Origin of the sequence: Marinigracilibium pacificum, from assembly GCF_012926615.1 — a bacterium.
Classification (GTDB): Bacteria; Bacteroidota; Bacteroidia; order Cytophagales; family Cyclobacteriaceae; genus Mangrovivirga; species Mangrovivirga pacifica.
Genome location: NZ_JABBNU010000003.1, coordinates 1 through 115,343 on the forward strand (window position 1 = coordinate 1; position 115,343 = coordinate 115,343).

110 protein-coding genes and 1 riboswitch (1 of these 111 running past the window's edge) are annotated in these 115,343 nt (G+C 33.5%); of the genes, 97 read left to right on the forward strand and 13 right to left on the reverse strand.

Annotated features, from left to right (window positions below; translation table 11 throughout):
* The first annotated feature begins 175 nt into the window (after positions 1-175).
* The 11 genes from HH304_RS04790 (at position 176) to HH304_RS04840 (ending at position 10,667) form a co-directional block, all read left to right on the forward strand.
* Positions 176-571 (forward strand): hypothetical protein, encoded by a 396-nt coding sequence (locus HH304_RS04790; RefSeq protein ID WP_169678503.1) that lies wholly within the window; start codon positions 176-178, stop codon positions 569-571.
* Between the two features lie 836 nt (positions 572-1,407).
* On the forward strand, positions 1,408-1,821 hold the full coding sequence (locus HH304_RS21170) for a hypothetical protein (protein WP_271711506.1): 414 nt from the start codon (positions 1,408-1,410) through the stop codon (positions 1,819-1,821).
* A gap of 480 nt (positions 1,822-2,301) precedes the next feature.
* Positions 2,302-5,523 (forward strand): S8 family serine peptidase, encoded by a 3,222-nt coding sequence (locus HH304_RS04800; protein ID WP_169678505.1) that lies wholly within the window; start codon positions 2,302-2,304, stop codon positions 5,521-5,523.
* Between the two features lie 520 nt (positions 5,524-6,043).
* Positions 6,044-6,613, forward strand: coding sequence for a HutD family protein (locus HH304_RS04805; RefSeq protein WP_169678507.1), 570 nt, complete (start codon positions 6,044-6,046; stop codon positions 6,611-6,613).
* A 170-nt stretch (positions 6,614-6,783) separates the two neighbouring features.
* Entirely contained in the window at positions 6,784-7,500 is a 717-nt protein-coding gene (locus tag HH304_RS04810; protein ID WP_169678509.1) for a CPBP family intramembrane glutamic endopeptidase, read from the forward strand.
* 29 nt (positions 7,501-7,529) lie between these two features.
* Entirely contained in the window at positions 7,530-7,877 is a 348-nt protein-coding gene (locus tag HH304_RS04815) for a hypothetical protein (RefSeq protein ID WP_169678511.1), read from the forward strand.
* Positions 7,878-7,904: 27 nt separating this feature from the next.
* Positions 7,905-8,657, forward strand: a complete 753-nt coding sequence (locus HH304_RS04820; RefSeq protein WP_169678513.1) for a helix-turn-helix transcriptional regulator — start codon at positions 7,905-7,907, stop codon at positions 8,655-8,657.
* A 5-nt stretch (positions 8,658-8,662) separates the two neighbouring features.
* Positions 8,663-9,130, forward strand: coding sequence for a GyrI-like domain-containing protein (locus HH304_RS04825; protein ID WP_169678515.1), 468 nt, complete (start codon positions 8,663-8,665; stop codon positions 9,128-9,130).
* A 3-nt stretch (positions 9,131-9,133) separates the two neighbouring features.
* Positions 9,134-9,562, forward strand: a complete 429-nt coding sequence (locus HH304_RS04830) for a DUF1801 domain-containing protein (RefSeq protein ID WP_169678517.1) — start codon at positions 9,134-9,136, stop codon at positions 9,560-9,562.
* Positions 9,563-9,716: 154 nt separating this feature from the next.
* The gene (locus tag HH304_RS04835; protein ID WP_169678519.1) at positions 9,717-10,178 is read left to right on the forward strand and encodes a hypothetical protein; all 462 of its coding nucleotides are present in this window, start codon (positions 9,717-9,719) and stop codon (positions 10,176-10,178) included.
* A gap of 18 nt (positions 10,179-10,196) precedes the next feature.
* Positions 10,197-10,667 carry a DUF3291 domain-containing protein gene (locus HH304_RS04840; protein ID WP_169678521.1) on the forward strand — a complete coding sequence of 157 codons (471 nt, stop codon included), beginning with the start codon at positions 10,197-10,199 and terminating at the stop codon, positions 10,665-10,667.
* 33 nt (positions 10,668-10,700) lie between these two features.
* On the opposite strand, the gene HH304_RS04845 is transcribed toward HH304_RS04840, so the two are convergent.
* Positions 10,701-12,950 carry a DUF748 domain-containing protein gene (locus tag HH304_RS04845; protein WP_169678522.1) on the reverse strand — a complete coding sequence of 750 codons (2,250 nt, stop codon included), beginning with the start codon at positions 12,948-12,950 and terminating at the stop codon, positions 10,701-10,703.
* Between the two features lie 491 nt (positions 12,951-13,441).
* Here HH304_RS04845 and HH304_RS04850 point away from each other — a divergent pair, with 491 nt between their 5' ends.
* Together HH304_RS04850 and HH304_RS04855 are read left to right on the forward strand one after the other, a co-directional pair.
* The gene (locus tag HH304_RS04850) at positions 13,442-14,938 is read left to right on the forward strand and encodes an alpha/beta hydrolase family protein (RefSeq protein WP_169678524.1); all 1,497 of its coding nucleotides are present in this window, start codon (positions 13,442-13,444) and stop codon (positions 14,936-14,938) included.
* 171 nt (positions 14,939-15,109) lie between these two features.
* Positions 15,110-15,964: a GNAT family N-acetyltransferase gene (locus HH304_RS04855; RefSeq protein WP_169678527.1), complete on the forward strand. Its 855-nt coding sequence runs from the start codon at positions 15,110-15,112 to the stop codon at positions 15,962-15,964.
* A 154-nt stretch (positions 15,965-16,118) separates the two neighbouring features.
* Here the strand turns inward: HH304_RS04855 and HH304_RS04860 are convergent, their stop codons facing one another.
* On the reverse strand, positions 16,119-19,388 hold the full coding sequence (locus HH304_RS04860) for a carbohydrate-binding protein (protein ID WP_169678529.1): 3,270 nt from the start codon (positions 19,386-19,388) through the stop codon (positions 16,119-16,121).
* Positions 19,389-19,921: 533 nt separating this feature from the next.
* Here HH304_RS04860 and HH304_RS04865 point away from each other — a divergent pair.
* The 12 genes from HH304_RS04865 (at position 19,922) to moeB (ending at position 31,727) form a co-directional block, all read left to right on the forward strand.
* Positions 19,922-20,425 (forward strand): hypothetical protein, encoded by a 504-nt coding sequence (locus tag HH304_RS04865; RefSeq protein WP_169678531.1) that lies wholly within the window; start codon positions 19,922-19,924, stop codon positions 20,423-20,425.
* 116 nt (positions 20,426-20,541) lie between these two features.
* Positions 20,542-21,021: a YybH family protein gene (locus HH304_RS04870; protein ID WP_169678533.1), complete on the forward strand. Its 480-nt coding sequence runs from the start codon at positions 20,542-20,544 to the stop codon at positions 21,019-21,021.
* An 8-nt stretch (positions 21,022-21,029) separates the two neighbouring features.
* Positions 21,030-21,941 (forward strand): DUF4350 domain-containing protein, encoded by a 912-nt coding sequence (locus HH304_RS04875; protein WP_169678536.1) that lies wholly within the window; start codon positions 21,030-21,032, stop codon positions 21,939-21,941.
* Positions 21,942-22,021: 80 nt separating this feature from the next.
* Positions 22,022-24,352, forward strand: coding sequence for a GH92 family glycosyl hydrolase (locus tag HH304_RS04880; RefSeq protein ID WP_169678538.1), 2,331 nt, complete (start codon positions 22,022-22,024; stop codon positions 24,350-24,352).
* Between the two features lie 105 nt (positions 24,353-24,457).
* A riboswitch (TPP riboswitch) is annotated at positions 24,458-24,550 on the forward strand.
* Between the two features lie 105 nt (positions 24,551-24,655).
* On the forward strand, positions 24,656-24,859 hold the full coding sequence (gene thiS, locus HH304_RS04885; RefSeq protein ID WP_169678539.1) for a sulfur carrier protein ThiS: 204 nt from the start codon (positions 24,656-24,658) through the stop codon (positions 24,857-24,859).
* 32 nt (positions 24,860-24,891) lie between these two features.
* Positions 24,892-26,751, forward strand: coding sequence for a phosphomethylpyrimidine synthase ThiC (gene thiC, locus HH304_RS04890; RefSeq protein WP_169678541.1), 1,860 nt, complete (start codon positions 24,892-24,894; stop codon positions 26,749-26,751).
* Between the two features lie 3 nt (positions 26,752-26,754).
* Positions 26,755-27,366 carry a thiamine phosphate synthase gene (locus HH304_RS04895; protein ID WP_169678543.1) on the forward strand — a complete coding sequence of 204 codons (612 nt, stop codon included), beginning with the start codon at positions 26,755-26,757 and terminating at the stop codon, positions 27,364-27,366.
* Positions 27,350-28,132 (forward strand): hydroxymethylpyrimidine/phosphomethylpyrimidine kinase, encoded by a 783-nt coding sequence (locus HH304_RS04900; RefSeq protein ID WP_169678545.1) that lies wholly within the window; start codon positions 27,350-27,352, stop codon positions 28,130-28,132. The genes HH304_RS04895 and HH304_RS04900 overlap by 17 nt, the downstream gene beginning before the upstream one ends.
* On the forward strand, positions 28,129-28,761 hold the full coding sequence (gene thiE, locus HH304_RS04905) for a thiamine phosphate synthase (RefSeq protein WP_169678547.1): 633 nt from the start codon (positions 28,129-28,131) through the stop codon (positions 28,759-28,761). The genes HH304_RS04900 and thiE overlap by 4 nt, the downstream gene beginning before the upstream one ends.
* 21 nt (positions 28,762-28,782) lie before the next feature.
* Positions 28,783-29,556, forward strand: a complete 774-nt coding sequence (locus HH304_RS04910; RefSeq protein WP_169678550.1) for a thiazole synthase — start codon at positions 28,783-28,785, stop codon at positions 29,554-29,556.
* On the forward strand, positions 29,549-30,661 hold the full coding sequence (gene thiH / locus HH304_RS04915; protein WP_169678551.1) for a 2-iminoacetate synthase ThiH: 1,113 nt from the start codon (positions 29,549-29,551) through the stop codon (positions 30,659-30,661). Before HH304_RS04910 ends, thiH begins: the two co-directional genes overlap by 8 nt.
* Positions 30,662-30,671: 10 nt before the next feature.
* A complete protein-coding gene (gene moeB / locus HH304_RS04920; protein WP_169678553.1) occupies positions 30,672-31,727 on the forward strand; it encodes a HesA/MoeB/ThiF family protein in 1,056 nt (351 codons plus the stop codon).
* 82 nt (positions 31,728-31,809) lie between these two features.
* Here the strand turns inward: moeB and HH304_RS04925 are convergent, their stop codons facing one another.
* Positions 31,810-32,646, reverse strand: coding sequence for a TlpA family protein disulfide reductase (locus tag HH304_RS04925; RefSeq protein WP_169678555.1), 837 nt, complete (start codon positions 32,644-32,646; stop codon positions 31,810-31,812).
* 312 nt (positions 32,647-32,958) lie between these two features.
* On the opposite strand from HH304_RS04925, the gene HH304_RS21175 reads away from it, so the two are divergent.
* From HH304_RS21175 to HH304_RS05065, 28 genes are all read left to right on the forward strand, one after another.
* Positions 32,959-34,008 (forward strand): sensor histidine kinase, encoded by a 1,050-nt coding sequence (locus tag HH304_RS21175; protein WP_271711507.1) that lies wholly within the window; start codon positions 32,959-32,961, stop codon positions 34,006-34,008.
* Positions 33,990-34,694 carry a LytR/AlgR family response regulator transcription factor gene (locus HH304_RS04935; protein WP_169678559.1) on the forward strand — a complete coding sequence of 235 codons (705 nt, stop codon included), beginning with the start codon at positions 33,990-33,992 and terminating at the stop codon, positions 34,692-34,694. Before HH304_RS21175 ends, HH304_RS04935 begins: the two co-directional genes overlap by 19 nt.
* 92 nt (positions 34,695-34,786) lie before the next feature.
* Positions 34,787-35,350 (forward strand): TetR/AcrR family transcriptional regulator, encoded by a 564-nt coding sequence (locus HH304_RS04940; RefSeq protein WP_169678561.1) that lies wholly within the window; start codon positions 34,787-34,789, stop codon positions 35,348-35,350.
* A 19-nt stretch (positions 35,351-35,369) separates the two neighbouring features.
* A complete protein-coding gene (locus HH304_RS04945) occupies positions 35,370-36,287 on the forward strand; it encodes an NAD(P)/FAD-dependent oxidoreductase (protein ID WP_169678563.1) in 918 nt (305 codons plus the stop codon).
* Positions 36,288-36,444: 157 nt separating this feature from the next.
* Positions 36,445-37,281 (forward strand): OmpA family protein, encoded by an 837-nt coding sequence (locus HH304_RS04950; RefSeq protein ID WP_169678565.1) that lies wholly within the window; start codon positions 36,445-36,447, stop codon positions 37,279-37,281.
* A gap of 182 nt (positions 37,282-37,463) precedes the next feature.
* Entirely contained in the window at positions 37,464-38,303 is an 840-nt protein-coding gene (locus HH304_RS04955; protein ID WP_169678567.1) for a DUF3667 domain-containing protein, read from the forward strand.
* A gap of 17 nt (positions 38,304-38,320) precedes the next feature.
* A complete protein-coding gene (locus HH304_RS04960) occupies positions 38,321-38,578 on the forward strand; it encodes a DUF3781 domain-containing protein (protein WP_271711508.1) in 258 nt (85 codons plus the stop codon).
* Between the two features lie 101 nt (positions 38,579-38,679).
* On the forward strand, positions 38,680-39,132 hold the full coding sequence (locus HH304_RS04965; RefSeq protein ID WP_169678569.1) for a hypothetical protein: 453 nt from the start codon (positions 38,680-38,682) through the stop codon (positions 39,130-39,132).
* A gap of 150 nt (positions 39,133-39,282) precedes the next feature.
* Positions 39,283-40,710: a S41 family peptidase gene (locus HH304_RS04970; protein ID WP_169678571.1), complete on the forward strand. Its 1,428-nt coding sequence runs from the start codon at positions 39,283-39,285 to the stop codon at positions 40,708-40,710.
* A gap of 36 nt (positions 40,711-40,746) precedes the next feature.
* Positions 40,747-41,577 carry a hypothetical protein gene (locus HH304_RS04975; RefSeq protein WP_169678573.1) on the forward strand — a complete coding sequence of 277 codons (831 nt, stop codon included), beginning with the start codon at positions 40,747-40,749 and terminating at the stop codon, positions 41,575-41,577.
* Positions 41,578-41,676: 99 nt separating this feature from the next.
* Entirely contained in the window at positions 41,677-42,408 is a 732-nt protein-coding gene (gene bla / locus HH304_RS04980; RefSeq protein ID WP_169678575.1) for a subclass B1 metallo-beta-lactamase, read from the forward strand.
* Positions 42,405-42,806 carry a hypothetical protein gene (locus HH304_RS04985; RefSeq protein ID WP_169678578.1) on the forward strand — a complete coding sequence of 134 codons (402 nt, stop codon included), beginning with the start codon at positions 42,405-42,407 and terminating at the stop codon, positions 42,804-42,806. Before bla ends, HH304_RS04985 begins: the two co-directional genes overlap by 4 nt.
* Positions 42,807-42,933: 127 nt before the next feature.
* Positions 42,934-43,329: a hypothetical protein gene (locus HH304_RS04990; RefSeq protein ID WP_169678580.1), complete on the forward strand. Its 396-nt coding sequence runs from the start codon at positions 42,934-42,936 to the stop codon at positions 43,327-43,329.
* A gap of 121 nt (positions 43,330-43,450) precedes the next feature.
* On the forward strand, positions 43,451-44,209 hold the full coding sequence (locus HH304_RS04995; protein ID WP_169678582.1) for a hypothetical protein: 759 nt from the start codon (positions 43,451-43,453) through the stop codon (positions 44,207-44,209).
* Positions 44,193-44,579: a hypothetical protein gene (locus tag HH304_RS05000; RefSeq protein WP_169678584.1), complete on the forward strand. Its 387-nt coding sequence runs from the start codon at positions 44,193-44,195 to the stop codon at positions 44,577-44,579. The genes HH304_RS04995 and HH304_RS05000 overlap by 17 nt, the downstream gene beginning before the upstream one ends.
* Positions 44,576-44,854, forward strand: coding sequence for a hypothetical protein (locus HH304_RS05005; protein ID WP_169678586.1), 279 nt, complete (start codon positions 44,576-44,578; stop codon positions 44,852-44,854). The genes HH304_RS05000 and HH304_RS05005 overlap by 4 nt, the downstream gene beginning before the upstream one ends.
* Positions 44,855-45,103: 249 nt before the next feature.
* Positions 45,104-46,483: a hypothetical protein gene (locus tag HH304_RS05010; protein WP_169678588.1), complete on the forward strand. Its 1,380-nt coding sequence runs from the start codon at positions 45,104-45,106 to the stop codon at positions 46,481-46,483.
* Positions 46,484-46,695: 212 nt separating this feature from the next.
* Positions 46,696-47,259, forward strand: a complete 564-nt coding sequence (locus HH304_RS05015) for a helix-turn-helix domain-containing protein (protein WP_169678590.1) — start codon at positions 46,696-46,698, stop codon at positions 47,257-47,259.
* Between the two features lie 135 nt (positions 47,260-47,394).
* The gene (locus HH304_RS05020; protein ID WP_169678592.1) at positions 47,395-49,422 is read left to right on the forward strand and encodes a serine hydrolase; all 2,028 of its coding nucleotides are present in this window, start codon (positions 47,395-47,397) and stop codon (positions 49,420-49,422) included.
* A gap of 86 nt (positions 49,423-49,508) precedes the next feature.
* Positions 49,509-49,820, forward strand: coding sequence for a hypothetical protein (locus tag HH304_RS05025; RefSeq protein ID WP_169678594.1), 312 nt, complete (start codon positions 49,509-49,511; stop codon positions 49,818-49,820).
* 567 nt (positions 49,821-50,387) lie between these two features.
* Positions 50,388-51,257, forward strand: coding sequence for an amidohydrolase family protein (locus HH304_RS05030; protein WP_169678596.1), 870 nt, complete (start codon positions 50,388-50,390; stop codon positions 51,255-51,257).
* Between the two features lie 58 nt (positions 51,258-51,315).
* Positions 51,316-52,815, forward strand: coding sequence for an AGE family epimerase/isomerase (locus HH304_RS05035; RefSeq protein ID WP_169678598.1), 1,500 nt, complete (start codon positions 51,316-51,318; stop codon positions 52,813-52,815).
* A gap of 12 nt (positions 52,816-52,827) precedes the next feature.
* Positions 52,828-53,268 (forward strand): GNAT family N-acetyltransferase, encoded by a 441-nt coding sequence (locus tag HH304_RS05040; RefSeq protein ID WP_169678600.1) that lies wholly within the window; start codon positions 52,828-52,830, stop codon positions 53,266-53,268.
* A 180-nt stretch (positions 53,269-53,448) separates the two neighbouring features.
* A complete protein-coding gene (locus tag HH304_RS05045; protein ID WP_169678602.1) occupies positions 53,449-55,254 on the forward strand; it encodes a M61 family metallopeptidase in 1,806 nt (601 codons plus the stop codon).
* A 234-nt stretch (positions 55,255-55,488) separates the two neighbouring features.
* Complete coding sequence (locus HH304_RS05050; protein WP_169678604.1) at positions 55,489-55,899, forward strand: carboxypeptidase-like regulatory domain-containing protein; 411 nt, start codon at positions 55,489-55,491, stop codon at positions 55,897-55,899.
* A gap of 6 nt (positions 55,900-55,905) precedes the next feature.
* Positions 55,906-56,445 (forward strand): hypothetical protein, encoded by a 540-nt coding sequence (locus tag HH304_RS05055; RefSeq protein WP_169678606.1) that lies wholly within the window; start codon positions 55,906-55,908, stop codon positions 56,443-56,445.
* A gap of 91 nt (positions 56,446-56,536) precedes the next feature.
* Entirely contained in the window at positions 56,537-57,784 is a 1,248-nt protein-coding gene (locus tag HH304_RS05060) for a serine hydrolase domain-containing protein (RefSeq protein ID WP_169678608.1), read from the forward strand.
* 290 nt (positions 57,785-58,074) lie between these two features.
* A complete protein-coding gene (locus HH304_RS05065; protein ID WP_169678610.1) occupies positions 58,075-58,956 on the forward strand; it encodes a radical SAM/SPASM domain-containing protein in 882 nt (293 codons plus the stop codon).
* A gap of 69 nt (positions 58,957-59,025) precedes the next feature.
* Here HH304_RS05065 and HH304_RS05070 read toward each other — a convergent pair whose 3' ends face one another.
* Positions 59,026-60,393 carry a TlpA family protein disulfide reductase gene (locus HH304_RS05070; protein ID WP_169678612.1) on the reverse strand — a complete coding sequence of 456 codons (1,368 nt, stop codon included), beginning with the start codon at positions 60,391-60,393 and terminating at the stop codon, positions 59,026-59,028.
* A 240-nt stretch (positions 60,394-60,633) separates the two neighbouring features.
* Here HH304_RS05070 and HH304_RS05075 point away from each other — a divergent pair, with 240 nt between their 5' ends.
* The 8 genes from HH304_RS05075 (at position 60,634) to HH304_RS05110 (ending at position 68,159) form a co-directional block, all read left to right on the forward strand.
* Positions 60,634-62,046, forward strand: a complete 1,413-nt coding sequence (locus HH304_RS05075) for an alpha-amylase family glycosyl hydrolase (protein ID WP_169678614.1) — start codon at positions 60,634-60,636, stop codon at positions 62,044-62,046.
* Positions 62,047-62,172: 126 nt separating this feature from the next.
* Entirely contained in the window at positions 62,173-62,670 is a 498-nt protein-coding gene (locus HH304_RS05080; RefSeq protein WP_169678616.1) for a GNAT family N-acetyltransferase, read from the forward strand.
* 40 nt (positions 62,671-62,710) lie between these two features.
* Positions 62,711-63,640 carry a WD40 repeat domain-containing protein gene (locus HH304_RS05085; protein ID WP_169678619.1) on the forward strand — a complete coding sequence of 310 codons (930 nt, stop codon included), beginning with the start codon at positions 62,711-62,713 and terminating at the stop codon, positions 63,638-63,640.
* Positions 63,641-63,771: 131 nt separating this feature from the next.
* Positions 63,772-64,761 carry a glycosyltransferase gene (locus HH304_RS05090; protein WP_169678621.1) on the forward strand — a complete coding sequence of 330 codons (990 nt, stop codon included), beginning with the start codon at positions 63,772-63,774 and terminating at the stop codon, positions 64,759-64,761.
* Between the two features lie 72 nt (positions 64,762-64,833).
* Positions 64,834-65,586 (forward strand): cupin domain-containing protein, encoded by a 753-nt coding sequence (locus HH304_RS05095; RefSeq protein ID WP_169678623.1) that lies wholly within the window; start codon positions 64,834-64,836, stop codon positions 65,584-65,586.
* A 186-nt stretch (positions 65,587-65,772) separates the two neighbouring features.
* Complete coding sequence (locus HH304_RS05100) at positions 65,773-67,077, forward strand: DUF418 domain-containing protein (protein ID WP_271711509.1); 1,305 nt, start codon at positions 65,773-65,775, stop codon at positions 67,075-67,077.
* Between the two features lie 114 nt (positions 67,078-67,191).
* Positions 67,192-67,701 carry a VOC family protein gene (locus tag HH304_RS05105; protein ID WP_169678626.1) on the forward strand — a complete coding sequence of 170 codons (510 nt, stop codon included), beginning with the start codon at positions 67,192-67,194 and terminating at the stop codon, positions 67,699-67,701.
* A gap of 2 nt (positions 67,702-67,703) precedes the next feature.
* Complete coding sequence (locus HH304_RS05110) at positions 67,704-68,159, forward strand: YybH family protein (protein ID WP_169678628.1); 456 nt, start codon at positions 67,704-67,706, stop codon at positions 68,157-68,159.
* 63 nt (positions 68,160-68,222) lie between these two features.
* Here HH304_RS05110 and HH304_RS05115 read toward each other — a convergent pair whose 3' ends face one another.
* From HH304_RS05115 to katG, 5 genes are all read right to left on the reverse strand, one after another.
* On the reverse strand, positions 68,223-69,803 hold the full coding sequence (locus tag HH304_RS05115) for a PorP/SprF family type IX secretion system membrane protein (RefSeq protein WP_169678630.1): 1,581 nt from the start codon (positions 69,801-69,803) through the stop codon (positions 68,223-68,225).
* Positions 69,800-72,565, reverse strand: coding sequence for a M43 family zinc metalloprotease (locus HH304_RS05120; RefSeq protein WP_169678631.1), 2,766 nt, complete (start codon positions 72,563-72,565; stop codon positions 69,800-69,802). Before HH304_RS05120 ends, HH304_RS05115 begins: the two co-directional genes overlap by 4 nt.
* A 26-nt stretch (positions 72,566-72,591) precedes the next feature.
* A complete protein-coding gene (locus tag HH304_RS05125) occupies positions 72,592-73,413 on the reverse strand; it encodes an energy transducer TonB (protein WP_169678634.1) in 822 nt (273 codons plus the stop codon).
* Positions 73,403-73,975, reverse strand: a complete 573-nt coding sequence (locus HH304_RS05130) for an RNA polymerase sigma factor (RefSeq protein ID WP_169678636.1) — start codon at positions 73,973-73,975, stop codon at positions 73,403-73,405. Before HH304_RS05130 ends, HH304_RS05125 begins: the two co-directional genes overlap by 11 nt.
* A gap of 239 nt (positions 73,976-74,214) precedes the next feature.
* Positions 74,215-76,449 carry a catalase/peroxidase HPI gene (gene katG, locus HH304_RS05135; RefSeq protein ID WP_169678638.1) on the reverse strand — a complete coding sequence of 745 codons (2,235 nt, stop codon included), beginning with the start codon at positions 76,447-76,449 and terminating at the stop codon, positions 74,215-74,217.
* Between the two features lie 330 nt (positions 76,450-76,779).
* Here katG and HH304_RS05140 point away from each other — a divergent pair, with 330 nt between their 5' ends.
* The 14 genes from HH304_RS05140 (at position 76,780) to HH304_RS05205 (ending at position 87,889) form a co-directional block, all read left to right on the forward strand.
* Positions 76,780-77,460, forward strand: coding sequence for an NAD-dependent epimerase/dehydratase family protein (locus HH304_RS05140; RefSeq protein WP_169678640.1), 681 nt, complete (start codon positions 76,780-76,782; stop codon positions 77,458-77,460).
* 10 nt (positions 77,461-77,470) lie between these two features.
* On the forward strand, positions 77,471-77,902 hold the full coding sequence (locus HH304_RS05145) for a lipocalin family protein (RefSeq protein ID WP_169678642.1): 432 nt from the start codon (positions 77,471-77,473) through the stop codon (positions 77,900-77,902).
* Positions 77,903-78,037: 135 nt separating this feature from the next.
* Positions 78,038-78,844, forward strand: coding sequence for a carboxylesterase family protein (locus tag HH304_RS05150; protein WP_169678644.1), 807 nt, complete (start codon positions 78,038-78,040; stop codon positions 78,842-78,844).
* Positions 78,837-79,247 (forward strand): DUF3052 domain-containing protein, encoded by a 411-nt coding sequence (locus HH304_RS05155; protein WP_169678646.1) that lies wholly within the window; start codon positions 78,837-78,839, stop codon positions 79,245-79,247. The genes HH304_RS05150 and HH304_RS05155 overlap by 8 nt, the downstream gene beginning before the upstream one ends.
* Before the next feature lie 10 nt (positions 79,248-79,257).
* On the forward strand, positions 79,258-79,815 hold the full coding sequence (locus HH304_RS05160; RefSeq protein ID WP_169678648.1) for a GNAT family N-acetyltransferase: 558 nt from the start codon (positions 79,258-79,260) through the stop codon (positions 79,813-79,815).
* Between the two features lie 30 nt (positions 79,816-79,845).
* Positions 79,846-81,378 carry a glycosyltransferase family 39 protein gene (locus HH304_RS05165; RefSeq protein WP_169678650.1) on the forward strand — a complete coding sequence of 511 codons (1,533 nt, stop codon included), beginning with the start codon at positions 79,846-79,848 and terminating at the stop codon, positions 81,376-81,378.
* 51 nt (positions 81,379-81,429) lie between these two features.
* Positions 81,430-81,822, forward strand: a complete 393-nt coding sequence (locus HH304_RS05170; protein WP_169678652.1) for a nuclear transport factor 2-like protein — start codon at positions 81,430-81,432, stop codon at positions 81,820-81,822.
* 14 nt (positions 81,823-81,836) lie between these two features.
* Entirely contained in the window at positions 81,837-82,946 is a 1,110-nt protein-coding gene (locus tag HH304_RS05175; protein WP_169678653.1) for an MBL fold metallo-hydrolase, read from the forward strand.
* Positions 82,947-82,962: 16 nt separating this feature from the next.
* On the forward strand, positions 82,963-83,301 hold the full coding sequence (locus HH304_RS05180; RefSeq protein ID WP_169678655.1) for a gamma-glutamylcyclotransferase family protein: 339 nt from the start codon (positions 82,963-82,965) through the stop codon (positions 83,299-83,301).
* A gap of 32 nt (positions 83,302-83,333) precedes the next feature.
* Positions 83,334-83,762 carry a hypothetical protein gene (locus HH304_RS05185; protein ID WP_169678657.1) on the forward strand — a complete coding sequence of 143 codons (429 nt, stop codon included), beginning with the start codon at positions 83,334-83,336 and terminating at the stop codon, positions 83,760-83,762.
* Positions 83,763-83,849: 87 nt separating this feature from the next.
* Positions 83,850-84,731, forward strand: a complete 882-nt coding sequence (locus HH304_RS05190; RefSeq protein WP_271711510.1) for a helix-turn-helix domain-containing protein — start codon at positions 83,850-83,852, stop codon at positions 84,729-84,731.
* Between the two features lie 87 nt (positions 84,732-84,818).
* Positions 84,819-85,364: an OsmC family protein gene (locus HH304_RS05195; protein WP_169678659.1), complete on the forward strand. Its 546-nt coding sequence runs from the start codon at positions 84,819-84,821 to the stop codon at positions 85,362-85,364.
* Between the two features lie 61 nt (positions 85,365-85,425).
* The gene (locus tag HH304_RS05200) at positions 85,426-85,815 is read left to right on the forward strand and encodes a VOC family protein (RefSeq protein ID WP_169678661.1); all 390 of its coding nucleotides are present in this window, start codon (positions 85,426-85,428) and stop codon (positions 85,813-85,815) included.
* Between the two features lie 67 nt (positions 85,816-85,882).
* Positions 85,883-87,889 (forward strand): amidohydrolase family protein, encoded by a 2,007-nt coding sequence (locus HH304_RS05205; protein ID WP_169678663.1) that lies wholly within the window; start codon positions 85,883-85,885, stop codon positions 87,887-87,889.
* Between the two features lie 144 nt (positions 87,890-88,033).
* On the opposite strand, the gene HH304_RS05210 is transcribed toward HH304_RS05205, so the two are convergent.
* Positions 88,034-88,243: a helix-turn-helix transcriptional regulator gene (locus tag HH304_RS05210; RefSeq protein ID WP_169678665.1), complete on the reverse strand. Its 210-nt coding sequence runs from the start codon at positions 88,241-88,243 to the stop codon at positions 88,034-88,036.
* Positions 88,244-88,245: 2 nt separating this feature from the next.
* A complete protein-coding gene (locus HH304_RS05215; RefSeq protein WP_169678667.1) occupies positions 88,246-88,713 on the reverse strand; it encodes a hypothetical protein in 468 nt (155 codons plus the stop codon).
* A 153-nt stretch (positions 88,714-88,866) separates the two neighbouring features.
* Between HH304_RS05215 and HH304_RS05220 the strand changes: the two genes are divergently transcribed.
* The 9 genes from HH304_RS05220 (at position 88,867) to HH304_RS05255 (ending at position 94,604) form a co-directional block, all read left to right on the forward strand.
* Positions 88,867-89,244, forward strand: a complete 378-nt coding sequence (locus HH304_RS05220; RefSeq protein ID WP_169678669.1) for a VOC family protein — start codon at positions 88,867-88,869, stop codon at positions 89,242-89,244.
* A 100-nt stretch (positions 89,245-89,344) separates the two neighbouring features.
* Positions 89,345-89,884: a DUF4269 domain-containing protein gene (locus HH304_RS05225; RefSeq protein WP_169678671.1), complete on the forward strand. Its 540-nt coding sequence runs from the start codon at positions 89,345-89,347 to the stop codon at positions 89,882-89,884.
* Positions 89,885-89,912: 28 nt separating this feature from the next.
* Positions 89,913-90,425: a nuclear transport factor 2 family protein gene (locus HH304_RS05230; RefSeq protein WP_169678673.1), complete on the forward strand. Its 513-nt coding sequence runs from the start codon at positions 89,913-89,915 to the stop codon at positions 90,423-90,425.
* A 14-nt stretch (positions 90,426-90,439) separates the two neighbouring features.
* Positions 90,440-91,192 carry a DUF6090 family protein gene (locus HH304_RS05235; RefSeq protein ID WP_169678675.1) on the forward strand — a complete coding sequence of 251 codons (753 nt, stop codon included), beginning with the start codon at positions 90,440-90,442 and terminating at the stop codon, positions 91,190-91,192.
* Between the two features lie 76 nt (positions 91,193-91,268).
* Positions 91,269-91,637, forward strand: coding sequence for a VOC family protein (locus HH304_RS05240; protein WP_169678677.1), 369 nt, complete (start codon positions 91,269-91,271; stop codon positions 91,635-91,637).
* A gap of 356 nt (positions 91,638-91,993) precedes the next feature.
* Complete coding sequence (locus tag HH304_RS05245; RefSeq protein ID WP_271711511.1) at positions 91,994-92,539, forward strand: transposase; 546 nt, start codon at positions 91,994-91,996, stop codon at positions 92,537-92,539.
* A gap of 415 nt (positions 92,540-92,954) precedes the next feature.
* Positions 92,955-93,185: a hypothetical protein gene (locus tag HH304_RS21180; protein WP_271711512.1), complete on the forward strand. Its 231-nt coding sequence runs from the start codon at positions 92,955-92,957 to the stop codon at positions 93,183-93,185.
* Positions 93,182-93,406, forward strand: a complete 225-nt coding sequence (locus HH304_RS21185; RefSeq protein ID WP_271711513.1) for a GNAT family N-acetyltransferase — start codon at positions 93,182-93,184, stop codon at positions 93,404-93,406. Before HH304_RS21180 ends, HH304_RS21185 begins: the two co-directional genes overlap by 4 nt.
* 223 nt (positions 93,407-93,629) lie before the next feature.
* Positions 93,630-94,604: an NAD(P)-dependent alcohol dehydrogenase gene (locus tag HH304_RS05255; RefSeq protein ID WP_169678679.1), complete on the forward strand. Its 975-nt coding sequence runs from the start codon at positions 93,630-93,632 to the stop codon at positions 94,602-94,604.
* Between the two features lie 68 nt (positions 94,605-94,672).
* Here the strand turns inward: HH304_RS05255 and HH304_RS05260 are convergent, their stop codons facing one another.
* Positions 94,673-95,842 (reverse strand): DUF1501 domain-containing protein, encoded by a 1,170-nt coding sequence (locus HH304_RS05260; protein ID WP_169678681.1) that lies wholly within the window; start codon positions 95,840-95,842, stop codon positions 94,673-94,675.
* A 3-nt stretch (positions 95,843-95,845) separates the two neighbouring features.
* On the reverse strand, positions 95,846-97,228 hold the full coding sequence (locus tag HH304_RS05265; protein ID WP_169678683.1) for a DUF1800 family protein: 1,383 nt from the start codon (positions 97,226-97,228) through the stop codon (positions 95,846-95,848).
* Between the two features lie 303 nt (positions 97,229-97,531).
* On the opposite strand from HH304_RS05265, the gene HH304_RS05270 reads away from it, so the two are divergent.
* The 13 genes from HH304_RS05270 to HH304_RS05330 all read left to right on the forward strand — a co-directional run.
* Complete coding sequence (locus HH304_RS05270) at positions 97,532-99,730, forward strand: helix-turn-helix domain-containing protein (protein WP_169678685.1); 2,199 nt, start codon at positions 97,532-97,534, stop codon at positions 99,728-99,730.
* 106 nt (positions 99,731-99,836) lie between these two features.
* Positions 99,837-100,196 (forward strand): hypothetical protein, encoded by a 360-nt coding sequence (locus HH304_RS05275; protein WP_169678687.1) that lies wholly within the window; start codon positions 99,837-99,839, stop codon positions 100,194-100,196.
* A gap of 111 nt (positions 100,197-100,307) precedes the next feature.
* Positions 100,308-101,903 carry an alpha/beta hydrolase gene (locus tag HH304_RS05280; RefSeq protein WP_169678689.1) on the forward strand — a complete coding sequence of 532 codons (1,596 nt, stop codon included), beginning with the start codon at positions 100,308-100,310 and terminating at the stop codon, positions 101,901-101,903.
* Between the two features lie 370 nt (positions 101,904-102,273).
* Entirely contained in the window at positions 102,274-103,389 is a 1,116-nt protein-coding gene (locus HH304_RS05285) for a suppressor of fused domain protein (protein ID WP_169678691.1), read from the forward strand.
* 43 nt (positions 103,390-103,432) lie between these two features.
* The gene (locus HH304_RS05290) at positions 103,433-104,044 is read left to right on the forward strand and encodes a hypothetical protein (protein WP_169678693.1); all 612 of its coding nucleotides are present in this window, start codon (positions 103,433-103,435) and stop codon (positions 104,042-104,044) included.
* A gap of 150 nt (positions 104,045-104,194) precedes the next feature.
* Entirely contained in the window at positions 104,195-104,764 is a 570-nt protein-coding gene (locus HH304_RS05295; protein ID WP_169678695.1) for a GrpB family protein, read from the forward strand.
* 152 nt (positions 104,765-104,916) lie between these two features.
* Entirely contained in the window at positions 104,917-105,831 is a 915-nt protein-coding gene (locus HH304_RS05300) for a polysaccharide deacetylase family protein (protein ID WP_169678697.1), read from the forward strand.
* A gap of 511 nt (positions 105,832-106,342) precedes the next feature.
* Positions 106,343-108,949 (forward strand): T9SS-dependent choice-of-anchor J family protein, encoded by a 2,607-nt coding sequence (locus tag HH304_RS05305; protein WP_169678699.1) that lies wholly within the window; start codon positions 106,343-106,345, stop codon positions 108,947-108,949.
* A gap of 171 nt (positions 108,950-109,120) precedes the next feature.
* Positions 109,121-109,672 carry a hypothetical protein gene (locus HH304_RS05310; RefSeq protein ID WP_169678701.1) on the forward strand — a complete coding sequence of 184 codons (552 nt, stop codon included), beginning with the start codon at positions 109,121-109,123 and terminating at the stop codon, positions 109,670-109,672.
* Between the two features lie 412 nt (positions 109,673-110,084).
* The gene (locus HH304_RS05315) at positions 110,085-112,205 is read left to right on the forward strand and encodes a GEVED domain-containing protein (RefSeq protein WP_169678702.1); all 2,121 of its coding nucleotides are present in this window, start codon (positions 110,085-110,087) and stop codon (positions 112,203-112,205) included.
* Between the two features lie 127 nt (positions 112,206-112,332).
* A complete protein-coding gene (locus HH304_RS05320; RefSeq protein WP_271711514.1) occupies positions 112,333-113,277 on the forward strand; it encodes an alpha/beta fold hydrolase in 945 nt (314 codons plus the stop codon).
* A 380-nt stretch (positions 113,278-113,657) separates the two neighbouring features.
* On the forward strand, positions 113,658-114,740 hold the full coding sequence (locus tag HH304_RS21380; protein ID WP_169678704.1) for a helix-turn-helix domain-containing protein: 1,083 nt from the start codon (positions 113,658-113,660) through the stop codon (positions 114,738-114,740).
* A 94-nt stretch (positions 114,741-114,834) separates the two neighbouring features.
* Positions 114,835-115,343: the 5' portion of a serine hydrolase domain-containing protein gene (locus HH304_RS05330; protein WP_169678706.1), read on the forward strand. The gene runs 1,141 nt beyond the window's last position; 509 of the gene's 1,650 nt are visible here — the first part of the coding sequence; its start codon is at positions 114,835-114,837; the stop codon falls past the right edge of the window.

The window sequence follows — 115,343 nt, forward strand, 5'->3', positions numbered from 1 at the left end:
TCATAATTTCAATGATTATTTAAATTAAGAACTCCTCCTAAGTTAGAAACTTTCCAGGTTTCCGACGAAGGAGGATTTGTTCAACACTCACTATAACCGCATTTTTACGCCACGAGGGACATAAAAACTGCGCTATAGTGTAGACGTTGTGTTTAATAGATTCTGAACTCATAAAATGGAAAAAGAAAATTTAACTGAACTCATAAAAGGCAAATGGTTTGATAGTTTCCAGAGTGGATTAAGTTCTAGGTTCTCAGCAAACGGAATGAACTATGACTACCACTATGAACAAAATAACTCTTTAAATTCGGTCATAGTCTGTCTTTCAAAGGGTGACGTTAAAACACTAATCGAATTTTTCGAGAATGGAAACTTAGATTTCTACTATTCGCGAAATGAAGATGGACAAAAGAAAGAATTTCAAAACTGCTCAGAAGATGATTTCCACACAATGTTAGCTCATGCTTTTATCTATATAATAGATGGAAATTTTGATTATCATAATGAATGGTTCTCAAAGCTGGAAAGAAGAAATACTAAACACAATCGAGTAGACGGCCGTGAGCCTTAAGCCCACGGTGCGCCTCTCACACCACCGTACGTACGGGGGCAATGCCCCTCCCTTCACACTCTCGTGCTCGTGAGCATATACGGCGGTTTATTAATCATACTGTAACCGCTCTTTACACCAGCTACAGCTTTGTCTTAGTTTAAGGTTAGGCTATGTAGCTTAAAAACCATCATTCCTAACCGAATTTCAGACTACCTAATATTCAGCCCTTCCCAACTTTGTGAGCCCTCTGTCGTTATTCGTTTAGGTGACAGCTCATTTGCCCATTGGTACTATGGCTTACCGCAGAGCGGTACAGGTCCTGCTGACTTCTCAAATTGATACTCCTACCCTGCGCCCTGGCTCATCGCTAAAATTGTCTACAAGACAATTTCTAAACGCTCTGCCCTCCAGGTAAGAGCAGATTCCTTCCTCCGATTCCTGCGACATCTACCTAGTAAGGATTGTTGGTTACGGGCTTTGCAATGATCCCGATATAGGGACAGGTAGTGCTTACTTACCCTCCTAATCAGGCCTCTGTATGTCGTTTCTGTACTGACGCTTACGGTCAGCATTTTCAATACGTCAGTACCGGATTTTGTAGTCTCGCTTCCTTCACTGCATACCTCACGGTAAACCAGCCCCGATGATTCGGGACAGGCTTTGCGACTTACTAACAGGCTTCACCAACTCGCCTGTAAGGGATCCCGTGAAAACGGAACAGGCTATTGCACCCTCTGGAATATTATGGTATATTCAACACCAAAAAAAACTGCCCATGCTGGGCACACACAATACCTATACGCAATGCCCTTCGGGACACTGCGCATAGCCAAACCGTTGTAACACATTAAAAAATGACCAAAGAGCACAGAATAATTTTAGATGCAATTGAAGAAGCCTTAAATAAAAATCCTGATCTACGATTTGGTCAGGCTTTATTTAATTTGGGGATTAACCAATTTGCAAATCCAGAGAACCCAGAACAAGAAAATTACCGAATTAGGGACATTCATGGAGACAAAGACTCAGATATAATTCAGCGAATAATGAATCAAAAGAAATGGTTAAATCTTCAGATAAAAATTATGGCAGCCATAGAAAAGCTAGATACAAGAGAATTTGGAGGAATGACTATAACTGAACGACTTGTTGTTACTGGACTTTTGGATGATTTCAATAACTATAAGTTTACAAATAAAAAATATGCAGCATTTATCCTTGAAAAATTAAAAGTTGACAAGGTATCTATTGTGAAAATATTGAAATAAAATTGAATCGACATACAACAACATGTTCCTTGAATAATCCCCTCCTCTCAATTCAATTAAGCACTTCCAGTTAAGAATGTGAAACCAACTATATAAAATCGTTATTTGACAATTATATAATTGATTGGTATGAAAAAAATGCATAAACGTCCAATCTGTAATTATATTTTACTAGTAAGCTGCAACCGATGTAATATTTAAAAATCATATCCCATATTATGAAATATTAAAAGCTCTTAAACTCATTTAATACTACTCACAAAATAAAACCCTCCATTTAACAACCTATAAAAACTACAAAAATAGTTTAAATAACTCCCTGATTATAAATAGACAGACTTTTATTAATGCAAAATTCAGTATAATTCGACTATTTATAAATTCTAAATTATTTCCATGTAATATTTTTGCTTAAATAAATAAAAATGATGATATTATATTAATCTTTTATTAACCAAAATTTAACCAAAACTAAATTCCATGAACAAGTTTCTTTCACCCTGTAAGAGGGCGATGAGAGCAAACTTTAGAGGACTATTATTTGTTTCTCTAATTCTTTGCATGAGCACTTCTTACTCACAAGACAAAATTACAACAACACCAAAACACAACGCAAAAACTATCAAATTCAAAGGGCACAATGCTATTGAAGGAGTAGTTAGAATCAAGTTTAAAAACACTGAAGAAGTTCAACGTAAGTTGGAAAACATGATGACTGCCAGTGAAAATGGCAGATTCAGTAAAGGCTCTAATGCTTATTTAAGCATTCCGGATTTCCCGGAATTCTCAGCTAAAAACAATGAGTTTGGCGCTGTAAATATGAAGCGTGTATTTCGTCCTGCCGGCAAATATGAAGAAAGACACAAAAAATGGGGTCTTCATCTATGGTATGAGATTGAATACAAAAATGATGCTGACTTAAACAGGGTTTTAGAAGCTTATTCAGGTATTGCGGAAATTGCCGTAGCAGAACCTCGATATGAAATGGCTTTAAACACTCTTTCTGGTCCTCCAAATGATCCGCAATATTCTACTCAAGCTAACCACTATGACCTTATTAGAGCACTAGAGGCATGGGGACTGGAAACCGGATCTTCTGATGTAATTGTCGCTATTGAAGATCAGGGTGTAGATTATAATCATCCTGACTTACAAGGCCACATGTGGATTAACTCTGGTGAAACACCAAACAATGGTGTGGATGATGACAATAATGGTTATGTCGATGACTATTATGGCTACAACTTTGGTAATGATAACGGCAACATTGCAATTGATTTTCACGGCACACATGTAGGCGGTACCGTTAGCGCAGAAACCAACAATGGAGTTGGTGTTGCCGGTGTTGCAGGAGGTTCCGGAAGCGATGATGGAGTAAGGCTTATGTCATTATCGGTCTTTGGTAATAACGCCCAGGGAGGATTTGATGAAGCATTCATTTATGCTGCGGATAATGGAGCTGTAATCTCTCAAAATTCCTGGGGTGGTGGTTCTCAGTCAGCTGCACTTGAAAATGCAATAGACTATTTCATTGCTAATGCCGGAGGTCAGGGACAGCCTCTTAATGGAGGTTTAGTGGTTTTTGCTGCCGGCAATAGCAATAGCCAGACATCGGGAGCTTACCCAGCTAATTACGCTCCTGTAATTGCAGTAGCCTCAACTACCTATGATGCTACCAAATCCAGTTTTTCAAATTATGGCACATGGGTAGACATTGCAGCTCCGGGTTCAAATATTCTAAGTACTTACCCTGTATCTCAAGGTAGTTACAACACTATTTCCGGTACCTCAATGGCCTGTCCCCATGTTTCCGGAGTCGCTGCACTGGTAGCTTCTAAAGCATGGAGAGAAGGAAACCCTTTAACAGCAGCACAGCTACGAACACAATTAGAAAGCACTGCAAACTTTGATTTACTTTATAACGCAAATTCAAGCACATACAACGGCAGACTAGGATCTGGTATGCTAGATGCATATGCCGCACTAGGTGGCACAGGGGGCCCCCCTCCTCCTCCAACATGCGAAGACACTGAGGTTACATTGACTTTAACTACTGACAGATATGGTTCGGAAACTTCCTGGACTTTAACTGATGCATCAGGTGCTACAATTGATTCAGGTAGTGGCTACGGAAACAATCAGACATATACAGAAAAATTCTGTTTAGTAGATGGAGTCTATACTTTCACTATTAATGATTCATATGGTGATGGTATCTGCTGCTCCTATGGTAACGGCTCCTACGCTATTAGCGATGGTACAACTACATTAATTTCCGGAGGTCAGTTCACATCAACAGAAAGTAAAGATTTCACGATTGGTTCGGGGGGAACTACATGTGACACACCTACAGGGCTTTCTTCCTCTGATGTAACATATAACAGTTTCACAGTTTCATGGACAGCCGTTTCTGGTGCAGATTCGTATGATGTTCAGGTAAATGGTTCTGTTGTTGCAGATAATACCACTGCTACTTTTGTTAATCTTACGGGCTTGTCTGCTAACACCATTTATGCTGTAAGTGTAAGATCTAATTGTACAAGTGGCTCTTCGTCATATTCTCCGGAAATCTCAATAACTACTCCAAGCGAACCTGGTTCAGGATGTACAGGAGAAGTTTCATCGTATCCTTATTCTGAAAGTTTTGAAAGTGGATTAGGCGCATGGTCACAAGGAACAGGCGATGACCTTAATTGGACAAGAGATTCAGGAGGAACACCTTCTAGTGGAACTGGTCCTTCTAGTGGTTCTGCTGGTGCTTTTTATATGTATGTTGAAGCTTCCAGTCCTAATTACCCTAGTAAAGTTGGCTATTTGAATTCACCTTGTTTCGACCTATCTGGTGAATCATCTGCAAATATTACATTCGACTACCATATGAATGGTACAGCAATGGGTTCATTGGCATTACAAGCAAGCAATGATAATGGCAGCTCCTGGTCAAATGCCTGGTCAATCTCAGGATCTCAAGGAAATTCCTGGAAATCTGTATCTGTTGATTTATCTAGCTACATTGGTGGCACTGTACAATTCAGATTTGTTGGTACTACAGGATCAAGCTGGTCTTCTGATATAGCGATTGACAATGTTTCTGTTGGTTCTGACGGAGGTGGAAATTCATCAGTAACTCTTACCCTAGTAACTGATAATTATGGTTCAGAGACTTCATGGACTCTTACTGATGATGCAGATAATGTAGTTGCTACTGGCTCCGGCTATGCAAACAATCAGACTTATACTGAGACTTTCAACTTGTCTGGCGGATGTTACACCTTTACTATTAATGATAGTTATGGTGATGGTATTTGCTGTTCATATGGAAATGGATCCTATACTCTTTCTGATGCAAATGGCACCATTGCTACTGGCGGTGACTTTGGGGCTTCAGTTACAGAAAACTTTTGTGTAACGAGCAGCTCTGGATATAACTTATTCTCTGAAAACTCATCAACTAATTCCCAACTCAATGAATTCGGTATTGTCACATATCCTAACCCTGCTGTTTCATCAATTAAAATCAGATTGAAAGGAGCTTCAGAAGCCGATTATACCATAGTTGATATCACAGGCAAGGAAATGATTCGTGGCACAATCAAGCATAATGAAGAATCTATCTCTATCAGAAATCTACCAAATGGCATGTATATTATTAAGGCTAGTGATGGAAAAACAACTGTATCTAGCAAAATCATAAAAGAGTAAGAACTTGAATATCGATATTATCTATATTCTTGTTAACTAACTTCCAGTTAATTCAATGGTCAAGTGAAACGAAGTTCACTTGACTTTTTTTTGAAAAATCTAAAAACAAATATCATTACAAGGCTAAAATTGATATAGAAATGACTAATCATACTTCCAGCATATAATCGTGGCCTTGTATAAGAATGAAAACGGAATTTAATATTCTATTTAACCTATTTATTCAAACAACCCCTTATTCCAAACACGAAAACAAACTTGAATAGTTCATCAAACAGATGTTGTGATTATTAATACGTAATAAAGAACTTCATTACACTCATAGCCCTACGTATTATTTATAAATATCCTCTTCTTTAAATAAGCATCAGCAATGCCTTTTTATTCATTTGTCATGTTAGCCAGTAATAAAGTTTGAATATTGAATTAGTTACTGACACATATTCAAATAATCAATTACGCTAAATTTACAAGCTTTAATAAATTAAAGTAATTTAGTCCCTGCATAAACCAACTTAGCATGAGTAAACACCAAATTAAAAAAGAGCATTTAACAACTAACTGGGCTGGTGGAAAAACCACCGAACTCTATATTTATCCAGAAGACTCTCATTACAAAACTGGTGATTTCCTTTTCAGGATATCGACCGCTTCAATAGAAATCGAAGAATCAGTGTTTACGCAATTGCCAGAAGTAGAACGAACCCTTATGGTACTTGAAGGTCAGGTTAAACTAATACATAAAAACCATCACACTAAAGTATTAAAGCCATTAGATTCTGATCAGTTCCTGGGCGAATGGGAAACCAATTCAGTAGGAAAATGCATCGATTTTAATCTGATGTGTAAATCAGGCACTAAAGGCAAAGTAAAAGGTTATAATTATAAAGAAAATACTGAACACTCAATTAAGCTTGATGGTAAAATAAATTTCATTTTCCTTTATAAAGGATTAATTGAATTCAATGATACCAGACTAACAGATAGTGATTTACTTATAATTAAATCCGAATCTTTAATGAATAAACTTAAAGCTTTGGAACAGAGTCAAATTGTTGTGATTTATATTACCGAAGTTAACCTGGAATAATAATTCAACCCTGCTTTAATTCAACCAAACAAAAGTGAATTACAATAGAATGCTTATAGAACAATTTGAATTATGCAGTATAGAAAGGACAATATAAGAATTAATTCAGCCTGATATTACAAGGCTAAACCAGTTAAAATCTATTATAAATACCAAAACCCAACAACCAAATGCTTGGCATATTTTTCGGCCTAATTCTATCGTGGGCTATTCTTTACCTTTTTGAAAGAAAATCAATTTTATCACTAGGATTTACTCCAGTTTCTAAGAGACTATTGCAATTTATCACTGGTTTCTTTATTTCATTTACACTATGTGCAATTGTCCAGATAATTGAAATATCACTTCGAAATCAAGATATTCTAATTGCAGACAGTTCAAACCTCGGTAATCTATCATCTATGGCATTCTGGGATTTGAAATCTGTAGTAACCGAAGAATTAATTTTCAGAGGCGCCATCTTACTAGTTATCATTGAAAGATTTGGTAAGAATGCAGGAATTGCCCTTTCAGCCATTTCTTTTGGTGTTTATCATTGGTTCTCATATGGCATAATTGGAAATGTTATACCAATGATCGTTATATTTATTGGGACAGCACTAATGGGACTTGCATGGGCCCTGGCTTTTTATAAATCCAAATCAATTTTATTGCCCATCGGATTACACTTTGGCTGGAACTTTACACTTAATACAATATTCTCAAAAGGCCCCCTGGGTGAAGGAGTTATATTAACCAAAGGGGGTACTGAAATAAATGATTTGTACTCTCTTGTAGGTTTGTGGCTGGCTCCACTAGTTATTTTCCTGATTATAAATTTCTTGATTCCTAATGAAAACATTAATAAATCGGCAGGAATTCCCCACAGTAAGACTAACATTATATAATTTACTCAACACCAAAACCCGGCTTTACTATGAAGTTACCAATGTTCCTTTTTTGCTCCTTTTTTTTGACAGCAATTTATGGACAAGAATCATCTCTTCTCTATGATAAAGTTATTGAAATAATGAAGGCTGAATTAAACTATACTTATGATTCAACCAGTAATCAGGTTGTTGAACATAAATCAAATTTCACCAGGCAAAGTAAAGGAATACATCCATCTAGTCCTTCCCCCCTTGTGATATTGAATAGAGAAATTATAAAAATGGAAACATTAAAAGAATATCATCTGAAGGAAATAAAGGATATTGAAATTCTGCAGCCAGATAAACCCAAAGCAGGAGTTTTATATGGAACAAGAGGTGCCTCAAAGGTGTAATTCTAATACATACAAAATCTAATGAAAATGGCTGAAGATAAACCCAGACTGGTAAGATTAACCTCTATTTTGACTCAATTACAGTCAAAACGGATTTTAACTGCTAAAGAAATTGCTGAACGACACAGTGTAAGCATCAGAACTGTTTATCGTGATATCAAGACGCTTATTCAGTCAGGTATTCCTATAATTACTGAAGAGGGAAAAGGATATTCAATAATGGAAGGATATAAACTTCCACCTATAATGTTTACCGAAGAAGAAGCAAATGCCTTGATAACTGCGGAACATCTTATATTAAAAAATAGAGATCAATCATTATCTGATCAATACCAAAATGCAATCAATAAAATTAAATCAGTCCTTCGTTATAGTCAGAAGGAAACCGTAGAAATACTTTCCCAACGGATACAAATCAGAAATAATGAAAAAAACGATAAAACAAGTAACTATTTAATTAAAATTCAATCATATATATCTAACTACCAGCTAATTGAAATTGACTATCTCTCATTGGACAATAATCATTCAAATAGACTTATTGAGCCATTTGCCATTTATTCAACCAATGATAATTGGATATTAATAGCATTTTGTAGGTTACGAAATGAATTTAGATCCTTCCGGCTTGATTGCATCAAAAATCTTACTGCAACGCAATACAAATTCGAACCTCATAAATTCACTTTAGAAGAATATTTTGAAGAATGTAGAAAAAAATATTTAAACACCCCTGACACTCCCTTGACACAACCCAAAATTAGATTTGGTTCAAATTAAAAATTATGGAAATACAAAAAGTAAAAATTGAACCATTTATGATGATTGGGATAGAAACCAGAACAATCAACAAAGGCAATGTGGCAAAAGAAAAAATCGGAGGGCTATGGCAACGCCTTCTTAATGAAAAATTAATAGACCAGATTCCAAATAAGGAAGACAATAGTATCTATTCAGTTTATTGCGAATATGAAGGTGATCATACCAAACCTTATACAACTATTTTAGGCTGTAAGGTAAATAGTCTTTCGTCTATACCTGAGGGTATGGTTGGCAAATCATTTGATGGAGGAACCTATATTAAATCCACAACAAAAGGTGATTTAATGGAAGAAATTGTCATAAATCATTGGGTTAACATATGGCAATCAGATTGGGATAGAGCTTACTCTGCAGACTTTGAAGTCTATGGTGAAAAAGCTCAAAACCCAAAAGATGCTGAAGTAGAGTTTTATGTAGCAATCAATGAATAAACCATGGAAAACCTTATTTTAAAGTCAAATCCAAAAGTAAATGATGTTTTTGATCATTATCCTGATAATGTCAAAAGCAAAATGAATTTTCTGAGAGAATTAGTAATTCAAACTGCAGAGGAAACATCTGACATCAATGAATTGGAAGAGACTTTGAAATGGGGAGAACCTAGCTTCATTACTAAAATTGGAAGTACATTGCGTATGGATTGGAAGTCAAAATCACCGGATCAATATGCAATGTATTTCCAATGTACCAGTCGGTTGGTTTCTACTTTTAAAATAGTATATAGAGATACTTTCAAGTTTGAGGGGAATAGGGCTATAATATTCAATCTGAACGATGAAATTCCGGTTCCCGAATTAAAAGAATGTATAAAGGCTGCTTTGACCTATCACAAGGTTAAGAATTTGATTACTTTGGGGATTTAAGAATGTGACAATCTATCGTTGATAAACATAAAACAAGATTTCCAAATTACAATAACCAAGAAAAATTTAACATTCTTTTATATGATGCTTTATCTGATTTATATAAATTTAATTACCAAAACAAAATATAAATCAACCTTACCTTAATTAAACTATGAATCTTACAAAGCTAAATGATAGACCAGGACTCGAAGGAAAAAGCAGACCTGCTAAGGCATATAATAAATTTAAATCCCTGATAGAATCAATAAAAAATAGAGATTTATCTGATGATGTTATTACTTTGATCAATTATGAAATAAGTATTCTCAACTCAATACCTGACAATGATAAATCATTATTAAAACATATCAGAAAGAGTCATTTTAATGTGATCAGAAAGCTGGAAAAAGATCATAAAATTGTTTCTAAAAATTACTACAAAAATCTATGGATGGTATTAGGAATGAGTGCTTTTGGACTTCCTATTGGAGTCGCTATCGCTACCAGCCTTGACAATTTAGCATTTTTAGGCATCGGGTTACCTATTGGAATGGCTCTCGGAATTGCCATTGGCTCTTCAATGGATAAAAAAGCAGTTGAAGATGGAAGGGTTCTGGATTTTGAACCTAAATAATTTGACAGTATTATATACATGGAAAACACTCAGCTATATTTAGCTCAATTCAACATAATTAAATTAAAAGACAAGCTGGATTCTCCAATTGTGAAAGAGTTTAGGGATTTTCTAGCACCTGTAAACCAGCTAGCAGAAGAAAGTCCCGGATTCATATGGAGACTTAAAGATGACAATGGAAATGACGCTACTGATGTCGAAACTCCTTATGAAGATGAATTGATATTTGTAAATATGTCTGTTTGGGAAGATTATCAGTCCTTAAAGGATTATACCTATCAAACAGTGCACAGTTACTTTCTGAAGAGCAGAAAAAAGTGGTCTACAGAAATGGAGGGGCTAAAAGCAGTCATGTGGTATATACCAAAAGGAGAAATTCCTACTGTTGAACAAGGCAAGGAGAAACTTGAACAACTGAATAATTTGGGAGCATCACCAGACGCATTTAGTATGAAAGAAATCTATGATAGTAATGGATTGAAAATATAGCCTGGAAAAAGACAAATGATATTAACCTAATTTTCATTTGTCTTTTCCTTTATTAATATACTTTTCTTCAATAAAATCATCCTTCATACCCAGTTTTACTTCAAAACGAGGCTTTCTTTCTTCATTATTCGGGGCGGATGCTCTGGAATGATAGAGAGTGATTTCAGTAGTATCCCGTTGACTAAACAAATACCTTCTTAAACTTCTGAATCTTGCGCTGTCATAAGCAGCTGAAATAGCGTCTACCTGACTTTTGTCAGCCAATTTTAAACAAGCCTCCTCCAAACTAATACTATCCGAATTTATTCTTTTTTCAACATATTTCCGGAATCGCTTTTCGTGTTTCTTAAAATCCTTTTTACTCTTTCCCCCAACAAATTCCTGCCCAATGAGGTACATAGCAATCTGCTGTCTTTCTAATAAAGAGTCTTTATAATAGATCAAATCAACCTTTAATTCTTCATCAAGATCTTCAACTTTCAACAATGTATTCAATTGTCGCTCCTTTTGCTCTGTAAAAGTTGAATCCATATAATCATAGTTAATCCGTTTTATGTCCGTATCAAAAATATTTAATACTGATCCGATAAACTTGAACGGAGTAGATACAACTTTAACCAATAGCTTGCTAAATGTATCCCATACCATCTTTCCAATATCTGTCCCTGAATCACCCACAGGCCCCTCGATTGGCATATCAATATGCACCACCTTATCCTTGTCTTTCAGAAGAAACATTGCAAACTTGACTGGCGGCCCAATAGGCTGCTCCCTCCTGCCAAATTTAATATTATGAATGACAATATTATTTTGACTTTTGATACTATCGTTAATGACATCGGTATGAGATTTCAAATATAAATCTCCATATAACAATGGATATCCGGTTCCTTCCCTGCAATAAACATCAAAATCTTCAAGCATCACGCTCGACATAGTAAAATCCAATACCATTTCTTTAGGATTAGACAAGTCTATTAATAATTCACTTTCCATTTTCCCCCTGTCACTCAATTTCATACTTGCATCTATATCCATCCAGGTTGTTTCACTATTAATTGAGTCTGCAGTAATTAGTATATCAGATATCTTATATTCAAATGACCTTTCATGGCTATAATCTGCCAGGTCAACTACACCCTTCTCAAGAATAATTGTATTCAAGCTAATATCGAACTTCTGACCGGAATCTGATGAAACTGAATCTTGATCAATATCGTTTTCAGTTACTTCATTTGTGGCAACCTGTGTTGTTGAATCTTCATTTTGAACCGAATCCTCAGGAGGCATTACTCGCTTCATAAACTCAGCAATATTACTTGTAGAATCATAAGCCTCATAATACAATGAAGGCTCGGAAACTAAAATGGAGTCAATAAAAATCTTTTTTGTTTTCATGTTTGCTTCATCCAGATCAACCATGAAAAGCTTTGTACCGACCATTACATTATCCTTATCGTCATACAAGGCAAAATCACTCATCTTAAAATTACTGGATATATTTGTACCTATCGGATCTTCAATATTCCCAACTAGCTTTAGTTTCACATCTAGTACCCCTTCAAACTTACCAATATCAACGTATTTGGCAGCAAACTTCTGATAACCGGATATCTGATAATTACCTAGGGTAAAATCAAGCAAAAAATTACCGTTACCCGGATTATAATCTGCTATTGATTCAAAATACCCACCGTTTTTAAAGTCAAATTTTATGTCCGCCTCGCTTTCCTCATCCTGATCCCAAACCAGATGTGGAAGAAAGAAATCAAAATTATCCATTTCAATGCTATCTTGAATTTCAGCATCCTGAATTATAAAAACAGCATCTTTAAGTTCCATATCAGATAACTCAAACCGCATAGGCTCTTCATCAGATGGAGGTTCTTCTTCTACTGAAGTAGAATCATTACCCAGCTCTAACAAATCATCAAAATTAAATGCTGAGTCATACATTATGACATCTACAAATAATCCCTGCAAATAAAACTGCTCTACAACAAAAGTATTTCCAAATAAGCGGTAAGGCTCTGTATCTAATATCAGTGTATCAAAGCCAACAAAAACCGTAGAATCATCTTTTTCATATAAATTAAAATCATACAGCCTCAGCGTTCCGGTAAAATAGTTAATACGCATCTTCTCCAGACTTACACTCCTTCCAATCCACTCTTTACTGTGCTTTTCAATATATCCAGGAGCTACAAACGGAAGCAATATCAATGCTATCAGAATAATCGAAACAATTCCTAATAGTGAGTAAACTATAATTTTCTTTACCATAGATAATTTGGTGGTAATTAAAACTGAAATTAAAACTTATATAATCTGGCTTTTCAGGTGAGACTAACTTCTATACTTATAAAAACTTTCCCCACTTTGAAGGTAATAACACATCAGACTCTGACTGATTATATTAATTTAATTATTCTCTACCGTATTTACAATCAATCCAAAGGCAGTAGGTATAATTAAATCCAATAAGGATTATAACTTATATTTAAAAATTGAATAATATATCATTATTCTCTTCCCATAACGTTTCAGGGTATATAATCATTTAGATGAATACTTCTGTTGTCTGAAATCAATTGCATTTCAAATCCAAAGATCTAGACCTCTGGTTTCGGTAAATACAGGGGAAATAGCTGCATTATTACTTCTATTTGACACCTATTTAATATTTAGTCGACAAACGACAGCATTACATACGGATTCGACATTGCATTTTTTTTGAAGGAATTCGAGTTTTACCAGCAGTACTAAACTCTAAAATGTCTGAAAAACTTATGAGAACTTTTGAAGTTATTTTGCTGGTTACTATAACCATTTTCCCTTTCATAAAAAGGCCACTTTTACGTTATTTCCGTGCTGATTATATCCTGATCTTTCTCGGAATTATTTTACTATTACATTTAACTATTGAAGGCTGGCGTTGGCAGATGATCCCTGTTTATATTATCACACCATTTCTCGGCTGGAGAATAAAAACCATAAATCAAGACAACACTGTAAGACTCTCATTTTTAAGATTCATTGGATTTACAGGCTTATCAGTTTTAATTTTAATTGGCTGGCTATTACCTACTGTATTACCTGTATTTAGCTTACCAGAACCACAAGGAAAGTATAATGTTGGCACAGAATTAGTCTATTTAAAAACAGATAAAAACGAATACATCACTAAAGACCCCAATGACAAAAGAGAATTGCTTGTAAAAATATGGTATCCAAGTGATGCAGATGTTTCATCATTAGAAGGAGAAAGCTATATAGACCAGGGTAGCAGAGCAGGTTTTGCTATGAAATATGGCCTTCCTCCTACTGCATTAAATTATCTTGATTATGTTAAAACATATGTGTACCAAGATATTCCTGTAGCTAATCAAAAGTTTCCTGTGTTAATATTTTCTCATGGCTATGGGTCTAAGGCAACAGGTTACTATGCATTATTAACTGAACTCGCCAGTCATGGCTATATAATCATTAATATGAATCATACCTATGAGAGTCTTGGAGTAACGCTACCTAATGGAAACATAAAATATTTCGATTATGATTATCAAGGTGAAATCTCATCCGGATCAATGGAAGTCATCGAACCAATCATTACTGCTTTTAAGAGTGATCTGACTTTTGAACATCGGCATCCCATAGTGAGAAAAGCAGTTAAGGAATACTTTGAAGGAGACATTCAAGACAGATGGGTTGAAGATATGACATATACTTTAGACCTCCTGGATTCCTGGAACAATGAGGGGCTTTTAAAGGGCAAACTTGATTTAAATAAAATTGGTGTTATCGGGCACTCAGTTGGAGGTGGTTCTGCAGGAAAATTAGCATTCAAAGATAATCGCATAAAAGCTGCCGTTAATCTGGATGGAAATCAATGGGGACAATTAATCGACAGTAAATTTAATATCCCTTTCCTGTATGTATCTGCAGACTGGCCAGCTGAACATGAGGATATAAACTCACATATCTATATCAATAAGAGTAGTGATATTTTCTATGAAACCAAGCTATTAAATTCAGGACATCCTAACTTCATGGATATCCCATTAATGGTACCAGTTCCTGCATTAGCAGGTACGGGAGAGATTGATCCTTATCAGGGAATAGAAATAGTCAATAACCTGGTGATTGCATTTTTTGACAAGCATTTAAAAAATCTGAATGAAGCTAAGCCTGAATTAATAGGGTCGAAATACGATTTACTAGAAATGAAGGTCTATAAAGGTGATTCTGCAAACTATGTAGCCACCCATTAATATAAATTACTTTCAATGTAAGCTACTTGAGTCTAACTTATGCATTAACTGATTCAAGTAGCTTACTTTGATATTGTAAATAATGTTAACAAGTTCGTGAATCTTAGTACTTTAATATAAATTAAATAATTAATTCCTGATATTGCTTTTTAGACTACTCCTATTAATTAAATGGTTATCAGTTCACTAAAAAATGTTTCTCTTCCCCAAATTTATGAGGCATTTAATAATGCTTTTACAGATTATGAATCCCAGTGGACTAAGGATGAATTTAAGAACATGCTTATCCGAAGAGGATTTAATCCGGGGTTATCTTTTGCAGCTTATGATGGCAATGATATAGTTTCTTTCACATTAAATGGCATAGGAAAATTTAATGGTAAATATACAGCCTATGATACCGGAACTGGAACAGTAAAAGGATATCGTGGTAAAGGTCTGGTTTCTGATATTTTTAATCACTCCCTACCCTATCTAAAAAAACAGAAAATTGAGCAATATCTCCTTGAAGTCCTTAAGCACAATTCAAAAGCATTCTCTATTTATACAAACATCGGATTTAAGATTTCAAGAGAGTTCAACTACTATAAGCAAAAAGTAAGTGACCTAACTATTGATACTACACTCCAAAACCAAAAAGTGACATTTAAGGAAATTAACATTCAAGATATTGGTTCTTTGGTGGATTATTGGGAATTCATTCCTTCTTGGCAAAATAGTTTGGATGCAATAATGCGAGACCAAGACAAGTTTAAAACAATTGGTGCATTCATTGATCAAAAATTAATTGGTTATTGTATTGTTGAACCTGATTCAGGTGATATCCCTCAATTTTTTGTAAACAAAGCACATCGGCATAATGGTATTGGATCGGAATTAATAAAAAAAGCATCTACACATATAAAACATGATACCATAAAATTCATCAATATTGAAAAATCTTGCCATTCAGTTACCGGATTTCTTGAATCAATGAATATCCATCTATCAGGAAATCAATATGAAATGATTAAAAAATTAAATTAGTGAATTAAGAATTTAGACATTCTGAGGAAGAACATAATTCCTAATAATATCTTATAAAAAATCTGGAGGATTAATGTACTAAACCAAATAGCTCCATAAAGTTAATTCTTCATGGAGCTATTTCATTTTAGTTTTATATTGGATAAAACTCATATTATTTCTTAAAAATCTTTCTAACTATTGGCGTTCCTTCTCCATGAATCTTCAATATATAAATTCCCTGAGGTAGTCCGCTAAGATCCAATTCTACCTTTTTGTGATCAGTTGTTAATTCTCTTATAACCCTCCCTGAACTATCAAGTATCTCAATTGAATTAAATTGATCATTTTTCAGACTAATATTCAGTCTGTTTTCTACCGGGTTAGGAAATACTTGAAATTCATCTACCGAAAGAGATATATTATTACTCTCTTTATTTACCATCCTCAAATTCCAGCCACAACTTCCTACAACAAATGAATGCCTGGATCCGGAAGAATTACGTTCACCACCTTCAGGCACACTATATGTGTAGTAAAAGTAAATTACCTGACCCTGGCTGGCATTGATTTGAAAAGGTTCATTTGGTGTCACACCATAACCTGGATAAGTACCATTTGGATCAATGCCATAATACAATATAGAAACAGGATTCCCAACACCGGCTTTTGATGGCTTAAATGTTAATGTTGGATTACTCTGATCTTCAGAAATCTCTACAGAATAATCACCATTTATATTATCTTGAATACACTCCGAAGGACTGCTAATATTCTCAATGAAGGAGACATAATTAAGGTTTATACCTGCTGCTATGAAGTAAACCCTCATTTTATGATTTCCTTCTCCAATTTCTACATTTTCAATTGAAATAGTTTGATATGACTGCCATCCCCCGGTATATGGAACTGAAACAGGCCCGGTTACATCTACACCACCTATTTCAACCCTCATTACGCCTCCTCCGACATTTGAAGCGACGCGTAAATCAATATCATAATTTGACGCATTAGAAAATATATCATATTCAAGCCATTCACCAGGTTCTGTCCAGCCAATGTTATAGGCTCCATCTATATCTCCTGTCAATTCAATATCTACATCTTCCGAAACCCTGAAAGCCCCTCCATAATTACCAGTAGAAGTATCATAATATCCATTAGTATTAAAGTTTTCTGCCTCTACCCTTCCCGGAATATTAATTCCTGAAAACACAGGATTAACTATCACTGTAGCCTCACCTGTTACTCCGTTACTCATTGCCATAATTGTAAATTCCCCGGCTGTACTACCAGTAAACTTACCATTGCTATCAATGATGCCGCCAGTGGCAGTCCATTGAAATTCTACATCAACCGGATTACCATTTTGATCAAAGCCCTGAGCTGAAAATTGCCTGGTTTCTCCTACGTTAATAGTTGAATTAGCAGGACTAACAATAATTGAAGCTAGCTCTTCATCAACTTCTTCTATATATTCAAAATAAATATCTGCAAGAGCAAGATCAGAGATATTTCCTGATCCGTTTATACTAAAGAGTGTTTTCACACCCGAGACATTAAGTCCTTCAAAATCAGATATCGGGATGCTCAATTCATGCCATTGTCCATCTCTTTCAAAACCATATGGATCATTACCTGCTTCAAAAACAATAGTACCTACAGCCAGACCAATATTTATACTCAGATTTAAGGTTTCATTTGATGAAGTCTTCATTGCAAACCGAAGATTTCCATTTTCAAAAGCAGACATATCATGGATTTGCTCAGCAGTAAAACCAAGACCAAACCATCCACGATTATTATTAACATAGCTTAGAGCTTCTTGTCCAATATATGTCTCTGAAGGCCCTTCTATTAGCGTCTGCTCCCACACATACAAATCACCCTCAGTATCCAGAGTAAGTTCATCTGCTACCGGTGAGAAAGCATACAACCCATAATTCCCCAATGGCGGTAAATATTTTTCAAAACCACTAACGGGTTGCGATGAATAATAAATCTCATCTATTAAAAATGTTGAAGCTACAGATGGATTATTGTTTTCAATATTTCCAATAGTAAAAGGGGCTTGTACACCCCTAAAATTAGTCACTAGCAATTCCAGTGGAATGGCTACATCATGCCATTGACCATCCCGAATAAGTCCGTATTTCTCTTCTCCCCTGTTAAATGGCACTCCACTAGATCCATTATTGCTTTCTATCGATATATTAAATGGTTCCTGTGAGGATGTTTTCATCTTGAACCTCAATGACCCATTTGTGTAATTATTTATATTCAGAATATCAGAGCTATTAAAGGTCATACCTCCATATTGATTAGCAGGAAAGGTTACTTCAAAAGCTTGATTGCCAAATGGACTGGCAACACTATCTAATTGAATAGAAGGACCTGCAGGATCTTCCCATAAAAATATCTCAGCATCAACGCCAAAATTTAATTGATTGGCAGTTGTAATTTGGTCAGAAAATATTCCAAATCCATCGGCACTTAACAATTCTTCTTCAACGTTTCCAAGTGTAACTTCACCATATCCATTGATTTCATAAACACGTACATAATCTATCAACATTCGCGCTTCCGAACCATAATTTGGCAATGCAGATACATTTGCCGGAGTATTTTCTGCTGCAGAGAACGGCAACCATCCTCCAACAGCCATATTCAAGAGAATATAAAAATTATCTCCTGAAAAAAACTCACTCTCAAATGTTGTCTCATTTCCAAATGAAAAAACTTCATATGCTGATGATTCAATAGGGTTACCATTTGAATCAGTTTCTAATACATAAGCAGTGAGTTGTGTTGGAGTCCAATCAATTCGATAAACAAAAAAATCATCATTAAGCTGTTTACCTGCCTCAGCTATAGCATCATATTTAAATGCATCTTCATTGCCATATTGCAGATTTCCTGTAACTCCTGCATCTTCAGCACGCCAGAATACATTAGCCTTGGCAATGATATTTGTATTTGTGCTTGTTGCATTAAAACCGGCTTCCATTATATCTATTTCTCCGGTAAATGGCCATCTATTTCCATCACCAAGCATCCAGAATGCAGGCCATAATCCGTTATTCATATCAGGAAGCTTTATACTTGCCTCTACTCGTCCATATTTAACACTGACCTTATCTTTAGTAAACAATCTGGCAGAAGTAAATTCCTTACCATTTACATTTTCTCTACGGGCTGTTATGACAAGGCGCCCATTTTCTATACTTGTATTATTATCCGTATAAGTCTGTAGTTCCTGATTCCCCCAGCCACAAATTGCCTGGTCACAGCCATCTCCAATAGCATAGGTCCAGAGAGATTCATCAAGTTGATTTCCATTGAATTCATCACTCCATAATAGAGTTTGAGCATTAGTCGTCAAATGCAAAAGAATAAAAGCCATAATAAGCCCTATCCTTCCGGATCTTAATGTTTTAGTTTTCATAGAATATTTGGTTGAATTAATAATATAATTCCTGCCAATAACTCAGGTTCATATTGTATAACTATAACTAGAAATACACTTTCAGAAGGCAGAAATAATATTTAAAGCTTGTAAAAAGAGGAGAATAATTAAAATAAACATATACAACAATAATACATCATTTTTGAAAAGTAAAAGGGAAAAATACGAATACTCAGGAGCGAAATCCTATCCCAGACGCAGTAAAGACACTTTCAACTACATCAATTATTCATCATAACTTTTTCAAAAAAATAAGAAAAAAAATGAAGCTATATTACTAATTATCAATCAGTAACACTTTGAGAATTAATAAATCATTATTCACCAACCAATAACGGTCAGGTATATATATTAAATTCCGTGAAGTCACTTTGAAAATATTATTGACAAAATGATTTTAAGGTATTAAAGACAAAGGAATTTAAAACAAGTTTCAATCTTTTAAACAATTAATATTATAGATTAAAAAGTAATCATAACTTCAGATATCTACGATTCATTCAATTTCAAAAATGAAACATTTTGCAAGTATTATTTTACTACTATTATCTTTCCAGACCTCAATAGCCCAAACACCTTCAAAAGAAAAACATAATTCAATAGAAGGGATTATTACTGAGTTTCTCGACCAGATTACCATTGTTAAAGGTGAAAAAATGGACACTTCGCTAATTAGAAATTTATTCATTCCTTCAGCTCAATTTGCTATTCTAAATCATGGTGATTCATCATATGTTGAAACAGTTTCCCTTGATGAATTTCTTATTCTTCTAATGGACCCTTACTATGAAGAGGGATACGAGGAAAGGGAGATTTCTAAAGTAGTCGATGAATACAATGGAATTGCACAGGTTTTTCAAAGCTTTTATGGTAAGGATAGTGAAGGTAATGAAGAAAGAGGAATTACAAGCTACCAATTAGTAAAAGTTGATAACAGGTGGTGGATTGTTAATCTACTTTGGACTCTTGAATCAGATAACTTAAAAATCCCGGATAAATATATAGATGATAATTAATTGTTAAGTTAACCCTTTAATTATCACAATATTTATCATTATAAATTACTGTATTTCAGCTTTCAACATTATATTGAAGGTTGAATAATTTTATTAAGCCAAAATTCTATCGACCAATGAAATACTTTTTATCACTATTGCTAATTATGGCAATCGGATTAACCTGTTGCACTAATTCTACAGAAACAACAACTGGCGACCTGAATAATGAGGAGCAAAAGATAAAAGAACTATTCACAAGCTGGGTTGAAGACGTTTCCGAGAATATGGATCCGGATACATACTTTAAATATGTAACCAATGATTTTATATTATCAGAACCAGGCACACCTGCTAAACCAAATGATGAAACACTTAAGACTGAATTGATTGAGTTCGTTAATAGTTATGAAAGTATTCGATTGAAAGACTGGAATTCTGAAGAAATTATAATCAGGGACGATATAGCCATTCACCGACACTCAGGAGTACTTGTACTTCAACCAAAGGGTGATTCTTTAATAATGGAGGTTAGTTTGAAATATCTGGATGTTTTGAAGAAAAATGAAGATGGTGAATGGAAAGTATATATTCATTCAAATATGCCTAATAAATGAGATTCTAAATGAGATCATTTCTAATTACACTAATATTCTGTTCAAATTTAGCACTATTTGCACAGCAAATTGCCGATTCCACATATAGTCCGGTAATAAAAAACCCTGCTTATCCTTATAAATCAGGACCCGTTGTTTTTATTGATGAAGGACACTTCAATTTCCATACGAAAAACGGTCGATATAAATCATTTGCCACATTGCTTGAACGTGATGGCTATAAAGTACGTGAATACTCTGGAGATTTTAAAAGTGTTAATCTTTTAAAAGGTAAAATTCTGGTTATATCTAATGCATTAAACGAACAAAACCAGAAAAAATGGCATCTCCCCACACCCTCGGCATTTACCAGGGACGAGATACAAATAGTTAAAGAATGGGTATTTAATGGAGGAAGTTTGTTTTTAATAGCAGATCACATGCCAATGGCGGGAGCGGCTGAAGATCTTGCATCAGCATTTGGATTCAAATTCACCAATGGTTTTGTATTTAATCCGGAATCAAAAACACCGGATCTTTTTAATACTAAGAGTAATACTTTACATAATTGTGTAATTACAAAAGGCCGGAATGATTCAGAAACTGTCGATCAAATTGCAACATTTACAGGTCAGGCTTTTCAAATACCAGAAGATGCAACTTCTATCCTTACATTTGATGATAAATATGTTAACTATCTTCCTGACACTGCATGGGTATTTGATGACCATACTCAAAAATATAATGTCAATGGATGGTCGCAGGGAGCATATAAGCAATTTGGTAAAGGAAAGGTTGTTGTATTCGGCGAAGCTGCCATGTTTTCTGCCCAACTGGCAGGGCCTCAAAAACGAAAAGTAGGTATGAATAATAGTACGGCCCCACAAAACTACCAGCTACTTTTAAATATTATTCACTGGCTAGATGATATTCTGGATTAAAGTTTTTTAATAGGTTAATTACCACTATATATTTTTTACCCTTGAATTGATTTTTTGAAACCATTATTCTCGTAAATAATATGAAAAATATTTTACTCGTGATTCTCTGCACACTTCTTTTTGTATCCTGCAAGGAGGAAGAAACTGAAGTCACTTCTGCCATTAAATCAGATAAAGATTATACACAATTTGTCAATCCATTTATAGGCACAAGCAAAATGGGGCATGTATTTCCAGGAGCAACCGCACCTTTCGGAATGGTACAACTTAGCCCGCAAACAAACTTTGAGGTGATGTTTGATGACGAAAATAAATACAACCCTGAAACTTATGAATATTGTGCTGGCTATCAGTATCGCGATACTACCATTATCGGTTTTGCACATACTAATTTCAGTGGTACTGGTCACTCTGATTTAGGTGACTTTCTTGTTATGCCAACTACTGGGAAATTAATCTTAGATCCAATAAAGACTAAAGAAGGAAATAAAGGGTTTTATTCTGTTTTCAACCATGATAAAGAAAATGCATCGCCAGGCTATTACTCGGTTAATCTTGAAAGTTATGATATTCTGGCAGAGCTAACTGCCAGCGAGCGAGTAGGGTTTCATCAATATACTTTTCCTCAATCAGATAGTGCGCATATAATTCTGGATATGGTATATAATGTCTATCATCATGACAATAAAAATGTATGGACCTTTATAAGAGTCGAAAATGACTCGACAATCACTGGTTACCGACAAACTAAAGGATGGGCAAGAGACAAAAAAATATTTTTTGCTGCAAAATTCTCTAAACCATTTAGCAGCTATGGCCATAAAAAATACGATAAAGTAAAATATGACGGGTTTTACAGACGATTTAACCAGTATGAAAACTTTCCTGAAATGGCTGGAAAAGACATTCGTGCCTATTTCAATTTTAAAACAAATAAAGGTGATAAAATTAAATTAAAATTTGCCTTGTCAAGTGTAAGTTCAGCCGGAGCAATGGCTAATCTTGAAGCCGAAATTCCTCATTGGGATTTTAACCAGGTAAAAGATGAAACTAAACATAAATGGAATAGTGAATTATCAAAAATAGAAGTTGAAACTATTGATGAAGATCAAAAGACAACTTTCTATACTGCCATGTACCACACCAATTTATCCCCGATTATTTATGAAGACGCAGATGGAAAATATCGTGGGTTAGATCAGAATATACATACTTCAGATGGATTTACAAATTACACTATTTTTTCACTTTGGGATACCTATAGGGCATTACATCCATTATTTAATATCACTCAGCCTGACCGCAATAATGACATGATCAAATCAATGCTGGCTCACCACGATCAAAGTGTTCATAAAATGCTTCCAATATGGTCACATTATGCTAATGAAAACTGGTGTATGATTGGATATCATGCAACTTCGGTCATAGCCGATGCAATGGCAAAAAATGTAGGAGATTTCGACTATGAACGTGCATTAGAAGCATCAGTAAACACAGCTTCGGTGCGTTATTTTGATGGTTTGGGAGATTATATTGATTATCAGTATGTGCCAGATGACAAAAGTCACTCTTCGGTTTCCAAGACATTGGAATATGCATATAATGACTGGTGTATATATCAAATGGCTAAGCAAACAGAAAATATTAAAGTTGCAGAGCAATTTAAAAGACGTTCAACCTATTATAAAAATGTATACGATACGGAAATTGGCTTTATGAGACCAAAAATGTCAGATGGGTCATTTAGAGAAAATTTTGATCCGATGGACACTCATGGCCAGGGCTTTATTGAAGGAAATGCCTGGAATTACGGATTGTATGTTCCGCAAAACATTGATAGTATGATAATTATGATGGGAGGAAAAGAACGAATGACCAACCAACTAGATTCGTTATTCTCCATGGAAATTGATGACAAGTACATAGAAAAACATGAAGATATAACACGTGACGGGATCATTGGTAACTATGTGCATGGTAATGAGCCCGGACATCACATCCCATATTTATATAATTGGACAGGCCATCCTGAAAAAACCCAGGAACGCGTACGAATGATTATGGATACAATGTATGGGCCTACAGTTGAAGGGTTATGTGGAAATGATGATGCCGGACAAATGAGTGCATGGTACATTTTTAGCAGTTTAGGATTTTATCCTGTCACTCCTGGATCAGCTGAATATTCAATAGGAAGCCCTCTGGTAAAGGAGGCTAAAATTCACCTTTCTAATGGAAAAAATCTGAAAATTATTGCCAAAAACCAGAGCAGAGAAAATGTTTATGTGAAAAGTATTTCAGTTAATGGTCAAATGTTAAGAGGGAACATATTGACACATTCAGATATTGTTGATGGAGGTGAAATTATTTTTGAGATGAGTTCAAAACCATCAACAGTCATTGAGTGATATATTAAACTAAAAATACAACTATAGCTTATAAGTATTAAACCTTATTTTGAGATTTAATCTACTTTCCTTTATTTTCTGGAAATTATTTTTCTACTTTGAGTTATTATACTTTAGGGGTGTCCCGGTCGGGACTGAGAAATACCCTTTGAACCTGATGCGGTTAGTACCGCCGAAGGGAAAAGTTGCAGAGTTCTACTTCGAACTTCTTTCTTTTCAAAATAAGATGATTTAACAAATCACTCTTTTTTTCAAAGCATACTCCCTTAAAGTTTCACGGATTAACACTAATAACTCAGACCTATGGTTACTGTTAATGTAAATGAAACTGAAATCGAGATTGAGGAAAATTCAACCATTCTTCAATTACTTAATCAAATCAATACTTCAAGCAATGGTATTGCCGTTGCCATCAACAACCACATCATTCCTGGGAATACCTGGGAATCACAGTTGGTAAATCAAAATGATAACATCCTGATTATTAAAGCTACTCAAGGGGGTTAATCCGCTATTGTCGAATCTTTTAATCTTAGTTTATGAAAAAAAAGGACACTGCACCTAAGCAGGGAACGATTACACGACATCCGTTTCCAAATTCGAAGAAAATCTATGTAAAAGGAAAAATTCATCCGCAAATAAAAGTAGCAATGCGGGAAATTACTTTGAGTGACACTAAAAACTCAATGACTGGTGAGTTAACTCCCAATGAACCCATTACTGTTTATGATACTTCAGGGCCATATACTGATCCAAATAAAGAAATAAATGTTCACAATGGTATAGAACGAATCCGTGAACAATGGATTTTAGATCGTGGCAATGTTGAACAGCTTAACGAATTCACATCCGAGTATTGTAATGAGCGTTTAAATAACCCAAAACTCGACCACTTGCGGTTTTCACACTTAAAAAAGCCTTTAAGGGCCAAAAAGGGAGAAAACGTCACTCAATTGCACTATGCTAAAAAGGGTATCATCACTCCTGAAATGGAATATATAGCTATCAGGGAAAACCAGCGTATTGATGAAATGACCAGAATAAAAGAGCAGCATAAAGGAGAACCCTTTGGGGCATCAATTCCTTCGAAAATCACTCCTGAATTTGTTCGTGATGAAGTTGCCCGTGGTAGAGCAGTGATTCCAAGCAACATTAACCACCCGGAGGCTGAGCCAATGATTCTGGGTAGAAATTTCCTGGTTAAGATCAATGCCAATATCGGTAACTCGGCAACAACTTCATCTATTGAAGAAGAGGTAGAAAAAGCCGTCTGGGCATGTCGCTGGGGAGCAGACAATATAATGGACCTTTCAACAGGAGAAAATATCCATGAAACCAGAGAATGGATCATCAGGAACTCTCCTGTTCCGGTTGGAACGGTACCTATTTATCAGGCACTGGAAAAAGTGAAAGGTGTAGCAGAAGACCTAACCTGGGAGATTTTCCGTGATACAATAATAGAACAAGCTGAGCAGGGTGTTGATTATTTTACAATCCATGCCGGAGTTCTACTTCGGTATGTTCCAATGACAGCAAAACGAGTGACTGGAATTGTATCTCGCGGTGGATCAATCATGGCCAAGTGGTGCTTAGCCCACCACAAAGAAAACTTCCTGTATACCCACTTTGAAGATATATGTGAAATCTTAAAACAGTATGATGTTGCATTTTCATTAGGTGACGGACTACGTCCGGGTTCGATAGCTGATGCGAATGATGAAGCTCAGTTTGCTGAACTGGAAACTCTTGGAGAGCTAACAAAAATTGCCCGTAAACATGATGTACAATGCTTTATCGAGGGCCCTGGTCATGTACCAATGCACATGATTAAGGAAAATATGGAAAAGCAGATTGAAGTATGTGATGAAGCTCCATTTTATACATTAGGTCCCTTAACCACTGATATTGCTCCTGGATATGATCACATTACTTCCGGAATTGGAGCGGCAATGATTGGTTGGTATGGTTGTGCCATGCTTTGCTATGTAACTCCTAAAGAACACCTGGGACTTCCTAACAAAGAGGATGTACGAGTGGGAGTTGTAACCTATAAACTTGCGGCACATGCCGCTGACCTGGCCAAAGGACATCCAGGTGCACAGCATCGTGATGATGTATTAAGTAAAGCACGTTTTGAATTCCGATGGGAAGATCAGTTTAACCTGGCGCTAGATCCGGAAAGGGCCCGTGAATATCATGATGAAACCCTACCTGCCGATGGAGCTAAAATTGCTCACTTCTGTTCAATGTGCGGACCAAAATTCTGTTCAATGAAAATATCTCAGGAAGTCCGTGATTTCGCAGCAAAAAATGAAGTAGAAGGCGAAGAAGTGTTCCAGAAAGGTATGGAAGAAAAATCGCAGGAATTTAAAGACAAGGGTTCTGAAGTATACCTGTAGTTTATGATAGTACTGATCTCACCGGAAATCGATTTGAATGACGAAATGGATATTCTAAACCTGCTATTTAAAGCAGGTTTAGAATACTTTCATCTACGAAAGCCGAATAAAAATCTCCATGAACACAGGCATTATCTTGATCAGATAGATGAAAGATTTCACAACCGAATCGTAATTCATTATTTCCATGAGCTTATTGATCAATACAACTTAAAAGGAGTCCATTATCAGGAAGCAAAAAGAAGAGAGAATGACCACGCTTTGAAAAGGTTTATTACTGATCTATCTGATATGGGTAAAACCGTAAGCAGTTCATTTCACGACCCGGAAGAACTGGCGCAATGTAAATTTGATTTCAATTATCATATGCTTAGCCCGGTATTTTCATCTATTTCAAAAGCAGGATATGAAGGCAAAGAATTTAATGTAAACCACATCGATAAACAAATTATCGGCTTAGGGGGAGTAACCTCTAAGAATCTGGGTCAAATAACCAGTCTGGGATTTTATGGTGTAGGCGTACTTGGAGGAATCTGGAACAGCCCCACTCCTATTGAAGAGTTTTCAAGGATAAAGAAATATTATAAATACTTTTCAAATGAAAGAAGCTTCTAACCGATATATATTATCTATTGCAGGACTTGACCCTTCAGCAGGTGCCGGATTAACATCTGACATTAAAACTTTTGAAGCTTTCGGTAATTATGGACTTTCGGTTTGTACCTCAGTTACCATACAAAATGATATTGATTTTAAAGCCTCACATTGGGTAGAAACTAATATAATTCTAGACCAGATAGACATTCTTTTTGATCGCTTCACAATAGAAGTAGTCAAAATAGGCGTCGTAAGAAACTGGGATACTCTAGCTACCATTGTTGACAGACTTAAAATACACAATCCAGCAATAAAAATCATTTTAGATCCGATATTAAAAGCCTCAGCCGGATATGAGTTTAATGAAAATAGCAATAGTTCTATACTCGATAATATTTTGCAAAGGATATGCATGATTACTCCTAATTATCAGGAAATACAATTGCTCTATCCTGCAAAAACTATTAGAGAAACCATTGCCCATATTACCAGGCATACCAATCTATACCTAAAGGGCGGCCATAATGAAACAGAGAAAGGAACAGATGTAGTTTATATAAATGGTAAAAAGCCTTTGGTTCTTTCCCCTAGGCTTTCAACAGTTTATGAAAAACATGGGAGTGGTTGCGTTTTATCATCGGCTTTAGCCGCAAGCATTGCTTCCGGACTGACACTTGAAGATTCAAGCAGGAAGGCAAAGCAATATACAGAGCAGTTTTTAGCAAGTAATCAGGGTTTACTTGGTACGCACCAATCATTTTCACTCCAAAAACATTCATTATGATAATTCCTAAATTACACTATATATCTCAAGGAAAGACTGCAGCAGAACATCTCGAAAATATTCGAAAGGCGTGTGCTGAGGGCATTGAATTAGTCCAACTTCGATTAAAAAATTATGATGAGACGACTATTTTAAATGTTGCCCGAATTGCTCGTGAGATTACAAGTAGCTATCAAACGAAATTAATTATTAACGATTATTTTAAGGTCGCTGCCACTATAAAAGCCGATGGTGTTCATTTGGGAAAAACTGATACTTGCCCTGATATTGCCCGTGAGTATTTGGAAGACTGGCAGATAATTGGTGGTACAGCCAATACACTTGACGACTGCAATTCATTGATCAATAAAAAAATCAATTATATAGGTCTTGGCCCCTTTCAGTTTACAACTACAAAAGATAATCTTAGCCCTGTACTTGGATCTCAAGGTTATAGAGTTATTTGTCAATCTCTGAATTCTCCTATCCCGATCATTGCTATCGGAGGAATCACCCTAAACGATGTTCCTTCAATATTAGAAACAGGAGTTTATGGAATAGCTGTTTCCGGCGAAATAACCAAAAACTTTAATAATGTGAGTAAGCTTCGCGAATTACTGACTGATTCCGGTTTAATGGAAAAGATTTAATGATAAATCAGACCTAATTAAATGAAAGACAAATTAAAAATAGCAGATAAAACCTTCAGTTCGAGACTTTTTACTGGAACAGGTAAATTTAGCAGTTCACAACAAATGCGCGAAGCAATACTAGCTTCCGAAAGTGAACTGGTAACAGTGGCATTAAAACGAGTAGAATTAAATAACGAAACTGACGATATTCTTTTACACCTGAAGGAAAAACATATTAACCTTTTACCAAATACTTCAGGAGTCAGGACTGCAAAAGAAGCAGTTTTTGCTGCCGAACTTGCAAGAGAGGCATTGGCTACTAATTGGATCAAACTAGAAATTCATCCCGATCCAAAATACTTTCTTCCTGACCCGATAGAAACATTACAGGCAGCTGAAGAACTTGTCAAAAAAGGGTTTGTTGTTATGCCATATATTCATGCTGACCCTGTCTTATGTAAACGTCTTGAAGAAGTGGGTGTTCAATGTGTTATGCCTTTAGGCGCTCCCATCGGTAGTAATAAAGGAATCAGAACCTTTGATTTTCTCGAAATCATTATCGAGCAAAGCAATGTACCGGTAATTATAGATGCTGGTATCGGAGCCCCATCTCATGCAGCTTACGCTATGGAGCTTGGTGCAGATGCGGTGCTTGTAAATACGGCTATTGCCGTTTCTCAAAACCCAATAGAAATGGCAATCGCTTTTAAAAAAGCAGTTGAAGCAGGCCGTATCGCATATCAAGCAAAATTGGCACCAATCAAACAACACGCAGAAGCTAGTAGTCCATTAACATCTTTCCTCAATGAGTAGTTTTAAAGATACATTTGATCAATACAATTGGGATTCGCTTAAAAACGAAATCTATTCTTTTACCGAATCGGATGTTAGAGTTGTATTGACAAAAAATAAAATCACTCTTGATGATTTTAAAATATTGATTTCACCAGCCGCAAGACCATATCTTGAAGAAATGGCTCAGCGAAGTAATCAGATCACAAAAAAGAGATTTGGCAACACTATTCAGATGTACATTCCTATGTACCTGTCTAATGAATGCCAGAACATTTGTACTTATTGCGGGTTTAGCATGACTAATAATACTCCCAGAAAGACACTTTCAGATAAAGAAATTCTCGAGGAAGTAGAACATATCAAAAGTCTTGGATACGATCATATTTTATTGGTGACAGGTGAAGCAAATAAAACTGTCGGGGTTTCATATTTAAAACATGCTATTCAACTTATTCGTGATCATTTTTCAAATATCAGTATTGAAGTTCAACCATTATATCAGGAAGAATATGAGTCATTAATTGAAGAAGGATTATATGCTGTTTTAGTATATCAGGAAACATACAACCAGGAAACATATAAAATCCATCATCCAAAGGGCAGAAAATCAAACTTCGAATACCGCTTAGATACGCCAGATCGACTGGGTAAAGCAGGTATACATAAAATTGGCATCGGAGCGCTATTTGGCCTTGAAGACTGGCGGGTTGACAGTTTTTATACCGCTCTGCATTTAAAATACTTGCAGAAAACGTACTGGAAAACCAAATACTCGATTTCATTTCCTCGGTTGCGTCCTCATCAGGGCGATGTTCAACCAAAATTAGAAATGACAGATGCAGACCTTGTACAACTAATATGTGCTTACCGTATGTTGGATGAAGATGTTGAGCTATCGATGTCAACAAGGGAAAGTGAAACTTTCAGGAACAACATTATCAATCTTGGGATTACTTCTATTAGTGCCGAATCAAAAACTAATCCAGGTGGTTATTCGGTAGAGCCTCAAGCATTAGAGCAATTTGAAATTTCAGACGAAAGAAGCACCCAAGAAATAATAAACCTTATCAAATCACAAGGGTACGAAGTAGTTTGGAAAGACTGGGACAGGATTTACTCTTAATTAATTGTAGATGGAACTCAATAAGTTAGAAAAACAACAGTATAACAGGCATATCATTCTCAATGAAGTGGGGCTTGAAGGCCAGTTAAAACTCAAGAAGGCTAAAGTACTGGTAATTGGAGCTGGTGGACTAGGGTGTCCGGTTTTACAATACCTCACCGCTGCTGGAGTTGGAAAAATAGGTATACTAGATGATGATGCAATAGAAATTTCCAACCTTCAGAGGCAGGTTTTATATTCATATTGGGATGTGGGAAGAAATAAAGCAATCGCTGCAGCTGACAGATTACAATCTCACAATCCTACAGTTCTTTTTGATGTTCATAATCTGCGACTAACAAATGAAAATGTTCTTGAAATTATCGACCCGTATGATATCATAATTGATTGTACGGATAATTTCCCAACAAGATATTTAATTAATGATGCATCGGTTATTAAAAACAAACCAGTTGTTTTTGGTTCTATATTTAAATTCGAAGGACAGGTATCTGTTTTTAATTATCAAAACGGACCAACATACAGATGTTTATATCCTACACCTCCAAATCCTAATGAGTCTCCAAATTGTTCTGATATTGGTGTACTTGGTGTTTTACCTGGAATCATTGGAAGTCTACAAGCCAATGAAGCATTAAAAATCATCCTTGATTTAGGTGATGTGTTGAATGGTAAACTTCTCAAATATGATGCTCTTTCGATGCAACAAATGATCCTTTCATTCAAAAAAGACAATTCAATCACTATTAATACCCTTGACAGTGATTACCCTGGCTTTTGTGGATTTTCAGATTCAGTAGAGGAAATAAGCATAGAAGAATATTATAATAATTTTCAGGAATACAACCTTTTGGATGTACGAACAACGGAAGAACGACAAATAAGCAGCATTGAAAGTATACATATTCCCATTGATGAGTTATCACAACGGATACATGAAGTGCCCCAAGATAAGGAACTGATTATATTTTGTAAATCAGGAATTCGTAGTAAAAAAGCAATAGAAATATTAAGAAAGAATGGAATTAAGATTAAGTTATCCAATTTAAAAAACGGATTGAATTAAAATTCAATCCGTTGTAATATAATTCCTTTTACTTATTTAAAGATTTAACACTAAAATATCTATGTAATCTATCGTAAAGCTATTATTCCGACTGAACTAACACCTGGTTTTTAATCCCATTTAACTTTGTGGCTAGATTATTTGACGGACTTTGTGCCTTTACCTCTATAATTTCACCATTCGGCCCGATAATCATATGATGCGGAAATGCCTTATACCCATGTATTTCATCATTGTATCCTGCATTATTTAAAATCTCAATAAACGTTTCACGACTGATAAATGAATGAGTTCCTTTTAGACCATATTTTTCAATAATAATACGTTGCTTTTGTTTTTCACCAGGAACAGATCGATCAACTCCGATAAATAATAAATGAACCTTATCATCATCAATCCTTTGAGTAAATTGATTATGCCTTCCGAATTCTTCGAGGCATGGTTTACATCCGGAATGCCAGATATCTACATATAATACCTTCTTTTTAGTTTTAGCGAGTTCTTTGATCTTTTCCAGACTTGTTATTGAGTAATCCAAATAAATTTCATTTTTACTAATATCTCGTGAAAAAAAGAAGTAAAAACCACTAACAAATACTGTTGATATTAATATAAATACTAATCCTACTCTTTTTAATTGTTTTTTTGAAGCCTTTATTAACCACCAAATAAAAGCAATTAATCCACCAATTAACCCACTAACTAAAATAGCATTGAATGTATTATTAAAGTTGTGCCATTTTATCAAATAGCTCCACTTAAAAAATTTATTCTCCACTTCAACAAGCCAAAACAACCGACTTATATGAGTCAAAATAATTAAAGTAATTACAAACACAAAGGTGGAAATACCATATTTTGATCGCAAATTCGACTTAATGGATAAATAACCTACTCCATAAATTATACCTATTATCATTAAGGTTTTGAATAATGAATAAATCATATAGAGTGTAGAAGTGGAAAAGAATAAATGGTTGACTATGACAAACATGCATAAGCCAAAAATGAGGATTTTAATTAACAACTTCATAATTCTGCTTTTTGATCAAATGTTTGTTATTTCTTTTGATAATAAAAATTTATTTGATCAACTAATAAAGTTCTATTTCAACGACTGAGAATCGAATATTTGATAGGATTAAGTGGCTTTTATTGTCGTTGGTATAGTAATTCTCGTCGATTATCACCCATAATAGCTTAAAATGTTAAAGATTATTAGTTTACGATCATGAATGGAAAAAGAATATTAAATCATTGTTTTTTCTGGATTCTAATAATAATCTGTTGGATATTTTGGGTTGATTCCAGAGTTGAAGTCTTTGATTATTTTGTAGACGGTTATAAAAATATTGGTTATTTGGTTAGCACCAACCACTCTATCTTTATCTGGTATTGTATAGCCTCATTATTTAAAGCCATATTCGTTATAATTGTATTATACAAAATATTACCACAATTTGGGCATCATATCAAATCCCTGTATTGGATTGTTATTAGTTTATCAATTGCAATCATTGCCGAATTTATAATTGCTCGAATATATTATAATAATGTTTCTTCAAACGTTGATAAGTCCACCCTTATAAATTGGGACTATTCGGTAATACAAATTTTTGCTATTTACCTTTTTCTGGGATTTACCTGCATTATAATTTTTGCCGCATACCGATGGTTTAGTAATTATCAGGTTCTTAAAAAACTTCATCAAAATCAAAACACTTATAATAAATTAAAAGAGCAGTTAAACCCACATTTTATGTTTAATGCAATCAATGGAATCTATGAAATAGCAGTAACAGAAGAAAATGAAAAAATACAAGAGTCGATTATTAAATTGACCGATACATTAAGATATACTATTGATTCAATTGATCGAGATGAAGTCCTGGTGGAACAAGAAATTAATGCTATCAATAATTATATTGATCTCCAAAAGATACGATTTGATTTGACTGATTTAAAATTAGATACTGAATTTGATATTAAAAACCTAGACTTTAAAATTGCTCCCCTACTTTTACTTAATTTCGTAGAAAATGCTTTTAAGCATGGATATCGTCATGACAAAAAATCAATAATTAGTATTAAACTCGAAGTAAATAAAAAAGAATTGATATTGGATATTATAAACACCAATCATTCGCAAAGAATTAATTCAGATGGTGGAAACCACAATTCAAAAAAAATACTTTCTTTGAAATATCCCGGTTTACATCGGTTAATTATTAAAAATGAAGAAAAATACTTTCAGGTAAAATTATGGATCAAAACCAGATAAGCTGCATTGCTGTTGATGATGAACCTTCTGCCCTCCGAATTATTGAAGCCTTTGCTAAAAAAGTTAGTTCCGTAAAATTAAAAGCTTCATTCAAGAATCCGGTTGATGCGTTAACTTATCTTCAATCTAACTCAGTACAACTAATGTTTCTGGATATTAACATGCCTGATTTATCGGGTATTGAATTCATGAAAAGTCTTAAAACCCCTCCATTAATTATTCTTACTACCGCTTATGAAGAATATGCATTGGAGAGCTATGAATATCAGGTAATCGACTATTTACTTAAGCCCATAGCCTTTCCGAGATTTCTAAAAGCAATTAATAAAGCTTCTGAGCAATTGTACTTAAATACGAAAAACACTTCTTTTGAAGGTGGTTCAATTATACTAAAAGACGCTGGTACATTGTATAATTTTAAAGAGCAGGCTATTTTATACCTTGAATCAATGGGGAACTATTTAAAGGTAATGACAGATTCAGGGCCAATTACAATCAAATCAGGTCTGCAAGAATTTATCACCAGCCACCAGCTCCATAATATCTACAGAGTTCATAAATCATTCGCAGTAAACATAGACCACATTTCCAAAATAACTAATTATCAATTATTTATTAATGAAAAGGAAATACCGATTGGTAGAAAATTTAAAGATGATATACGAAGGATATTTATAAAAAAATAACAGAAGAAATTCATCTATGAAATAACCAATAAAATCTAAAAAATTATTGTCTCAATAGTGCGACATTTGTAACTTTGTCACACTATTGAGACATGACAACAGATACTAAAACAAAAATAATACTTGCAGCAATTAAGGTAATAAGTACTTCACCTTCTGCTCCAATGGAAGAAATCGCAGAAGCTGTTAATTTAAACAGAAGGACTCTACACAGGTATTTTTCAGGTAAAGAGGATCTAATCAAAGAAATTGTTGCTTTTGCCAGTCGTACTTGCTTAAAGAAGACCATTGCCTCTATTGAAATTTCAGATAACCCCAACATTCAACTTAAAACAATGTTTGAGCAAGACATTGAGTGTGGTTATCAATTTCGTTTTCTTTATAATTTTAAATCAAATCAACAGGGATTAGAGAAAGAATCAGCAGAGTATAAAGAGATGTTGGCAATTATCAGGGGATTATTAAAAACATTATATTCTTCAGGAGTCATCAATCCAAAGTTAACTATTGATTGGGTCGAAAAATTATACTTTTCTACAATAGATGCAGCTATAAATCAAAAAACTTCAATGGATGAATCAGGTGACCAAATAACTGAAATGGCATGGATTTCATATTTCAATGCAATCAAGAATCCAGATAACCAAAGCAATTAACATTTTAACCTAATATTAAATGAACTACGAAGTAATTATTATTGGCGGGGGTCCTGCCGGTATGAGTGCGGCCCTTGTCTTAGGTAGAAGCAGGATAAAATCATTAGTATTAAATGCTGAAAACCCTAGAAACAGCATAACAACTCATTCTCACGGCTTTCTAACACAAGATGGCATCCATCCTTCTGAGATATTTAAAACAGCAAAAGAACAATTATCAAAATACACTGATGTAACTTATAAAAATGAAAAAGCAATCGAGGTTACAAAAACTGATGATTACTTTGAAGTTAGAAGTGAGGAAAATTCATATTCATCTAATAGAGTAATCATCGCTACCGGATACAGAGATAACATCAAAGAAGTTGGAATCAAAGGGCTAGAGGATGTGTATGGTAAATCAGTTTATCCTTGTCCGTTTTGCGATGGTTTTGAAATGGCCGATAAACAATTGGCTGTGTTTGGTGATGCTATGATGGGACCTATGTTTTCAAAAGTGATTGCACATTGGTCAAATGATGTAATTGTCTTTACAAATGGAGAGAAAGTAACTGATCAGGAATTATTGAAGTCACTTCAAACCAACAACATTAGACTAATTGACAAAAAAATAAAGCAATTAAAATCTATAGATGGAATATTATCGGGTATTGAACTAGAAGATGACACTATTATTAAAAGACAAGGTGGTTTTATAGCTGATACTATGGCGGTGGAGAATACTAACTTTGCTCGAAATTTGAATGTACCAATTGAAAATGGTCACTTTGGAATGGAAAGCTATAAAGTTGACGAAAATAAAGAAACTGAAATAAAAGGACTGTACATAATTGGAGATGCCCGATCTGGATGGACAGGAGTTGCAGGAGCAGTTAATGAAGGTAGTGTAGTTGGTAAGGCTATAACTCACCAGATTATTGAAGAACATTGGAAATAATAGGTTTGCCAAACAACATAATAAAAATATTTTTACAATAACAAGTCTTATAAATTATACCAGGATGTATTAAATTTATATATCAGCCATGCAAATCAGGTATTATATTTTTCATCCTATTGCATTGATATTAAATAACAGAAAAACCAATACATTCATGCTACAAAGAATTTTCATTCTTGTATTAACCGGGGTTATCGGTTCATACTATACCTATGCACAATCAATTTCGGAATGTGATCAAAAATCACTGTTTTCACCAATGCCTAATCATGAGGCCAGGCAATGTGAGATTAAAGAATTTGATTCATATTCAATTACCAGAAATACAGAAAATGGTAATTATGAATCATTTAATGTTGAAGGTGAAGTCCATAAGGTAAGTTACGATTGGAAAGGTGAATGGTCAAAAAGACCTTCGAATGTTCAGATATATAGAAACTACCAAAATGCAGTTGAAAAACAAGGAGGCGAACTTCTATATGAATCGGGTTCAGCATACTTTAAGCTTAAAAAATCAAATAATACTTATTACATAGAAGTATTTGCTGACGGAAGTGGCATGTACAATGTGACTACTATTAAAGAGAGCTCCATGAAGCAGGATGTAGTCTATTCAGCACAGGAAATAAATAAAATCATTAATCAGGAGGGGCAGATTACATTCTATGGAATCTATTTTTATACTAACAAGGCCACATTAAAAACTGAATCAGACAACACGTTAAAGGAAATAGCTAATTTCCTGAAAGCAAATAAAGGCAAACAGGTTTACATTGTCGGACATACAGATAATACAGGTAATCATGATTATAACCTTAAATTATCAAAGGAAAGAGCCGAAACAGTTGTGAAAACTTTAGTTAATAATTTTGGAGTATCAGCAAGTCAACTTACAGCAGAGGGAGTCGGAGAACTTTGTCCGGTAGCTAGTAATAATTCGGAAAAAGACAAAGCATTGAACAGAAGAGTAGTAATGGTTTTAAAACCATAGGATTTAATTAATAAATGGATATATAAGCGTTGCGGGTAGGATCAACTGTGTAGAAATTTTATCAGGCTTTTATAAAATTTTATTTTGATATATATGACTTCATATTATTGAAATAATTCATATAATTGTTCTATAAAAAATCTAAACCAGAGTTATCAACCAATCAATTCTAATAAATAAACATGTCAACCAATACCAATATTGAATGTAAAAACTGTAAAGCTGAATTGCATTCTGAAGATCTGTTTTGCAGTAAGTGTGGAGCAGAAATAATTAATGAGAAGGTTACTTTAAAATATTTATTATCAGGGTTATACTCATCACTTGGGTGGGATAATCGATTTTGGACTACATTAAGAAAGTTAATTACAAATCCGGGCCATGTATTTGAAAAGTATTTAAAGGGAACAAGAAAAATGTACTCCCCTCCCTTTACTTTTTTTGCCATAGCAATGACGATTTATGTATTAATAATCGGCTTTAATTCACAAAAAATCGAGGAGATTACTTTTCCTATCCCGAAAACAGAGGAGCGTATTTCTACAGGGTCACAAACTGATAGCAAAAGTTTAAAAAACACTAATGATTATCAGGAAAAATCTGCTTCAGTCCCATCAAAATCAAATGCCAATATTAAAAAATTAACTGATTTTATAAAAAAGCATTATTTTCATATTTCATTTCTGCTACTTCCACTCTATGCATTAATAGCGTATCTCGTTTTTGGCAAACCAGATAACTATGCTGAACACCTGATTATCAATTCTTATATAAATGGGATAATTATTTTTTCAAGTATCATATTATTAATAATCACTTTAATAACTAATCTGGAAGGCATTTTCACATACGGCCAATATGCAATCATTCTTCTTTATTATGCCTATGCTTATCATGATTATCGCAATTACACAATTAAGACATCCTTAAAAAAGTCATTTAAATTCTTCCTTATATTTAGTGCTTTTTTCATTCTCTTTACATTAGTAGCCGTTGTATATGCTATCATTAGTGTAACGTAAGGGTAAATATTTATGAAATGAAAATCAACAAGCAATTAATCATTAACAAGCTTTGTTATACACCCCTTGTTTACCAAAGAATTAATAAAAAGCTAGCAACTAACTATACTACTAATGAAATAGAAAACCTTATCTTTTCAATTATTACAAATACTAATGAAAATGAAATAATAAAATCCGGTAAAAACTACTACCTCATAAACCCTGAATACAAAATAAGGATTACTATTAATTCCACTACATTTAGAGTAATAACTGTAGATAAGATCAAATAAATGAAGATCAATGAATAACAAATGTAATCTTGCAAATCTATCGTTATTCACATAATTTTGGTTTGGAATTATTAAATTTTTCAACTACCAAAACACAACAAATGATGACTAAAATACTTTTAGGAAGTAGAAACAACTTTTCCTTAAAAACTAACCGATGGATTTATATCATCGGGGGTTTAATATATGCTTTGTTGGGTATTATGATGGTATTAGATGATGGCTTTTCATTATTAGCTATCAGCTGGATAATCATGGGAGTTATCGGAGTTGTTTATAGCATATTAGCATTATCTGGAAAGTCTAAATATGCGCCTAAATTTGAAGCAGATCAAGAAAGATTATCCTTTAAAACAGGTGTGTTTTCTTCGACAATAAATTTTCAATGGAAAGATATTCAGATGATAAAATTTGGTCATTATACTATTGAAATAGTTTCCAAAAACCAAAGCAAAAACTTTACCTATGAAACTAACCCTGATGTATCAGTTTCTATAAAGCAAACTATAAGAAAATATGCCCAATCTAAGGATATTGAAATAATCGGTGGTTAATTAATTTTCTTCTTCACATCTAAATGAATGACATATAAATTAATTGACAACAATAATTATCAGTTAATTACAAACTTCATAAAACAAGGATTAACATCAATCATTTAATACTATTCAATACTCAGGGACGTTGATTATTCAAACGCCGTAATGAGACTTATATTTCTATTTTTATTTATTCCATTTTGGGTTGTATCTCAGACTGCACCTGAATACCTGGAAGATTTCCAGATATATAAAAAAGCATTAACTGAATACCATCCTTCGTTATATCGATTTAGTTCAAAACAACAGTTTGAAAGCACCTTTGATGCTATTGAGAAGCAAATTAATGAAAACACATCTCCCCTTGAGTTTTACAGAATGCTTTCCAAAATTGAATCATTAATCAGAGAATCTCATTCATATATTAGTCCTTCTCAAGAAATTTTAAAGATTATTTATTCATCACCGTTATTCCCTTTTGAAGTATATGTAAAAAACAATAAGCTATTAATAACTAACACAAAAACTAATCAGTTTAGACATTTTATTGGAACGGAAATAACATCAATAAATGACATTTCAATTGACCAAATAATTGATTTATTAGAGCATGCTACAGGTATGAAATCAGCATTTAGCAATTCAGCATTATTAGACCAGCTATCTTACAATGATAATTTCGCATTAGCCTATGCCCTGTTCATTGAAGCCCCAAAGCAATTTAAAATAGAGTATAAGGCAAATTTAAAAAGCAGTATCATTTCAGAAACTATAACAGGAGTTATTCCCAGTCCCAAAAATCAAGAACTTCAATTCCCGGAATATCCGGAAGAAAAAGACCCTCCTTTTTCATTCGAAATTAAAGGTGAAACAGCATTAATGACCATTACAACTTTTGCTCACTGGATTGTTTCGGCAGACATAAAAGACTATCATGACTTTTTTCAAAAATGCTTTGAAGAAATCCATGATAAACAAATCAGTTCACTAATTATTGATGTCAGAAACAATAGAGGTGGTGAAGGTTTGTTGGCTTCAGAACTCTTAAGCTATATAATTGATCAGGATTTCACACAATACAAATACCTGAAAACCAACACCCTGGATTATAAATACATCAATAGTCTACCTGATTCAAAAAAAATTAAAATAAGCAAAAGAAATTATATCGAAACTGATTTCGGGTACTACCTTATTCGCAGTGAAATCCTTGATTCAATCAAAATCAAGGATAAGTTTCACTTTGAAGGTGATGTATTCATACTCCAAGGCGGGGGTTCCCGATCGGCCACAAATTCATTTCTGGCGTTGGCAAAAACACATAAAGCAGGAACTTTAGTTGGAACTGAATCAGGAGGTGCGTATGAAGATGTTGATGGAAGAAAATTTGCCCAGTTCACTTTGCCTAAATCAGGTATAAAAGTAACATTTCCTGTTTTTTGCATCAAAATCAACTCATGGGATGGAGATAAAAATAAGGGGGTTATTCCAGACATAATTATTGAGCCTGATATTAAGGATATCCTAAATCAAAAAGATAGCCAATTACAATTTGTCTTAGATTTAATTGCTGAAAACCAATATTCTAACTAACTACAGTTTAATTTAGCAGTAAATAAGAGACTCAAAATGAACAAATTACCCATTTTCATACTTTTATTAATAATTTTTGCTGCCTGTAGCAAAAAATCTGTAGATGACTCAGAAACAAACGTTTATAAAAAAAAGGTTGCAATTGTTTTAACAAGCCCAGATAGTTTTAAAGCCCCCGATTCATTGTTATCCGGATATTATGAAATTTCATTTTCAAACCAGACTAAAGAACTGCATTCTGCTCATTTAATTAAGCTTAATGAAGGCTATACAGCTAGTCAACTCATCAATGCTTATGCAGATTCAATTCGCACCGGAGGGGACAGACCTAAATGGATGACTCATTGGGGAGGAGTTATTTCTCAAAATGGAATTAGTAAAATATCACTTGAACTAAAACCTGGTAATTATGTTTGGGTTTGTGTGATGGGTTCAGACTCACTACCCCATTTTGTAGGACATGAAAATAAGCCTCTACATGTAGCTGTTAATAGCATTCAAGTAACTCCTCTTCCGGATGCAAATGTTACAATTACTATGACTGATGAAAATCATAGCCTTAATCAACCACTAAATAGTGGTTCTCAAACTGTAGAAATAACCAACTCAGGCTCAAAATATCATTTGGCCGCAATCTCAAGATTAAATGAAGGATCATCTGTTGAAGATGTTATTAGCTGGTACCAAACATACGATGGTCCACCTCCAGTATCAGGATTATACTCAACTTCTGCAATTGGTCCGGGATTATCAGCAAGAATGGACCTTGATTTACAACCCGGAACTTATATTTTGTATTGTATGGCTAATGCAGAAGGTAAATTTCATTTACTTGATGGAGCTATAACTACTTTTGAAGTTGAATAAGTAATATTCATTTAAAATTTAGCTGTCAAAGAACAAATTTCATGTAACCTCTCACCTATTTAATTATTTTGCACAAGCGTTTTGCCAGAATTCAAAGTAATGAAGTTAACATACTATCTATTAATTATATTATCCGGAATTAGATCAATAGGATTTGCTCAAAATCCTGATTTTTTATACCAAAGTGAAAATGTAAAAATCGAAAAGCTAACAGAAAACACGTACCGCCATATCTCCTACCTTGAAACGGATTACGGTAAAGTGGGTTGTAACGGAATGATTGTAGTTAGTGACGGTGAAGCTTTGGTATTTGATACCCCAACAAATGACAGGGATTCAAAAGAGCTAATCAAGTGGATTGAAAACACACTTAATGTTCAGGTAAAAGGAGTCATTGTAACTCACTTTCATGATGATTGTCTTGGAGGACTCAAGGGGTTCCATGATAAGCTTATCCCCTCCTATTCATCATTTAAAACAATTGACCTGGCTAAAAGTGACAGTGTAACCATACCTCAAAATGGATTTGAAAAGCATCTGGAAATTAAGGTTGGTTCACATTGGGTAACCAACGAATATTTTGGTGAAGGCCACACAATAGATAATATCGTATCATATTTCCCAAAAGATAAAGTAATGTTTGGAGGATGCCTGATTAAATCATTAGGTGCTGGCAAAGGATATCTTGGTGATGCCAATACAGCCGAATGGTCGAATACTGTTAGAGCAATAAAGAAAAAATATGGGGATATAAAAGTTGTGATCCCCGGCCATGGGAATCCAGGTGATATTGAATTACTTGATTATACTATTGAGATGTTTAAATTATGAATAAAATAATATACTGGTTTCTATTCCTTATTTCTGTATTAATTCTTCTGGTAAATTTTGGAATCGGCCTAATGGCAATGAGTATCATTATAATCCCGGTACTTGGCTTACATATTTATAATGGAATTAATCTTGATAAAATAAAGGATTATAAAATCGCAGTTTTAGCATCTTCGGTTAACTTTTTATTATTTGTATTAATCAGGCCTGATGGTGTACATTCTCTAAACGAAAATGGATTAAGTTCATTTTTGAGTTTATTTCATATCAATTTTGGATACAATAAAAACCTTGAAAATTTCTCTTTTTTTACTTCAATAATTTTATTGTTTACTCAGTTGTTTATCGAAATAAAACTAAGAAGGATGGTAAAAAGAAGTGAAATAATAGCTCACTAGATATTCATTAAGCTGATTAATTTTTAAATAACCGAAACAACACTTTGCTTTATATTTTTAAAGATTACATAAAGAATACTCGAGTCCACTCCCTAATTAATTTTTTCTTTTGTTGAAAATTATTCGAATGAAAAATCCAATTACAAAGTATTTCATAATCCAGCTAATAATTGGCTTTACCTTAACTATTATATCCATTAATTTAACAGGGGTAATAAATGATTTAGATGATTATTCAAAAGGAAGATTACTCCTGCTTTCATTCGTGGGAGGATTACTGTTCACTTTGTTTAATGGAATTATTAATTCTTTAAATTTCACCTATCCAAAATATCACAATAAATTAATAGCATTTTATCTACCGGTAATGATATGGCTAATACCATTAATATTTATAATTTCAGATCTAATTATAAAAAATGATTCGAAACATTCTGATTGGTTATTAATTTTGATTTGGATAGAACCAATTCTTTATAATTTAATATTGTCTAGGTCTACTCCTCCTAAAAGCTCTTCATAAAACTTATTTTATCTTCTAAATTTATCATCCTCGTAGTATGAATATTTTTTTAAATAATTTTCGATCAATTTATACTCATCAGAAAAATCTTTTCAATGTTTAAATTATGAATGATTTTTTTATGAAATACCTAATATTAATATTTATAGTTTTATGCGGGTGCTCACCATCAAATACACCTAAATTCAATATAGAGGTATTTAATAGTAATCAAATGTATCTTGATCTAATGGAAGAATATGATATGAACATGGATACACTTATGTTTGAAGACGAAAATTATGTTATTAGCGGATCTTGTAATGGAGAATGGGGAGGTTCTATTAAGTTCAAGGAAAAAAAGGACAATTCTGTCTATGCCTGCGAAGCAACTTGCCCGGTTAGTGTTGACAAAATTGATAATATTTATTATTTATCAACAACCCTAGCTCATGGAAACGGATTTTCGAGGATATTCAAGATATTGGAACCCTCATCTATGGAAAAATATATATTACCAGAACCTGAATTAATGGATGATGGTACTTTAGGATATTATATTGGTGATACAGAATCAAAATCTTCTTTAGGACGAACTACTATTCTCGATACCACCCAGATCTTGATCATATCTACTTTCCCTTACAACAAAGATCTGTTTTATATTACTACAGATTTTAAAAACACCTGGTTATCAAGAGTAGTTAACGGCAGGTTTGAACATCTAAAAAAAATACTGGATTTCGAAATTATATCTTATGAACCAATGCTTGTCCATTCTAGTAATGGAAGTCGCTTATCTGTTTTTTATAATGAGAGTAAAAGGGGTTTAATAAAAATTACTGGAAACAATATTGATGTGGTACTCATTGAAAAACATAACTATGAAACTAATAACTAAACTTTCATACTTGATTTTGTTAGTGTTTCCAATAGTATTAACCATATTAATATTTGCAACCATTATGACTGTAGGTGCTTCAGGACATAGCGCTGGATTTGGCTTTTTTGAATCAGGAATTCTTTTAATTTATTCATTATTCATGATACTGGCTAGTTACAAGTCCTTGAAAAAAAGCCCTAAATCAATCAAATTAAGAATGCTCAATTTCATATTAATAGTACCATTAGTTTTAATTAGTACATTTTTCCTTTCTATGATTCTATATGCTCCTACAGGATTACCTATTGATTTATTTATAATTATAATAACATTAACCGGAACGCTTTCAGGAACAATTGTTCTATACGATAACATTAAAAATAAATGAGGCCTCCTTTTGAAAATAAATATGCGCATTTAATAAAGAAAGATATTAGAAATTTAAGGAGCTTTAAACTATTTACCTGGTCAGGTTTAATCTTAATTAGTTATTTTATTACTGCCTTTATAGATGATTTCCTTGACATCGAAATACTTATCTTTGTATTATACCCTGGGATTGCAATAATATTACTTCCTTCCGCTCTTGTATTTATTACTTCATCTCTAAGTTTGATAATTGATCTCAAAGAAATGAAATCCAGAGATCGAATAAGTAAATAAATTCAAATGTCTTGATAACCAAATTCATTCAATATAAAACCATCAATTATTCAGACACAGATAAAATAGCACAATAACAAGAATTAAAATAAATTTTCTTAAACAACATTTTATTCTCCGATTAAATTAAAACCTCATTATTTTTACTTAATACCTCACATTTTGTTCTTTATCGAATTTAGCCAAACTTTATTCCATCCCACAATTCCCTAATATACTTTTGCCTGTTAGTATTAACATTTTTTTATCATGACGATTTTTAAAAGATATTTTTTACTCTTATCACTTGCCTTAGGTTTCAGCCTGTTTTTTAGCTGCCAGGAAAAGGAAGTTCTAAAACAGCAATTATGTGATGGCTCTGAATATAAAGTTTCATATGTATCCTTTACATATATTTCTGTTACTGAATTCACATATTATGTGTATGCTCCGGAAAATAAAACAATCTTCGATAAGGATATAACAGTAAAATACTATGTTCAAGGTAGTTCAACGCCAAATAGGAAAATGATAATTCCTGCAGGAACTAGCTCACCTGCACAGTTTCATAATTTTCAAACTATTAATGGAGATCATCCAAAAAATATTAATATCGTTACTTCAGACTGCCCTGAAGGAATAGAAAAACCTGAAGAGGAAATCATTAATGAAGATGAAAATCCAGATTGCACAAAGAAAGTTTCTATTAAAATTAAAAAATGTGAGGATCAAGTATTTTTAGATTGGACCACAAATCTATCAAGTTCAGTGATTCTCAACGTATATGGAAAAAATATACTTATTACCCAGGATCATGGATTAAGCTATAATATATCAGATCTAAGTATTAATGATTCAATTCCTACTTTACTGGATTCTGATGCCTGCTTATATACTATAAGAAAATCATGTACCGGCACTACGGGTATACTTAGCATATCAGAAATGATTGAAGGTGGTCAGGAATTGATTATCTCTGTAACGGATCCTGATTTGAATTCAGACGAAAGCAGTGTTGAAAGCGTAACTGTTGAGGTAAATAGTTCATTGGGTGAAAAAGAACTGGTTGTATTAACAGAAACTTCTGAAAGTAGCAATGAATTCTCTGGTGTATTATTAACTACTTTAGGCTCTGAAGCCGGTACTGATAATGACAATAACCTTAATATCGAAAATGGCACAATAATTACAGTAACCTATCAGGATGAAAAAAATGGAAATGATGTATCCGTTGCAAATGAAAAAACTGTAGTTGCTTCAGGAGATACTGCTCCTAATAATTATAGTGTAGTCTATGCAGGTAATACTTACTTCCTTGAAGCCGATTCATATAACATATTTGATTTCCAGGAACCTCACAGTATATTATTCAGCATTGATGATGGACTAAATACTTTTTTCCTCTCTATAGAGATTTATTACCAGGGTACAGAACTAACTTCAGGAACTTATGTTGTCGGTGGACAGGATCAGGGAGTTAATACTGAAACTAGTGGAGTAAATGTTGGAACAGACCCAAGCAACTATAAAAGTTTTACAGGAGGAACAGTTGTTGTCACAGTTCAGCAAGATGGCTATTTACTAGAAATGAACCTGGAAGAAGGTAATAATACTCTGGTTGGTTCTTATTTCGTTTCCACCATTAGATAACTAGAATAATAATTATAAAAGGGCTGCAACATAGTTGCAGCCCTTTTTTTTCAATACTGCTTACTATATCAGTGTTTTTTAATTAAATAAAAATATCTAAATAGCAATAAAATCCAATATTTGACATAATTGTCGTATAAATGCCGCAATTATACCGTCACAACTAAATCTGATTTATTTATAGATTTGCCTACACAACAACCAAAATCAACATGCAGGAAATCGGAAAAAAAATAAAAGAAATAAGAAAGAAAAAAGGCTTATCACAAGAAGAGCTTGCTGATTCAGCAAAGGTTAACTTAAGGACAATTCAACGTATTGAAAAAAACGAAAGTGAGCCTAGAGGAACAACTCTAAATTTGATATGTGAGGCCTTAGAAATTAATACAGAAGAAATTCTGGATTATGGTAAACAAGAAGACAACAACTATTTATTCATTATCCACCTTTCTGTTCTTGCATTTCTTGCAATCCCAATAGGTAATATTATTCTTCCTCTGATTTTATGGATGAATAAAAAAGAAAGAATTATCGGACTTAAAAAAATTGGTGCCAACATTTTAAATTTTCAAATAATCTGGTCGGTAATTGCTTTTATATCATTCTTATCATTTGGATTTCTAAAAATCCTACATATCCCCTATCATTATGTCCCCTTCTATATCTTTTTAGGGCTAAATCTATTGAATATTATTTTACCAATAGTTTTCTCTTTTAAGGCAAAAAATGGAAAAATAAATAACTATTATCCTAACCCTATAACTATTATTAGATAATTCTTTGGTGAGTTTTATTTGATTTAAGACTAGGGAAATTATAAATAATTAGCATTTCCATTTATATCTTTTAACATAACACAGTAGTATAAAGGTTTGAATAGTTAGTTAATTTGTTACTTACAGATATTCAAAATGAGACTAACCTTCATTATACTTTTTCTAACTAGTTTTATTCAAAGCTCATACTGCCAGATAAACATCTCCGGGAAAGTAATCGATAGAAAAACAAATAATGCGATACCATTTGCCAATATAGGAATTAATGGTAGTAAAATAGGGACAATAAGTAATGAAGACGGGTCCTTCTCAATAAGCATACCTGCTGAGTATACTAATCTACCTCTATTATTCTCCTCTGTTGGCTATAACCAGGAAGAAATCATAGTTTCACCTCAAGTTGGGCAATCAGAATTAATAATTCATCTTACTGAAAAGATAATTGAATTAGGTTCAATTGAAATCAAAGCAAAACGCCTTAAACCTCGTGAAGTTGAATTTGGAAATGGCAAAAGTTTACTTTTATCAGGTCAACTTCATTATGACACTGCTTCAGCCGGTAGTGCAATGGCATTATTGATTGACAAATCTGAATTTGAAGATCTTATTTTCTTACAAGACGCCTCATTGTACATTGCCAAAAACCTTTCACCCGAATTCAAGATTAGACTTCGGCTTATGACTGTTGATTCTGCAACTCAACAACCGGGTAATGATTTACTTAATTCCCAGACAATAAAAAAATCAGATATTAAAAAAGGTTGGTTAAATTTTAATTTTAATGCCAAACAAGTCATTAATGAAAGGAAATTTTATTTAGTATTTGAGTGGATAATGGATAAGGATGATAGAGAATATGTAGCGAAAAAATATGAACAATATATTAATGAATTTCCTGATAGAGTTTCTTACGACACGGTAATAATCAACAATGAAAAAATATCAATCCCTCATGTTAATACAGTAGTCGCCGGAACTGTATTTGGTGTAACCAAATCTGGAAAGGATCTGGAAAATTACACGTGTTATTATCGATCTAATAGTTTTGGCACTTGGAAAAGGTCAAGTGGTATTCTATCTGCTAAAATTTCATTTTCAAACACACCCTTAACTTATACTCAAAACAAAAATAAATCTACAAGTCCTACTGATCTAAATGACAAAATCGATAGTTGGGCAAATGAATTTAAAAATGAATATGAGATACCCGGATTTCAATTATCAATCGGAAAAACTGACTCAATTATTTATTCAAAAGGGTTTGGATTTTCTGATGTCCAAAGATCTAAGAAAGTAGATAGAAATACCCAATTCAGAATCGCAAGCATCTCAAAAACCATGACTTCCGCAGCTATCATGCAGCTATTGGAGAAGAAGTCAATAAATCTGGATTCACCCATTCAATTATATGTACCTGAATTTCCGGAAAAAAAATATCCAGTAACAGTAAGACAGATTGCTGCTCATTTGAGTGGAATTAGGGGATATTACGGTAAGAGTTGGGATGAAATATTTATTCAAGAACATTTCAATAGTCTTTCTGAAGCATTAAGTATTTTCAAAACAGACTCACTAATTTCAATCCCCGGCACTGAATTCATCTACTCCTCTTTTGGATATATTCTTTTAGGGACACTGATAGAAAATGTTACCAACGAAGCATACTTAGATTACATGACAAATAATATTTGGAAACCATTAAGCATGAATTTTACCTATGGAGATGTTTATGACAGCACTTTCACAAATAAAAGCAAATTTTACTTTCTCAGTGGAAAAGAAGCATTTCCTTATGACTTAAGTTATTCATATTCTACAGGTGGTTTAATTTCTACAACAGATGATTTGGTTAGGTTCGGACTTGCTTTAACAAGGAACATGATTATAAGTGAAAATTCAAAAAATGAAATATTCACAACTCAAACAACAAGTAACAATTTTAATACAGGTTATGGGTTGGGTTGGTATATATCAAAAGACAACCAGGGTAATCAAATATGGTATCATACAGGAGAACTTCCTTCATCAGGTTCAATTATTTTAATTTGCCCAAAGAATAACATTGTTGTATCTCTTCTTGCGAACTCTCCGGTTGTTTCAGATTCTGACAATAAATTTTTAATGGATATTTTAAAGATATTAGATATCATTAATCATCAATAATATATTTTTATTGATTTGAACAAAACCACGATTAAGGCACAATTATTGCAGGAATAAAATACATAAAACTAATAATTACACTAATAATGAAACAGTTCTTCATTTCAATATTATTCTTATCAATTTTAGTTTCTTCTTGCAGTAAAGATGATAATTCTATCTATGCTGAATACGAATTCATAAATGAATATACTGCAACCATTACAGTAGGTGGTGTAGTGGGAATCGAAGACAGAACTTTTATAATTGGAGAAATTTATAAGGGAACAGTATTAGATTCTGAAACGATAAAAATTAAAATTGCTGAATCTTCTGAAATGAATAAGAATTGTCCAAATAGCTGGTGCTATCAGGAATACGTGAATGTCCCTAAGGAATACCTCAAGCTTGTTGATTGATTTTAATAACTAATATATATCAACCAGTACTAGATACTAATTATAACATTTGGCACTTTTTAGTTTAACACTTTAAGGTAAACAGGTAAAATCATTCTTTACAATTTTCATTCTAATGGTAATTTAATTGTAATCGGAGGCTTCAAATTAGGCTAGCTATATGGAATGTATCAATTTACCTTTGGTAAAGACTTCTTGAGCTGGAAAAATGATTGGAAAATACGCCTAGTTATAATCTAAAATGGGTCTATTCATATGAAGATGGATTAATGTCTTTAAGTAATTCGTATGTGGACGGACCAAATTTAAAAATTAGAAGAGAGTAATTCCTGATAGTCAATTAATATGATTTCAAATCAAGAGAATACTTCCGCAACTAGTGCTCATTAAATTTTTCTGCTTGTTATAATATTACTTTCCTAAATTGTTATTCACCAATAAATATCAACAACTACTTCTACCCCATCTTTTTTAAGAGCTAAAGATTAAGTAAATTAAATAACTCATAAACAAGCAATTGCTTTACTAAACAGACCCCTGTTATTTTACCACCAAACCTATACAATGATGAAATCATTTCAAATTTTATTCCTACTACTTCCATTTATACTTAGTGCTCAAGACGGAATTAAACCTATCATTGATGTTCATGTTCATGGTTATACTGATCGTACCTATCGTTCGATATACGGAGCTCCTTCTACTTATGAAGAATTTAAAGCGGAAATGAAAAAACAGTTTCAAAAATTCAATATTGTTTATGCTATGAAAAGTGGTGGTTCCTATGATTCGGATATGGAGGAAATAATGCTTCAAGGATATGAATCAAATAACTATCCAAAATTTGACACAATAGAATTTAAAAATTTAATTGAGGAAGGAAAGATCCAGGTTTGGGGTGAGTTTCTACCAATGTTTAATGGCATGACGATAGCAGATCCGGGTTTTGCTCCCTACTTAAAAATTTGTGAGAGAGAAGGAATACCAATTGCATTGCATACTGGTTCTGGCCCTCCGGGCATTTCCTATAGATATACGAAAATACGTCTGACTCTGGGAGATCCTCTTCTTATTGAAGAGGTTTTAATAAATTATCCAAAATTAAAAATCTACCTGATGCACTCTGGAGGATTATTTTACGACCACGCCCTAGCTATAATGGAATTGTACCCTCAAGTTTATTGTGGTCTTGGGGCAATTTTATGGATAGAAAATAGCCCTACCGCTCTTTATGCTGAAGAATTTCTTTCAAAAGCTAAAAAAGCAAACATGATCGACAGAATCATGTTCGGGTCTGATGGTATGTACTGGCCCAATAAAATTGAGGAGAGTATAAAAAGACTTGATAGTTTTGAATTCCTAACAGAAGAAGACAAACGCAAAATATTCTATGAAAATGCTGTGAAGTTTTTTGAACTGGATGACATACTGGAATAGCATTAGTAAAATATATATTTAACCCTCTTATCAATGATGAAAGATCATTGCTTTGAAAATGAAAATTAGATGGCTTCTTTTGCTCGCAATTATTTGCATACCCGGATGCGTCAGGCATGAAAAAGGAATTCCTAACTCAGCAATAACGAATAAACCTGATTGGATTTACCATGTCGATAGTCTGATTATGCCATTTTGGATGACTAAGGATGCCTTGGGAAACCCTTCAGGAAACTTTCCAGTATATAGATATCCCGACGGCACTCCGGTAAATCCTTCAAAACTTGATTCCTTAAAACTTCCCAATGAGTATCAACAATATTATATGGCTAATTCAGATAGTCTCAGGCGAGATTTCATCAGGGTAAAATCTAGACAAATATATGGTTACTGTGTTGCTTACCATATTACTGGAAATGAAGAATACCTGATTAATGCTAAAAATGGCCTTGATTACCTTATAAAAAAGGGAGTATTTTCAGATAAGAGTGTTGTTTCCTTTTGGGATAAAAATAAAAACCCACAACCAAATATCCTTCAGCGAAACACACAAGATTTAGCATATGGACTATTAGGTCCTTCGATTTATTACTACTTAACAAGAGACCCTGAAATCCTTAAAATCATAATTGATGTAAACAGAGCCGTATGGAAGTCATATTATGAACAATCAAACCTCTACGAAAACACCAAATTATTTAACTGGGTTGCAGAAAATTTTGAAGGAGACAGTACCCACCATAAAATCCTAATTGCACCGCTTGATCAATTGAATGCCTATACACTATTAACTGCTCAAATTGTACCAGATAGCCTTTCAGAAGAACTTAAAACCAAAGTAAAAATATTAGCTAAATCAATAAAAAATAATTTTTACAGTAATGAACACAACATGTTTTGGAGTAGTCTAAACAACAAAACAATTGGTGGTAATACAGACTTTGCTCACAGCATTAAAACATTTTGGATGTTGTACATCAGTGCTCAATTACTTAATGATCAAGAAATGCATGAGTTTGCAAAAAAGGGGGCAGAAAAGCTTTTGCAAACAGCATATTTACCAGACGAAAATAGGTGGGCCTCAAATTATCTTAATGCCAAACATGATTTAGACAAATCCATAATGACCTGGCACCAGGCGGAACTCGATCAAATGGCTGCCACACTTAGTTTTAGTGATACATCATTTTATTCAAAATACTTAATCAAAACATATCCATTTTTCGAAAAAAAGCTTGTTGATCCTATAAATAAAGGTACTTTTTGGGGTCGAACCGCTAAAGGAGAGATCATAGAAGTTGGATTTCGATCCGGCTGGCACATGGCTAATTTTCATGATATGGAACATGCCTTGATTGGTTATTTAAGCTCTTCAAATTATTATGGTGATCCGACTAATCTATACTTTGCCTTTTTAAATTCAATATCACCTGATTCAACAATAATTAAACCTTACTATTACCAAGGTACTATAAAAGAAATTTCAATATCTCCATTTAATAATTATAGTCTTTCGGAATTAACTAAAACAAGAATTACTTTTACAGATGTTCATTAACTCCTTTTTAATTTGAAATATATCATAGAACCTATCGAAAAATCTGATTACAAGAATGTTGTAGATGTATGGGAAGCTTCAGTAAGAGCAACTCACGATTTTTTATTAGAAGAAGACATTCTTTATTTTAAACCATTAATTTTAAGTACATATTTAGATGCAGTTATTTTAAAATGTCTTCGTAACGAAAAAAGAGATATCATTGGCTTTTCGGGAGTTGCAGATAGTAAATTAGAGATGCTTTTTATAGATCCTTATTTTAGAGGAAAAGGTATTGGAAAAGCGTTATTACAATATGGTGTAAATCACCAAAAAGTCAATTCTGTAGATGTAAACGAACAAAATGTGGAAGCAGTAGACTTTTATAAACACTTTGGTTTTGAAGTAATTAGCAGATCAGAAACAGACCCTTCAGGAAAACCATACCCGATTTTGCATATGGCTTTATTATAATTTGAGGATTAAAATTCCTTACAACTAATTGATATTTATAAGGTTACCAAATAAACATCGTATGATACAGATAAAACAATAAATCATCCGATTGTAAATCTTTTTGAAATTCGTATTAGATTATTTAATAACTTATCAAACTACTAAAGACAATCTTAAATATCATTACAATAAATCACTATGAAACGCTACCTGATCCTTATTTTATTCACTTCAAATATTTTAGCTCAGCAAACCACATTTAATTATGAGGTGGATCTAACAAATAAAAATGATGCCTTTAATGTAAAATTGACTGTACATTCACTTTCTTCAAAAGACGATATTTACAGCTTCGTATCATATGCTCCCGGAGTTCATCAACCACTTGATTTTGGACGTTTTGTTAAGTCATTTAGGGTATATGATAAAGAGGGAAATGAATTAATTACAAACAAAATTTCTATTAATGACTTTCGAATAATCGAACCTGAAAAAGTTCATCAAATTATATATGAGATTGACGACTCATTTGATATGAGCACGACTTATCATCCTATCTACCCAATGAGCGGCACCGGAATTACGGATAATTACACTATAATTAACCCTCATGGCGTTTTTGGATATTTCAAAAATCTAAAAAATGAACCTATAAAGTTAAAACTGTTATTGGATGATGATTTACAAATTGGAACAGCCCTCAATATAGATGATGAAGGAAATTATGATGTCGAATCATTCTACCACTTGACTGACTCTCCTATTTTGATAGGTAAAAGCTTATCATACTCTTCTACAATGGTAGATAAAATAAAGGTTGAAGTCTATGTTTATTCTCCTTCAGGTGGAATCACAGCAGATATGGTATTAGATCAGGCATCTGAAATCCTGGATGCCGCAAAGCAATTTATTGGTTATTCTCCTGTAGAAAGATATACATTCCTAATGTATTTTGCTTCCCATGAAGACATGGGTAAAATGCCAGTATTTCAAAGTACCGGTGCACTGGAGCATTCATTGAGTTCAACTTATGCTTTACCGGATATGCCTCAGTATTTGCCCTACTTGAAAAATATTATCGCTCACGAATACATGCATATTCTAAGTCCATTACACTTACATAGTAATGTATTAGCCAATTTTGATTACTCAAAGCCCTTATCTGAAGACAAACATGTCTGGCTTTATGAGGGAGTAACAGAATGGGTTTCATATTATATGCAGGTTTATGCTGGAAATCAAAGTCCACAGAATTATCTGAATTATTTATCCGAAAAGGTTACGAACAGTGAAAATTATAGTTCAGAATACAGCCTTATCCGTATAAGTAGTGATTGGTCTACTGATGAGGGAAATAAGCAATATGGTAATATCTACCAGCTGGGACCACTAACGGCCGCTATGCTTGACTTTAAGCTTTTGGAGCTATCAAATGGTGAAAAAGGGCTTAGAAACGTATATCTAGACCTAATCAAGAAATATGGTAAGGATAATCCTTTCGATAATGAACTTTTCTTTGATAATCTGTTAGCAATAACTTATCCTGAAATATCTGATTTTATTGAAAGGCATATCAAAAAAAATACACCTTTCGATTTTGAAAACGATCTTGCTCCTTTTGGAATCAAATATTACAAAAAGAAATTAAATGAAGAGGGAAAACCAACAATTGGGCTTAACATTAGACCCAATAAAAATAACCAACCAACGGTATTTTCTACTTCAGAAGACTATAAAGGCACAAAAGTACAAGTAGGTGATATCATTACACATATCAATGGGACAGAACTGTCTGAAGACACATACCATAGTTTGATGGAAAGTTTTTCTAACATGAAAATTGGCGGAACCTATCAGTTGGATATTATTAGAAATGGGGAAAATTTAAAAATCACCGAAGAGCTTTATCCTAAATACGATTATCATGTTTTTGAGTTTGATGATAATGCATCAAAAGATGTAATAACATTAAGAAAAAAAGCTATTCCAAATTTGGGGATTTAATGTAAAATTTTAAATACTGTTTAACAATAATAGAGCCTTTTATATTAAATAAAATTATACTCCATAGGTTAAAAGCTATACTTATGTCATTTAATTAAATGACATAAGTCTTTGATTTTAGACAAACTAACCCTACTTTAATTACAAATAAATACTTTAATAATTACCTTGAAAGGTATTAGAAGTGTAATCCCATACATTCTCAAAAAAGGATGATCATTAACTCTGTTAAATATGAAATTAACCACATTACTAAAGGTTTCGCTATACACAGCACTGTTTTTTTTATGTCTAACAATAAAAGCCCAAAGTTCAGACTCTATTGTTTTAAAGGGCTCTATAATTGATAAAGAAGGCAATCCGATTCCTGCAGCCCTTATTTTACAAAGCGGCACTTCAAATGGCACCATCACAAATGAAAATGGTCGTTTTGAACTACAAATACCAAAAGGATCCGATTTAACCATTTCTGCTACCGGTATGAAAAACATTGATATTGAAAATATTAACTTTAGTAATGTTATTATCAATTTATCTGACAACTCAATAGAATTCTGTTGTACAAATCATACGACATCCCATTGTGCAGTTACAATGAAAGAATTGGAAAAACTTTCTGAAAAGCACAATTGCACATTTAAATAAATAATCATGCTTAGAGTCTTTATTAGTTCTATTATATTCATAATCGCACTATATACTGGAACCGGTGGATATTTAATCCTTCAGAATGAACAACTATATGAGCATGCACAAACTTTGGAAAAGAAGGTAGTTAGATATGGAAAGGTTTGTTTTGATAATAAAGAAGTGATGAAGGCTGCATTAGAACAGGATAAAATAGCTATGGTTTACCCTTATGCATTAAAAATACCCTCATTTCTAAGTTTCTTGTTAACTGCTATCTCATTCGGAATAATAGGTGCTTATGGAAATATTATTAATGATACCATTAAACATAAAAGGCAATTCAAAGACACTCAAAACCTATTGCTTGTCCCTGTTCAAGGAGGTATTATCGGAATAATCATTCTTGGTATTTCATATACAATACCAGTAATTTTGACAAATGAAAACGTTAGTTTAAAACCAATTACTGTTGTTTTTCTGTGTCTATTTGGTGGAATATTTTACCTGAAATTCTATGATTGGATTATTAGTAAAATAAATAAAGTTTTATTCCCGGATTAAGGTAAATACATGCACCCGATATTGTTTCTTACATTTAAATTCAAGATATAAACCTTTTATCTATCAGATAAAAAATAATCAACCAAAACCAATGTATAAAGCATTATCAATATTCCTATTTTGTTTTATTTTTATTCTTTCCTCATGTAATCAAATTGAAAAGAAAGATTTTAACTCTGTTGATTCGTTGGCAATTTTTGATTCATTGACAATTGAACTCGACTCCATTCAGAGAAATGGAAAGATAAATGGATTTGCAGTTGCAATGGTAAATCAAAATGGAGTATTATATTCAAAGGGATTTGGAACTTCAAACAGTGAAACCAATGAAAAATATACAAGCAAAACCGTTCAGCATATTGCATCTGTTTCTAAAACCCTAATTGGAATAGCATTAATGAAAGCAAAAGAGTTGGAAAAGCTAGATCTTGATGATCCAATTAACAAATACTTATCGTTTAATGTCTTCAACCCGAAATATCCCAATGAAATTATTACAATTAGGCAACTGGCTACACATACTTCAGGAATAAACGATACCGACGAGTATATGAACAGGGCATGGATAGTTTCAGAAAATCAAGACCTTAGTAATATTTCTACTGATTACCCATATCAAAAACTCAATCTGGCAGAAAATGACATGCCAATGGAAGAATATTTAAAGGAATATTTAGTACCAGACGGAGAATATTATCTACCAGAGAATTATATTGATTTCAAACCTGGTCAACGTTATAATTATTCTAACATTGGGGCTACATTATGTGCTTTAATAATAGAAAAAGCCACCGATCAGTCATTTGATTCATTTACAAGGATTCATATTCTTGGTCCATTAAATATGAATGATTCAGGATGGTCATTGGACAGTATTGACATTACGAATCATTCCAGGTTATACAGAAATGACAATAGTTTATTACCATATTATAAAGCAATCACCTATCCTGATGGTATGCTGATTTCTTCCAGTGATGATATGGCAAAATATCTGGTAGAATTAATAAAAGGGTACTCAGGTAATGGCACACTTTTAAATCCTGAAAGCTATAAAGAACTTTTTACAGAACAACTTAATGAGAGCCATTTTGAAAGTCGGGATCCGAATCATCCATATAATGGAGATTATAGCCCTGCCATTTTTATTGGTCATAGTGCACCTGGCTATATCGGGCATTCTGGTGGTGATGCCGGAGTAGCAACCTGGATGTATTTTAATAAAGAGGAAAAAACCGGAAGGTATATTGTCATCAATTGTGATATGGGTAATGACAACAGATCAAGAGAGCTGGAGTATTATGCTATCTGGGATACAATGAATAAATACTTCAAATAATGTGTTATGATTTACTTTAAAAATCAATATAAAATTGTTTAAGGTGAGGATCAAAAAAAAGATCATTATCCTCTAGCATATTTATTCAAAAGAATAGTCTATTTTTGACTTTAAATTAAGTGGTGTTTTAAGCTGTAGTAAGCCATTTCACCAATTAAGTTTACGATTTTAGCAATTCAGTTAGTCTGAAAGTAAAATTTATCCTGAGAATTAAAACCGGATAAAAAACATTAACATAAAACTATAGGAAAGCTTAGTCAAACAATTTTTGGTTCATAATTACAATATGAATGTTTAAGAAAGTTTACCTTGAAATTTCAAACATCTGCAATGTGCAGTGTTCCTTTTGTCCTGTGGTCGAAAAGGATAAAAAGATAATGAATCTGGTTGAGTTTGAAGATATACTAAAACAGGTAGCTCCACTCGCAGAAACGATATGTTTACATCTTCTTGGTGAACCACTTGCTCATCCAAAGTTTACCGATATTATTAAAATTTGTGAGCAATATAATACTCAAGTAGATCTTACCACCAATGGGATTTTAATTAAAAGGTATAAAGAACTTTTAGCTAATTCGAAATCAATCCGACAGATTAATTTTTCGTTACAGGCATTTAAAGACAATTTTCCAGAACGAGATATTGATCCTTACCTGCTACCAATATTTGATTTTGTTAAATATGCTAATGAAACCAGACCAGAACTCTTCATCAACTTCAGACTCTGGAATCAGGAAAGCAATGCTTCAAATAATGAGGATATTTTTTCTAAAATTGAATCATATTTTGAAATCTCAATAAATAGAAACATTGAGTTAGGCCTTATCAAATCCAAAAAGGTATGGAATAAATTATATCTAAATTTTGATTCACGATTCGAATGGCCATCGTTTTCATTGCCAAATCAAGGAAATACCGGGCGTTGTCACGGTACAATTAGTCATATTGGTATTCATGCTGATGGCAGTGTTGTTCCTTGTTGTCTTGACAAAAATGCGGTTATAAACTTAGGAAACCTTCATAAAAACTCATTGACTGAGATAATAAATAGTGACCGGTTTAAAAATATGAGAGATGGATTTTTAAACGGAGTATTAGTTGAAGAACTATGTCATCACTGTAGTTTTATCAATCGCTTCAAAAAGTCAAAGAAACCTGAAAAAGCAGCATAGTTTAAATTTTAATTATTAAACAAAAGGTAGAGGAAAAATATCCTCTACCTTTTGTTTAAAATCCTTTTCTTAAATATTCAGATCATTAAATAACTTCAGTAATTCTTCGTCTGAAGGTCGTGGAGCATCGGCTTTAACAATATTCCCATCAGGACCTATCAGGATAAATCTTGGAATAGCTTCTACAACATATGCTTCCATAAAGTCAGATTGAAAACCATTATCAGCAAATAATTGAATGCCTCCCAAATTTTTATCCTTGACCATATTTTTCCAGGTTTCATAATCGTCTTTACTATCAACAGAAATACTAACAAAAGATATATTTTTATCAGCATATTGCTCTTGAAGTTTTGTTAATTCTGGAATCTCCTTGATACAAGGACCACACCAGGTTGCCCAGACATCTATATAAACATACTTACCTCTAAGGCTCTCTAATGTAGTTTTCCCTCCTTCATAATTCTCAAATTCGAAATTCGGTGATGGCCTATCCTCAGTAAGACTTTTAAAGCTATCATATTTTTCTTTATACTCCTTTAAATAATCTTCTCGGCTAGTATTTTCAAGGTATAGACTATAGGTCTTTTCTAAATACTCATTTGGTTTCAACATACCAAAAGCCATTGTATGCATAAACTCCTCTTTGACAATACCTTTTGGCATTGTATTAATTAATTCAATAAATCCTAAGTGATAATTATCATTATTACTTATCGTATAGTTATTTAACTCTGTAGCATAATGCTTTATTACCAGATCTCTGTAAATAGGGCTTGTTTTAAACGCTTTTTCATCTGTATAGTTAAAACTCTCATTTTCTGAATAAAAACCATCAGCCAACTCTAAACTATCTGATTGAGTGAACATCTTATAATATATAGGGTATGAAGAAAGATAATTGTGATATTCATATCCAATATTTGCTTCTTCGACTTTAACGAAGTCTTCTGACACACCTTCATAATTATTTACAAGATTAAGGCTATTTTCCTTTATACTCTCAACCTGATTTTTGAATTCATTCTCTGGCTGACTATAAAAAACAGCATATTCATAAGTAGGCTTTGATACTGTTTTAACTTTTTCGGCCAGATAATTATTTTCCTCTGCTCCTTTCCCGGTAAATGTTAGTGAGTCATCAAAAGCTTCATAATCTGTTTGAAGGTTTATATCAGCACCATTAGATAAATACAATAATGCCTTCTCTTCATCTATTTTAAGATCAAAGTACCCTTCATAATTGATCCGTAATGTATCATTAAAAGTACCATCATCTGCAACAGAAATTACCTTTCTGAAATCGTAACCTAAAATTAAGACCTTGTCAGATTCAGCATTTTCAATTTTCCCTGATAATAGAACGTAATCTACCTCCGAAGGCTTTTCGCATGCAATAGATAGAACCACCAGAAATAGTAGGAATAGCTTTTTCATTAATATTTATTGTTTTGGTTTATGAAATGTAAATATATAATAAATATGTATAATAATTTCAGGAATTTATCACATATTAATAAACCCTACTTACCACTACCACGAAGCTCTTTTAATTGATCAATTTAAATTTATATAAACAGTAATTACCTATACCAATATTTTCATAAGACTAACAATCAACAATATATATTTCATTGAAATTAGTTATATTCATAATATCTGATAAACTCCGGTAAAATGAAAAAACTAAACCAATATCTCATTTTAGTAATAATTCTCCTGTCCGCTTGCAATCATTCAAATGATAAACCTACCGAGAATAACACTATTAAAACAACAACTACCAATCGCTATCAACCTGTGGAATATGTAAAGATCAAACATCCTGAATGGAGCAAGAATGCTATCATTTACCAACTTAACACTCGACAATTTTCAAAAGAAGGTACATTTGCAGCAGCTGAAAAGGAGCTTTCAAGATTAAAAGAGCTTGGTGCTGATATTATCTGGCTCATGCCCATTCATGAGATTGGAGTTAAAAACAGAAAAGGCAGCCTGGGTAGTCCATATTCTGTAAAGGATTATTATAGTGTTAACCCGGAATTTGGCTCAGAAGATGATCTGAAAAGTTTTATTAAAACTGCCCACAATCTAGGCTTATATGTTATTCTTGACTGGGTGGCAAATCATACTGCCTGGGACAATGTATTAGTTAAGGAACATCCGGACTGGTATGATAAAGATTATAAAGGCGATTTCAGACCTACTCCATGGTGGGACTGGTCGGATATTATCGATCTGGATTTCTCAAACCCGGGAGTAAGAGAGTATATGACTGATGCGATGAAATACTGGGTATCAAAGTTTGATATTGATGGCTACCGCTGCGATGTTGCCGGTTTTGTTCCCGTAGACTTCTGGAATAATGTCAGAAAAGAGCTAGATACCATAAAGCCGGTTTTTATGTTAGCAGAGTGGGAATCAAGAGACTTGCATGCCGAAGCGTTCGATATGACATATGCATGGAGCTGGAATGAAACAGTTCATAAAATCTGTACAGGAAAAGCAGATGTTAACGGACTTTACATCTATTACTCATGGAACGAAAGTGCCTATCCAAAAAACTCAATGCGGATGACTTTTGTAAGTAATCATGATAAAAATGCCTGGGAAGGAACCATGTGGGAACAATTTGGTAATGGGCTCGAAGCTGCAATTGTATTATCCGTCGTTGGCGAAGGCATGCCACTTATTTACAATGGCCAGGAAGCAGGCAATAAAAAGCGACTTGAGTTTTTCGAGAAAGACCCTATCGAATGGAAGAAGCATCCCATTGGGGATCTTTATAAGAAGTTATTTGCACTAATGAAGAAAAATACAGCTTTATGGCATGCAAAATGGGGAGCTACTATGATTAAAGTACCTAATTCATCCGAAAGTGAAATTTTTAGTTTTGTTCGACAAAACGAAAAAGATAAAGTCTTCGCAGTTTTCAATTTTTCTGATAAGAAACAAAGTATATCTTTTAAAGAAACACTTCATCATGGAAACTACATTGATTTTTTTACAGAAGATGATGTTTCAATTAATGATAGCTATGAAGCAATATTAGAACCATGGTCTTATAAAGTATTTGTAAAACCTCAGTAAAGCATCAGATCCAGATACAAATTTGCAGAAACCGAATACAATAATTTTATATTTATTCCTTAACCTGTTTATAGACTTCTTGTGATAAACTAAATTCACTAAAATAATATACTATATATCAACCTTATGAAAATTCTCTTTAGAGAAATGACTGATAACGACTGGCCGGAAGTTGCCAGAATTTATCTGGAAGGAATTAAAACAGGTAATGCAACATTTGAAAAACAATGTCCCGATTGGGAAAAGTGGAATTCTAGCCATCGTCAGGATTGTAGATTTGTGGCAATAACAAATGGAAAAACTGTCGGTTGGGTTGCTCTTTCTAATGTCTCCGGAAGGTGTGTATATTCAGGAGTTTGTGAAGTGAGTGTTTATGTTGATAGCACTTATTTTGGTCAGGGAATTGGTGATTCACTAATGAAAAAAATGATAGAAGAGTCAGAAAAAAATAATATATGGACACTTCAGTCAGGTATTTTCATAGAAAACAAATCAAGTATCAGGTTGCATGAGAAAAATGGTTTCAGAATTGTTGGAACCAGGGAAAAAATAGGACAAAGGGAAAGTATTTGGAGAGATATTGTTTTGATGGAACGGAGGAGTAAAGTTTCGGGAATCAAATAATTAATATCTAATTTTTAGTATAAGTGGAATGAATCAAATCATGCATCATAAACATATTATAATTATCATCTTAATTTTGGTTTCTGCTAAAATCAATTGCCAATCATTATCTCCTGCAAAGACTTTCAATGGTCATTCAGAAATGATAATGAGTATTGAACAATCGCCTGATCAAAAGTATATTTTATCTGGTAGTGAAGATGACAAAGCTATCTTATGGGACACAGATGGTTCCAGAATTATTGAAATTAATGAACACCTGAGAAGTGTTAATGATGTTACCTTCTCTCCGGATGGTAAGCATTTTATTACGGCTGGCAGTGACCAGACATTTATTATATGGAGTATAAATGGCAAAAAAATCAAAACTGTTAATGCAGATGATATCTATGTCAAAACTGTTGAATACTCAAGTGACGGGAAATATATTTTGAGTGGTGGTGGTGATAATACAGCGAAATTATGGACATCTGAAGGTGAACTTATTAGAAAATTTATCGGTCATGAATGTACTATCTATCAAGCGTCTTTTTCTCCTGATGATGAAAGAATAATATTAGCTAGTTGTGATAAATCATTTTCGATATGGTCTGTAGAAGGAGATAAACTACAACATCAAGTTCATCACCAAAGTGGAGTGAGTGCAGCTAGCTATTCCCCGGACGGAAAATTCTATTTAACAGCAAGCTTTGACAAGACTGCAATTTTGTGGGATTTTAATTTAAATATAGTCACAGAATTCAAAGGACATACTGATGAAATAAGCCAGGCAGAATTCTCTCCTGACGGTAGAAGTATAATGACAGCGAGTGAAGATGGAACGGTGAAGTTATGGGACCTCGAAGGTAAACTAATCAGAACAATAGGTATTCCTAATACTATAGATTATAAAAGTGCCACTTTTTCAAGAGATGGAAAGTATCTAATTATTGGTTCAAACGAATGTAATATTGAATTCTGGACTTTATGAAAGTTCTTCAATACATTCGAATCATATTCAGCATATTTAAAATATTTCCTTAAAAAACGGATAAAATATTCTTCAGATAAATAATTACCTTTGGACTCTGTAAACATCAATATTTTCAAAGCATCAGACAAATGAGAATACTTATAGTTCATAAAAGTGTTATTCCTGTTACAATGTATGGCGGAACAGAGAGAGTGATCTGGTATCTTGGAAAAGAGCTTGTCAAACTCGGTCATGAAGTCACATTTCTTGTTAACAAAGGGTCTCATTGTGATTTTGCATCAGTAATTCATATAGACGAAAATAAACCGGTGGTTGATCAGGTGCCTGAAAATTTTGATGTAGCACATTTCAATTACTTTCCGGATAATCTTGAGAGAGTAAAAATCCCCTACCTTGCTACAATGCATGGCAATCTTAATGATTCTACAGAGCTGGATTATAATACTGTTTTTGTTTCAAAAAATCATGCACTAAGGTTTGGTTCTGAATCTTATGTTTATAATGGTCTAGACTGGGATGATTATCTAAAGCCAGATCTTAATATGAAGCGTGATCATTTTCATTTTCTGGGAAATGCTGCATGGAGAGTTAAAAATGTAAAGGGAGCAATAAATATCATAAACAGTCTTAAATCTGAGAAATTGGTTGTACTAGGTGGTACCCGGTTCAATTTTAAAATGGGAATGCGGTTTACTTTTTCGCCAAAAATCAAATTCAAAGGTATGGTTGGTGGTGAGGAAAAATTCAAACTATTAAACACCTCAAAAGGATTAATATTTCCTGTGAAATGGCATGAGCCTTTCGGTTTAGCTATAACAGAAAGTTTGTTTTATGGTTGTCCGATTTTTGGTACTCCATATGGTTCACTTCCAGAACTGGTCAAACCCGAAGTTGGTTTTTTATCAAATAATAGTAAAGAATTGGCAGAAGCTGTGTCAAATGCAGATCGATTCTCAGCAGAAGTTTGCCATAATTATGCTGTTGAAGAATTCAATAGTCAAAAAATGGCTTCAAGGTATGTCGAAAAATACCAAAAAGTCATTACCGGGGAAAAGCTAAATACTAAAAAGCCAAAAATCCAAAACATACAAAAAGAAAAATTTCTTGATTGGAGTTAACCTTTTAAATAGTTCCCAATGCCATAAGATCCCTTTATTAATTCTTATTAAATTAAGGAATAAAATATTATAATGGATCGCAGGAAATTTTCAAATGAACTTATAAAATCACTGGTAAGCTTTGCCCTCCTCGATTCTGTGTATTCATATCAGGCGGTTGGTAAAAGCATCAAACTTATATTTAATCATTGGGTAGTCAGCCTTAATGAATATTGTATTGACCTGAAAACAGGAAGCTTAACTCCTGCTCAATGGCAAACTAAAGTAGAGGGTTTGTTTAACCAAATAGATCTGACAGAATTAATTAAATTTATTGATCTCAAAAACCTTACAAAAGGATTTAACTATCCGGATTTGGGTGTTAATACCAAAAAAGTAACCTTTCCAACAATTAGTGGCATTCCTGAAAAAATAGTTTTCATTAAAAAGGTCTTTGGAATGAAAAAAGACAGAGCCATTATACCACATGGACATAGTAATATGGTTTCGGCACACCTTATATTGAATGGAGAAATGCATTTACGACACTATGAAAAAATTGAAAGTGATCAAGACCATTTGATAATAAAACCAACAATTGACAGAATTGCATTACCAGGAGATAGTTCTTCAATTTCTGATGAAAAAAATAATATCCATTGGTTCATTGCCAATTCACCAACTGCATTTACATTTGACATTATCCTCCTTGATTTGAATAACAAACCATACGATATCCACAATATTGACATCTATTTGAAGGAAGACCTCCACAATGGAACAATGAGAGTACCTATATTAGATGTTGATACTGCTCTCAAAAAATATGGCAAGCATCATCATTAATTATTAATTAATTGCCCTACCTTGAATACCCAGCTATAATTAAACTTCTGTAAATCTGACAATTACAACAATATCCTTTGACCATCATTTTTATTGGATTAACTTATAAATAGCTTTATCCCAATTAAGTTTCCCGACCGGGGAATTACAAATTTATTATCTACTACCTTACCAACCGTTACTACCATGAACACCACACTCGAAACACCTGTGCCCTCAACTTCAGGCAACAGAATTCAGTCCTTAGATATAATGCGTGGATGCGTATTATTAGGAATTTTAATTATGAATATTAATGGAATGGGGCTCGCAGGAGCCTACGGAAATCCTACAGTTGCAGGTGGAGCAGAAGGAGTAGATTTATATACCTGGATTACTGCAAATATGTTTTTTGAAGGCACCATGAGAGCTTTATTCTCTTTGTTATTTGGTGTTGGAATGTTCATTTTTATGGACAGACTTGAAAAAAAAGGCGTCGGATTAATAGCCGCAAACATTTATTTCCGTAGGATTATCTGGCTATTGATTTTTGGACTTATCCATGCGTATATACTCCTATGGGAAGGTGAAATCTTATATAATTATGCCATAATGGGCTTTTTGGTATATTCCTTCAGAAAATTAGCCCCAAAAAAACTTATCATCGGTGCCCTGATTCTTTTTCTAGGAGGTGCTTTTTGGAATTTTCAGGATTATCAAGATAAAGTTGAATTCATGGAAAGTGTCAATACTGCCATTGAATATAAAGAGTCAGGTAAAGAACTTACCCGGCAGATGGTCAATAATCTCCATGATTGGGAGAATATGCAATATAGAAAAACAACAGAATGGGTAGAAAAAGCCAATGAAGATATGCGTCAGGGGTATTTCCATGTTATGGCATTTCTTGCACCATTTATAACTGAATCAAATTCTAAATTTGCTTATCGGTATGATCTATGGGATGTTTTAAGTATGATGTTTTTAGGAATTGCCTTATATAAGCTTCATTTTCTATCCGGGGAAAAACCATGGAACATCTATTTTATTATGATACTGGTAGGTTACAGCATAGGTCTAACGGTAAATTACTATGAAACGAATCTTATAATCGAAAATGACTATGCTATGACTGCCTACTATAAGTCATATATTACCTATGATCTAGGAAGACTATTTATATCAATTGGCCATATAGGAACTATCATGGTATTTTGTAAATCATCTATCCTTCCCTGGCTTAAACATTCATTAGCTTCTGTTGGTAGAATGGCACTAACAAATTACGTCATGCATTCTGTTTTTGCTTTATTCATTTTTACAGGAACCGGATTTGCTATGTTCGGTAAATTCCAGAGACATGAATTGATGTATATAGTATTTTCTATATGGATATTTCAATTAATAGTCAGTCCAATTTGGTTAAAATACTATTATTATGGTCCATTAGAATGGATTTGGAGGATGCTGAGTTATCGCAAGAAATTTCCAATCAAAAAGATTGAGCAATAAGTAGTTCAATTTTGAATTGCTAATACATATTCTTAACTTATTAATATCCACACTATCTAATATTTCAATACTCACCTCTCAAAGTATAGAGAGAATTATTAACAGCTATCTATCATGAAAACTAAACGTTCAAAATTACCAATATTATTAACACTATTTATCTTTATGATGTCATCAAGCATCGCACTTGGACAATATGATGATACACAATTAAAAGAACCAAACGATTCACACTCCCCAAATATTAAATTACAGCACGTAACACGAGTTGTAAGTGACTTTAGCAAAAGCAGGTATTTCTATTTAGAAGTGCTTGGACTCCAGGAAATCCCAACTGACTGGTTACCTGATAATCAAATGTTCATCTCTCTAGGTGGCAATCTGGAACTTCATATGGGTGAAGTTGAGGGTATTGAAGTAAAACCTAATAATTTTAATCATTTTGCTATTTCAGTCCCCAATCTTGATGAATATCTGGGTTCAATTATCAGTAAAGGTGAAATATATGGATCCTTAGGCAAGGGGGATGACAAACATATAAGTACCAGACCAGATAAGGTCAGACAAACCTTTATAAAAGACCCTGATGGTTATTGGGTAGAGATAAATGATATGTACGAATAGTCATGAAAAGTAAATTTATACTCCTTATTCTGATATTATCTAGTACAGGATTAATAGCCCAGAATAAAAATGAAGAAGTAAAAAATACTATTTATTCAATGATCAACGAGTTAAATAATCTACAATTAGATGACTTTACCTCCTATTTCACTGATGATGCAATAGTATTTTTCCCAAGACCGCCACTACAGGCAAAGAAAGTAATAGGCAGAGAGAATATTAAAAATGAGTTCTCCAAATTCTTTGCATCAGTTAAAAGCAGTAATCCAGATGCCTCTCCCCCCTATTTAAATATTATACCTTTAGATTTTGAAGTGAGAACTAATGGGAATATGGCATTTGCTACATTTCATATCGATATGAATAATGAACTGCATAGAAGAACAGTGATTCTTGAAAAGATTGGCAAAAAATGGAAAGTAGCTCATCTGCATGCATCATTTCACCTAATGGAATAAGACATATAAAAAGGACCCGGATGACTCAAATTCCGGGTCCTTAATGTAATATAACAATCAATTCTAATTTACTTTTTCATTTGTCAATGTAAATTCTACCCTTCTATTAATAGACCTGCTTTTAACATCAACATTATCTATCAGTGGTTTCACTTCACCGTATCCGGTATATTTAATTCTTGTTTCACTGATCCCATTTTCAATTAGGAAATCTGCCACCGCCTTAGCTCTTTTAATGGATAGTTTTTCATTATATGATTCAGAGCCTACATCATCAGTATGTCCTTCTATTACTACATTTAGTGAAGGATCATTTTCCATTATTTTAACTAATTCAAACAAAGTTGACTTATCTTCATCTTGTAAATTTGATTTGTCTGTTTCAAAATTAAAGTTGAAGTACATCTTTTCATCCACAGTGATATTTTCAAAATCACCAGCCTTAGCCTTTCCTTCATTTGGATCAATTATCTTGGAAAGATCAGTTTCATCAATTCCTGTAAATACTTCCATATTTTCTAATGGAGTCAAATCATTAATACTTTCTTCAGTTCCTAAAACATTAGAATCATCTATACCTGATTTATTTTTACTTAATCTCTTCTTTTCACCTTGATTAGATGCTCGTTTCTTTCTTTTTGATTTCCGCTTTTTATTTTTCTTTCTTTTATAACGAGACTTAACTTCAATACCATATTGCAGACCTAACTCAAATGCTCCCCTATTTGCCAATCGATTATTTATTGGGATATCAAAACTAATTCCAGCCGAAAGTGGACCATTATTCCACTGTACTCCCAATAAAGCTCCTTGATTAGATAAATATTTAGAGTGAAGTTCAAGTGTTTGATCTTGCAAATGACTGAAATACCTGTCAAGTTTATATCGAGTCACCATCCCAATATTTAGTATTCCGGTTGCTGCAGAATAGGAATACAAAACTTCGGGATAAAAACTAAAATAATAATTAGAATAAATTTGCAAACCAGCCTCAGCAATAAGAGAAATTGGCACTGGAGATCTTTTACCTGTGAAGCTTTCATTTGGTTTATTTAAATCTAAAATCGAAAGCCCTGCATGAACTAATCGTTCTTTCTTCTTATTGGTTGAAACATAATACACACCACTTGAAACTGAAACGTACTCGTTTTTCAACCCACCTAACTCTTCTCCAGAATAAATACCAGGATCAAAACCAGAACCGGGCACATATTGATTCCCTGTCAATAGGTTATCCATATTAACCTTCATCATGGTATAATTTAACCTGGTACCCCAGCTTAACACTTTATATTTCCCAACACTAAAATTAAAAGCATAACTACCTCCAAAAGTAATCTTCTCAAGCATACCATTTCCACCCGTTTTATCTTGACCTAAAGTAATACCAATGGCAGACCACCTATCTCCTCTATTTGGTTTTATAAAAGGATATTTAGCAGACATTAAAAAGTTAGTAAGCTTAATACCTGGTTGGCTTCTTTGATTTCTATAAATCAATCCTGCAGTGGCATAGTCATCTAAAGATATTGTTGCAGGATTGACCTGCTGATAACCGTAATCATACAGAGAATATTGATATTGCTGCCCTGAAATAAACAGCAGATTCAATGGTAATACTAATATGATCAATAAAATCCTCATCTGATTAAATGTATAGTTCCGGTTTCCTTACCATTAAGAAGAATAGGGTCATTATTAATATAGCTACCCGATACTCGCCAAAAATATATTCCACTTGGTTGTTCCTTGCCTTTCCAACTTCCATCCCATCCTGCACTGGTTATATATGAAGGATTATTTGTTTCATATACAATGCTACCTGTGCGATTATAGATAGTAAACTGAAAATCTTTAATCCCTTCAAGATCAAATATTTTTAACCTTTCATTCTGCCCATCTCCATTTGGTGAAAATAGTTCCGGGATATGAGCAGAGGTAAGAATAAAAACCATTACTTGAGCAGTATCCGCACAGCCAATACTATCTTTTCCTGTCACAGTATAAAGAATAGATTCATCGGGAGAAGTAATAGGCGAAGCAACATTAGGATTACTTAACCATGTTGGTGGTTCCCACATATAAGTTAATGCACCAGTTGCTCTCAACTGCCTTCGTTCACCCCGGCTAATTTGAATATACCTCTCATCCACATTTACTTCCGGAATACTTGGAATCACATTCATTGAATCTAGAAACTTACAACCATTTTCATCAACAACTGTGACAAAAACAGTATCCAGCCCTTCAACAATATAAGACTCCGGATTTTGATGGCCTATGTAACCTTTTAGGAATGAATCCCATCTCAAGGTATCAATGTTATCTAAATTTACGCTCAACATAATTTCTTCATCAAGACAGGCGTAAACATCCGGTTCAAGAAGGTCTAGCAATTCCAGGTTTACTTCTTTGAAATCAAAATTGTTTTCATAGAGTAATTCGGCGTAACCAGAAGGAGGATAAACAGTGTTAAAACTGTAAACATTTTCATCTGGCGGCGGAAATATGAGAGGAATACTTCCTTCTCCGGTATCATTGAATACTACATGTAATTCATCACTATTTATATTTCTGGTGATTTTTAAATTAAATGTTGCACTATCAAATCCATAAACAATATCAGGTAACTCTAAAGTTTGAATCAACTTTGCATCAGCATCCTTGGTAGGGTTTCCTGTGTAAAATGATACTGGAGTTCCAATATTAACTGTGTCATATCCTTCATTATATACTTTTAATTGAACCTCCATACTATCAGTATCCAGACACTTGATTTCTTCTATAACAGGAATTCCATCTATTGTAGGATCAACTACAGGTAAAACAAAGGGACCCAGTTCATCGACACAACTTTCACCAAATGCTTTTAGAGATATTTGATAATTTCCAGGTTCTTCAAAAAGGTAAATCAGAATCGAAGTTATATCTGTTTTAAAGACTGGTAAATTAGGCTCTCCGTTTATACTTGTATGCTTTACTGTCCATTCAAATCCTTTAATTGCACCCAAAGAGTTATTATTGAATGTAACGGGCTCGGTAAACCTCGAAATTGGCAATTTTGATGCTATATATCTAATATTTGGCCAAAAACGGGCATCAACCTGACATATTGCCCGGATAATTGCAGAGTGTGAAGAAAAACAGGTCTCTTCATCATTCCATGCCTTTAGGTAAACCCTATATTTGCCTACCTGATCAAACTTATAACTAAAAATACTATCAGTTGACAATGGTAGTCCCTCTGGAGTATACCCCAATTCCATTGCAGTCGAATAAGTTGGCTCATCATCTCCAAGAAATTCTACATACCATTCGAGATTGGAAAAGTCATCTCCCAGAGATGTAAATTCAACAGAATCACCTGATAAAGGCATCCAGGGATCATGATCAAATCTAACATATTCAAAAGAATCACATGGCCTATTACAAGTAATCGGATTACCATCACTCTCCATAAAAAGGCTTGTTCTATAGTTTTCAAGAACAAAATGCATTCTTTCGCTTTGTCCGGCAGTAAAATCTGTACCACAACTAGAATAATCCATGAAATTAGAAGTCATATCCGGAACATCCTGATAAAAATTCCCATTACTAAAATTTGAAAGGGTATCTGTGCTACAAGAATTTTCTTCACAGTCACCTAACACGGAATTATCTGGTGGAGTATCACAAACCATATCTCCATCTACAAGACAATTATTATTAGTACATCCTCCGTCAAAAGTGTGTAATAAACCGAGGTAATGACCAACCTCATGAATCAAAACAGGTCCATCTATTATATCTACCACCACCCCGTCAGAATAATCAGACAAGCTAATTTCTTGTTGAGGTACTGTTGCAAATCCAGCTAATGGATACCTCTTCCACCAAGTTCTTCCTGAATAGAACCTTAAAGCTTCAGAATAAATTTCATTTACAATCCAAATATTTAAATAATGTCTGGGATCCCACTGTTGAATCGTTTTTAGCTTTGATGATTCTAAATCATAATCAAACCTGCTGTATCTAGAACGCCTTCTTGTAATTCCATTTGTATTAGAACCATCTGGAGCAGTTTTAGCTAAACAAAACCTTATATTTGTATCAACACCATTCTCCGTATAAAAATTTCCTGAATTAGCAAAACCATAGTTGAGCTCATTTATTAATTTCTCGATTTGTTCATCAGTTCTAATTGGATCGTTTTCAATTAAATGAACAACAACCGGAATTGTATAGACAACATCTTGGTTTCTCTGAATGGCATTTGATTGCTTCCATAGCTTAAAATCATTAGCAATTTTTTCCCTTTCTCTTCTTGTAAGCTCTATAGGAGAACAGGAGTTCATACTAACTTGTGACTTTAGCTCTCCTGAAATAATCAGGATAAGAAAACAATATAAAATTGATCTTAAATTCATGTTGATTTGATTGCAAATTTTGGCTATTACTTCTCTATAGTAAATGTAAATGGTATTCTTACTTCACTCTTAACTGGTTGACTATCCTTCATTGCAGGAATCCATTTTGGCATATTTTTTATTAAACGAATTGCTTCATCATCAAATACTTCACCCAAGGATTCCACCACGATAATATTCGATATAGTACTATCAGTATTAATAGAAAACTGAATTTTCACTAGCCCTTCAATACTATCCTTCAATGCCAAAGGAGGATAAACAAGGTTTTGGTCAAAATACCGTTTAAGTTCGTGATTTCCATATAAAGGCTTTGCATTGGTATACACTGATTCAGCCTTTTTATCCTCCTGCTTAGGAATACTTTTAATTGGCACTGTTTTTTGTGATTTTGGAGAATCAAAATCACTGCTCTTTACTCGTGTTGTAACCTTTTTAGAATTAAAGTTTAGTTTGTTTTCAGGTATTCCTTCACCTGATGAATCTAATTCTATATTTATTTTATCTTCAGTATTACTATAATGATTTTTTACAATTACAGTGTCTCTATTCCCTTCACTGCCTTCTAATAATTTTTCATTTAATGAATCAATCTCCATAAGTGGTCCTTTATTTAAATTTTCCGAAAGCTCCACTTCTGTTTTACTCCCAAAATATAAAACACCAGAAATTATCAAAGTTATAATCCCGATGATAATAGAAAATCTAATTGACAATCTCCTTGTTATGCTATTATCAAGCACATGATTACGATAATTGTCTACTACAGAATCAAAATCCATTTTTGATTCAATCTCCCGGTCAGAGATCTTATACTCTGTGTCTTTTATATCTATTTTAGATCTCATAACCGATAATATTTTTAAGTTTCTTAATAGCTCTGTACATTCTCATTTTTACCTTTCCCTCATCACACCCTAACACTTCTGCCATCTCCTTAAACTTTAATTCATCAAAAAACCTCAATTCAATTATCTGAAGATCCTTTGATTTTATTTTCTTCAATGCATTCTTAAGATCTTGCATTCTATCTGATGACTCAAGATTAAACTCTTCCTTTAAAATTGAGGTCATACTTTCATCAATGACCAGGTATTTCACTTTTCCAGTTTTCCTAAAATATTCAGCGCACTCATTTAGTGCTATCCGGTATAGCCAGAAATAAATTGACTTGCCTTTGTAATCAAATTTTTGAATTCCTTTTAGAGCTTTAAAAAACACATTTGATAATAATTCACCAGTGATATCAGGATCCCTTGTTTTATTAATTACCATTCTGAACAAAGGCTTATAATATTTCTTATAGATCGGTTCGAACTTTTGAGGGTTTTTCTTTGCCTCCTCAATTATCAATTCTTCCGATTGAGAATCTATAAGTTGATTAGAATATTTAATTAAGTCTTCGGTCAATTTTTAAATGCTTTTATTTTTATAAATGGAGAGAAGAGAAAAAAGTAACAAAAAATTAAAAATAATTCTCAATTGATAAATTTTAAAAAAATAAATCTAAGGACTAAAATTAATTTAGACAATTAATTTAATCATGTTTAAGTGAGCATCAGGGTTTGAAAATATCAAATAAAAAAGGTGATCCGAAGATCACCTTTATAGCACATACTATACCGACCTAATTGCCGGCTGAATTTATTTTAAATATCAAACCTATCCAGATTCATTACCTTATTCCAAGCGGCAACAAAATCTTTAACAAACTTATCTTGAGAATCCGAGCAAGCATAAACTTCAGCTATAGCTCTTAACTCTGAATTTGAACCGAATATCATATCTGCACGGGTACCTGACCATTTTATCTCTCCTGATTTTCGGTCACTTCCTGAAAATACTTTTTCTGCTTCCGAAGTAGCTTTCCAGGCTGTATTATTGTCTAACAGATTTACAAAGAAATCGTTAGTCAACGACTCTGGCTTATCAGTGAAAACACCATGCTTTGATCCATCATAATTGGCATTTAGCACTCTCATTCCACCAATAAGAACTGTCATTTCTGGTGCTGTCAGACTTAACAATTGTGCCTTATCAACCAACATTTCTTCAGCTGAAACCCCAATATTGTCTTTTATATAATTTCTGAAACCATCAGCTTTAGGCTCAAGAGCCTCAAATGCTTCAACATCTGTTTGTTCTGCTGAGGCATCCATTCTACCAGGTGTAAATGGTACTGATATATTTTTTCCAGCATTTTTAGCAGCTTTTTCAACACCGGCACATCCTGCAAGAACAATCAAATCTGCCAGTGAAACTCTTTTATCACTTGATTGTGCATCGTTATATTCCTTTTGAATGTCTTCAAGTGTAGCCAGAACTTTTGATAATTGACCTGGGTTATTCACTTCCCAGTTTTTTTGTGGTTCCAGTCTAATTCTAGCTCCATTTGCCCCTCCTCGTTTATCTGAATTTCTATATGTAGAGGCACTGGCCCATGCAGTAGATACTAACTCTGAGACAGACAATCCGGAATCTAAAACTTTCTCTTTAAGATAAGCCACATCTTTATCATCGATCAATTTATGATCAGCAGCAGGAATTGGATCCATCCAAATTAGCTCTTCATCAGGAACTTCAGATCCAAGATATCTAGTAATTGGTCCCATATCTCTATGCGTTAATTTATACCATGCCCTGGCAAAAGCATCTGCTAACTCCTCAGGATTTTCGTAGAAGTGTCTCGAAATTTTCTCATACTCAGGGTCAAACCTCAATGAAAGGTCAGTGGTAAGCATAAATGGTGCATGCATCTTACCTTTAATATGAGCATCAGGGACTGTTCCTTCGCCGGCTCCATCTTTGGGCTTCCACTGGTAGGCTCCGGCAGGACTTTTGGTTAATTCCCATTCATATTCAAATAGATTTTCAAAATAATTATTACTCCACTTGGTTGGTGTCTTTGTCCATGCTCCTTCAAGCCCACTGGTAATCGTATTTTCAGCATTACCACTACCAAATGTATTGTTCCATCCAAATCCTTGTTCAGCCATTGTGGCTCCAGCAGGTTCCGGACCAACATACTCTTCGGGATTTGCAGCTCCATGAGTTTTTCCAAATGTATGACCTCCTGCTATTAGCGCTACAGTCTCATAATCGTTCATTGCCATACGACCGAATGTTTCCCTGATATCTTTTGCTGCTGCAACAGGGTCAGGTTTACCATTTGGCCCCTCAGGATTTACGTAGATAAGACCCATTTGAACTGCTGCAAGTGGATTTTCTAAATCACGGTCACCAGTATATCTCTTATCACCCAGCCATTCTCCTTCAGGTCCCCAGTAAACATCATCTTCAGGCTCCCAAACATCTTCACGACCACCGCCAAAACCAAAAGTTTTAAAACCCATTGATTCTAATGCACAGTTACCTGCCAGAATCATCAAATCTGCCCAAGATATCTTCTTTCCGTATTTTTGCTTTATAGGCCATAATAATCTTCTTGCTTTATCCAGGTTTGCGTTATCTGGCCAACTATTTAAAGGCGCAAATCGCTGAGTACCCGATCCTGCTCCTCCTCTACCATCTCCTATTCGATAAGTTCCTGCGCTATGCCAGGCCATCCGAATAAAAAATGGGCCGTAATGACCATAATCTGCTGGCCACCAATCCTGAGAATCTGTCATTAAATCATACAAATCCTTTTTAATCTCTTTAAGATCAAGTTTATTAAATTCTTCTGCGTAGTCAAAATCTTCTTCCATTGGATCCGACAATGATGAATGTTGTCGGAGTATATGCAGGTTTAGTTGATTAGGCCACCAGTCCCGATTATGCATACCAGCCCCGGCAGACTGATTCATCTGACCTCCTAAAAACGGACATTTACTAGCCTCATTAATATTATATGAAGCAGAACCTCCATTACTTTTATTTTCCATATCTATAGTTTTAAGTTGTTGTCTTCTAATTTAATGAAAATTAGCTTATAATTTTCATCAATATTTTCTATTGGGATATAGATAAAATCTATAAACTATCAAGGTGAATTATCTTCATTTAATTTAATGAAAGATCCTTCAAAAATTAAATTCTAAAGGCCATTTATATTATCTAAATTAATTCTAAAGAAGCTGATAAATAACAAGTTAAATATTTTACATCAAGCTTATATTTATGTAATAATTGATTAACAAAAAACACTAAATACATAATCAATTGTCCGACTAAAAACCATTGTCTTATCATACCTTATAATTATCTTTCCGAATATGAAAGTTATTATAACAGGTGCTTCAGGTATGGTTGGAAAAGGTGTATTACTTGAATGTATCGAGGATGAAGATATTGATAAAATACTCTTGATTGGAAGATCCGTAATTGAGATAAACCATCCAAAAGTGGAATACCTTATCCATAAAGATTTCAATGATTTTTCATCTCTTACAGATAAAATAGCTGGTTACGATGCCTGTTTTATGTGCATGGGCATTAGCGCCGCAGGTTTAACCGAAGAAGAGTATACTGAGATCACGTATAATTATACCCTTTCATTAACAACTACTTTATTCAAACTGAATCCGCAGATGACTATTACCTATGTATCCGGTCAAGGCACTGATTCAACAGAAAAAGGCAGAGTGATGTGGGCCAGAGTAAAAGGTAAAACTGAAAATACATTGCTAAACATTGGGTTTAAAGGTGCTTACATGTATCGTCCAGGTGCAATAATTCCTCTAAAGGGGATTAAGTCACGAACTAAAATGTATCAGTTTATGTATGATTATTTTTTGTGGTTGATAAAAATCATTAAAAAGATGTCTCCCAACTCTATTGTTAATACCACTCAAATGGGTAAATCAATGATTTATATTGCCAAGACTGGTTATTCAGAGAAAATTTTAAACCCGGTAGATATTATTAAAACATCAGAACTATACGACAACCAATAAAAATTAAACCTTGTTTACTAAAATACTTTCAACCCTTACAATCTTCTTCTTGATAATTTCATTTCAAACGAAGAATCAAATAATTGGAGAATGGAAACTTGCCTCATATGATGCTATAGATAAAATTCGAGAAACTCCAGCATATATTTTTGGAGATGAGGCTGCCAAAGAAATGATAGAGAAACAATTTTCTTTAATGTTAAATGATGGCAAGTATGTGTTCACCGCTAAGACATTAAACTACACTGATATTGAAAAAGGCAACATCGTAACCAGAACAGCGCTTTGGAAATTGGATAATAATACTCTGACAATTCAAGAAACTGAAAGAAACTACAAAAGAGAGGCTTTTATAAAGAAAATAACATCTGATTCACTTATACTTGTCCCTGTTATTGATGGAATTGTTGGTGATTCGAAAATGACTTTTATAAGGGAATAATTACCTCTCGAAATTTATCTTGCTATTATTCTGCCATATATATTAAATAATAACCGCTTATTGACAGTGCTATTTTATTTAATTCCGAATATAATTAAGTTGATCTGATCATAATTACCAACAGTATCAGAATTGATGAGCAGGTTATACCAGACCTTATGTTTTTTCATTTTATTTATCAGTTGTAATAGCCTCCCAACCGAAGAACCATCCTATCAAAAAATCACTAAAAACAATAAATTTGATGGCTATTGGTTAAAACTTCCATTAGGATTTAACAACGAAAAACAATGGCCAGTAATTATTTTTCTTCAAGGAGGACATGGCTTTAGTCCAAATCCTGAAAATTCAAAAAATGATGGCCCTATAAAATTTTCAAATGCTGACATTAAAGAGTCTTTAAAAATAGTAGCCGACTCTTTTATTATTGTAAACCCGCATATGAAAATAGGGCCTATTGAAAAAAGTCATTGGCAACAATATCCTGAAGAAATTTCTAACCTTATAAATCATATTGTCAAAGAGTATAATGGTGATAGCCAAAGAATTTATATTACCGGGTTAAGTAAGGGAGGTCATGGTTCATGGGAGCTAGCTAAAAAACTACCAGGTGTATTTGCCGCAATAATACCTATATCAGGAAGAATATACTGTGAAAATAATTGCGTTGAAATTTCTAAAATACCGATTTGGATCATTCATAATCAAAAAGATGAGGTAGCTGATTATTCATATTCAAAAAACAAAGTAGCTAAGCTGGAAGAACAAAACAATATTTCCTTTTTGAGAAAATCGAATTGCAAATTAAATACTAAGGAAATCCAGTCTGATTACATTTTCACTTCCTATCCTAAAAATGGACATGATGCATGGAACGAATCTTATGCTTCAAAAGATCTTTATATGTGGTTATTAAACAAAAAGTCTGATAATAATGACTAACTCAAACCAAAATATAACTCCATTAATAAAAAAGCTGGGAATAAAGAAAGATTTTTTAATCAGTATAATAAATCCCCCATCAAACTATAACCATCTGATATCCATACCTTCTGAATATGTCAAATATGTATCTGATATTTCCGTTAGAAAGAATTTTATTCATATATTTTGTCAGGAAAAAAATGAATTAGAAATTCTTATAAAAGATATTAAATCGGAGCTAAAACCTGAAGGGTACTTATGGATTTCTTGGCCTAAAAAATCTTCAAAGGTAAAAACAGATCTTGACGGAAATATTGTAAGAAATATGGGCCTTGAAATAGGCCTTGTAGACATTAAAGTATGCTCGATTAATAATATTTGGTCAGCTTTAAAATTTGTAATTCCTATAAAAGACAGATAATACTGCAACTATGTCACAAAAATTAAAATTCCCGGCTTTAACCACCAAGAGGTTAACTTTAAGTGAGCTTAAAGCAGAAGACATACCTGAAATCGTTAATCTTGCTAATAATAAAAATATAGAAGAATATACACTAAATATCCCACACCCATACAATGAAAAGGATGCGATTCGTTGGTTAAATATAGCTTTTCAAGGTTATATGGCAGGAACAGAAGTGATTTTCAGGATTGGAGATATTAATTCTGGTGATTTTATGGGAGGAATAGGATTAAAAATAAATAAGAGTTTCAACCATGCAGAATTGGGATATTGGATTGGAGAAAAATATTGGGGAAAAGGATATATATCTGAAGCAATAAAAGCAACTCTAGATTACGGGTTTAATGAACTCCAACTTCATAAAATATTTGCACATTATATCGTGGGAAATGAAGCATCAGGAAGGGTGATGGAAAAAAATGGAATGATTAAGGAAGCTGAATTAAAGGATCATATCATTAAGAATGGAAAATACATTTCAATGGTACAATATCGATTGACTATCGATGAATTCAAAGCATTATAAACTTACCATCCACAAGAAATTTCAACGAAAATGAAAAGACCACTAATCTTAGGATTATTTGTAGCAGCAAAGTTTATACTTCAGTTTTTTGCTATACACCCGGTTTATGAATTACATAGAGATGAATACTTGCATCTAAATCAAGCGGATCATCTTGCCTGGGGTTATCTTTCCGTCCCCCCAGTAACATCATGGATTTCATTGATTATCAAATTCCTTGGAAATGGAGAGTTTTGGGTAAAATTCTTTCCGGCACTTTTCGGGGCATTGACCTTATTTGTTGTTTGGAAAATTATTGAAACATTAAAAGGTAATCTCTTTGCCTTGATCCTGGGAGCAACTGGTATACTTTTCTCTGTATTGATGAGATTAAACACCTTATTTCAACCTAATTCACTTGAATATTTACTTTGGACTACCACTTTCTACTTTCTAATTAAATATATTCAGACAGAAAAAAACAAATTGTTATATCTAACAGCTATTACCATGGCTTTTGGATTTTTAAACAAGTACAACATCGTTTTCTTACTTCTTGGATTAATTCCGGCAATCATTTTAACAAAGAGATCAATTTTTAAAAACAAACATCTTTATCTTTCAATACTTGTTGCTTTAATAATCATTTCACCAAACCTATGGTGGCAATATGACAACTCATTTCCGGTATTTATACACCTGGAACAATTATCAAGACTTCAATTGGCTAATGTTAGTCTATCAGGTTTTATCTCAGAACAAATACTTTTCTTTTTCGGCTCCATATTTGTCATTATTGCTGCATTTATTGGATTCATAAAATATGAACCTTTCAAAAAATTCCGTTTTGTTCCATTGACATTTATCTTTTCAATGGGGCTATTTATTTACAATAGTGCAAAGGGGTATTACACTATCGGACTCTACCCTGTTTTAATTGCTTATGGATCAGTTTATTTAGGACACCTTTTATCTGCCTCAAAATTTAAGATATTAAAGCCTGCATTAGTATGCTTATCCATCTTAATAACACTACCTATCTTATATTATGCTCTTCCGTTTTATAGACCTGAGACAATAATAAATAATTCAGCTAAATATGAAGAATTAGGTCTTCTAAGATGGGAAGATGGCAAAAATCATCACCTTCCTCAAGATTATGCTGATATGCTAGGATGGAAGGAACTTGCTCATGAGGTTGATTCGGCATGGAGCTATATAAATGATCCTGATAATACAATGGTCTTATGTGACAATTACGGTCAGGCTGGAGCTGTTAATTATTACTCTAAATTTGATATAGATGCTGTAACCTTTAATGCTGACTATCTCAATTGGTTCGACCTGACCTCCCCTGTTAAAAATGTGATCCTTGTAAAATTCAAAGATGATAAAGATCCTAACAGAGAAAGAGAAAGAAATTTCTTTGACGAAGTATTTTTATCAGGGAAAATCAACAATGAAATGGCCAGAGAATACAATACTTCTATTTGGGTATTAAAAGGGGCTAAAATTGATGTGAATTCAATTCTACAAGAAGAATTAGATGAAGAAAAGGAAGAAATAAAATATTCAATGAACTAAAATTCAGCTTTTTTCATTACAACTATTTTGATGGTTGATCGTATTTAGGTTATGATTTCTAATGAAGAAAAATTGGCTAAAATCAATCAATACATTGAAGCATATAACAATTACAATGTTAATGGTATGCTTCAACCACTTGATAATCACATAAGTTTTGCTAACATAACAAACGATTATATCACACTTACGACACAAGGTAAACCGGACTTTGAGATTCAGGCAATCAAAGCCCTTGACCTATTTAAAAACAGAAACCAAAAAATAGAGTCAATTACTTTTAATGATGAATCAGTTATTGTAGATATTTCCTATACAGCGATTGTCAACTACGAAATTCCTTATGAATTAAATATCGGAGAAAAAGTCTCAATCAAAGGGAAATCTATTTTTACTTTTAAAGATGATAAAATCATAGACATTCGTGATGTCATCAATTCTTAATACCCATTTTTTCAATGAAATTATTAAAAAACATTTTTAAGGCAGTAGGTCTTATTTTAATTCTGGTTACTCTTGGCACCACTATATTTTTATATACTTCACCCCAGTTCGGACAAATTCCTGAGGGAAAAGACCTCGAAAGAATAGAATTATCACCTAATTATTTGAATGGAATTTTTGTCAATCTTATAAAAACTGAAGTAGGCTCATTTAAAAAGATGATTAAAACATTGCCAGATTTCTTTAATGGAAAAAATGGAGAGCCTAAAACTAAAATTCCAGTTAAATTTGGTAATTCTAAAGCTATTGCGACAGACACTTCTACTCATATTACCTGGTATGGACATTCGGCATTTTTAATAGAAATTGAAGGAAAACGAATTCTAATTGACCCAATGCTTGGAGAAACTGCCGCTCCGGTTTCTTTTGGGGCAAGTAGATTTCCATATCAAAAGCCCATTCCAATTGAAGAGTTAACAAATATTGATGCAATAATCATCTCTCATGATCACTATGACCATCTCGACTATCCTACAATTGAAAAATTAAAAAAACATACAGCACATTTCTTTACAGCTCTAGGAGTTGGATCTCATTTAAAAAGTTGGGGAATACCGCAAGAAAAAATCACAGAACTTGATTGGTGGGAGTCAATTAAATATAAAGAATTAAACCTTGTATCATGCCCGGCAAGGCACTTTTCAGGCAGAGGAATTACAGATCGAAATAAAACTCAGTGGGCAAGCTGGATTATAACAGGAAATAATAGTAATTTATATTTTAGTGGAGACGGTGGTTACGGTCCTCATTTTAAGGAGATTGGTGAAAAATATGGACCTTTTGATCTGGCAATGATGGAATGCGGACAATACAATAAAGCATGGGGACAAATCCATATGATGCCTGAAGAAAGTGTTCAGGCTGGCATAGATGTTAAAGGAAAAATATTAATGCCCATTCACTGGGGTGCATTTAAGCTTGCAGTACATGAATGGACTGAACCAATTGTCCGGTTTAAAGCTGAGGCAGAAACTCAAAATGTAAGTATAGTCCACCCATATATTGGTGAGCAATTTACTCCTGGTCAGGATAGTCCTCAAAAAGAATGGTGGAACATTGAATAGAAACTCAATTGATCATATGAATAAATTATTTACATATGGCACTCTTCAAAATGAAAAAATTCAATTAGAACTATTCCACAGGGTTCTTACAGGTAAAAATGATACTCTGGATGGTTATGAACTATCTACTCTAAGTCAGGTTATAGAAGAAGAAGGAGTTCAAACAGAAATCTCATATCCTGTTATATTTAAATCAACAAATCCAAACTCAAAAATCAGAGGTGCTGTAATCGAACTTACAGATGATGAATTAAAAGTAGCTGATGATTATGAAGGAGATGATTATAAACGCATAGCAGTATTTTTAGCGTCAGGTACAAGTGCCTATACTTATATCCAAAATAAAAAGGCATAATTATTGAGGAATCATAAGTAAACTTTTCAATCATGAGAAACCATATACTATTTCTTCTATGCTTTATTATTTTTTCCTGTGAAAAGGATGACATTCATTGTCCTCCTGCTGAATGCGATCAGGAATTGATTATTAATGGAGATCTTTATGATAATGCTCCTAACAGTTCTCTTACTATTGAATCCGTAGAATTAAAAGAAAACTGTATGACGATTAATTTTTACTCTAGCGGATGTAGCGGATCAACCTGGGAATATAAACTAATTGCAGAAGATTACACTATACCTGGTGATATCCCCCAGCGTTTTATCAGATTATCGTTAAAAAATGAAGAATTATGTGAAGCTATCATTAGAAAAGAAGTGTCTTTTGATATTAGTGAAGCCTTGGGACAATCACATATAATTCGTCTAAGTCTGGAAAATAATGGCACACACTACATTTACCAACCTGGTAATTGATCAAATAGGTGCTTAAATTGAACATTTATTAAGTCACTTATTTGATTTAATAAACTGAAAATCAACATCATTTATTAAATTAAGTATATGATAGTTGATATATACAGATATTTCAAAAGTAACCCTGACCTAAACAAGGTTGTTGGTAATAACTATCTGTTTGTTGAGTACAAATGCCCACTTGATGTTGAAGATTATAAATTCTGGTCTGACTCACATATGATTACTTATGTCATTAGTGGTAAGAAAGATTGGATCTCAAAAAATAATGTTTTTCAAATTACAGGAGGTGACGCTTTATTTATAAAAAAGGGTGTATACCAGACAAAGCAATATTTTGACGTTGATTATTGCGTAATGATGTTTCTGTTAAATGATGATTTCATCGCTGAATTTATCAGGGAATATCAAAATAACTACAAGAAGAAAATTCCTAAAATGCCAATATGCGAACAGGAACTATTCAGAATTAACACCGGAGAAACAATTGAATCGTTAATAATTAGTGTTTTCAACTATCTGAAGCAAGCCCAAACACTGCCTCAGGAATTAATCGAGATCAAATTCAAGGAGCTATTAATAAACATCCTGATTGATCCAAAAAACTCCTCTCTTACTAATTTCTTATTGACATGTAATCAATCAGCTAAGGCCGATATGGAGTCTACCATGTTAAATAATTTTACCTATGACCTTTCAATAGAAGAATTTGCCCGGTTATGTGGAAGAAGCCTTTCAACATTTAAAAGAGACTTCAAGAAATACTATGGTGATACTCCTGCCAACTGGCTCAAGGCACAGCGACTAACCTACGCTATTTCATTAATGCAAAACCCTGATCTTTCAATTGGCGATATTTGCTATGAATCCGGATTCAAAAATCTTTCACACTTCAATAAAGTATTCAAAGAAAAATTTAACCTTCCTCCTGGTCAATATAGAAGTAATTTGCAGAAAATGATAGTTTGACCCATATAGCAAATTGATTGATCTTTTAAGCAAACTCGAAATATCTAATAAGTAGGAACTTTGTAACAGATCAAAATTAAATCTGTCATGAAAACTATATCAAAGGTTTACAATAACCAGTACCCACTTATAAATGAATATTCTAAAAATCCTGAAAAAGCATGGGTCACTGATGCTGCTACCATCGAAGGTAAGTATTTGGATGACCCATTTCACACTGAAGTTATAATAAATGATGAGCTTCAGGTACCTTTTAAAATTGGTGTTCACAGAGCAGTAGGCGGTCTGCATGATTTACCTAATCCAGGTGACATGCTTTCAGCAACATTGGCTTGTTGTTTTGAAAGCACCATGAGGATGGTAGCCAATAGAATGGGAATAAAATTATTATATACCCGAGTCAGGGTAGAGTCTGAAGTTGACGTAAGAGGAACTCTTTGCATGTCAAAAGAAGTACCTGTTTCCTTTCAGGAGATTACAGTCTGGATTAAAGTGATTACAGATCAGGCGGATGAAGATCGAACCATCAGACTCATAAAAGCAACTGAAAATAGCTGTATTATTTATCAAACCCTGATTAAAGGTATTAAAATCAATATATACCCCGAGATTTCGAAACTACTAGTTGCTTGATGTATTTCGCCCTGTAGATTACAGGGCGATTTTATTATCTTTATCAGACAATCATCAAAATATGAAAATAGAACACCTCGCTATCTGGGTAAAAGATCTTGAACTAATGAAGGACTTTTACATAAAATATTTCAACATGATTAGTAATAAGAAATATCACAATCCAGATAAAAATTTCAATTCATACTTCCTTAATTTCCCTGAAAGTTCTGTTCGAATTGAATTAATGACCAGACCAGACATAAAAGTTTCAGTATCTGAAAGATCGCAACTTTACGGGTTAACGCATTTTGTTATATCAACAGGAAGTAGAACTAACGTAGATAATCTTACAGAAATATTAAGAAAAGATGGATTCACAATTATTAGCGAACCACGAACTACCGGAGATGGTTATTATGAAAGTGTAATTTCAGACCCTGAAGGCAATCACATTGAAATAACTGTCTAAATTAAATTGGAAATCATTTATAATACATATAACTTATTGATTAAAATCAACTACAATCACAAGTTATATGAAACACCTACCCTTCTTTTTGACCGGGTTCCTGTTTATGCTAGTTTCTTGCCAGGATGAGAAACCGGACACAAACTCATGGAACTACAAATCACATGAATACACGGTTTATTTTGGAGATGAAGAAAGAGGCTTTTTCAAGTCAACTCATAATGGAAACAATACCCATCAATATGAATGGAAATACAATGACAGAGGCCGTGGCCCTCACCTAACAGAAACAATAATTACCGATAATGATGGATATTTAACAGGAATTACTGTCAAAGGAATAAATTATCTTAAAGATTCTGTTGATGAATCATTTTCTAAAAATGGTCAGACTGCCGAATGGCAAAGCACAAGCGAAAAAGGTTCCTCTGAAGCAACAAATGCTCAATATATTGGAGTTAATAGTGGTTTTGGTAATATGGAGGTCATATTGAAAAAGATGATCGAAAATGATCTTAAAGAAATCAACACCTACCCCTCAGGAAAAATCATTTTAAACAACGTTGCAGAGCATACTTTTTATGATACTCTTAATCTAAAGCTTGTTACCTATTCCGGCCTGGGGTTTACACCAGAACTAATCTGGCTTGATCAAAACAATCAGTTTTTTGCATATCCTTCAGACTGGGCATCATTTATCCGGAATGGTTACAAGGATCTAAACGAGGAATTACTTGAAATAACCAAGAAGGCAAGAAATGAATATTACAATGATCAGGCAAAAGCTTTAACCACCACACCTGATGGAAAAATAATTATCACTAATGTCAGAGTCTTTAATTCAGAAAGCAAAGAAGTTAATAATGATAAAACTGTAATAATTGAAGGCAATAAAATCAGCCAGATTCTTGATTCTTCTGATGATTTTGACTCCGAAGGAACTATCATTGATGGAAAAGGCCGAATGCTTATGCCGGGCTTAATAGACATGCATGGTCATCTGAATAGAGCTCAGGGACTTATGAATATTGCTGCAGGCGTGACTTCCGTCAGGGATATGGCAAACGGGTTTGACTTGCCAGAAGTAGCAGATGACTTTAATAGTAATGCAGTTATCGGACCAAGAATTTTAATAATGAGTGGGTTCATTGATAAAACTGGTCCATATGCCGGTCCGTTAGGTAAAAAAGTATCCACTATTGAAGAAGCACTTGAAGCGGTTGACTTTTATGAAGATCGAGGATACCAGCAAATAAAACTTTATAGTTCGATAGAACCAGAATGGGTAAAGCCTATTGCTGAAAGAGTACATAGCTATGGCATGAAACTGAGTGGGCATATTCCATCATTTATGCTGGCAGAAGAAGCTATAAAAGATGGCTACGATGAAATACAACATGTTAACATGCTTGCCTTGAATTTCCTGGGTGATACAATCGATACCCGGACTCCACAAAGATTTATTATGGTTGGTAAACATGCATATAATATTGATATTGAAAGTAATGAGTTTCAGGAATTCTTAAAGCTGATGAAAGATAATGATATTGTATCTGACCCAACTGTTTCTATTTTCGAAGGAATGCTTACTTCAAAGGCCGGCACACCAAATCCTTCTTTTGCAATGATTTTAGACAGACTTCCTATACAAGTTAAAAGAGGCTTTATGACCGGTGGCTTGCCTATTCCAGAAGGTATGGAAGGTAAATATAAAGAGTCATATCAACGGTTACTTGACATAGTAAAAGCTATGTATGATTACGGTATCACAATAGTTCCGGGAACAGATTCGATGGTTGGCTTTGGATTGCACACCGAACTGGAAAACTATGTCAGAGCCGGAATTCCAGCTGACGAAGTACTTAAAATGGCCACATATACCTCTGCCAATGTTTGTAAGCGTGATGACCTTGGACAAATCAAGAAAGGTATGCTTGCTGATGTTATACTAGTTAATGGTGATCCAACCCAGAATATAAAAGATATAAGGAATGTCGATCTCACAATCAAGGATGGTAAAATTTATGATGCCGAAAAGCTATATTCCTCAATTGGTATTAAACATTACAATTAATATCAACTGGGTGGCTCTACTAATTACCCATTGATCCCTGAAATTATACAACAATAATAAAGGCCACTTCCCAAATGTCAGGAAGTGGCCTGATTTTTTATAGATGTATTTAAACTATTTTAATGGTTTGGACTTTTTTAAAAATTAATCTTTCCAGTCAGATTCTTCAAGCTCAAAAATCGCATCAACATCTACTTCAAAAATAGCTGCTAGTTTGAGAGCCAAAACAGTTGAAGGCACGTACTTTCCAAGCTCCATTGCATTTATTGTTTGCCTGCTTACCTTAGCCATCTCAGCTAATTTAGCCTGGGTAATATTCTTTCGAGCTCGTTCTACTTTTATTGAATTTTTCATTATCAAATCGATTTATTTAACTTGATCTTTTGCCAGTTGAACCTGATAATAAAAAAGAGAAGTATAGTAAACATATTGAATATCATTACATAAAAAAAGGAAAAGTCATATACAAACAAAATAGTAATCAATAGTACTCCATAATTAACATATGTTGCCCAAACTAATGATTCAAGTCTAATTTTTGATATAAACTCATCCTCTATTTTTTCTTTAGAAAATGCAACTACCAAACCACTTATGATTGCTAACACCCCAACAATTTCATTTAAAAAATTATTTTCAACGATACCATATAGTTTTTTATCTGAATCAATAAAATCATCAACAAATATTGACGGAAGTCTTAAATCAAATACTGAAGGTTCATACTCAGTAATGACTAAATATAATCCTATTGCTATCGAAGGAATAAAAACAATCCATCCAGCTTTCTTCCATTCATAAGGTAGTAAGTATGATGTTTTCATAATGTTCTTTTTTACAAATGTAAAATATTTCTTACACAATGTAATATGTTTTTTACATTGTGTAAAATAATTTAGTCATTAATTTTTCATAAAAGTGATAATTACTATTTGATAATTAATTATTTTACATTTCAATATGAACCTAAAAAAACCATGAAAAACCAGAATTACCTCGGACTAAGAACAGTTGTCTATTATGTTAATAATTTAAACGAAGCGAAAGAATGGTATAGCAAAGCATTTGATACTAAACCGTATTTTGATGAGCCATTTTACGTTGGATTTAATATTGCTGGTTATGAACTTGGGCTGCTCCCTCAAGAAGATTCTGGTAAACAATTAACTGAAAATACTATCACATATTGGGGTGTTTCAGATATTAATGAAGCATATAGTCATATGCTGGATATTGGAGCTAAGAATCATGAGGAACCAAACTCAGTAGGCGAAGACTTAATGGTGGCTTCTGTGATTGATCCCTGGAGTAATATTATTGGTTTAATTTACAACCCTCATTTTAAATTGCAATAACCAGATAAAAACACGGATAACTACCTGACAAATAAGAAGTTCACAGCGATTATTATAATCAATTTAGCTTGGTTTATCAGGTTTTTTATTATATTGCTTTATGATCGACTTCACTAATATCGATTATTTACTGAAAGGTACACCCAGACAACGTAAAGCTTACAATATTCTTCTTGAGCTAGATATCTTTGACGACCTTGAACCTTATTCTCCTGTATTAACCGGCACAGTCCCCCTTGATATAGACTTACCTGAAAGTGATTTAGACATTATATGCTATGTTACCGACCTGGATATTTTCTACCAGATGCTTATTTATAAATACGGTGACCAGGATAATTTCAATATCAAGTCATCGGTGATTAATGGAGTTGAAAGTATCATAGCATCTTTTTATTATGAAGACTTTCCTATTGAGATATTTGGCCAAAATATGCCTGTATACCAACAGAATGCCTTTAAACACATGCTTGCTGAATATTATATCCTGAATGAAAAAGGTTCAGAATTCAAAGAAGAAGTTGTTAAGCTTAAATCTATTGGGTACAAAACCGAACCAGCATTTGCAGAACTTTTATCGTTGGAAGGTGACCCTTACGTTGCTCTGTTAGATTATCACGATCAACAAATTGATATCTGAAACCATCTCATTAAATTTTAATTCCATTATGAAATATAAGATTTTACTTATCCAGTTTATCTTTCTTTCATTTTCAGGCTTTGGTCAATATCATGACTACGAAGATATAAATAACCAGGTATGGGCAAAATTTGAAAAAGCTTTTGTAGACCTAAATCCCGGACTAATGGCTGAAATTCACTCTAGAGATTTAGCCAGAATACCTGCCGATAATAACCGTATTCTTAATTATGAAGAATACATTGATAGTTTTCATAAAAGATTTGATAGAGCAAAATCCAACCATATCAAGTATGAAATCGAACTTCGATTTATAGAAAGAATCGCCAATGGTTTTACTGCTTCTGAAAGAGGCATATATCAACTAATTGTAATAAACGAGCAAGATGAACCCAGATCCTATTACGGAAAATTTCATGTCCTGTTAAGGAAAGAAAATGGTTTGTGGAAAATCTTAATGGACTACGACTCAAATGAAGGTGGTAAAATCGGGAAAGAAGATTTTGATAAAGCAAATGAAATTGACGATTTTAATTTTTAATCCGCAATTTTATTATGACTATAAACAATCGGTTTAATTCATTGTATTATAAATGGAAAAATTTTCTCAGGGAGATCCTTATTGTCGTTATTGGTGTACTTTTAGCCTTCACTTTAAATTCCTGGTGGATTTCTAGTAAGGAAGTTAAATCACGTGAGTTATTATTATCAAATCTTAAAAATGAAATAATTGAAAACAATGGGAGACTTGAATCTAATATCAATATCCATGAATATGTATTAAAAACATGTGATAGTCTTTTAACAATTATCAATAATTCTGGATCAAGTGATACAATCAAGCTTTCTACCTCCATCCTGTCTGGCATTATTATCGCTCCCACATATAATCCATCTACCGGAAATTTAAACTCAATCCTGAATTCGGGAAAACAAGAACTGATTAAAAATGATGCTCTAATAGCAACATTAACAAGCTGGAATAACTATTATCTTGATGCCATTGAAGATGAACAAACTGGATTTGACTTTGTAGAACAACATCTTCTGGTTTTTCTGAGGCCCCAAATTGATTTATCTGATGCTTTAATAAACGCTGGTCTTATTGCAAACCACATCAGAGAAAATAAAACGGATCGGAAATTTCCTATAGCCTTCTTCGAGGTTAACCAAAGCCTGCCAAACACAGTATCGTTAAAAAACCTGATCTCCCAAAGAAAGATGAGAACAATAATTACAATTGGCGCTTTAAAGAGACTTCTAATTCATCAAAGAAATTCATTAGATTATTTTGAGCAGAAAAGTTAGAATTCCTAATTCATTCAACATGATTAATTAGCATTAATTGAAAGCTAAACATTAAAGTAATTTATTAAATTTAAAAATGCTTCCAGCCCCGGTTTCCATTCGACCATTTATTGGTGCAAAAGACTATTCAATTAGCCGAAAATTCTACAAAGATCTCGGATTTTCAGAAGTTAAACTTTTTGAAAAAATGTCATACTTCCACATCGGGAATTTCGGCTTTTACCTGCAAGATTATTTCAATGAAGACTGGGTTGGAAACACAATGGTTTTTTATGAAGTATCAGATATAGAAAAAGTGTATCAGGAAATCAAAAACTTAGATTTGCTAACTAATTATCCTGAAGCCAAAATCAAGCCCATCTCTTATAATGACTGGGGCAATGAATTCTTTATTCATGACCCCTCCAATATCCTGTGGCATATTGGTGAATTTAATAAGGAATAATAGTTTACCATATATAATTTTCCATGGCTTGTTGAGACATTAGTTATAACTCTGATGAGACAAGAGAACACCGGCTTTAACCCTCCAATGCATCACATTAATAAATTGCCTCAATATTAAAGTCATGGCATGTGTCCTCACTCGCCATAAATCTACTAAACTACCCATGGCTAGTGGGGACACTAGCCACAACACTCCGATGCAACAAATAAATAAAATGCATCAAAATAAAAGTTATTGAGAGTGCCCCACCCACCAGGGATTATCTATACAGATACATTTAGGTATCTATGATTATTTAAGAAATAAATTAAAAAATTTACTATTTTCAACGTCAGATCTTTCTAAACAAAACTATGAGTATCAACTATAGACCTTCTGTTATGCAGTATGGTAAAATATACTTTTGGACTGCTACAATAAGAAACTGGCAGTATTTACTACAGCATAAAAACACTAAAAATATAATTATTGACTCTTTAGAATACTTAAGTAACAACGGTAATATCAATGTTTATTCGTTTGTTATAATGCCAAATCATATACATTTAATTTGGAAAATGAACAAACTAAATGGTAAAGAAAGTCCAAAATCTTCCTTTTTAAAATTTACAGCACATCAGTTCAAGGTATTCATGGAAACTGAAAATTTTAGTTTAAATCCATATAAAATTAATTCAAAACAAAAATCACATGAGTTCTGGCAAAGAGATCCCAGAGCCTTTGAATTATATAGTTTAAAAATGATTAATCAAAAGATTAATTACATTCATAACAACCCTTTACAAGAAAAGTGGAGCCTTGTTAAGTTTCCATCTGAATATTCATACTCATCAAGCAGTTTTTATGATGATGGAATTTCTCCTTTTAAATTTCTTAAAAATATCTATGATGAATTTTAATTTAACCGACTAAAAATAGCTGTTCATTTCACTACCCATGGCTAGTTGAGACATTAGTTATAACTCTGATGATACAAGGGGACGCTAGCCTTAACCCTCCAATGCATCACATTAATAAATTGCCTCAATATTAAAGTCATGGCGTGTGTCCTCACTCGCCATAAATCTACTAAACTGTACATGGCTAGTGGGGACACTAGCCACAACACTCCGATGAGACAAAGGGGACGCTAGCCATAACTCTGATGAAATTTGTATTTCAATAATTCTCTCAATCAACTAAATAAATATTAATGTATTGGTATATTTAAAAGTCATAAACAGGTTTTATTTAATTAGGTATACTTAATAAATTAATTTTAACAGAAAATACATAAAAAACTCACAATCAACTACTTATACAGAATCACTTAAAATGATAGTAAACATAAGAAAAGCAGTACTTAATGATGTTGAGTCATTATCACAACTATTTGATTCATACAGGATCTTTTACCGTAAAAATTCAAACATTAATGAAGCAAAATATTTCCTGACCCAGCGAATAGAAAACAATGAGTCAGAAATTTTTATAGCTGAGAATGAAGAAGGAGTTCTTTCAGGATTTGTCCAGTTTTATATCCTCTTTTTTCTTCCACTAATATGAAAAGAGTATGGCTGTTAAATGACCTATTTGTAGATGAAAAATATAGAGGCAAAGGGATATCTGTTGCATTAATAAACAGGGCTAAAAAATTGGCTAAAGAGACCAATGCTGTAGGACTAATGCTAGAAACAGAAAAATCAAATGATATAGGAAATAACTTGTATCCTAAAACTGGTTTTACATTGGATAAAGACCACAATTATTATTCCTGGGAGTTATGAAACCAGACTACAATTTTTATAAAGACACTATAAGTTTTTTCTTCTCAGAACATCACTATTCAAAAATGTTCAAGATCAAACAATCTATTATCTTCGATATTGGATTCCCTCAAAATTCATTGAATTCCCTTCAACATTACTTTATCACCCCTTTACAATAGAATTTCCACCGCTGACATAAGACTTATTCAATTAAATCGATTAATAAGTTATATTAATAATAATGAAAGCTGTGGTATTAACTAAATATGGATCCCCTGAAGGGTTAACAATAACTGATATTTCAACTCCTATTCCTGGAAATAATGAAGTATTGGTGAAAATTCATGCTACGACTGTTACAGCTGCTGATACTGAAGTCCGTAGATTCAAGATTCAACCGCTTTTCTGGCTACCTTTAAGACTTGTCATGGGATTATTCAAACCCAAGAAAAATCTTATTCTAGGTCAGGAGTTTTCCGGAGAAATTGTTGATACAGGATCTAATGTTTCAAATTTTCAAAAAGGTGATTTAGTATTTGGGTCTGGAGGAATTAAAATGGCATGCCAGGCTGAACTTAAAATACAAAATGAGCATTCAGCTATTGTTCATAAACCATCTGGAATATCATTTGATGAGGCTAGCACCATTCCCTTAGGAGGACTTAATGCGCTGCACTACCTGAGAAAAGGAAAAATAAATAATAATGATAAAGTATTAATAATTGGTGCCGGAGGTGCAATTGGCACTTATGCTGTTCAGTATGCCAAATATGTAGGTGCCCATGTTACAGCCATTGATACAGGGATAAAACTAGACATGTTGAAGGCGATTGGTGCAGACGAAGTAATTGATTTCAATAAGGAAGACTTCTGGCTTTCAAAAAAGAGATATTCATTAATATTTGATGTTGCCTCCAAGACAGGGTATTCTAAATGTATAAGTGCCCTTTCCGAATCAGGAAGGTTTATTCCGGCTGACTATTCATTAACTCTTATGCTCAGAGGATTCCTTACTTCGCTCTTCACAGACAAGAAAGTAATTGTAACATTAGCAGGAGATAACAAAGAAGATTTGATGTATATGGCAAATCTTATTAATGAAGGACAAATCAAGCCTGTTATCGGTAAAACGTTTAGCCTTGAAGAAATTCCGGAAGCAAATAGATTAATTGAATCAAATCAAAAACTTGGTTGCTTTGTCGTGAGAGTGCAATAAAAAATAAAATCCTTTTACCTCAGGGCTTATTAATCTTCCCCTCTTCAAGTATTAAGATTTCATTCCTATTAAAACAACCCAGGAAGTATTGGTTGATTGATGTTTATATCCTTACTATCAAAATCAAATTTACTTTTCAACAATGAAGCGTATACACTTCGAAAATCATTTTCAAATATCAAGTCACCATTATCAAGGTTAATAAGATCAGGGTTATTACCGATTACCTGACCCTTGTTTTTTCCACCGATAACAAGCATGGGGCCCGCAGTTCCATGATCCGTTCCCGAACCATTTTCCTTAACCCGTCGACCAAATTCTGAAAAAACCACTATGGTTACCCTATTTAAGAGATTGTTTGCCTTAAGATCACGATAGAATGAAAATATTGCATCATTTAAAATAGTCAGGTTTTTATCCTGAATAAATAGCTGATTGTTATGTGTATCAAATCCGTTTAGTGAAGTATAATATACCTTCGATCCTAAATCACCTTTGATAAGCTGGCTTATCCATTGCAACTTTTTACTTAATTCATTTGGGCTATAAGTTTCATTAAAATTCTGTGACCTAAAGATTGCCTTTCTTATTTCTTCCATTCCGTCCTGTGAAGCGAATGAAATTTTCCTGACAAAATCCAGTTGAGGATTATCTGATAACTTTAAATCATTATCAGCATTGTTAAACTGTCTTAGCCTGTTTAAATCCTTAATTGTTACCCCGGTTATAGATGAAGATTTTAAAGCCAGATTGTCTGTTGAATCGATATTTAATGAAGCAAGATGTTCATCATTACATTGAACATCAAGGAATCTGCCAAGCCAACCCCTATCAAGGTATTGATTACTTTCAGAGCCTGTTTGCCATATCTCTATAGATCTGAAATGCGATCTGTTTGGATTCGGATAGCCTACATTTTGAATTACTGACAAGTCTCCTGCCTGGGCGATTGTTGCTACATCTTTTAATGCTGGATGAAATCCGGTACCGTTTATATGACTAATCACTTTGCTTTTTTCGATTCCGATTGTTGGCCGGTTATGATAGTAAAGTGGATCATCAAAAGGAATAATCGTATTCAGTCCATCATTCCCTCCATTTAACTGGATGAAGACAAGAATGTTGTCATTAATAGATTCAGTTGACCTGATAATTGGAGATGAATATAAAAAATCAGGAACTAAAAGAAGTCCACTTGATGAGGTTGCTACCAGCTTTAGGAAATTTCTTCTTTTCATAATTTAGATTATTTGGAATTCAGGACATTGACCCAGATACCGATATACGTTAAGAATCTTTTTATCTGCATTTTCTGCTTCGGGATTAAAATCATACGGGAGAACCTGCTTAAGTTCAATATCCATTTCTTCATTGGTTTCGAATACCATCCTGTCAGTAAGTTCTTTAATAATATCATTAGCACTTTGTAAATTGGAAATCACCAGATCAGTTGAAAAGTCTACCGGACCTGCATCGAACTTGCTTAACCTCTTACTTATTGATCTTTCAAGTCTATCCCTGCCAAAAACGATCATATCAAGAAGCTGCTTCCTGTTTGTATAGAGTTGAGTGGTTAACCATTCCTGTCCCCCACTCCAGCCTTTAACATTGGGCTGATCGTAAATATCCATGCCTTGTTCCCTTAAAAAGAATGACACCATTAGGTAATTAGGCATGATATTCAGATCCTTATGAATCTGAACAATAAAAGTTAACGGGTCTTTTATTTTCGTTCCTGAAATCCCTTTATTGCACTCCTGAACAAATAGCTTCTCGAAAAATGGCTTTAATTCATAATTATTTTTGACCAGAATTTCAGAATAATAAATTATCATCTCCTCTTCGGGATTGTCATAAAAAAACCACTTTAGAATCTTTTGAGTAAGAAATTTAGCAGGCTGGCCATTTTTGAATATTATTTCAATGAGATCATCAGCCTTAAAATTGCCTGTTTCACCTAAAAATGTCTTGATAGAGTTATCAGTAAATTTTGGACGGTATATACCTCTGTTCTGCCCCGGACTCAGACCTGCAAGTGATCTGGCAACATTTTTTATATCATCTTCAGTATAATTTCCTTCTCCCAAAGTAAATAACTCTAATAATTCCCTTGCAAAATTTTCATTGATGTTATCTTTTCTGTTTTTTTGATTATCAAGGTATCTAATCATAGCATTAGAATACACCATTTCCCTGACAAGATCTTTATAATTTTCAAGTGAATGGTCGTTGATTGATTTATAATGCAAATAAATCCAGTATGGAACTTTTACAGATTTAAGAGTTACGACAAAGTGATTCTGAAAGAACAAATTAATCTTTTCGTGAAGCACATTTGAAGAATTAAAATACCTCTCTGCCATAAAGGATTTCCATTGAAACTGAAGCTTTATGAAATCATTAAGTACCTTATCAGACTCATTTTCATTCTTTTTAATTTCACTTTTTAGGGATTGAAGCTCCTTGAATGTTTTCGGTGAATTGGCAATAAATCCAGGTTCATCTACCCTTAATCGATTATTGAGTTTTTTATTGATGTATCGCTCAATTCCAAGTCTTTTAATCTCCGGAGCCTGATCGGTAGAAAACCCAACTCTTAAGGATGCTAAATATTCAGGTTTCATAAAATTCAATTCAATTTATCGGTAAGATCCATTTAAGAGAGAAAGGTTTAATTGAATGAATATTTTTTAATAAATAATTATGCCATACTACACAAATGGAAAGCAATTCTTATAGCACTTTTATATATAAAAGTTCAATTCTCATTTAGCCCTGTTTCCAGATTATTCATCTCGAAACGTTTACTTACGTTTACAAACGGCTAATGCTGGTTAAATTAAAATTAATCTTTAACCTTTAGGCTTCATTCATTTGAGAAACACCAATGTTTTTTCAACTTTATACCCTGAATAAAAATGGAATTAATGGAATTGAAGACCAATAACATCACTGACCTGGCTAACCGGTATATCAATAATACCAACCGGCACATTTTTCTTACTGGTAAAGCAGGTACAGGAAAAACTACTTTCCTGCGTCAGTTGGTCTCTAGCACTGTAAAGAAAACTGCTGTTGCTGCCCCTACAGGTATTGCTGCTATTAATGCAGGTGGAGTTACCTTACACTCTCTTTTACAACTACCATTTGGGGTCTTCGTTCCCGATCAAAATTATAATTCCTCAGATTTTGTAAATACTCCAAGAACTGTCCTTTCGGGTTTCAGGCTAAATAAATCAAAAAGAAAACTACTTCAAGAACTTGAACTTCTGATAATCGATGAGGTCAGTATGCTAAGGGCAGATCTACTGGATTGCATTGATACGGTATTGCGTCATGCACGCAGAAAGAAAAATCTTCCTTTCGGTGGACTTCAAATTCTTTTTATTGGAGACCTGCTTCAGCTACCACCTGTTGTCAAAGATCAGGAACTGGTTCATTTAAATAGATATTATGATACCAGTTATTTCTTTTCAGCACATGCATTAACAAATTACCCACCAGTTTACCTTGAATTAGACAAGATTTACCGTCAGGAAGATAATCGTTTTGTTGATTTATTAAACAGGTTCAGAAATAACCAGGTAACCACCGAAGATGTTCAATACCTGAATAGCAATCATTTTGAAAATATTGATCATGAAAATCTTTCGGATGACCATGTTAGAATTACTACCCATAATCAAAAGGCTGATACGATAAATGCTAATGCACTTAATAAATTAACAACCAAACCAAAGACTTTCAAGGCTGATATAGTCGGTGATTTTCCGGAAAGCATGTACCCTGTAAATCCGGAACTGGAACTTAAAATAGGTGCACAGGTGATGTTCACCAAAAATGATGGAGAAGAACGCCGTTACTTTAATGGTAAAATCGGAACTGTAACTGATATAACTGAAGATCTTATTGAGGTCACCTGCCCGGATGATGACTTGCCAATATCAGTAAGTCAGTATGACTGGCATAATATCAGATATACATTAAACAAAGAAACAAATGAAGTTGACGAGAAAATTATCGGTAGTTTCAAACAGTATCCTTTGAAACTAGCATGGGCAATTACTGTTCATAAAAGTCAGGGACTAACCTTCGACAAAGCTATTCTTGATCTCTCTGATGCGTTTGCTCCCGGACAAGTGTATGTAGCCCTTTCTCGTTTAAGATCACTCGATGGATTGGTGCTTTCCTCTCCCATCTCAAATCAAATGATTAGCAACGATACTGTACTTACATCATATAGTTCTAATAAGCCAAACCTGGAACAACTCGAAGAACAGATAAAACGAGATTTTAAAGATTTTCTTAGATTACATACTTCTGATTCATTTGACTTTTCATCATTAATGTATTTGATGAAAGAGCATTTAAAAAGCTTTGAAAAAATAGAAGGTGAATCAAAAAAGCTAGCATACCGACAATGGACTAGCGAGCTTTTTGATGAGATTCAAAAGTTGGGTAATACTTCCGATACATTTATCCGCCAGGTTAGACAAATCGCCGCTACCGAAGGAGATATAATTCCTACATTGCTCGAAAGGGTCAGAAAAGCCAAAGAATACTTTGAACCCTTGCTACACGATATACAGAAAAAAATCGGTCAGCAAATCGACTCTTTAAAAGTAAAAACAGGAGTAAAAACTTATACCAATGAGCTTATCGAACTGGAAGCTACAGTTTATTCACAGATAAGAAATCTTAATAAGGCCTATCAATTTATCAAGGAAACCAGTAATGGAAATCTCTTAACAAGAGAGAAACTTACTTCTGGAAAGCAACTTGAGGAAAGAAAAGAGGCTTTAAAAAAGATTAAAGAAAAAGTAAAGAAGAAACCAACCCATGAAATCAGCTACGAACTATATAAAGAAGGTCTGTCCCTAGAGGAAATTGCCGACAAGCGGGGTCTTGTTCAAAATACAATTGCCGGACATATGTGTTATTATGTAGCCTCAGGTGAAGTCAATGTTGAAGATTTTGTAGACAAGGAAAAGATATCTAACATATTAACTGTTGCAGAAACTATAAAGAGTTTGAAATTAACTGAAATTAAAGAAAAGCTAGGTGAAGAATACAGCTTTGGTGATATCAAGTTTGCCCTGGCATTTAAAGAAAGTCAAGGAATATAATATTCATTTTTTGAATAAAAAGTTGCTGATAAACAATAGCTATAAGCTACATTAATTTAGAGTTAATAAGCAATAAATATACTCTTGTTACGTATTTTTTATTGAAATGAAAACTGCCATCAACATAAATACTCAAGTCTGGAAAAACATTATTCTTTGTTTGATAAAAGATAATTGGGTTGTCATTGAAAAATATATGGCCTTTGATGCAGGAATAGATTTTGATTTCCTTATTCTGAAAAAGGGAAATGATAGGATAGTTTTTGGATGGGATAATTATGAACAAGGAGAAATAAAATGTAAAGATGAGATTTTTGAGTATTTAAGTGGGGAATTTAATATAAACCTTGTTTTCGGAAGACCTAAAAACCTAACCTGGAAAATTATATTGATAACCAGAGCATTAACTATTCCTCAAAGATACTTATCTAACCCTTCAAAAAATTTTCATGATTTTTTCGATTGAAATAGTTAACCTAAATATTATTAGCCAAATAGCTTTTAAATAAATTTGCTTTACTAACTTGAGGTAAAATAATTATTTATCAAACCTTATCAACCAGTAAAACCAAGGATCATGGATACCAAATTCCAAAATCTAATTCCATATATCTTCAGTTGTTTATTTATATTAAATTTCAATCTATCAGCGCAAGAATTTTGGTTAAAATCAGGCGAACTTTATCAAAATGTAATATCAGATGCTGAGCTTCATGAATATAAAGTTGAACTAAAAAATGGAATGGCTGTTATTGGATCAATCCAGCAAAATGATATTGAAATTCTGATTGACATATATGATCCTAAAGGTTTAAAGGTACAAACTATTGACATCCGGGAACGAAGATCTAGAACTAGTAATATTGACTTCACTTCGAATTATTCAGGACTATATACCTTTAAAGTTCATCCTGCTAAAGAGGTATCTGATAAAGGAAATTATATCCTTCAAATAGATCAAATATTATCTACTTTAGATAACGCCAAAAGAATAGCTAAAAAGGAAATAAAATCAGAGTCAATTTATGTTCTTTGGGAAAAATCACTTTCGGATAGTCTGGCAATTGATGACTTTATTAAGAATCAAACTGTCCAACACATTATTGAACCCATTGAAGGTAATGACAAAGAAATGCTGGTTACCTACTTCTGTATTCCAGATGAACATACAGAATATGTAATGCAAAGTGGCGGACCTGATTTTTTAGGATTAAGACTTCACCAACTTGGTAATACAAAACTACATTTCACATCTCAGGTTGTTCCTGTTGATGCCAGGTTTAATTATGGGTTTAATTATTTTAAAGTCTTTAAAGCTGGACTAAACAATGAGGTGATTAAAAGAGATGTTATTCATGCCTACGATGGTATTGTGGAAATGCCCAAAGCACCAACACAGCCATTTATAGTTAAGAATAACAATATACCTGAAGGTAAACTAGAAGTAGTTGAATTCCAGAGTGAACATTTAAAAGAAACAAGAAAAATAACCGTACATATTCCTGCTACCTACTCATCAGCAACATCACATAATTTACTGATTGTATTTGATGGTGAAGCTTACGGAGCAAGACCAGGAAGAAACTCCCGAATACCCACCCATACCATTCTTGATAATTTATTTGCATCAAATAAGATTACGCCAACAATTACTTTATTGGTTTGGTCAATGGGAAAAAGATCAGAAGATCTGATCAATGATGACTTTGGTGATTTTATTGCAGAAGAACTTATTCCATGGGCACGATCTAATTACAATATCTCACCCGGTGGTTCACATGTTATCCTGGCGGGCTCAAGTCGTGGTGGGTTTGCTTCAAGCTACATAGCTTTTCGTCATTCGGAAGTTATTGGAAATGTCCTTTCCCAATCAGGGTCATACTGGATCAAAGGTACTGAAAATGAAAATCATTGGATTTACCCTGAGGATAATGGAAAACTTATAAACTTGTATAAAAGTAGTGAACGACTATCTATCAAATTTTATATGGATGTAGGTTTATATGATGCCGGAGCTTCCATGTTAGGCATGAACAGACAGTTTAGAGATATATTAGAATTAAAAGGTTATGAAGTAGATTACCACGAATTTAAAGGAGGTCATAGTTATATTAATTGGCAAGGAACTTTATCTGATGGACTTATTTCATTAATCGGTAATGAAAGTAAATAAGATTTCAAGATAGAAAAACTCAACTTTTAGGAGTTAAAAACACATTTAATAATCTATTATCAAAATATCAATTTTTACACAGCTTGATTATCAAAAACATAAGTAACTATAAATCTGACACTTAAATAATCATCCAAAAAAAATCACAATTAAAGGCCCTAAGTATTCTCCTGATTTATTTTGAATATTGAATTTTCATCATTTTCTTAGGTTTATTAGGTTTATTAGAAGGTTTGGTTTTCCATCAATAACTACAGAGCTATTATATACATTTTAATTCATTGCACGGTATTAAAGCAACAAATGGTTACTAATAGATCTGATTATAAATTGAAAACAACACCATTTTGAGTTCAATATATTCTAAATAATGAGTCCATTTAAAAGACTATTTTCATCTAAAAAAACTAAGGTTCAAAAACCAGAAATACTATTGGAGGAATCTTCTCCCTCATGTCCTATCACAGCCATTGTTGAGCAAGATGACCGAGTAGCTTATTTTTATTTATGGGGACCTGATAATTCAGATTTCGGAGTCAGATCGTGCTGGATCAGAAACCTTCAGCCCTACTCTGATAAAGATGAAAAATATTTTATAAAAGATGGAAATGCCCCGATGATGCATAGTCAATTTTGCAAATTTCCGGAGGGTGAACCCAAACTAGAGAAAGAGGAGTTGGAAATTGTCTGGTTGGAAGAGGGAGACGGTGCAGCATTGTTATATCGAAATGAAATTTTAGCAATCATTCCAACATGGAGTGGGTATGATGGTTTTTTCGGATATGCCACATCTTGTAATGGAGAAGGAGACTTTGCATGGGAGTTAACCAATGATAATGAATTGATATCCAGAGTCGCAGAATCACAAGAGTATTGGGAATCATGGGATCAGGAACCAGTACCTTTTCAAATTCAACAGCCTGTAATCATTGATGAATACGAGGAAACATTTGGGAAACTGGACAAGTATTATGCCATTGATGGAGAAGAATGGCCTCCTAGAGGACTTTATTTAAGAACCGGTGAATCGAAAACAATATTTGCTACCGTAGGACTTTCTTTACTTCCCATGCCAATTGTAGAAATGTATGTAGATGACAGACTACAATCTAATCGGATTGAACTTGGAATGATGTTAAACTCTTCGTTATCTGAAGATGAGATACAGGGTATTGCAAATTGGTTTAGTTCTAATGCTCCCATTCCCTGGGCAAATATCACTTTCCTTGGTGAAGGCCATACTATCAGATTCCCTAAAAGTGATAACTCTAAATTAACCTCTGTAATTCTCACAAATCAATTAGAAATTCTTCCAAAACCGGAATTAGGGTCTTACCGAAATTCTGACATTACTTTTCTTTGGATGGTTCCAATATCAGAAAAAGAAAGAGACCGAATAATTAATAAAGGAAGTGAAGAAATAATTAAAAAATTAAATGCTATAGGTAGTAAGATATTTAATTTATCAAGAGAAGAAGTTGTTTAACTAGTTTACTTTAATAAAAATCCATTTTTTAAACTTAGATTTCATGACTGACTATTTTTTAAGAGCTAAACATTGGCAAATTTTTGTTTTATCATACGGATTACCAATATTATGTCAAATGATTTTAATGTCTTCATTGTTTATAACGGTAAGCAAGGGAAACTTTAGTGATCCAACTCAGATATTTGAATATTTCATCTATTATCCGATTATAATCCTAATTAGTTCAGGAGTCATTTTTGGCTGGAACTGGTCAATTTCTGTAGGTTTACAAAAGTTTCTTCCTGACAACGTGACATTGAAGGTAAGCAGGTTTAAAATATTGTATTTTATCCCTTTAATCTATTTTATCATATTCATAATTGGGTTTATATACCTATTCAATTATATGCTTCATTCTCCTAATGAAACTCCAGATCCTTCATCATTTATAATTGGTTTTTCTACAATATTTCCAATTCACTTATTCTCAATGTTTTGTATTTTCTACTGTCTATATTTTTGTGCTAAAACTATAAAATGCATTGAGCTTCAAAGAGAAGTTAAGTTTTCTGATTTTGTTGGTGAATTTTTCCTTTTATGGTTCTTCCCTATTGGTGTTTGGATTCTACAACCAAAGATCAATGAAATAATATCAACAAATAAAAGTACTTGATTTTTATACTTTCAAAAATAGCTTTACAGTAATCAAATAATTAGGTCCGAATTATTTTACTTTGCGCCCCCATTTTGTTGGGTATAATCAAAAGATGGGCGGAAAGAATTTCCCCTATTCTAGAAAAATCAATTTATAGAAAGCCAAATCATGAAAAAACTGCAGGACCTGACCAAAGAAGAATGGAATACTCATTTTCCACTTGAATTAGTTGACCATAACCCTGAATGGAAAAACCTTTACCAAAAAGAAAAGGATTTGATCCTGAATCATATTGACGAAAAATCAATTCTGAGAATTGAGCATTTTGGAAGTTCATCAATCCCTTCAATAAAATCAAAACCCTACATTGACATAATTATTGAAATACCAGAAGTATTATTATTTGATGTGCATCTAATCTCCAAATTTTCTGAAATTGGATATACTCATTTTGTTGTACCAAAAAGAAATGATATAGAGTCCTATTCCTCATTTGGTAAAGGATACAATCTTGAAAATAAAAAAGATCAGATTTTTCATATTCATATGTGCCCAAAGGATAATATAATGTGGAAACAGATTGAATTTAGAGATTATTTGATAGCTAATAAGGATAGAGCTAAAGCATATGAAAAATTAAAACTTGACCTTATATCTAAGTATCAAAACGACAGAGGAGCCTACGTATTGGGTAAAACTGATTTTGTTTTTGAAACGTTAGAGTTAGTAAATAGATAAACCTAATCCTTTCTTCAAAAATATATTACTCTATAAAATAAATTGTATTTCCATTAATAGTTTAAACTTAACCAGAACTATACTTCCGAAGATAATTGTTCGTTTAGTAGCTCCAGTCTTATTACTTTCAGGCTTTAAATAAAAACTAATTCATGAATCTCAGACTATTAAGAACAGTTATCATCCTTTTTATCAGCTGCTATTCAATTACGATCACAGCACAGCAATCAATTAGCTTTACGTTTGATGATGGGAACACTGCTAACATATTGAATTACTCATTGGAAGAATGGAACTCATTGATTCTAAATAGCCTTGAAGAGGAGAATATTAAGGCAGCTTTTTTTGTGAAAACCGAAAATAAAAATACCCTTGAAGGAAAGTATCTTTTAGATTCCTGGAATAACGCCGGCCATCTGATTGCAAATCATACGTATTCACATCCTAATTTCAATAACCCAAAAATTAGTGCCGAGAATTTTAGAAGAGAATTATTAATGGCAGATTCATTAATTAATAGCTATAGTAATTATACAAAGCTTTTCAGGTTTCCATATTTAAAGGAAGGAAATTCACAATCAAAAATAGACAGTATCAGGAATATCCTTAAAGAATATGGGTATTCAAACGGATATGTCACTATAGATGCATCAGACTGGTATATTGATAGCAGACTTAGAAAACGACTCAAAGAAGATCCAAATGCTGATATTTCCAAATTTAAGCAGTATTACCTCGATCACATTTATAACAGAGCTTTATATTATGACAGTATTGGAGTTGTACTTACAGGAAGAAATATAAAACATACACTATTGCTTCATCATAACCTTGCTTCTGCATTGTTTCTTGATGACCTTATCCAAATGTTCAAATCAAAAGGGTGGAATATTATTTCTGCTGAAGAGGCATTTCAAGATCCTATTTTCAAAAATATTCCTGAACATGCCGGAGAAAGTCTTATCTGGGCAATGGCCAAAGATTCCGGAAAATTTGAGAATGACTTGAGATATCCGGCTGAAGATAGTCGCTATGAAAAAGATAAAATGGATGCGCTGGGATTATAGTGTTTATTATTAACATCTATCAATTGAAATATTCAGTTAAAAAGACAAATTACCACAACAATCTGTGAAAAAATTGTAGCATTATTTTAATAAATAATATATACTCGAAATAGTCATAAATCTCTAAAAAGAATTTTCAAACTTTCAAAAACATCATCTCATACCAGCTCCATTAATAATACATTAATATAATATTTATCCTCTCTTAACATAACTACATCTAAATCAAACAATACAATTAAACTGTATACGATTAAATAACAAATTACTTATTTCTCAAAAAGCTCCTTACAAAGCCTGATAATTTTGATTTGACGTTGCGAACAAAATTTTATTTTGTCAAAATTTATTTGTAAACTTGAAACCTATTGGTAATAGTCGGATCAGTTAGCATTGTTGTTTCAACCAAACATTGTGTTAGAACTATTCAATTCTACAAACAATCATTCAACATCTAACAGTCTGGCATGTGGACTTTCAATCAATCTTTAATCTATAAACCAATCAATTTATGCTTAAACATTTACTATTGATAGGAATGACAATTTGTATTTCCTATTTCTCTTTTTCCCAAGAAAGAGCGTGTGCTACTGACCAGGTACATGAAAGATTATTAAAAACCGACCCACAATATGCAAGGCGTCAGGCCGAAATTGAAAAATTGACCAGACAGTTTTCAGAAAATTTTGAAACTATGAGGTTATCCGGTGATACAGTAATCATCCCGTGTATTGTACATGTAGTTTATGCCAATTCAAATGAGAACATTTCTGATGCTCAGGTTCAATCTCAAATTGACAGATTAAATAAAGACTTTAGTGCTACCAACAGTGATTATAATAACACTCCGGCTGAATTTGCAGGGGTGAGATCTGGTGATACATTCATTAGATTTGAGCTGATCGAGACCAAAAGGTATGCCAATTCACGTGATACCTGGGGTACAAACGACCTTGTAAAATCAACCTACCCTCCTATCGAACCAGCTCGTATTTTAAATATGTGGGTTGCTGATATCGGTGGTGGAATTCTTGGTTATGCACAGTTTCCCGGAGGTAATCCGGCAACTGACGGTGTTGTTATGTCGCCACAATATTTTGGTGATGCTACAGCTCCGGGCGGATCTAATTTCTTTTTATCAGCACCATTTGACAGAGGACGTACCGCAACTCATGAAGTTGGTCACTGGTTAAACCTTCGCCACATCTGGGGTGATGGTAACTGTAATGCTGATGACTTTGTAAGTGACACTCCTGTTGCAGGAAACCCTAACTATGGCTGTCCTGCTGCTGGCACAAACAGCTGCCCTAATAATCCGGGTAATGACATGTTCATGAACTACATGGACTATGTAGACGATGCTTGTATGTTTATGTTCTCTGCTGGTCAGGATAACCGTATGCAGGCTACATTTGCTAACGGTGGCGGTCGCGAAGGATTCTTATTAGACCCAGTATATAACCCAGGTGGCAACCCTCCTGATGAATTTACTTGTTCAGGTACAGTAACAAGCTTTCCTTACAATCAAAGCTTTGAAAGTGGTATAGGAAACTGGACTCAGGACACAAGTGATGATTTAAACTGGACAAGACAAAGTGGTGGTACACCATCATCAAGTACTGGTCCTTCATCAGCAAATGATGGTAGTTTCTATATGTACATAGAATCTTCAAGCCCTAACTACCCTTCAAAAGTAGGAAGACTGGAAAGCCCTTGTTTTGATCTTACTGGTGAAACAACTGCAACTTTCAGTTTCGATTACCACATGTACGGTTCAGCAATGGGATCACTTGCAGTACAAGCTATCACTGACGGTGGCGACTGGACAACGATATGGTCTTTAAGTGGAAACCAAGGTAATAGCTGGGCATCGGCAAGTATTAATATGAGTTCTTACCTTGGTGAAACTGTTAAATTAAGATTTGTTGGTACAACAGGTTCTTCATATACCTCTGATATTTCCATTGATAAAATAAGCATGACTACTGCGGGTACTCCTGGTGGACTAAATTGTTCTTCAACTGAAACTATCGGATACAGCGAAAGTTTTGAAGGCAATTTTGGTGGATGGACCCAGGTAAGCGGAGATGACTTCGACTGGACAAACCAAAGTGGTGGAACACCATCAAGTAATACTGGTCCGTCTTCAGCATTTGCAGGAAGCAACTATATTTATATTGAGGCTTCAAACCCTAATAACCCATCAAAAGTTGCTCAAATAGAAGGTCCTTGTTTTGACCTAAGTTCTGCTTCTACAGCAGTATTCTCTTTTAGCTACCACATGTATGGTGCTGCAAGCATGGGTAATTTGGAGCTACAGGCAACAACAGATGGAAATACCTGGAGCAGTATCTGGAGCAAATCAGGTAACCAGGGTAATAACTGGCTACAGGCTGAAGTTAATTTAGCAGCTTATTTAGGTGATAAAGTAAAACTAAAATTCATTGGTACAACTGGCGATACCTGGCAAAGTGATATTGCAATTGACGCACTAAGTCTAAGCTCTTCAACCACTACCCCTCCTGATACTACAACTACTGTAGCGACTCTCTCAATAACATTTGATAATTATCCTGAAGAAACTCGTTGGGAAATCCTTGATGGATCTACAATTATTGCTTCAGGAGGAACCTATGGCTCTCAACCTGATGGTTCTACACTTACTCAAAACATTGAGCTAAGCAATGGTTGTTATGATTTTGTAATTTATGATTCCTACGGTGATGGTATCTGCTGTTCATATGGTAACGGTTCTTACTCACTTACAGCTAACGGAGTTACTTTAGCTTCTGGCGGATCATTTGGATCAAGTGAGACTACAAACTTCTGCGTTGGTGGTAGCGCCAGAACAACAAAAGTATCTGTATCCAGAGAAGGTTCTTCATCAAATGGATTCGCCGTTTATCCAATACCTGCATCTGAAAGACTTAAAGTTTATACAGGTAAAATGGAAAATCCTGAGTTTACGATCATGACTACTACTGGTCAAATCTGGAAACAAGGTGTATTAAACAATACTTATAATGAAATCAATGTTTCAGATCTTGATGCCGGACTTTATATCCTTAGAGTAACCGACGGAGAGAATGTGTTAACTAACAGGATACTAATCAAATAATTTGATTTTCTATATAAAGGAGGCCGTCCCATGAAAGTGGGGCGGCTTTTTTCATGTCTATAATTTAAAATCTCAATACCCTATTGGAATTTGTAGATTTGATTCAGATATTACCTATCCAAAAGCTAAAATTTAAGTAAATACAACCATTTTTTTAAACCATAACTCCTGATGAGTAATTTAGAATTCATTATTGAATTAATAGATAAACTGATATGGCCAGCGACTCTATTATTTCTATTCTTTCTGTTGAAAAAGCCTATTAGAGAATTAATTCCCTTTGTTTCAAAAGCCAAATTCAGTGAATTGGAACTGGAATTTGATAGAAAAATGGAAAAAATAAAAATAGAAGCAGAAATGGAATTTGAAAACCAGTCTCCCGATTACAAAACCTCATTAATTGAGCTTGCTCATGATATGCCAAGTTCATCGATTTTGGAAGCATGGAAGGTTATTGAAAGCAAAACAGAAGCATTGATACTAAAATCAAATCCTAATATAGACCTTAACAAACCTTCCAGATATAAGCTCATGCAGGATACTCTTGAAGGAAATCACTTACTGGAAACTAAAAAAATTAAAATATTTGATGATTTGAGGCAAATAAGAAACAAAGTGGCTCATGTACCGGACTATGTAGTCACGAAAGAACAAGCTATAAATTATATCTCCATTGCAATTAAACTAATAGATTTTCTTGATGAAGAATTAAAATCAAATTAATAGTACAAAATCACTTTCAAATACAAAAATGAACAAGCCTTTTTGCGCTATGAATTGTGCTTTGAAAAATTAAAAAGCACTCCCTCTGCCCCCATAAACAATTGAATCAAAAGCAATTACACAAAATTTTATTTCATAAAATCGAAATATTTCAGTACATTATAAAGTCAATATTTATTTTCCATATAAAATAAATGCAAAATCTTTATAACCATACCCGATTGATTGCAGTAAAACCCTTTAGCCTACAAGGAGTGCAACCAATCTTTGACAACTAGAACTTCCTTCTTAAATTCTTCTACTAAATCACTATTTTCAGCAATTTTCAATCGTAATTTAACTATTTATTAGATCGATTATTTTGTCTGAAGAATAGCCCTATTATTATTCTATAACCAAAATTCATACTACCATGAAAACTTATTCTATATTTTCAATGGCCTTTCTATATATCATTTCTTCAATTATAATATTTGCCCAGCCTACCAGATACGAATATTCACTCGAAGGAGGAACCGTAAATAGTCATGGCAATATATCCCCTACTAAAGCAACCATGTTAATTGGTGGTGCCGAAGCCGGAGCATCTGCAGAAATAGCAGCAACATCATGGTTTTTAAATAATGCCGATGGAGGTGACTATCTGGTTATCAGAACCGGAGGAACCGGAGGGCAGGCAGCCTGGGTCTGGGATAATTTCAGTTCAATGATAAGCTCTGCGGCTGAAATTTCAATTGATAATCGAAATGCGGCGAATAATGCTACAGTCGCTCAATATATCTATGATGCCGAAGCCATATTCATAGCAGGAGGAGATCAAACTTCTTATGTTGATAACTGGAAAGACACTGAAGTTGAAACAGCCTTAAACTATGTTATAAACGTTAAAGGCATACCCGTTAGCGGAACTTCTGCCGGAATGGCAATATTAGGTAGTGCATACTATGCACCGGCTACAAGCGGAGTACTTTCCTCAGAAATATTAAATGACCCATACAACAATAACATGAACAACTCACTATTCTATGATGACTTCCTTGATATCCCGTATCTTAATAATGTAATTACAGACACTCACCTTAATCGTACTCATGGAACTAATAATGAAAACAGATATGGAAGAATCTTTGGCTTTCTGGCCAGAACTGTAAATGATCAAAATTCTACCGGCAGATATGCTATAGGGTGCGAGGAAGGAACTTTTGTTTGTATAAATTCATCTGGAATTGCAAGAGTATTTGGAAATGGAAACTCAAATCAAACGAGGGCATACTTTCTTCAGGTTAATTGCCAGGCTCCCGAAACTATCCAGAGCGGCTCTCCCCTTGTATGGAATAACAATAATCAGGCAGTCAAAGTCTATCAAATCCCAGGCACATCAAATGGTAATGGTAATAGTTTTGACCTTAACAACTGGTCTTCTGCATCTGGTGGTGGATGGATGGACTGGTATACCTCAGAAGGTTATTCAGGGTTCAACTTTATTAATGGCAGTGGCGCTACAACAGGGGCTTCTGCACCATCTAACTGCTCCGGAAATCCAGGAGAATGTAATACGCCAACCGCTCCTAACAGTAGCAATATCACAAGCAATTCAGCCTCAATAAGCTGGTTAGATGCAGGATCTAACAGTTACGATCTACAGTATCGTGAGTCGGGATCTACAAACTGGACAACTATCAACACAGCCAATACCACCCAAAATATTAGCGGATTAGCCGCCAACACCACATATGAATACCGCGTTAGAAGTGTCTGCACATCTACAAACTCAAGCTATTCATCAATTTCACAATTCACAACCTTGTCTGGTGGTGGACCTGTAGATTATTGCCCTTCCTCAGGAGGTAGTACTCAATATGAATATATCGATGAAGTGGCAATAAACTCACAATCAAATTTAAGTGGTAATGACAATGGGTATGGTGATTATACGAATTTCACATTCAACTTGACAGCTGGAAATTCTTATACCATGTATATCTACCCTCAAACGAGTGACCGGGAAATATTTATAGTCTGGATAGATTTTAATCAGGATGGCGACTTTGTTGATTCAAACGAGGAGATTTTATTTGCCAATTCCAGAAGAAGAATCAGGAAAACAATTACAATTCCATCCATTGCTCTTTCAGGAAATACAAGAATGAGAGTTTCGATGAAATACGCTAGCGATGGTGAGCAAACTCCTTGCGAAAACTTTCAGTTTGGAGAAGTTGAAGATTATACTGTCAATATAAATAATGGTGCCGGAGCCAGAACTACTCCACTCCCTCCGGTAAGCTTTAACAATCTATCTAATGAAACTCTGATAGACAATTTAGTAGTCTATCCTAACCCGTCAAAAGGACTATTTACGATTAATGTAGACAGAAGAGAAGAGGTAGAGATTTCGGTTTATGATATCCTTGGAAACCATATCTTAACTCAAAAAGACAGAGAAATTGATCTTAGAAATGAAGAATCAGGTATCTACATTCTTAAAATAAAAACAGTAAAGCAAACTCAAATTGTAAGACTGGTTAAAGATTAGAAGAAATGTATTTCTTCTATTAACAGGCATCGTTCATATTCGAACGATGCTTTTTTAATTATATCTCAATTAAATTATTAGATATTCTAAAAAATCATTTTATTTAAAAAACAACCATTTTATCCAATTGAAAAAAATCATTCTATATCTTTTAATCTCTATCTCAGTCCTTCTGGTTTTCCTCACAGTTTTATTTGGACATAGGGATAAATCAGTTGAAGATTTAATTCCTGAATATGGACAACCTCCATCTTCTTTTATTGAAATAGATGGAATGAATGTACATTATCGTGATGAAGGGATAATGGAGGATACAGTACCTATTGTTTTAATTCACGGCACCGGTGCCAGCCTCCATACCTTTAATGCCTGGACTGAAGAATTATCACAAAAAAAGAGAGTGATCAGGATGGATTTACCTGCATTCGGACTCACCGGTCCATTTCCTGACCGGGATTATACAATTAATCATTATTCTGAATTTATAAATGATTTTTTGGTTGCTCTTAATATTAAGTATTGTATTATCGGAGGTAATTCATTGGGAGGATTAATTGCATGGAGGTATACTATCACCCACCCTGAAATGGTTGATAAACTTATTCTGATCGATGCAGCAGGATATCCTCGAAATTCCACTAGTGTCCCATTAGCATTTACTGTAGCCAGGATTCCTGTAATAAATAAGACATTAACATTTATAACTCCACGATCTGTAATTGAATCTAGCGTTAAAAATGTTTATACAAATAAAAATAAAGTCACAGATGAACTTGTTGATCGATATTTCAACCTCTCACTACGAGAAGGTAATCGTCAAGCTTTAGTTGATAGAATGAAACTTGATATTGAAGTAGATCAAATTAAAGAGATTAAGAATATTTATCAACCCACACTTATCATTTGGGGAGAAAAAGATGAACTGATAACAATTGAAAGTGCATACCGTTTCTATGATGACCTACCAAACGACACCCTGGTCATTATCGAAAACGCAGGTCATGTCCCTATGGAAGAACAACCTGAAGAAAGCTTGAAGTCAGTCAAAGCATTCCTTGGATTAAGGGATTGAAAGCGGCAAACAAAACCTTGATTAACAACTGAAATTCAAAAATTTAACCTCTGACAAAACTCATAAACACACAGCTATTAAGTCATATTAGTTAGTTTAGATTCCTTCTTAGATTTTTGTAAATTGAAACAAAGGACTTCACATATAACATCATGCCCGATCGTTTAAGTGAATGGTTAAATTAATTTAAGACGGTTCTCAGGACACTTATATTCAAAGTAAGAGTCTGGGAGAAAAAAACAAACTGATCATATGGACCTAAGGAAGGTTTTTATGAACTATTTATTCTAATTATCCATTATATTTTTATCCATAAAGTTCATAATATCTTTTGCAATACTTCAGCTCCAATCTAAATTTGCCTGGTAAAAGAATTTCAGGTGGGAGACAAAATAGAACTAATAAATAGCATTGGTAAGATCATAGTATTTTTGATGTGGATTCTATCTGCTTTCTTATTCACAGTTAAAAGCTCAAAAAAAATATCCAATAGACTTTTTGCTTCATTTCTAATTGTAACCTCTTTTGATCTTACTGGTCTGTTTTTCCCTTATGACTTCTCAGAAACTCCAAATTTAGTCATCTTCAAATCCGCATCTTCATTACTGCAGATGCCTCTAATTTATCTTTATTTCTTATCAGCATGTTATTCAGACTTTAAATTACGCTTAAAGCATTTGATTCATGCTGCGTTATTTTTGATATTTTTGATTGCTTTCAAATTAACTTCAATTTCTGACCAGATATATTCACTGTTTAAGATTATTATTGAAATTCAGTGGTTTGTCTATATAATTGCTATTTTCCTGTTGCTGAAAAGATATAAAACAATCTTCAAGGAAAATTATTCAAACCCGATTCATCTTAATTATAAATGGCTATTTCAGATAGCAATTGTCTTCTGCATATCACACTTTTTTGTAATACTAAAATGGATAATGTCAGAATATAATTATGACAGGATTAATGACATCAACCTTGTAATAAGTATATCTGCATTAACAATTATAACTTTTTTTGTCCTTAAAGCCCTTCTTAACCCACAGCTATTCTCTGGAGTTCAATCATTTCAGGAACCATTGAAGAAACCAAATAAAGGAATTATTAAAGATGACGTTGATGAAAAAGAAATCGATCGTATAAAGTCATTTATGGAAAGCGAAAGGCCTTACCTTGACTTTGAACTAACACTATCAAAACTTGCACATCAATTTAATACAACTGAAAAGGATCTTTCCATTTTGATTAATCACCAAATTGGTAAACACTTTTTTGATTTCATCAATGACTATAGAGTAAAAGAAGCAAAATCAATTTTGGAAGATAGCCAAAAAAAGAAGGTGACAATTCTAGAGATCGTTTATGAATCTGGATTTAACTCAAAATCCTCTTTTTATTCAGCATTCAAGAAAGTAACTGGAAAAACACCTACTGAATACAGGAAAGAAGCTTTGTCCGACTAAAATTTCCTGGAAAAAATCTATCCGACTTTATTTATCCGGAAAGATTAACCACTTAATAAAGTCAGTTTTGTTGGAAATCAAACATTCTAACAAAATGAAAAAATCACTTTTCACCATTCTGATCACTTTAACACTTCAGCATATATATGCCCAACAACTGTATGATCCAAAACTATCTATCAAGGTAGATTCAATCATTAGCAATTACTATAAATCAGATCAACCCGGATTAGCTGTAGCAGTTATTAATGAGGGCCAAATTATATACAATCATCAGATTGGAAAAGCTAATCTGGAATATCAAATACCTATTTCGGACTCATCTGCCTTTCACATAGCTTCGGTATCAAAACAATTCACTGCCTACCTGGCAGTATTGCTTGACAAAAAAGGATTATTAACTCTTGAAGATGATATCAGAATTCATCTACCTGAATTAAAATCATTGCCATATAAAATCACAATAAAGCAATTAGCAAACCATACCCATGGTCTGCCAAACTTATTCGGGTTATTGAAACTTAAAGGTAAACGAATTGACGATCATACTACACATAAAGAAATCGTACAATTGCTATTGAAAATACAAAAAACAAACTTCAT

Excerpts from the sequence above, each read along its gene's own strand:
- HH304_RS04790 (WP_169678503.1), top strand. The coding sequence starts at position 176 with ATGGAAAAAGAAAATTTAACTGAACTCATAAAAGGCAAATGGTTTGAT.
- HH304_RS21170 (WP_271711506.1), top strand. The coding sequence starts at position 1,408 with ATGACCAAAGAGCACAGAATAATTTTAGATGCAATTGAAGAAGCCTTA.
- HH304_RS04800 (WP_169678505.1), top strand. The coding sequence starts at position 2,302 with ATGAACAAGTTTCTTTCACCCTGTAAGAGGGCGATGAGAGCAAACTTT.
- HH304_RS04805 (WP_169678507.1), top strand. The coding sequence starts at position 6,044 with ATGAGTAAACACCAAATTAAAAAAGAGCATTTAACAACTAACTGGGCT.
- HH304_RS04810 (WP_169678509.1), top strand. The coding sequence starts at position 6,784 with ATGCTTGGCATATTTTTCGGCCTAATTCTATCGTGGGCTATTCTTTAC.
- HH304_RS04815 (WP_169678511.1), top strand. The coding sequence starts at position 7,530 with ATGAAGTTACCAATGTTCCTTTTTTGCTCCTTTTTTTTGACAGCAATT.
- HH304_RS04820 (WP_169678513.1), top strand. The coding sequence starts at position 7,905 with ATGGCTGAAGATAAACCCAGACTGGTAAGATTAACCTCTATTTTGACT.
- HH304_RS04825 (WP_169678515.1), top strand. The coding sequence starts at position 8,663 with ATGGAAATACAAAAAGTAAAAATTGAACCATTTATGATGATTGGGATA.
- HH304_RS04830 (WP_169678517.1), top strand. The coding sequence starts at position 9,134 with ATGGAAAACCTTATTTTAAAGTCAAATCCAAAAGTAAATGATGTTTTT.
- HH304_RS04835 (WP_169678519.1), top strand. The coding sequence starts at position 9,717 with ATGAATCTTACAAAGCTAAATGATAGACCAGGACTCGAAGGAAAAAGC.
- HH304_RS04840 (WP_169678521.1), top strand. The coding sequence starts at position 10,197 with ATGGAAAACACTCAGCTATATTTAGCTCAATTCAACATAATTAAATTA.
- HH304_RS04845 (WP_169678522.1), bottom strand. The coding sequence starts at position 12,950 with ATGGTAAAGAAAATTATAGTTTACTCACTATTAGGAATTGTTTCGATT.
- HH304_RS04850 (WP_169678524.1), top strand. The coding sequence starts at position 13,442 with ATGTCTGAAAAACTTATGAGAACTTTTGAAGTTATTTTGCTGGTTACT.
- HH304_RS04855 (WP_169678527.1), top strand. The coding sequence starts at position 15,110 with ATGGTTATCAGTTCACTAAAAAATGTTTCTCTTCCCCAAATTTATGAG.
- HH304_RS04860 (WP_169678529.1), bottom strand. The coding sequence starts at position 19,388 with ATGAAAACTAAAACATTAAGATCCGGAAGGATAGGGCTTATTATGGCT.
- HH304_RS04865 (WP_169678531.1), top strand. The coding sequence starts at position 19,922 with ATGAAACATTTTGCAAGTATTATTTTACTACTATTATCTTTCCAGACC.
- HH304_RS04870 (WP_169678533.1), top strand. The coding sequence starts at position 20,542 with ATGAAATACTTTTTATCACTATTGCTAATTATGGCAATCGGATTAACC.
- HH304_RS04875 (WP_169678536.1), top strand. The coding sequence starts at position 21,030 with ATGAGATCATTTCTAATTACACTAATATTCTGTTCAAATTTAGCACTA.
- HH304_RS04880 (WP_169678538.1), top strand. The coding sequence starts at position 22,022 with ATGAAAAATATTTTACTCGTGATTCTCTGCACACTTCTTTTTGTATCC.
- thiS (WP_169678539.1), top strand. The coding sequence starts at position 24,656 with ATGGTTACTGTTAATGTAAATGAAACTGAAATCGAGATTGAGGAAAAT.
- thiC (WP_169678541.1), top strand. The coding sequence starts at position 24,892 with ATGAAAAAAAAGGACACTGCACCTAAGCAGGGAACGATTACACGACAT.
- HH304_RS04895 (WP_169678543.1), top strand. The coding sequence starts at position 26,755 with ATGATAGTACTGATCTCACCGGAAATCGATTTGAATGACGAAATGGAT.
- HH304_RS04900 (WP_169678545.1), top strand. The coding sequence starts at position 27,350 with ATGAAAGAAGCTTCTAACCGATATATATTATCTATTGCAGGACTTGAC.
- thiE (WP_169678547.1), top strand. The coding sequence starts at position 28,129 with ATGATAATTCCTAAATTACACTATATATCTCAAGGAAAGACTGCAGCA.
- HH304_RS04910 (WP_169678550.1), top strand. The coding sequence starts at position 28,783 with ATGAAAGACAAATTAAAAATAGCAGATAAAACCTTCAGTTCGAGACTT.
- thiH (WP_169678551.1), top strand. The coding sequence starts at position 29,549 with ATGAGTAGTTTTAAAGATACATTTGATCAATACAATTGGGATTCGCTT.
- moeB (WP_169678553.1), top strand. The coding sequence starts at position 30,672 with ATGGAACTCAATAAGTTAGAAAAACAACAGTATAACAGGCATATCATT.
- HH304_RS04925 (WP_169678555.1), bottom strand. The coding sequence starts at position 32,646 with ATGATAATAGGTATAATTTATGGAGTAGGTTATTTATCCATTAAGTCG.
- HH304_RS21175 (WP_271711507.1), top strand. The coding sequence starts at position 32,959 with ATGAATGGAAAAAGAATATTAAATCATTGTTTTTTCTGGATTCTAATA.
- HH304_RS04935 (WP_169678559.1), top strand. The coding sequence starts at position 33,990 with ATGGATCAAAACCAGATAAGCTGCATTGCTGTTGATGATGAACCTTCT.
- HH304_RS04940 (WP_169678561.1), top strand. The coding sequence starts at position 34,787 with ATGACAACAGATACTAAAACAAAAATAATACTTGCAGCAATTAAGGTA.
- HH304_RS04945 (WP_169678563.1), top strand. The coding sequence starts at position 35,370 with ATGAACTACGAAGTAATTATTATTGGCGGGGGTCCTGCCGGTATGAGT.
- HH304_RS04950 (WP_169678565.1), top strand. The coding sequence starts at position 36,445 with ATGCTACAAAGAATTTTCATTCTTGTATTAACCGGGGTTATCGGTTCA.
- HH304_RS04955 (WP_169678567.1), top strand. The coding sequence starts at position 37,464 with ATGTCAACCAATACCAATATTGAATGTAAAAACTGTAAAGCTGAATTG.
- HH304_RS04960 (WP_271711508.1), top strand. The coding sequence starts at position 38,321 with ATGAAAATCAACAAGCAATTAATCATTAACAAGCTTTGTTATACACCC.
- HH304_RS04965 (WP_169678569.1), top strand. The coding sequence starts at position 38,680 with ATGATGACTAAAATACTTTTAGGAAGTAGAAACAACTTTTCCTTAAAA.
- HH304_RS04970 (WP_169678571.1), top strand. The coding sequence starts at position 39,283 with ATGAGACTTATATTTCTATTTTTATTTATTCCATTTTGGGTTGTATCT.
- HH304_RS04975 (WP_169678573.1), top strand. The coding sequence starts at position 40,747 with ATGAACAAATTACCCATTTTCATACTTTTATTAATAATTTTTGCTGCC.
- bla (WP_169678575.1), top strand. The coding sequence starts at position 41,677 with ATGAAGTTAACATACTATCTATTAATTATATTATCCGGAATTAGATCA.
- HH304_RS04985 (WP_169678578.1), top strand. The coding sequence starts at position 42,405 with ATGAATAAAATAATATACTGGTTTCTATTCCTTATTTCTGTATTAATT.
- HH304_RS04990 (WP_169678580.1), top strand. The coding sequence starts at position 42,934 with ATGAAAAATCCAATTACAAAGTATTTCATAATCCAGCTAATAATTGGC.
- HH304_RS04995 (WP_169678582.1), top strand. The coding sequence starts at position 43,451 with ATGAAATACCTAATATTAATATTTATAGTTTTATGCGGGTGCTCACCA.
- HH304_RS05000 (WP_169678584.1), top strand. The coding sequence starts at position 44,193 with ATGAAACTAATAACTAAACTTTCATACTTGATTTTGTTAGTGTTTCCA.
- HH304_RS05005 (WP_169678586.1), top strand. The coding sequence starts at position 44,576 with ATGAGGCCTCCTTTTGAAAATAAATATGCGCATTTAATAAAGAAAGAT.
- HH304_RS05010 (WP_169678588.1), top strand. The coding sequence starts at position 45,104 with ATGACGATTTTTAAAAGATATTTTTTACTCTTATCACTTGCCTTAGGT.
- HH304_RS05015 (WP_169678590.1), top strand. The coding sequence starts at position 46,696 with ATGCAGGAAATCGGAAAAAAAATAAAAGAAATAAGAAAGAAAAAAGGC.
- HH304_RS05020 (WP_169678592.1), top strand. The coding sequence starts at position 47,395 with ATGAGACTAACCTTCATTATACTTTTTCTAACTAGTTTTATTCAAAGC.
- HH304_RS05025 (WP_169678594.1), top strand. The coding sequence starts at position 49,509 with ATGAAACAGTTCTTCATTTCAATATTATTCTTATCAATTTTAGTTTCT.
- HH304_RS05030 (WP_169678596.1), top strand. The coding sequence starts at position 50,388 with ATGAAATCATTTCAAATTTTATTCCTACTACTTCCATTTATACTTAGT.
- HH304_RS05035 (WP_169678598.1), top strand. The coding sequence starts at position 51,316 with ATGAAAATTAGATGGCTTCTTTTGCTCGCAATTATTTGCATACCCGGA.
- HH304_RS05045 (WP_169678602.1), top strand. The coding sequence starts at position 53,449 with ATGAAACGCTACCTGATCCTTATTTTATTCACTTCAAATATTTTAGCT.
- HH304_RS05050 (WP_169678604.1), top strand. The coding sequence starts at position 55,489 with ATGAAATTAACCACATTACTAAAGGTTTCGCTATACACAGCACTGTTT.
- HH304_RS05055 (WP_169678606.1), top strand. The coding sequence starts at position 55,906 with ATGCTTAGAGTCTTTATTAGTTCTATTATATTCATAATCGCACTATAT.
- HH304_RS05060 (WP_169678608.1), top strand. The coding sequence starts at position 56,537 with ATGTATAAAGCATTATCAATATTCCTATTTTGTTTTATTTTTATTCTT.
- HH304_RS05065 (WP_169678610.1), top strand. The coding sequence starts at position 58,075 with ATGTTTAAGAAAGTTTACCTTGAAATTTCAAACATCTGCAATGTGCAG.
- HH304_RS05070 (WP_169678612.1), bottom strand. The coding sequence starts at position 60,393 with ATGAAAAAGCTATTCCTACTATTTCTGGTGGTTCTATCTATTGCATGC.
- HH304_RS05075 (WP_169678614.1), top strand. The coding sequence starts at position 60,634 with ATGAAAAAACTAAACCAATATCTCATTTTAGTAATAATTCTCCTGTCC.
- HH304_RS05080 (WP_169678616.1), top strand. The coding sequence starts at position 62,173 with ATGAAAATTCTCTTTAGAGAAATGACTGATAACGACTGGCCGGAAGTT.
- HH304_RS05085 (WP_169678619.1), top strand. The coding sequence starts at position 62,711 with ATGCATCATAAACATATTATAATTATCATCTTAATTTTGGTTTCTGCT.
- HH304_RS05090 (WP_169678621.1), top strand. The coding sequence starts at position 63,772 with ATGAGAATACTTATAGTTCATAAAAGTGTTATTCCTGTTACAATGTAT.
- HH304_RS05095 (WP_169678623.1), top strand. The coding sequence starts at position 64,834 with ATGGATCGCAGGAAATTTTCAAATGAACTTATAAAATCACTGGTAAGC.
- HH304_RS05100 (WP_271711509.1), top strand. The coding sequence starts at position 65,773 with ATGAACACCACACTCGAAACACCTGTGCCCTCAACTTCAGGCAACAGA.
- HH304_RS05105 (WP_169678626.1), top strand. The coding sequence starts at position 67,192 with ATGAAAACTAAACGTTCAAAATTACCAATATTATTAACACTATTTATC.
- HH304_RS05110 (WP_169678628.1), top strand. The coding sequence starts at position 67,704 with ATGAAAAGTAAATTTATACTCCTTATTCTGATATTATCTAGTACAGGA.
- HH304_RS05115 (WP_169678630.1), bottom strand. The coding sequence starts at position 69,803 with ATGAGGATTTTATTGATCATATTAGTATTACCATTGAATCTGCTGTTT.
- HH304_RS05120 (WP_169678631.1), bottom strand. The coding sequence starts at position 72,565 with ATGAATTTAAGATCAATTTTATATTGTTTTCTTATCCTGATTATTTCA.
- HH304_RS05125 (WP_169678634.1), bottom strand. The coding sequence starts at position 73,413 with ATGAGATCTAAAATAGATATAAAAGACACAGAGTATAAGATCTCTGAC.
- katG (WP_169678638.1), bottom strand. The coding sequence starts at position 76,449 with ATGGAAAATAAAAGTAATGGAGGTTCTGCTTCATATAATATTAATGAG.
- HH304_RS05140 (WP_169678640.1), top strand. The coding sequence starts at position 76,780 with ATGAAAGTTATTATAACAGGTGCTTCAGGTATGGTTGGAAAAGGTGTA.
- HH304_RS05150 (WP_169678644.1), top strand. The coding sequence starts at position 78,038 with ATGAGCAGGTTATACCAGACCTTATGTTTTTTCATTTTATTTATCAGT.
- HH304_RS05155 (WP_169678646.1), top strand. The coding sequence starts at position 78,837 with ATGACTAACTCAAACCAAAATATAACTCCATTAATAAAAAAGCTGGGA.
- HH304_RS05160 (WP_169678648.1), top strand. The coding sequence starts at position 79,258 with ATGTCACAAAAATTAAAATTCCCGGCTTTAACCACCAAGAGGTTAACT.
- HH304_RS05165 (WP_169678650.1), top strand. The coding sequence starts at position 79,846 with ATGAAAAGACCACTAATCTTAGGATTATTTGTAGCAGCAAAGTTTATA.
- HH304_RS05170 (WP_169678652.1), top strand. The coding sequence starts at position 81,430 with ATGATTTCTAATGAAGAAAAATTGGCTAAAATCAATCAATACATTGAA.
- HH304_RS05175 (WP_169678653.1), top strand. The coding sequence starts at position 81,837 with ATGAAATTATTAAAAAACATTTTTAAGGCAGTAGGTCTTATTTTAATT.
- HH304_RS05180 (WP_169678655.1), top strand. The coding sequence starts at position 82,963 with ATGAATAAATTATTTACATATGGCACTCTTCAAAATGAAAAAATTCAA.
- HH304_RS05185 (WP_169678657.1), top strand. The coding sequence starts at position 83,334 with ATGAGAAACCATATACTATTTCTTCTATGCTTTATTATTTTTTCCTGT.
- HH304_RS05190 (WP_271711510.1), top strand. The coding sequence starts at position 83,850 with ATGATAGTTGATATATACAGATATTTCAAAAGTAACCCTGACCTAAAC.
- HH304_RS05195 (WP_169678659.1), top strand. The coding sequence starts at position 84,819 with ATGAAAACTATATCAAAGGTTTACAATAACCAGTACCCACTTATAAAT.
- HH304_RS05200 (WP_169678661.1), top strand. The coding sequence starts at position 85,426 with ATGAAAATAGAACACCTCGCTATCTGGGTAAAAGATCTTGAACTAATG.
- HH304_RS05205 (WP_169678663.1), top strand. The coding sequence starts at position 85,883 with ATGAAACACCTACCCTTCTTTTTGACCGGGTTCCTGTTTATGCTAGTT.
- HH304_RS05210 (WP_169678665.1), bottom strand. The coding sequence starts at position 88,243 with ATGAAAAATTCAATAAAAGTAGAACGAGCTCGAAAGAATATTACCCAG.
- HH304_RS05215 (WP_169678667.1), bottom strand. The coding sequence starts at position 88,713 with ATGAAAACATCATACTTACTACCTTATGAATGGAAGAAAGCTGGATGG.
- HH304_RS05220 (WP_169678669.1), top strand. The coding sequence starts at position 88,867 with ATGAAAAACCAGAATTACCTCGGACTAAGAACAGTTGTCTATTATGTT.
- HH304_RS05225 (WP_169678671.1), top strand. The coding sequence starts at position 89,345 with ATGATCGACTTCACTAATATCGATTATTTACTGAAAGGTACACCCAGA.
- HH304_RS05230 (WP_169678673.1), top strand. The coding sequence starts at position 89,913 with ATGAAATATAAGATTTTACTTATCCAGTTTATCTTTCTTTCATTTTCA.
- HH304_RS05235 (WP_169678675.1), top strand. The coding sequence starts at position 90,440 with ATGACTATAAACAATCGGTTTAATTCATTGTATTATAAATGGAAAAAT.
- HH304_RS05240 (WP_169678677.1), top strand. The coding sequence starts at position 91,269 with ATGCTTCCAGCCCCGGTTTCCATTCGACCATTTATTGGTGCAAAAGAC.
- HH304_RS05245 (WP_271711511.1), top strand. The coding sequence starts at position 91,994 with ATGAGTATCAACTATAGACCTTCTGTTATGCAGTATGGTAAAATATAC.
- HH304_RS21180 (WP_271711512.1), top strand. The coding sequence starts at position 92,955 with ATGATAGTAAACATAAGAAAAGCAGTACTTAATGATGTTGAGTCATTA.
- HH304_RS21185 (WP_271711513.1), top strand. The coding sequence starts at position 93,182 with ATGAAAAGAGTATGGCTGTTAAATGACCTATTTGTAGATGAAAAATAT.
- HH304_RS05255 (WP_169678679.1), top strand. The coding sequence starts at position 93,630 with ATGAAAGCTGTGGTATTAACTAAATATGGATCCCCTGAAGGGTTAACA.
- HH304_RS05260 (WP_169678681.1), bottom strand. The coding sequence starts at position 95,842 with ATGAAAAGAAGAAATTTCCTAAAGCTGGTAGCAACCTCATCAAGTGGA.
- HH304_RS05265 (WP_169678683.1), bottom strand. The coding sequence starts at position 97,228 with ATGAAACCTGAATATTTAGCATCCTTAAGAGTTGGGTTTTCTACCGAT.
- HH304_RS05270 (WP_169678685.1), top strand. The coding sequence starts at position 97,532 with ATGGAATTGAAGACCAATAACATCACTGACCTGGCTAACCGGTATATC.
- HH304_RS05275 (WP_169678687.1), top strand. The coding sequence starts at position 99,837 with ATGAAAACTGCCATCAACATAAATACTCAAGTCTGGAAAAACATTATT.
- HH304_RS05280 (WP_169678689.1), top strand. The coding sequence starts at position 100,308 with ATGGATACCAAATTCCAAAATCTAATTCCATATATCTTCAGTTGTTTA.
- HH304_RS05285 (WP_169678691.1), top strand. The coding sequence starts at position 102,274 with ATGAGTCCATTTAAAAGACTATTTTCATCTAAAAAAACTAAGGTTCAA.
- HH304_RS05290 (WP_169678693.1), top strand. The coding sequence starts at position 103,433 with ATGACTGACTATTTTTTAAGAGCTAAACATTGGCAAATTTTTGTTTTA.
- HH304_RS05295 (WP_169678695.1), top strand. The coding sequence starts at position 104,195 with ATGAAAAAACTGCAGGACCTGACCAAAGAAGAATGGAATACTCATTTT.
- HH304_RS05300 (WP_169678697.1), top strand. The coding sequence starts at position 104,917 with ATGAATCTCAGACTATTAAGAACAGTTATCATCCTTTTTATCAGCTGC.
- HH304_RS05305 (WP_169678699.1), top strand. The coding sequence starts at position 106,343 with ATGCTTAAACATTTACTATTGATAGGAATGACAATTTGTATTTCCTAT.
- HH304_RS05310 (WP_169678701.1), top strand. The coding sequence starts at position 109,121 with ATGAGTAATTTAGAATTCATTATTGAATTAATAGATAAACTGATATGG.
- HH304_RS05315 (WP_169678702.1), top strand. The coding sequence starts at position 110,085 with ATGAAAACTTATTCTATATTTTCAATGGCCTTTCTATATATCATTTCT.